Origin of the sequence: Aeromicrobium sp. UBA7512, assembly GCF_002476985.1 — a bacterium.
Classification (GTDB): Bacteria; Actinomycetota; Actinomycetes; order Propionibacteriales; family Nocardioidaceae; genus Aeromicrobium; species Aeromicrobium phoceense.
In genome coordinates, this window is sequence record NZ_DLNK01000006.1 from 188,214 (window position 1) to 297,767 (window position 109,554).

At 71.9% G+C, this 109,554-nt stretch carries 118 protein-coding genes and 1 pseudogene (1 of these 119 cut by a window edge); 64 read left to right on the plus strand and 55 right to left on the minus strand.

Annotation, left to right across the window (positions count from 1 at the left end; translation table 11 throughout):
- Positions 1-1,002 carry the 5' portion of a cytochrome P450 gene (locus tag B2363_RS10325; protein WP_286929958.1) on the minus strand. The gene continues 198 nt to the left of window position 1, outside the view, so 1,002 of the gene's 1,200 nt are visible here — the first part of the coding sequence; the start codon lies at positions 1,000-1,002; its stop codon lies beyond the left edge, outside the window.
- 9 nt (positions 1,003-1,011) lie between these two features.
- Positions 1,012-2,019 (minus strand): PDR/VanB family oxidoreductase, encoded by a 1,008-nt coding sequence (locus tag B2363_RS10330; protein ID WP_286929959.1) that lies wholly within the window; start codon positions 2,017-2,019, stop codon positions 1,012-1,014.
- Positions 2,020-2,159: 140 nt separating this feature from the next.
- Between B2363_RS10330 and B2363_RS10335 the strand changes: the two genes are divergently transcribed.
- The 3 genes from B2363_RS10335 to B2363_RS10345 are packed head-to-tail and all read left to right on the plus strand — an operon-like array spanning position 2,160 to position 3,801.
- A complete protein-coding gene (locus B2363_RS10335) occupies positions 2,160-2,693 on the plus strand; it encodes a hypothetical protein (protein ID WP_286929960.1) in 534 nt (177 codons plus the stop codon).
- Positions 2,690-3,337 carry a cysteine hydrolase family protein gene (locus B2363_RS10340; protein ID WP_286929961.1) on the plus strand — a complete coding sequence of 216 codons (648 nt, stop codon included), beginning with the start codon at positions 2,690-2,692 and terminating at the stop codon, positions 3,335-3,337. Before B2363_RS10335 ends, B2363_RS10340 begins: the two co-directional genes overlap by 4 nt.
- Positions 3,334-3,801: a nuclear transport factor 2 family protein gene (locus B2363_RS10345; protein WP_286929962.1), complete on the plus strand. Its 468-nt coding sequence runs from the start codon at positions 3,334-3,336 to the stop codon at positions 3,799-3,801. Before B2363_RS10340 ends, B2363_RS10345 begins: the two co-directional genes overlap by 4 nt.
- A 15-nt stretch (positions 3,802-3,816) precedes the next feature.
- Here the strand turns inward: B2363_RS10345 and B2363_RS10350 are convergent, their stop codons facing one another.
- The 11 genes from B2363_RS10350 to B2363_RS10400 form a co-directional block, all read right to left on the minus strand.
- The gene (locus B2363_RS10350) at positions 3,817-4,254 is read right to left on the minus strand and encodes a GlcG/HbpS family heme-binding protein (protein WP_286929963.1); all 438 of its coding nucleotides are present in this window, start codon (positions 4,252-4,254) and stop codon (positions 3,817-3,819) included.
- A gap of 5 nt (positions 4,255-4,259) precedes the next feature.
- The gene (locus B2363_RS10355; protein WP_286929964.1) at positions 4,260-4,481 is read right to left on the minus strand and encodes a biotin/lipoyl-binding carrier protein; all 222 of its coding nucleotides are present in this window, start codon (positions 4,479-4,481) and stop codon (positions 4,260-4,262) included.
- Positions 4,482-4,495: 14 nt separating this feature from the next.
- Positions 4,496-5,881 carry an acetyl-CoA carboxylase biotin carboxylase subunit gene (locus B2363_RS10360; protein ID WP_286929965.1) on the minus strand — a complete coding sequence of 462 codons (1,386 nt, stop codon included), beginning with the start codon at positions 5,879-5,881 and terminating at the stop codon, positions 4,496-4,498.
- Complete coding sequence (locus tag B2363_RS10365; protein WP_286929966.1) at positions 5,863-7,395, minus strand: acyl-CoA carboxylase subunit beta; 1,533 nt, start codon at positions 7,393-7,395, stop codon at positions 5,863-5,865. The genes B2363_RS10360 and B2363_RS10365 overlap by 19 nt, the downstream gene beginning before the upstream one ends.
- The gene (locus tag B2363_RS10370; protein WP_286929967.1) at positions 7,395-9,605 is read right to left on the minus strand and encodes an acetate--CoA ligase family protein; all 2,211 of its coding nucleotides are present in this window, start codon (positions 9,603-9,605) and stop codon (positions 7,395-7,397) included. The genes B2363_RS10365 and B2363_RS10370 overlap by 1 nt, the downstream gene beginning before the upstream one ends.
- 135 nt (positions 9,606-9,740) lie before the next feature.
- On the minus strand, positions 9,741-10,667 hold the full coding sequence (locus B2363_RS10375; RefSeq protein WP_286929968.1) for a LysR family transcriptional regulator: 927 nt from the start codon (positions 10,665-10,667) through the stop codon (positions 9,741-9,743).
- Between the two features lie 54 nt (positions 10,668-10,721).
- Positions 10,722-11,543 (minus strand): SDR family NAD(P)-dependent oxidoreductase, encoded by an 822-nt coding sequence (locus tag B2363_RS10380; RefSeq protein ID WP_286929969.1) that lies wholly within the window; start codon positions 11,541-11,543, stop codon positions 10,722-10,724.
- On the minus strand, positions 11,533-12,393 hold the full coding sequence (locus tag B2363_RS10385) for an alpha/beta fold hydrolase (protein WP_286929970.1): 861 nt from the start codon (positions 12,391-12,393) through the stop codon (positions 11,533-11,535). Before B2363_RS10385 ends, B2363_RS10380 begins: the two co-directional genes overlap by 11 nt.
- Entirely contained in the window at positions 12,378-14,300 is a 1,923-nt protein-coding gene (locus B2363_RS10390; RefSeq protein ID WP_286929972.1) for a flavin-containing monooxygenase, read from the minus strand. Before B2363_RS10390 ends, B2363_RS10385 begins: the two co-directional genes overlap by 16 nt.
- A 32-nt stretch (positions 14,301-14,332) precedes the next feature.
- On the minus strand, positions 14,333-15,121 hold the full coding sequence (locus B2363_RS10395; RefSeq protein WP_286929974.1) for an alpha/beta fold hydrolase: 789 nt from the start codon (positions 15,119-15,121) through the stop codon (positions 14,333-14,335).
- Positions 15,121-15,945 carry an ABC transporter ATP-binding protein gene (locus B2363_RS10400; protein WP_286929975.1) on the minus strand — a complete coding sequence of 275 codons (825 nt, stop codon included), beginning with the start codon at positions 15,943-15,945 and terminating at the stop codon, positions 15,121-15,123. The genes B2363_RS10395 and B2363_RS10400 overlap by 1 nt, the downstream gene beginning before the upstream one ends.
- A 231-nt stretch (positions 15,946-16,176) precedes the next feature.
- On the opposite strand from B2363_RS10400, the gene B2363_RS10405 reads away from it, so the two are divergent.
- Genes B2363_RS10405 through B2363_RS10420 form a run of 4 tightly spaced genes read left to right on the plus strand, consistent with a single transcriptional unit; the run spans position 16,177 to position 19,594 of the window.
- Positions 16,177-17,007 carry an SDR family NAD(P)-dependent oxidoreductase gene (locus B2363_RS10405; RefSeq protein WP_286929976.1) on the plus strand — a complete coding sequence of 277 codons (831 nt, stop codon included), beginning with the start codon at positions 16,177-16,179 and terminating at the stop codon, positions 17,005-17,007.
- A 5-nt stretch (positions 17,008-17,012) separates the two neighbouring features.
- On the plus strand, positions 17,013-17,870 hold the full coding sequence (locus B2363_RS10410; RefSeq protein WP_286929977.1) for an ABC transporter permease: 858 nt from the start codon (positions 17,013-17,015) through the stop codon (positions 17,868-17,870).
- Positions 17,867-18,571: an SDR family NAD(P)-dependent oxidoreductase gene (locus B2363_RS10415; protein WP_286929978.1), complete on the plus strand. Its 705-nt coding sequence runs from the start codon at positions 17,867-17,869 to the stop codon at positions 18,569-18,571. Before B2363_RS10410 ends, B2363_RS10415 begins: the two co-directional genes overlap by 4 nt.
- 12 nt (positions 18,572-18,583) lie before the next feature.
- A complete protein-coding gene (locus B2363_RS10420; protein ID WP_286929980.1) occupies positions 18,584-19,594 on the plus strand; it encodes a quinone oxidoreductase family protein in 1,011 nt (336 codons plus the stop codon).
- A 3-nt stretch (positions 19,595-19,597) separates the two neighbouring features.
- Here the strand turns inward: B2363_RS10420 and B2363_RS10425 are convergent, their stop codons facing one another.
- A complete protein-coding gene (locus tag B2363_RS10425; protein WP_286929983.1) occupies positions 19,598-20,500 on the minus strand; it encodes a LysR substrate-binding domain-containing protein in 903 nt (300 codons plus the stop codon).
- Between the two features lie 70 nt (positions 20,501-20,570).
- Here B2363_RS10425 and B2363_RS10430 point away from each other — a divergent pair, with 70 nt between their 5' ends.
- A complete protein-coding gene (locus B2363_RS10430) occupies positions 20,571-21,548 on the plus strand; it encodes a YeiH family protein (protein ID WP_286929985.1) in 978 nt (325 codons plus the stop codon).
- On the opposite strand, the gene B2363_RS10435 is transcribed toward B2363_RS10430, so the two are convergent.
- The 4 genes from B2363_RS10435 to B2363_RS10450 all read right to left on the minus strand — a co-directional run bounded on the left by B2363_RS10435 (position 21,532) and on the right by B2363_RS10450 (position 26,261).
- Entirely contained in the window at positions 21,532-21,942 is a 411-nt protein-coding gene (locus tag B2363_RS10435; protein ID WP_286929987.1) for a four-helix bundle copper-binding protein, read from the minus strand. The two genes, B2363_RS10430 and B2363_RS10435, sit on opposite strands and share 17 nt — an antisense overlap.
- Positions 21,943-22,028: 86 nt before the next feature.
- Positions 22,029-23,699: an ABC1 kinase family protein gene (locus tag B2363_RS10440; RefSeq protein WP_286929989.1), complete on the minus strand. Its 1,671-nt coding sequence runs from the start codon at positions 23,697-23,699 to the stop codon at positions 22,029-22,031.
- Between the two features lie 43 nt (positions 23,700-23,742).
- Positions 23,743-24,285 carry a TetR/AcrR family transcriptional regulator gene (locus B2363_RS10445; protein ID WP_286929991.1) on the minus strand — a complete coding sequence of 181 codons (543 nt, stop codon included), beginning with the start codon at positions 24,283-24,285 and terminating at the stop codon, positions 23,743-23,745.
- The gene (locus tag B2363_RS10450; RefSeq protein ID WP_286929992.1) at positions 24,282-26,261 is read right to left on the minus strand and encodes an MFS transporter; all 1,980 of its coding nucleotides are present in this window, start codon (positions 26,259-26,261) and stop codon (positions 24,282-24,284) included. The genes B2363_RS10445 and B2363_RS10450 overlap by 4 nt, the downstream gene beginning before the upstream one ends.
- A gap of 146 nt (positions 26,262-26,407) precedes the next feature.
- On the opposite strand from B2363_RS10450, the gene B2363_RS10455 reads away from it, so the two are divergent.
- The 5 genes from B2363_RS10455 to B2363_RS10475 all read left to right on the plus strand — a co-directional run bounded on the left by B2363_RS10455 (position 26,408) and on the right by B2363_RS10475 (position 30,861).
- Positions 26,408-26,698, plus strand: a complete 291-nt coding sequence (locus tag B2363_RS10455) for a hypothetical protein (RefSeq protein WP_181756436.1) — start codon at positions 26,408-26,410, stop codon at positions 26,696-26,698.
- Between the two features lie 106 nt (positions 26,699-26,804).
- Positions 26,805-27,365 carry a hypothetical protein gene (locus B2363_RS10460; protein ID WP_286929993.1) on the plus strand — a complete coding sequence of 187 codons (561 nt, stop codon included), beginning with the start codon at positions 26,805-26,807 and terminating at the stop codon, positions 27,363-27,365.
- Between the two features lie 148 nt (positions 27,366-27,513).
- Positions 27,514-29,520 carry an LLM class flavin-dependent oxidoreductase gene (locus B2363_RS10465; RefSeq protein ID WP_286929994.1) on the plus strand — a complete coding sequence of 669 codons (2,007 nt, stop codon included), beginning with the start codon at positions 27,514-27,516 and terminating at the stop codon, positions 29,518-29,520.
- The gene (locus B2363_RS10470) at positions 29,517-30,392 is read left to right on the plus strand and encodes an LLM class flavin-dependent oxidoreductase (RefSeq protein ID WP_286929996.1); all 876 of its coding nucleotides are present in this window, start codon (positions 29,517-29,519) and stop codon (positions 30,390-30,392) included. Before B2363_RS10465 ends, B2363_RS10470 begins: the two co-directional genes overlap by 4 nt.
- A complete protein-coding gene (locus B2363_RS10475) occupies positions 30,385-30,861 on the plus strand; it encodes a MarR family winged helix-turn-helix transcriptional regulator (protein ID WP_286929997.1) in 477 nt (158 codons plus the stop codon). The genes B2363_RS10470 and B2363_RS10475 overlap by 8 nt, the downstream gene beginning before the upstream one ends.
- Here the strand turns inward: B2363_RS10475 and B2363_RS10480 are convergent, their stop codons facing one another.
- Together B2363_RS10480 and B2363_RS10485 are read right to left on the minus strand one after the other, a co-directional pair.
- Positions 30,862-31,290, minus strand: coding sequence for a hypothetical protein (locus B2363_RS10480; RefSeq protein WP_286929998.1), 429 nt, complete (start codon positions 31,288-31,290; stop codon positions 30,862-30,864).
- A 29-nt stretch (positions 31,291-31,319) separates the two neighbouring features.
- Positions 31,320-31,955 (minus strand): class I SAM-dependent methyltransferase, encoded by a 636-nt coding sequence (locus tag B2363_RS10485; RefSeq protein WP_286930000.1) that lies wholly within the window; start codon positions 31,953-31,955, stop codon positions 31,320-31,322.
- Positions 31,956-32,047: 92 nt separating this feature from the next.
- Here B2363_RS10485 and B2363_RS10490 point away from each other — a divergent pair, with 92 nt between their 5' ends.
- Complete coding sequence (locus B2363_RS10490; protein ID WP_286930002.1) at positions 32,048-32,632, plus strand: carboxymuconolactone decarboxylase family protein; 585 nt, start codon at positions 32,048-32,050, stop codon at positions 32,630-32,632.
- Positions 32,629-33,495 (plus strand): RNA polymerase sigma-70 factor, encoded by an 867-nt coding sequence (locus B2363_RS10495; RefSeq protein WP_286930004.1) that lies wholly within the window; start codon positions 32,629-32,631, stop codon positions 33,493-33,495. Before B2363_RS10490 ends, B2363_RS10495 begins: the two co-directional genes overlap by 4 nt.
- A gap of 1 nt (position 33,496) precedes the next feature.
- Here B2363_RS10495 and B2363_RS10500 read toward each other — a convergent pair whose 3' ends face one another.
- The 5 genes from B2363_RS10500 to B2363_RS10520 form a co-directional block, all read right to left on the minus strand.
- A complete protein-coding gene (locus B2363_RS10500; RefSeq protein ID WP_286930006.1) occupies positions 33,497-34,273 on the minus strand; it encodes an ABC transporter permease in 777 nt (258 codons plus the stop codon).
- Positions 34,270-35,022, minus strand: a complete 753-nt coding sequence (locus B2363_RS10505; protein ID WP_286930008.1) for an ABC transporter ATP-binding protein — start codon at positions 35,020-35,022, stop codon at positions 34,270-34,272. The genes B2363_RS10500 and B2363_RS10505 overlap by 4 nt, the downstream gene beginning before the upstream one ends.
- Entirely contained in the window at positions 35,019-35,369 is a 351-nt protein-coding gene (locus tag B2363_RS10510; protein ID WP_286930010.1) for a DUF1048 domain-containing protein, read from the minus strand. Before B2363_RS10510 ends, B2363_RS10505 begins: the two co-directional genes overlap by 4 nt.
- A 1-nt stretch (position 35,370) precedes the next feature.
- Positions 35,371-35,688 (minus strand): PadR family transcriptional regulator, encoded by a 318-nt coding sequence (locus B2363_RS10515; protein WP_286930127.1) that lies wholly within the window; start codon positions 35,686-35,688, stop codon positions 35,371-35,373.
- 66 nt (positions 35,689-35,754) lie between these two features.
- On the minus strand, positions 35,755-36,915 hold the full coding sequence (locus tag B2363_RS10520) for an HNH endonuclease signature motif containing protein (RefSeq protein WP_286930012.1): 1,161 nt from the start codon (positions 36,913-36,915) through the stop codon (positions 35,755-35,757).
- A gap of 102 nt (positions 36,916-37,017) precedes the next feature.
- Here B2363_RS10520 and B2363_RS10525 point away from each other — a divergent pair, with 102 nt between their 5' ends.
- The 4 genes from B2363_RS10525 to B2363_RS10540 all read left to right on the plus strand — a co-directional run bounded on the left by B2363_RS10525 (position 37,018) and on the right by B2363_RS10540 (position 39,926).
- Complete coding sequence (locus B2363_RS10525; RefSeq protein WP_286930014.1) at positions 37,018-38,238, plus strand: MFS transporter; 1,221 nt, start codon at positions 37,018-37,020, stop codon at positions 38,236-38,238.
- On the plus strand, positions 38,231-38,974 hold the full coding sequence (locus tag B2363_RS10530; protein ID WP_286930016.1) for a MerR family transcriptional regulator: 744 nt from the start codon (positions 38,231-38,233) through the stop codon (positions 38,972-38,974). Before B2363_RS10525 ends, B2363_RS10530 begins: the two co-directional genes overlap by 8 nt.
- Before the next feature lie 41 nt (positions 38,975-39,015).
- Entirely contained in the window at positions 39,016-39,567 is a 552-nt protein-coding gene (locus B2363_RS10535) for a dihydrofolate reductase family protein (RefSeq protein WP_286930018.1), read from the plus strand.
- A 65-nt stretch (positions 39,568-39,632) separates the two neighbouring features.
- Positions 39,633-39,926: a zf-TFIIB domain-containing protein gene (locus B2363_RS10540; protein ID WP_286930020.1), complete on the plus strand. Its 294-nt coding sequence runs from the start codon at positions 39,633-39,635 to the stop codon at positions 39,924-39,926.
- Between the two features lie 10 nt (positions 39,927-39,936).
- Here the strand turns inward: B2363_RS10540 and B2363_RS10545 are convergent, their stop codons facing one another.
- Positions 39,937-40,377, minus strand: a complete 441-nt coding sequence (locus tag B2363_RS10545; RefSeq protein ID WP_286930022.1) for a VOC family protein — start codon at positions 40,375-40,377, stop codon at positions 39,937-39,939.
- A gap of 69 nt (positions 40,378-40,446) precedes the next feature.
- Between B2363_RS10545 and B2363_RS10550 the strand changes: the two genes are divergently transcribed.
- Both B2363_RS10550 and B2363_RS10555 read left to right on the plus strand, forming a co-directional pair.
- A complete protein-coding gene (locus B2363_RS10550) occupies positions 40,447-40,869 on the plus strand; it encodes a GNAT family N-acetyltransferase (RefSeq protein WP_286930024.1) in 423 nt (140 codons plus the stop codon).
- 165 nt (positions 40,870-41,034) lie between these two features.
- The gene (locus B2363_RS10555; protein WP_286930026.1) at positions 41,035-41,775 is read left to right on the plus strand and encodes a dienelactone hydrolase family protein; all 741 of its coding nucleotides are present in this window, start codon (positions 41,035-41,037) and stop codon (positions 41,773-41,775) included.
- On the opposite strand, the gene B2363_RS10560 is transcribed toward B2363_RS10555, so the two are convergent.
- The gene (locus tag B2363_RS10560; protein WP_286930029.1) at positions 41,772-42,221 is read right to left on the minus strand and encodes a VOC family protein; all 450 of its coding nucleotides are present in this window, start codon (positions 42,219-42,221) and stop codon (positions 41,772-41,774) included. The two genes, B2363_RS10555 and B2363_RS10560, sit on opposite strands and share 4 nt — an antisense overlap.
- A gap of 37 nt (positions 42,222-42,258) precedes the next feature.
- Positions 42,259-42,783 carry a 2'-5' RNA ligase family protein gene (locus B2363_RS10565; RefSeq protein WP_286930031.1) on the minus strand — a complete coding sequence of 175 codons (525 nt, stop codon included), beginning with the start codon at positions 42,781-42,783 and terminating at the stop codon, positions 42,259-42,261.
- A gap of 130 nt (positions 42,784-42,913) precedes the next feature.
- Here B2363_RS10565 and B2363_RS10570 point away from each other — a divergent pair, with 130 nt between their 5' ends.
- The 6 genes from B2363_RS10570 to B2363_RS10595 all read left to right on the plus strand — a co-directional run bounded on the left by B2363_RS10570 (position 42,914) and on the right by B2363_RS10595 (position 47,031).
- On the plus strand, positions 42,914-43,330 hold the full coding sequence (locus B2363_RS10570; RefSeq protein WP_286930033.1) for a VOC family protein: 417 nt from the start codon (positions 42,914-42,916) through the stop codon (positions 43,328-43,330).
- A gap of 322 nt (positions 43,331-43,652) precedes the next feature.
- Complete coding sequence (locus B2363_RS10575; RefSeq protein ID WP_286930034.1) at positions 43,653-44,210, plus strand: DUF2231 domain-containing protein; 558 nt, start codon at positions 43,653-43,655, stop codon at positions 44,208-44,210.
- Positions 44,207-44,776: a DUF488 family protein gene (locus tag B2363_RS10580; protein WP_286930036.1), complete on the plus strand. Its 570-nt coding sequence runs from the start codon at positions 44,207-44,209 to the stop codon at positions 44,774-44,776. Before B2363_RS10575 ends, B2363_RS10580 begins: the two co-directional genes overlap by 4 nt.
- Positions 44,777-44,808: 32 nt before the next feature.
- Positions 44,809-45,330, plus strand: a complete 522-nt coding sequence (locus B2363_RS10585) for a hypothetical protein (protein ID WP_286930038.1) — start codon at positions 44,809-44,811, stop codon at positions 45,328-45,330.
- Positions 45,327-45,776 carry a DUF421 domain-containing protein gene (locus B2363_RS10590; RefSeq protein ID WP_181756472.1) on the plus strand — a complete coding sequence of 150 codons (450 nt, stop codon included), beginning with the start codon at positions 45,327-45,329 and terminating at the stop codon, positions 45,774-45,776. Before B2363_RS10585 ends, B2363_RS10590 begins: the two co-directional genes overlap by 4 nt.
- 76 nt (positions 45,777-45,852) lie before the next feature.
- Positions 45,853-47,031, plus strand: a complete 1,179-nt coding sequence (locus B2363_RS10595) for an alcohol dehydrogenase catalytic domain-containing protein (protein WP_181756473.1) — start codon at positions 45,853-45,855, stop codon at positions 47,029-47,031.
- Between the two features lie 15 nt (positions 47,032-47,046).
- Here B2363_RS10595 and B2363_RS10600 read toward each other — a convergent pair whose 3' ends face one another.
- From B2363_RS10600 to B2363_RS10620, 5 genes are all read right to left on the minus strand, one after another.
- Complete coding sequence (locus tag B2363_RS10600) at positions 47,047-47,412, minus strand: VOC family protein (protein WP_286930042.1); 366 nt, start codon at positions 47,410-47,412, stop codon at positions 47,047-47,049.
- The gene (locus B2363_RS10605) at positions 47,409-48,503 is read right to left on the minus strand and encodes a carboxylate-amine ligase (protein ID WP_286930044.1); all 1,095 of its coding nucleotides are present in this window, start codon (positions 48,501-48,503) and stop codon (positions 47,409-47,411) included. Before B2363_RS10605 ends, B2363_RS10600 begins: the two co-directional genes overlap by 4 nt.
- Before the next feature lie 46 nt (positions 48,504-48,549).
- Positions 48,550-48,939, minus strand: coding sequence for a carboxymuconolactone decarboxylase family protein (locus B2363_RS10610; protein WP_286930046.1), 390 nt, complete (start codon positions 48,937-48,939; stop codon positions 48,550-48,552).
- A gap of 126 nt (positions 48,940-49,065) precedes the next feature.
- On the minus strand, positions 49,066-50,148 hold the full coding sequence (locus B2363_RS10615; RefSeq protein WP_286930048.1) for a carboxylate-amine ligase: 1,083 nt from the start codon (positions 50,146-50,148) through the stop codon (positions 49,066-49,068).
- Between the two features lie 5 nt (positions 50,149-50,153).
- A complete protein-coding gene (locus tag B2363_RS10620) occupies positions 50,154-50,351 on the minus strand; it encodes a hypothetical protein (protein ID WP_181756477.1) in 198 nt (65 codons plus the stop codon).
- A 120-nt stretch (positions 50,352-50,471) separates the two neighbouring features.
- On the opposite strand from B2363_RS10620, the gene B2363_RS10625 reads away from it, so the two are divergent.
- The 9 genes from B2363_RS10625 to B2363_RS10665 all read left to right on the plus strand — a co-directional run bounded on the left by B2363_RS10625 (position 50,472) and on the right by B2363_RS10665 (position 61,289).
- The gene (locus B2363_RS10625; RefSeq protein ID WP_286930051.1) at positions 50,472-52,748 is read left to right on the plus strand and encodes a catalase; all 2,277 of its coding nucleotides are present in this window, start codon (positions 50,472-50,474) and stop codon (positions 52,746-52,748) included.
- 14 nt (positions 52,749-52,762) lie between these two features.
- Positions 52,763-53,914, plus strand: a complete 1,152-nt coding sequence (locus tag B2363_RS10630; RefSeq protein WP_286930052.1) for a glycosyltransferase — start codon at positions 52,763-52,765, stop codon at positions 53,912-53,914.
- Positions 53,911-54,984 carry a glycosyltransferase family 4 protein gene (locus B2363_RS10635; RefSeq protein WP_286930053.1) on the plus strand — a complete coding sequence of 358 codons (1,074 nt, stop codon included), beginning with the start codon at positions 53,911-53,913 and terminating at the stop codon, positions 54,982-54,984. The genes B2363_RS10630 and B2363_RS10635 overlap by 4 nt, the downstream gene beginning before the upstream one ends.
- Positions 54,981-55,970 carry a glycosyltransferase gene (locus B2363_RS10640; protein ID WP_286930054.1) on the plus strand — a complete coding sequence of 330 codons (990 nt, stop codon included), beginning with the start codon at positions 54,981-54,983 and terminating at the stop codon, positions 55,968-55,970. The genes B2363_RS10635 and B2363_RS10640 overlap by 4 nt, the downstream gene beginning before the upstream one ends.
- Positions 55,967-56,785, plus strand: a complete 819-nt coding sequence (locus tag B2363_RS10645; protein ID WP_286930056.1) for a glycosyltransferase family 2 protein — start codon at positions 55,967-55,969, stop codon at positions 56,783-56,785. Before B2363_RS10640 ends, B2363_RS10645 begins: the two co-directional genes overlap by 4 nt.
- A gap of 28 nt (positions 56,786-56,813) precedes the next feature.
- On the plus strand, positions 56,814-57,812 hold the full coding sequence (locus B2363_RS10650) for an NAD-dependent epimerase/dehydratase family protein (protein ID WP_286930058.1): 999 nt from the start codon (positions 56,814-56,816) through the stop codon (positions 57,810-57,812).
- A gap of 13 nt (positions 57,813-57,825) precedes the next feature.
- The gene (locus tag B2363_RS10655; RefSeq protein ID WP_286930059.1) at positions 57,826-58,494 is read left to right on the plus strand and encodes a hypothetical protein; all 669 of its coding nucleotides are present in this window, start codon (positions 57,826-57,828) and stop codon (positions 58,492-58,494) included.
- Between the two features lie 65 nt (positions 58,495-58,559).
- Entirely contained in the window at positions 58,560-61,070 is a 2,511-nt protein-coding gene (locus B2363_RS10660) for a DUF6351 family protein (protein WP_286930061.1), read from the plus strand.
- Between the two features lie 54 nt (positions 61,071-61,124).
- Entirely contained in the window at positions 61,125-61,289 is a 165-nt protein-coding gene (locus tag B2363_RS10665) for a DUF5302 domain-containing protein (RefSeq protein ID WP_286930063.1), read from the plus strand.
- Between the two features lie 107 nt (positions 61,290-61,396).
- On the opposite strand, the gene gdhA is transcribed toward B2363_RS10665, so the two are convergent.
- The 6 genes from gdhA to B2363_RS10695 all read right to left on the minus strand — a co-directional run bounded on the left by gdhA (position 61,397) and on the right by B2363_RS10695 (position 67,276).
- Positions 61,397-62,731, minus strand: coding sequence for an NADP-specific glutamate dehydrogenase (gene gdhA, locus B2363_RS10670; RefSeq protein WP_286930128.1), 1,335 nt, complete (start codon positions 62,729-62,731; stop codon positions 61,397-61,399).
- A gap of 131 nt (positions 62,732-62,862) precedes the next feature.
- Positions 62,863-63,816 carry an NAD(P)H-dependent flavin oxidoreductase gene (locus tag B2363_RS10675; protein WP_286930065.1) on the minus strand — a complete coding sequence of 318 codons (954 nt, stop codon included), beginning with the start codon at positions 63,814-63,816 and terminating at the stop codon, positions 62,863-62,865.
- A gap of 80 nt (positions 63,817-63,896) precedes the next feature.
- A complete protein-coding gene (locus tag B2363_RS10680) occupies positions 63,897-64,607 on the minus strand; it encodes a GAF and ANTAR domain-containing protein (RefSeq protein ID WP_286930066.1) in 711 nt (236 codons plus the stop codon).
- A 47-nt stretch (positions 64,608-64,654) separates the two neighbouring features.
- A complete protein-coding gene (locus B2363_RS10685; protein ID WP_286930068.1) occupies positions 64,655-65,335 on the minus strand; it encodes a sigma-70 family RNA polymerase sigma factor in 681 nt (226 codons plus the stop codon).
- 224 nt (positions 65,336-65,559) lie between these two features.
- Positions 65,560-67,089 (minus strand): FAD-dependent oxidoreductase, encoded by a 1,530-nt coding sequence (locus B2363_RS10690; protein WP_286930070.1) that lies wholly within the window; start codon positions 67,087-67,089, stop codon positions 65,560-65,562.
- Positions 67,090-67,096: 7 nt separating this feature from the next.
- A complete protein-coding gene (locus B2363_RS10695) occupies positions 67,097-67,276 on the minus strand; it encodes a hypothetical protein (protein WP_286930072.1) in 180 nt (59 codons plus the stop codon).
- Between the two features lie 150 nt (positions 67,277-67,426).
- Here B2363_RS10695 and B2363_RS10700 point away from each other — a divergent pair, with 150 nt between their 5' ends.
- From B2363_RS10700 to B2363_RS16305, 8 genes and pseudogenes are all read left to right on the plus strand, one after another.
- Positions 67,427-68,404 carry an iron-containing redox enzyme family protein gene (locus B2363_RS10700; protein ID WP_286930074.1) on the plus strand — a complete coding sequence of 326 codons (978 nt, stop codon included), beginning with the start codon at positions 67,427-67,429 and terminating at the stop codon, positions 68,402-68,404.
- On the plus strand, positions 68,404-68,619 hold the full coding sequence (locus tag B2363_RS10705) for a CDGSH iron-sulfur domain-containing protein (protein WP_286930076.1): 216 nt from the start codon (positions 68,404-68,406) through the stop codon (positions 68,617-68,619). Before B2363_RS10700 ends, B2363_RS10705 begins: the two co-directional genes overlap by 1 nt.
- The gene (locus tag B2363_RS10710) at positions 68,612-69,475 is read left to right on the plus strand and encodes an SDR family oxidoreductase (protein WP_286930077.1); all 864 of its coding nucleotides are present in this window, start codon (positions 68,612-68,614) and stop codon (positions 69,473-69,475) included. Before B2363_RS10705 ends, B2363_RS10710 begins: the two co-directional genes overlap by 8 nt.
- Entirely contained in the window at positions 69,475-70,140 is a 666-nt protein-coding gene (locus B2363_RS10715) for a class I SAM-dependent methyltransferase (RefSeq protein WP_286930079.1), read from the plus strand. The genes B2363_RS10710 and B2363_RS10715 overlap by 1 nt, the downstream gene beginning before the upstream one ends.
- Complete coding sequence (locus B2363_RS10720) at positions 70,115-70,333, plus strand: hypothetical protein (RefSeq protein WP_181756495.1); 219 nt, start codon at positions 70,115-70,117, stop codon at positions 70,331-70,333. The genes B2363_RS10715 and B2363_RS10720 overlap by 26 nt, the downstream gene beginning before the upstream one ends.
- A 131-nt stretch (positions 70,334-70,464) precedes the next feature.
- A complete protein-coding gene (locus tag B2363_RS10725; RefSeq protein WP_286930082.1) occupies positions 70,465-71,685 on the plus strand; it encodes an exonuclease domain-containing protein in 1,221 nt (406 codons plus the stop codon).
- A gap of 133 nt (positions 71,686-71,818) precedes the next feature.
- Positions 71,819-72,760, plus strand: a pseudogene (locus B2363_RS16300) (DUF222 domain-containing protein); the annotation flags it as partial.
- Complete coding sequence (locus tag B2363_RS16305; RefSeq protein ID WP_376785952.1) at positions 72,761-72,934, plus strand: HNH endonuclease; 174 nt, start codon at positions 72,761-72,763, stop codon at positions 72,932-72,934. It abuts the pseudogene before it with no gap.
- A 12-nt stretch (positions 72,935-72,946) separates the two neighbouring features.
- Here B2363_RS16305 and B2363_RS10740 read toward each other — a convergent pair whose 3' ends face one another.
- Together B2363_RS10740 and B2363_RS10745 are read right to left on the minus strand one after the other, a co-directional pair.
- Complete coding sequence (locus B2363_RS10740) at positions 72,947-73,486, minus strand: cysteine hydrolase family protein (protein WP_286930086.1); 540 nt, start codon at positions 73,484-73,486, stop codon at positions 72,947-72,949.
- A gap of 47 nt (positions 73,487-73,533) precedes the next feature.
- Positions 73,534-74,310, minus strand: coding sequence for an SDR family NAD(P)-dependent oxidoreductase (locus B2363_RS10745; RefSeq protein ID WP_181756501.1), 777 nt, complete (start codon positions 74,308-74,310; stop codon positions 73,534-73,536).
- Positions 74,311-74,376: 66 nt separating this feature from the next.
- On the opposite strand from B2363_RS10745, the gene B2363_RS10750 reads away from it, so the two are divergent.
- A complete protein-coding gene (locus B2363_RS10750) occupies positions 74,377-75,513 on the plus strand; it encodes an acyl-CoA dehydrogenase family protein (RefSeq protein WP_286930088.1) in 1,137 nt (378 codons plus the stop codon).
- Between the two features lie 193 nt (positions 75,514-75,706).
- Positions 75,707-76,594: an LLM class flavin-dependent oxidoreductase gene (locus B2363_RS10755; protein ID WP_286930090.1), complete on the plus strand. Its 888-nt coding sequence runs from the start codon at positions 75,707-75,709 to the stop codon at positions 76,592-76,594.
- Here the strand turns inward: B2363_RS10755 and B2363_RS10760 are convergent.
- Positions 76,583-77,506 carry a LysR family transcriptional regulator gene (locus tag B2363_RS10760; RefSeq protein ID WP_286930131.1) on the minus strand — a complete coding sequence of 308 codons (924 nt, stop codon included), beginning with the start codon at positions 77,504-77,506 and terminating at the stop codon, positions 76,583-76,585. The two genes, B2363_RS10755 and B2363_RS10760, sit on opposite strands and share 12 nt — an antisense overlap.
- A gap of 97 nt (positions 77,507-77,603) precedes the next feature.
- Between B2363_RS10760 and B2363_RS10765 the strand changes: the two genes are divergently transcribed.
- Positions 77,604-78,689: a methyltransferase domain-containing protein gene (locus B2363_RS10765; RefSeq protein ID WP_286930092.1), complete on the plus strand. Its 1,086-nt coding sequence runs from the start codon at positions 77,604-77,606 to the stop codon at positions 78,687-78,689.
- A gap of 13 nt (positions 78,690-78,702) precedes the next feature.
- On the opposite strand, the gene B2363_RS10770 is transcribed toward B2363_RS10765, so the two are convergent.
- On the minus strand, positions 78,703-79,380 hold the full coding sequence (locus tag B2363_RS10770) for an SDR family NAD(P)-dependent oxidoreductase (RefSeq protein ID WP_286930093.1): 678 nt from the start codon (positions 79,378-79,380) through the stop codon (positions 78,703-78,705).
- A 283-nt stretch (positions 79,381-79,663) separates the two neighbouring features.
- Between B2363_RS10770 and B2363_RS10775 the strand changes: the two genes are divergently transcribed.
- Positions 79,664-81,268 carry an AMP-binding protein gene (locus tag B2363_RS10775; protein WP_286930094.1) on the plus strand — a complete coding sequence of 535 codons (1,605 nt, stop codon included), beginning with the start codon at positions 79,664-79,666 and terminating at the stop codon, positions 81,266-81,268.
- A gap of 188 nt (positions 81,269-81,456) precedes the next feature.
- Positions 81,457-82,029, plus strand: a complete 573-nt coding sequence (locus B2363_RS10780) for a hypothetical protein (protein ID WP_286930096.1) — start codon at positions 81,457-81,459, stop codon at positions 82,027-82,029.
- 66 nt (positions 82,030-82,095) lie between these two features.
- Here B2363_RS10780 and B2363_RS10785 read toward each other — a convergent pair whose 3' ends face one another.
- The 3 genes from B2363_RS10785 to B2363_RS10795 are packed head-to-tail and all read right to left on the minus strand — an operon-like array spanning position 82,096 to position 84,129.
- Positions 82,096-82,845, minus strand: a complete 750-nt coding sequence (locus B2363_RS10785) for an SCO1664 family protein (protein ID WP_286930133.1) — start codon at positions 82,843-82,845, stop codon at positions 82,096-82,098.
- Positions 82,845-83,402, minus strand: coding sequence for a DUF3090 domain-containing protein (locus tag B2363_RS10790; RefSeq protein WP_181756509.1), 558 nt, complete (start codon positions 83,400-83,402; stop codon positions 82,845-82,847). The genes B2363_RS10785 and B2363_RS10790 overlap by 1 nt, the downstream gene beginning before the upstream one ends.
- Before the next feature lie 49 nt (positions 83,403-83,451).
- Positions 83,452-84,129, minus strand: a complete 678-nt coding sequence (locus B2363_RS10795; RefSeq protein WP_286930097.1) for a histidine phosphatase family protein — start codon at positions 84,127-84,129, stop codon at positions 83,452-83,454.
- 118 nt (positions 84,130-84,247) lie between these two features.
- On the opposite strand from B2363_RS10795, the gene B2363_RS10800 reads away from it, so the two are divergent.
- The 3 genes from B2363_RS10800 (at position 84,248) to B2363_RS10810 (ending at position 89,030) form a co-directional block, all read left to right on the plus strand.
- Positions 84,248-85,405: an exonuclease SbcCD subunit D gene (locus tag B2363_RS10800; protein WP_286930098.1), complete on the plus strand. Its 1,158-nt coding sequence runs from the start codon at positions 84,248-84,250 to the stop codon at positions 85,403-85,405.
- Positions 85,402-88,290, plus strand: a complete 2,889-nt coding sequence (locus B2363_RS10805; protein WP_286930099.1) for an AAA family ATPase — start codon at positions 85,402-85,404, stop codon at positions 88,288-88,290. Before B2363_RS10800 ends, B2363_RS10805 begins: the two co-directional genes overlap by 4 nt.
- Positions 88,291-88,358: 68 nt before the next feature.
- Complete coding sequence (locus B2363_RS10810; RefSeq protein ID WP_181756513.1) at positions 88,359-89,030, plus strand: TetR/AcrR family transcriptional regulator; 672 nt, start codon at positions 88,359-88,361, stop codon at positions 89,028-89,030.
- A 168-nt stretch (positions 89,031-89,198) separates the two neighbouring features.
- Here the strand turns inward: B2363_RS10810 and soxR are convergent, their stop codons facing one another.
- Positions 89,199-89,636 carry a redox-sensitive transcriptional activator SoxR gene (soxR, locus tag B2363_RS10815; protein ID WP_286930100.1) on the minus strand — a complete coding sequence of 146 codons (438 nt, stop codon included), beginning with the start codon at positions 89,634-89,636 and terminating at the stop codon, positions 89,199-89,201.
- Between the two features lie 36 nt (positions 89,637-89,672).
- On the opposite strand from soxR, the gene B2363_RS10820 reads away from it, so the two are divergent.
- Together B2363_RS10820 and B2363_RS10825 are read left to right on the plus strand one after the other, a co-directional pair.
- Entirely contained in the window at positions 89,673-89,813 is a 141-nt protein-coding gene (locus B2363_RS10820) for a hypothetical protein (RefSeq protein WP_286930101.1), read from the plus strand.
- Positions 89,810-91,150: an MFS transporter gene (locus B2363_RS10825; protein ID WP_286930102.1), complete on the plus strand. Its 1,341-nt coding sequence runs from the start codon at positions 89,810-89,812 to the stop codon at positions 91,148-91,150. The genes B2363_RS10820 and B2363_RS10825 overlap by 4 nt, the downstream gene beginning before the upstream one ends.
- A 10-nt stretch (positions 91,151-91,160) precedes the next feature.
- Here the strand turns inward: B2363_RS10825 and B2363_RS10830 are convergent, their stop codons facing one another.
- The 3 genes from B2363_RS10830 to B2363_RS10840 all read right to left on the minus strand — a co-directional run bounded on the left by B2363_RS10830 (position 91,161) and on the right by B2363_RS10840 (position 93,623).
- On the minus strand, positions 91,161-92,138 hold the full coding sequence (locus B2363_RS10830) for an SRPBCC family protein (protein ID WP_286930103.1): 978 nt from the start codon (positions 92,136-92,138) through the stop codon (positions 91,161-91,163).
- Between the two features lie 11 nt (positions 92,139-92,149).
- Positions 92,150-92,503: an ArsR/SmtB family transcription factor gene (locus B2363_RS10835; RefSeq protein WP_181756518.1), complete on the minus strand. Its 354-nt coding sequence runs from the start codon at positions 92,501-92,503 to the stop codon at positions 92,150-92,152.
- A 76-nt stretch (positions 92,504-92,579) separates the two neighbouring features.
- A complete protein-coding gene (locus B2363_RS10840; protein ID WP_286930104.1) occupies positions 92,580-93,623 on the minus strand; it encodes an ornithine cyclodeaminase in 1,044 nt (347 codons plus the stop codon).
- 191 nt (positions 93,624-93,814) lie between these two features.
- Between B2363_RS10840 and B2363_RS10845 the strand changes: the two genes are divergently transcribed.
- The 3 genes from B2363_RS10845 to B2363_RS10855 all read left to right on the plus strand — a co-directional run bounded on the left by B2363_RS10845 (position 93,815) and on the right by B2363_RS10855 (position 97,904).
- Positions 93,815-94,483 (plus strand): TetR/AcrR family transcriptional regulator, encoded by a 669-nt coding sequence (locus tag B2363_RS10845; protein ID WP_286930105.1) that lies wholly within the window; start codon positions 93,815-93,817, stop codon positions 94,481-94,483.
- A 290-nt stretch (positions 94,484-94,773) separates the two neighbouring features.
- Positions 94,774-95,601: a formate dehydrogenase accessory sulfurtransferase FdhD gene (fdhD, locus tag B2363_RS10850; RefSeq protein WP_286930106.1), complete on the plus strand. Its 828-nt coding sequence runs from the start codon at positions 94,774-94,776 to the stop codon at positions 95,599-95,601.
- Complete coding sequence (locus B2363_RS10855; RefSeq protein WP_286930107.1) at positions 95,601-97,904, plus strand: FdhF/YdeP family oxidoreductase; 2,304 nt, start codon at positions 95,601-95,603, stop codon at positions 97,902-97,904. Before fdhD ends, B2363_RS10855 begins: the two co-directional genes overlap by 1 nt.
- Positions 97,905-98,086: 182 nt before the next feature.
- Here B2363_RS10855 and B2363_RS10860 read toward each other — a convergent pair whose 3' ends face one another.
- Positions 98,087-99,304: an MFS transporter gene (locus tag B2363_RS10860; RefSeq protein ID WP_286930108.1), complete on the minus strand. Its 1,218-nt coding sequence runs from the start codon at positions 99,302-99,304 to the stop codon at positions 98,087-98,089.
- A 42-nt stretch (positions 99,305-99,346) separates the two neighbouring features.
- On the opposite strand from B2363_RS10860, the gene B2363_RS10865 reads away from it, so the two are divergent.
- Positions 99,347-99,979 (plus strand): trimeric intracellular cation channel family protein, encoded by a 633-nt coding sequence (locus B2363_RS10865; protein ID WP_286930109.1) that lies wholly within the window; start codon positions 99,347-99,349, stop codon positions 99,977-99,979.
- 37 nt (positions 99,980-100,016) lie between these two features.
- Positions 100,017-101,795: an ABC transporter ATP-binding protein gene (locus B2363_RS10870; protein WP_286930110.1), complete on the plus strand. Its 1,779-nt coding sequence runs from the start codon at positions 100,017-100,019 to the stop codon at positions 101,793-101,795.
- Between the two features lie 9 nt (positions 101,796-101,804).
- On the opposite strand, the gene B2363_RS10875 is transcribed toward B2363_RS10870, so the two are convergent.
- On the minus strand, positions 101,805-103,451 hold the full coding sequence (locus B2363_RS10875; RefSeq protein ID WP_286930111.1) for a lipase family protein: 1,647 nt from the start codon (positions 103,449-103,451) through the stop codon (positions 101,805-101,807).
- 40 nt (positions 103,452-103,491) lie between these two features.
- Complete coding sequence (locus B2363_RS10880; RefSeq protein ID WP_286930112.1) at positions 103,492-104,520, minus strand: Gfo/Idh/MocA family protein; 1,029 nt, start codon at positions 104,518-104,520, stop codon at positions 103,492-103,494.
- A 34-nt stretch (positions 104,521-104,554) separates the two neighbouring features.
- On the opposite strand from B2363_RS10880, the gene B2363_RS10885 reads away from it, so the two are divergent.
- Genes B2363_RS10885 through B2363_RS10895 form a run of 3 tightly spaced genes read left to right on the plus strand, consistent with a single transcriptional unit; the run spans position 104,555 to position 106,916 of the window.
- Positions 104,555-105,706 carry an acyl-CoA dehydrogenase family protein gene (locus B2363_RS10885; protein WP_078700474.1) on the plus strand — a complete coding sequence of 384 codons (1,152 nt, stop codon included), beginning with the start codon at positions 104,555-104,557 and terminating at the stop codon, positions 105,704-105,706.
- Entirely contained in the window at positions 105,703-106,194 is a 492-nt protein-coding gene (locus B2363_RS10890) for a DUF456 domain-containing protein (protein WP_286930113.1), read from the plus strand. Before B2363_RS10885 ends, B2363_RS10890 begins: the two co-directional genes overlap by 4 nt.
- Before the next feature lie 17 nt (positions 106,195-106,211).
- Complete coding sequence (locus tag B2363_RS10895; RefSeq protein WP_286930114.1) at positions 106,212-106,916, plus strand: VIT1/CCC1 transporter family protein; 705 nt, start codon at positions 106,212-106,214, stop codon at positions 106,914-106,916.
- Between the two features lie 4 nt (positions 106,917-106,920).
- Here B2363_RS10895 and B2363_RS10900 read toward each other — a convergent pair whose 3' ends face one another.
- Positions 106,921-107,121, minus strand: a complete 201-nt coding sequence (locus B2363_RS10900) for a hypothetical protein (protein WP_286930115.1) — start codon at positions 107,119-107,121, stop codon at positions 106,921-106,923.
- A gap of 101 nt (positions 107,122-107,222) precedes the next feature.
- On the opposite strand from B2363_RS10900, the gene B2363_RS10905 reads away from it, so the two are divergent.
- Both B2363_RS10905 and B2363_RS10910 read left to right on the plus strand, forming a co-directional pair.
- Positions 107,223-107,540, plus strand: a complete 318-nt coding sequence (locus tag B2363_RS10905) for a hypothetical protein (protein WP_286930116.1) — start codon at positions 107,223-107,225, stop codon at positions 107,538-107,540.
- Between the two features lie 59 nt (positions 107,541-107,599).
- The gene (locus B2363_RS10910) at positions 107,600-108,046 is read left to right on the plus strand and encodes a CAP domain-containing protein (RefSeq protein ID WP_286930117.1); all 447 of its coding nucleotides are present in this window, start codon (positions 107,600-107,602) and stop codon (positions 108,044-108,046) included.
- 4 nt (positions 108,047-108,050) lie between these two features.
- On the opposite strand, the gene cls is transcribed toward B2363_RS10910, so the two are convergent.
- Positions 108,051-109,514 carry a cardiolipin synthase gene (cls, locus tag B2363_RS10915; RefSeq protein ID WP_286930118.1) on the minus strand — a complete coding sequence of 488 codons (1,464 nt, stop codon included), beginning with the start codon at positions 109,512-109,514 and terminating at the stop codon, positions 108,051-108,053.
- Positions 109,515-109,554 lie beyond the last annotated feature (40 nt).

Below are 109,554 nucleotides of genomic sequence, written 5' to 3' on the forward strand. Positions count from 1 at the left end.
ATCGCGTCGCAGGTCGAAGCGGTCGGGATCCTCCCAGCGGCGCGGGTCGCGGTTGGCGGCGCCGTAGCAGATCAGCACGCGCCGGCCCTCGGGGATCGTGGCGCCACCGAGCGTGACCTCGGCCGCGCTCTTGCGGAACAGCATCTGCACCGGCGACTCCCAGCGCAGTGCCTCGTCGAACGCGACGCGGGCCAGGTGTGGATCCGACTTCAGCAGCTCCCACTGGTCCGGGTGCGTGGCGAAGGCGTAGAGCACCGCGGAGAGCCCGTAGACGGTGGTGTCCGTACCGGCCGACAGCAGCGACCTGGTCAGCAGGGGAGCCTGCTCGTGCAGGATGTCGCCGCGGTCCGCGGCGGCCCAGATGTCCGCGCCGAAGCCCTTCGGGCTCAGGGCGTCGCGCTGGCAGGCGCCCGTGGCCCACTCGGCGAGCTCGGGGGCGCGCGCCTCGCCCTTCTTCACCAGGTCGTTGCGCGGGCCACCGGAGTTGAAGACGTGATCGGCGTAGGCCGGGAGGTTCTCCCGGCCGCAGATGCCGGCCGCCTCGGCGAAGAAGTTGACGGGGAAGACCCGGCCGACGTCGCGGTAGCCGTCGATGGCGACCTGCCCGTCCTCGGCGCGCTCCTCGACGAGGCCGTCGATCAACGCCGCGGCCTGCCGTGAGCAGGCGTCGGCCATCGGACGCATGGCGCGGGCCGACATGACGTCGGCGAGGACCTCTCGAGGTGCGTCGTGCCGGGGCGGGTCGGTCTCGAGCAGGCCGGTCGTGCGCCACGGCTCGTTGAGCCCGACGCCGTTGCCCGAGACCAGCTCCTGCCAGTTGGCGAGCACGGTGCGCACCTCGTCGTAGCGGGCCACGACGTGCACGTCGTACTTCGAGAGGTAGGCGATGGGCCCGGCGTCGAGGAGTCGCCGGTGGAAGGGGATCGGGTCCTCCAGGATCTCCGGGGAGAAGGGGTCCTCGTCGAAGACGGGAAGGGAGGTGGGCATGGCGCCAGTGGTCATCGGTCGCTCCTAGAGATCCAGCACGAGTCGTTCGGTCACGGCGCGCGAGACGCACACGAACATGCGGTCGTTCTCGGCGCGCTCGGCATCGGAGAGCAGGGAGTCGCGGTGGTCGGGAACTCCGGAGAGCACCCCCACCTCGCACGTGCCGCAGACGCCCTGCGAGCACGAGGCCAGCACCGGGCTGCCGGCCTCGGCCACGGCCTGCAGCACTGATTCGCTCGGAGTGACCGTGATGGTCTTGCCCGACCGGGCCAGCTCCACGGTGAAGGGCCCCGAGCGCACCGGCGGAGCCTGCTCGACTGCGGCGAACCGCTCGAAGCGGACGGTTCCCGTGGGCCACGCCGAGGTGGCCGACTCGATCGCGGCGAGCAGCGGCTCGGGTCCGCAGGAGTAGATCTTCGTGCCCTCCACCGGCTCGGCGTACTCCGAGAGGTCGAGCAGCCCGAACTCGTCCTGGGGCCGGGCGACCACACGGTCCCCGTACGGAGCGAGCTCCTCCAGAAAGGCCATCGAGGCCCGGGTCCGGCCGCCGTAGAGCAGCCGCCACTCGACGCCCATCCGCTCGGCGGCGGCGATCATCGTCATGATCGGCGTGATGCCGATGCCGCCCGCGATGAACTCGAGCCGCTCGGCCGAGGCGAGCGAGAAGTGGTTGCGCGGGGTGCCGATGCGGATGAGGTCGCCCTCGGCGAGCTCATCGTGCAGGTAGACCGAACCGCCCCGTGACGCGGGCTCGCGCAGGATCGCGATCTGGTAGGAGTGGGCGTCCCAGCGGTCGCCGCACAGGGAGTACTGACGGATCGCGGACGACCCGTCGGCCTGCGGGACGACGACGTCGATGTGCGAGCCGGGGGTCCAGTCGGGCAGCCGCCCACCCGCCGGATCGACCAGGGTCAGCCGGGCGACGCCGTCGGCGGGGAAGTCCTTGCGGGCGACGAGGACGGAGTCCTTGCCGAACAGGGTGGGGTTCGAGTGCGAGGCATCCTCTCGGGACGCCTCGGTGGAGGTGGTCACGCGAGCGACGCTACCCACGCGAAGCGGTGTGACCTAGGTCTCAAGGCGTATCGCCGTGATAGGTGCGCAGCGGTTACCGGTGCGGTGCGCCGCTGCTTGACTACGAGCGATTTCCCACTGCCTGCAGGAAGCGATGCCCGATGACCCACCTGAACTTCCGACTTGATCTCTACGGTGAACCGGCCGGCCAGCAGGAGGACGTGCTCTTCCGCCGCGTCATGCCCGCGGACGACGCGACGTGGCTGCGCCTCTCCGAGCACGGCGACGATCCCGTGGGACCTGTCGCCGACCGGATGGTCGTCGGCTCGGTCGTCGGTGACGACCGCCAGCCCGGCGACGCGGTCGCGGGGCTGGTCTCGCTGATCTGGTACGACGTCCCGGCCGACGAGGCGAGCGCGTTCGAGGACTGGTTCTCGCAGGAGCACGCGCCGATCCTGCTGGGCGAGCCGGCGTGGCTGCGGTGCCGGCGGGTCCGGGTCGCGGAGGACACCGCAGGCTCGAGCGTGACCCACCTCGTCGTCCACGAGCTGGCCGACCGGAGCGCGCTGTCATCTCCCCACGTGGAGGCGGCGCGCGCCACGCCGGCCCGCGCCGACATGGCGGCACGCCCGTGGTTCGCCGCGAACGTGATGGAGCTCTTCGAGCGGGAGACCCCGGCCGGAGCGACGTCGTGAACACCGACGAGCTGCTCCTGGGACTGGCGAACAAGCTCCGCCCCGAGCACACGGCCCTGCTGATCGTGGACATGCAGAACGACTTCTGCAGCCCGGGCGGATTCATCGACCGGTCGACCGCCTTCGACGCGTCCTCCACCGACGGCATCGTGGGCAGCATCCAGCGGCTGCGCGAGGCCGCCGCGGCCCACGGCGTGCTGACCGTCCACATCACCTCCCGCTTCGACGAGCCCAGCCTCAACGCCCCGGCGCGCGAGCGTCTGGTGCGCAAGGGGATGGAGCCGTACTGCGTGCCCGGCACCTGGGGCGCCCGGATCATCGACGCGCTGGCTCCCACCCCGGACGAGCGGACGATGGTCAAGACCGCGTACGACGCGTTCTACGGCACCGACCTGGACGCCGTGCTGGCGGAGCAGGGCATCGCCACGGTCGTGGTGACCGGCCTGGCCACCGACAACTGCGTGGCCGCCACGGCCAAGAGCGCGTTCTACCGCGGCCACTACGTCGTCCTGCCGACCGATGCCTGCACGTCGGGGTCCCCGCAACAGCAGCAGGCCGGGCTCACGATCGCCGACCACGCGTTCGCCGAGCTGAGCGACTCTGCCACGGTGTGCGAGCACTGGGCCGCTGAGGAGACAGCGTGATCGGGCGACTCAAGGCGGGCCTGCGACGCCAGCGCGAGGCACGCGACCGCTCCGAGATCTGGGCGCTCCAGGTGCGGTACGCCGGGGCCTGCGACCGCGCCGACCTGGCCGCGATCGAGGGCTGCTTCGCGCCGAACGCGCAGTGCATCTACAACGGTGAGAAGCTCGCCCCGGGCCGCTCCGGGGTCAGGGAGTACCTGCTGGCGCGCGCGGCCCTGATGAGCGAGGCCGGCACGCCCGACTTCGCCATCCACCTCGTGGCGAATGTGGAGGTCGAGTTCGACCGCGCGAGCGCCCACGCGTGGACCTACGGGGTCCGCTACGTCGGACGGACGACGGACGCGGGACTGGTGCTGGAGACCCGCGGGCTCGTCTACGACGACGTCCTCGTGCGGCACGAGGGCGTGTGGATGGTCCAGCAGCGCGAGCTGCGGGCGCTGTGGGACACCGCGCAGCCCGCGTAGTGGACCGAACGGCCCTCAGTCGCGACTGATGGAGGCCGAGGCCGGGCCCTTCTGCGCGAGGTGGCTCACGCCGGCGACGGCGCAGTCCTCGTCCTGCTGGGCACTGCCGCCGCCGACGCCCACGGCACCGACCTGGACGCCGTCGACGAAGATCGGCACGGCTCCCTGGCAGTAGATGATGTGACCGCCCTCGGCCTCGGCGATCGCCGGCATGATCGGCACGTGGGCCAGCTCCGCGACGACGCCGCTCGGGCGGGCGAAGGCCGCTGAGGCGACCGCCTTGCCCTGCGATCCGTAGCCGGCGGCCCAGTGGCCGCCGTCCATGCGCTGGAAGGCGAGCAGACGGCCGCCGGGATCGCAGATGGAGACGCTGATCCGCAGCCCCTGGTCCGCCGCGTGGCGGATCGCGCCCTCGGCGACGAGATTGGCGTGCTCGAGCGTGAGTGTGGTCATGGCGATCAGTCCGCGTCGATGTCGGCGATGGCCTGGCCGGGGGAGACCATCTCGCCCTCGGTGACGTGGACGGCCACGATCGTGCCGCTGGACTCCGTCAGGACGGGGATCTCCATCTTCATGGACTCCAGGATCGCGATCGTGGCGTCCTCCTCGACCGTGTCGCCGGGCTGGACGAGGATCTTCCAGACGTTGGCCGCCAGGTCGGCGTGGATGGTCTCGGGCATGGTGGTGCTCCTGTTCATCGCGCGGGTCGCGCGCTCAATAGATGGGTGACCAGCTGGGTGTCGTACCGGCCGGAGTCGTACTCGGGCGAGTCCACGAGCCGGCGCAGGAACTCGAGGTTCGTCTGCAGCCCGCCGGAGATCTCGGTGGCGTCGAGCGCCTCCCGCAGCCGGGCCAGCGCGCTGGGCCGGTCGGCCCCGACGACGCAGAGCTTCGCGACGAGCGAGTCGAAGTACGGGGTGACCTCGGTGCCGGCGGCGAAGCCGGAGTCCACGCGGACCCCCTCGCCGGACGGCAGCGACCACACGTCGATCGAGCCGGGGCTGGGGAACAGGCGCACCGGGTCCTCGGCGCAGATCCGCAGCTCGAACGCGTGACCCTGCGGTCGGGGGTCGAAGTCGGGCGTGAAGTGCCCCGATCCGGCGATGGAGAGCTGCTGCTCGACGAGGTCGGTGCCCCACACCAGCTCGGTCACGGGGTGCTCGACCTGGATGCGGGTGTTCATCTCGAGGAAGACGAACTCCTCGGTCTCGGCGTCCAGCAGGAACTCGACGGTGCCCGCGCTGCGGTAGCCGATGCCCTTGGCCAGGTCGACGGCGCTGGCGTGCATCCGCGAGCGCACGTCCTCGCTCAGGTGAGGGGCCGGGGACTCCTCGGCGACCTTCTGGTGCCGTCGCTGCGGCGAGCAGTCGCGCTCGCCGAGCGACTCCACGCGGCCGAACGCGTCGGCGACGATCTGCACCTCCACGTGTCGCGCCCGGGCGAGGTACTTCTCCACGAAGACGCGGTCGGATCCGAAGCTGCGCTCGGACATGGCCTTCGTCGAGGCGAAGACCTTCGCCAACGCGTCCGCGTCGTGCGCGACGGCCATGCCGATGCCGCCGCCGCCACCGGACGCCTTCACCATGACGGGGTATCCGAGCCCGGACGCGGCGGCCAGCGCGTCGTCGATGGTCTCGAGGCTGTCGCCACCACCACTGATCGGCACACCGACCGAGGCGGCGAAGCTGCGGGCGCGGATCTTGTCGCCCATCGCGGTCATCACCTCGGGCGAGGGGCCGACCCAGGTCAGGCCCGCGTCCTCCACGGCCTGCGCGAAGTCGGCGTTCTCGGCGAGGAAGCCGTAGCCCGGGTGGATCGCGTCCGCGCGGCACTCGAGAGCGAGCGCGATGATCTGCGCCCCGTCGAGGTAGCCGCGGACCGGGTGGTCGCTGGTGAGCTCGTACGCCTCGGCGGCCTCGGAAACGAAGGGCAGACCGGCGTCGATCGGGGCGTACACCGCGATCGAGTCGAGGCCGAGACGGTTGACCGTCGTGACGATGCGTCGGGCGATCTCGCCGCGGTTGGCGACCAGGACGCGCTGGGGGAGCTCGGACATCGCGCTCACCAGCTCGTCGGCCACGAGCTGAGCAGGTGCTCGCCCACGCCGTGGGTCCGTCGCAGCTGGTGGTCACGCAGCGAGTCGATGAGGAAGCGGCGGGTGTCGGCCGGGTCGATGACCTCCTGGACGCCGAAGACGCGCGCGGCGTCGTAGCCGGTGGACTCGCGCGCCATCTCGTCGAAGCGGCGCTCGAACTCCTCGGGCTCCTTGTCCGGGTCGACGCCGTGGACGACGCCGACGGCGGACCGGGGGTCCATGAAGCTGATCTCGGCGGTCCACCAGGCCGCGGCGGCGTCCGTGGTGAAGCCGCCGCCCATGTTGGCGTAGGCCTGGCCGTAGTTCTTGCGCAGCATGACCGTCGCGGTCGGCACCGTGACCAGCGCCAGCGCGTTCATCCAGTTGATGATCTTGCCGGCGGCCCGGCCGTGCTCGGCCTCGAGACCGATGAGGAAGCCGGGCTGGTCGACGAGGAACACCAGCGGGATGTTGTACGAGTCGCACAGCACGAGGAAGCTGATGACCTTGTCGATCGCGTCGGTGTCGATCGCGCCGCCCTTGAACATCGGGTTGTTCGCCACGACGCCGACGCTGCGACCGTCGATGCGCACCAGGCTCGTGATCATGTTCTTCGCGAACGCGGCCTTGATGGGGAAGACGGAGTTGGTGTCGGCGATGATCTCGACGACCTTGCGCATGTCGTAGACCTGCGCTCGCGACACCGGGACGATCTCGGCCAGCTCACGGGCGTGCTGGCCGGAGTCCGACGGGACGGGCGCGACGGGGGGCGCCTCGCCGTTGTGCGACGGCAGGTAGGACAGGAAGGTCCGCACCAGGTCGATCGCCTCCTCGTCGGTGTCGGCCACCGCGTCGGCGAAGCCGGTGATGCGCGAGTGCACCTTCCAGCCGCCGAGCTCCTCGCGGTCGACGGTCTGACCTGTCGCCCGGCTCACCAGCCCCGGGCTGGAGACGGCCATGACCGAGCCCTTGCGGAACACCGCGAAGTCGGACGAGACCGTGTGCCAGGCGGCCGAGCCGAAGGCGTAGCCGAAGACGGCGGAGGCCCACGGGCTCTCGCGCCGGCGCAGGAAGCGGGTCTTCTCGTTGCCGCCGCCCATGCCGGTGCCGCCCATGATGTCGGGCATCCGGACCCCGGTGGACTCGGCGAGGTAGACCAGCGGCATGCCGCGCTGGGCCGCCAGGGCCTTCATGTAGGCCATCTTCTTGTTGCTGACGTTGCCGCTGGAGGCGCCCTTCACGGTGAAGTCGTACGCGATGACGCCCGCCGTGCGGCCGTCGATCTCACCGGTTCCGGTGACCTTGCCGTCGGCCGGCGTGGCGTGGCGGTCGGAGTCGAACTGCGAGGTCGCGAACAGGCCGCTCTCGCGGAAGGAGTCCTGGTCGAACAGCACGTCGACGCGCTGGCGGGCGTTGAGCTCGCCCTTCTCGGCGCGGGCCTGCAGCTTCCTGGGGCCACCCATCGCCAGGGCGGCGCTGCGGCGCTCCTCGTGGGCGGAGGCGAATTCGGAGTGGGGCATCAGACGTTCTCCTGGGGGCTGGTCGTCGGGGCTGGTTCGGCGAGGAGTGCGGCGGCGGAGATCGCGGCCGCCTCGAACTGGCGGTGGGCCGCGACGCCGAGGCTGCGGGCGCGTCGGGCGTACTCGCCGATGCGCTCCTCCATGTCGCTCTTGCCGTCGCCCTTGAGGACGAGGAGGTGGTGCGTGGTCTCGGTCTCGGCCTGGAGCCGGGCCACCGTCTCGATGATCCGTCCGGTGACGTCGCCGTGGGTCTCCTCCAGGTTGCGCTGGATGATCCCCACGTTGAGGTGGGTCACGACGACGGCAGGCTCGGTCGAGGCCAGGATCGTGCGCAGGATGTCGTCGGCGACGGCGCCGCTGCGGACGGCGAGCGTTCCGGCCGGCACGTCCACCGGGTTGGTCAGGCCGTTGCCGGGGGGCAGGTCGAACGCCTCGAGTGCAGCGACGACCTCGGGGGCGAGCGTCGGCGTGACCAGGCCGTGGCGGGCGAGCGCGTCGGTGGCCAGGACGCTGGCGCCACCGCCGTTGCCGAACAGCACCACGTCGCGGGAGGAGGGGCGGACCGACGGCTTGGCGACGTCGAATCCCAGCAGCACCGAGAGGAAGTCGTCGAGCGAGTCGACCAGCCGGAGACGGGCCTGGCGCGCCAGCGCGGGCCAGAGTCGGTGGTTGCCCGACAGTGCGCCGGTGTGGCTGGCGGCGGCCCTCGAGCCCTCGGCGCTACGACCGCCGACGAGCAGCACGATGGGCTTGGTGACGAGGCGGTCGCCCGTGACGAGCTCCAGCACCTCACGCGCTCGCTCGAGGGACTCCAGGTAGAGACCGATCACGCGCACCTCGGGCGAGTCGAGGAGGTGACCCACCATCTCGGCCGGCGTCACGTCGGCGCTGTTGCCGATGCTCGTGACGGAGTGGAAGCGCACGCCGGACGCGGAGCCGAGTCGCAGGATGTCGACGCTCAGGCCGCCGCTCTGGGAGACCACCGCGACGCCACCGGGCTCGTACGGCGCGTCCGCGATGAAGCCGACACCGCCGCGTGACGTGTGGGTGCCCAGGGAGTTGGGGCCGATGATGCGCGTCCCCTGCCGGCGGGCGGACTCGACCAGCTCGCGCTCCAGCAGCTCACCACCGGCGACCTCGGCGAACCCGCTCGAGACCACCTGGGCGAACGCGACGCCGTCGACCGTCCGGGACAGCGCCTCGGCGACCTTCGCGCCGGGCAGGGCCACGAACGCGTAGTCGATCGCACCGGCATCGGCCAGGGACGGGACCGTGGCGATGCCCTCGACCTCGTCGGCCTTCGGGTGGACCGGGACGATCCGCCCCGAGAACCCCGACGTCTGCAGGTGGCGCACGAAGAGGTTCGCGGCGTTGACCGCGCGGGTGCTGGCGCCGAGGACGGCCACGGCCTTCGGCTCGAAGAGAGCGCTGAAGTCGGTCGGCGGCACGGGCGTGCGGGTCCGGTCCGTGGTGAGGGTCGCGGCGGGGTCCACGACGAAGCGCGCGTCCACGGCGACGGCGCCGTGGGCGCCGAGCTTGATCGGGTTGAGGTCGATCTCGGTGACCTGCGGCGGCATGAGGTCCAGCAGGCCCCCGGGTCCGGCGAGCGCCTCGATCAGCTCGACGAGGGCGTCGAGGTCGGCGGGCTCGCTGCCGCGAGCGCCCTGCAGCAGCGGCAGGCCGCGCAGCTCGTCGATCATCTCCACGATCTGCGGACGCACCAGGGGAGCGACGCCGAACGCCACGTCCTGCAACACCTCGACGAAGACGCCACCGAGGCCGACCATCACCACCCAGCCGACGCCGGGGTTGCGCACCGCGCCCACGACGACCTCGTGCGGGCCGGCGGCCATCTCCTCGAGCAGGAAGGCGGACACCTCGTGCCCGGCAGCGGAGACCGTCTCGCGCATCGTCCTGGCGGCGGCGTGCACCTCGTCGGCCGCGAGGCCGACCGCGACGCCACCGGCGTCGGACTTGTGGATCAGGGTGGGGGAGACCGCCTTGAGCACGAACGGTCCGGTGAGGTCGGCGAGCAGGAGCTCGGGGTCGGCCCCGGTCCGGCCGGCGGGCACATCGATGCCGGCGGCGGCCAGGATCGACTTGGCCGTGGCCTCGTCGATCATCCGCGGACCGTCGGCCTGCGACCCCACGCGTTCGACCGCCTGACGCAGGAGGTCACCGACCTGGGAATCGAGAGTTTCTGATGGCACGACACACCTTCGTTCGCTGCGAGATGGTGAGGCTGACAGCCTTGGTCAGCTCCGCCTCGATTCTCGTGCGGAACCCTGGGCAGAGGAAGGTCGCGCGGCCTGTCGGTGTGATGCGCAACACCTATCGGCGAAGGCTCAGAGCATGGGCGAGGGACGCGCGCCCGAGTGGGCCTCGGCGTTCTTCTTGATGAGCCTCAGGAGGGTCTGCACGACCGGCGAACGGTGCTCGTCCTTGCGCAGCACGGCGACCAGCTTGGTGCGCGCCCACGGCTCGTTGATCGGGATGAGCGTGACGCCGTCGCCCGACCGGGTGGACAGCGCGAGGGAGTTCGCGATCGAGATGCCGACACCGGCCCGCACCATGTGCTGGGCGGTCTCGGCGTTGTGGGCGGTGTAGACGACGCGGGCCTCGAAGCCCTCCATGAGCCGCTCCATCGCCGTGCGCAGGATGCTGCCCTGGCCCATGAACACGAGCGGCTCGTCGTCGAGGTCGGAGAACTGGAAGTCCTCGGACTCGCTGAGCGGGTGGGAGTCGGGCACGCACAGGACGAGGCGTCCGGTGAGCAGCTCGATGACCTGGAGGTGCTCGTACTCGTCGGGCTGCTCGAGCGCCTCGATCCGGACGGCCAGGCCGATGTCGTACGTCCCGCGGGCCACGCCCTTCAGGACGGACTCCGACCCGCCCTCGTTCACGTCGAAGCGGATGTTGGGGTGCTGGTCGTGCATCTGGCGGATCACCGGGGGCAGGAGCACGCTGCTGCCCGTGGCGACCGTGACGAGTCTGACGTTGCCGACCTTCAGCGTCTCCATGGCGCTGGCCTCCTGGCGCAGCATGTCCTCGGCCCGGATCGCCGCCGTCACGTGGGGCAGCATCCGCTCGGCGGCCTCGGTCGGGGTGGCGCCGCGCGAGCCGCGGAACATCAGGACGACCCCGAGGTCCTCCTCCAGCCGCTGGATCTGGTTCGTGATCGTGGGCTGGGAGACCCCGAGCTCGCGGGCGGCCTGACGGAACGAGCCCGTCCGCACGGCCGCCTCGAGGTACCGCAACTGCTCGAATCTCACGTCATGATCCTGCCAGTCGGTGGGGCCAGGGGGAACGAGCGGGAGCGCTCTGCGTCAGTCCGCGGGGGTCAGGTCGTTGAGCCCGGAGGGGTCGGTGACGAACAGGCCGCCCTCGACCGGCAGCACCGCCCCGGTGACGTACCCGGCCGCGGGGGTGAGCAGGAACGCGACCGTGGCGGCCACCTCGTGGGGCTGGCCCAGCCGCCGCAGCGGCGTGTTGGCGCCCAGCTGCTCGGCCAGGTGTCCTCCGGAGGAGACGAAGCGCGGCGAGAGGAAGAGTCCCGGCGCGACCGCGTTGACCCGCACACCGGCGGGACCGTACTGCGTCGCCAGCTCGCGCACCCACATCTCCAGTGCCGCCTTCGCCGGACCGTAGCCGGGGGAGTGGTGCCCCGAGAGGGTGGCGTTGGTGCTGCTCAGGTGGACCACGGCCCCGCCCCCGCCCGCGACGAGCCGGGGCATCAGCTCCTGGGCGAGCAGGAACGCGTGCAGGACGTTGACGCGGAAGTCGCGGTCCCAGTCCTCGAGGGTGAAGTCGGGCAGCCGGCGCCGCGTCTGCTGGCCGATGACGTCGACGTAGCCATCGCACCGGTCCCACTCGCGGTCGACGGCCGCTCCGATCCGTGCGACGCCCTCGGGCGTGGTCGCGTCGGCGACCAGCCAGGGCGCGCCGAGCCGCTCGCCCACGGCCCGGGCGCCGTCGCCGTCGATGTCGACGCACAGGACGCGGCCGCCCAGAGCGGTGATCGTGGTGGCGACGTGCTCGCCGATGCCCGCGCCGGCGCCGATGACGGCGTGGTGCTGCCCGTCCAGCCGGAAGAGGGACGTGTGGTCGACGTCCTCGACCGGCCGCGGGGCGTGCGGGTCAGCGGGCACGGACCGGGTCCGCCTGCCGGGCCAGGAAGCCCTCGATGTGCGCCCAGGTCTCCTGCGGGTGGCTGATGTTGGGCGAGTGCATGTGGTCGATCTCGACGACGTCGCACCGCTCCAGGACGTCGACCAGGTGCTTGGTCCAGCCGCGCTCGACGAGGGCGTCGCGGACGCACTCGAACAGCAGCACCGGCGTGTCCACGTCCGAGAGGCTCGCAGGGAAGGCGTCGGCGGGCGGCTGGAACTTGAGCGGCTCGGGCACGGGCGTGTGGATCGCCATCGTGGCCGCGAAGTGTCCCGGTGCCTTGGCCCACGCGTGGCGTCGGTCGACCTGGTCCTCGATCCCGTCGAAGTCGTCGCACAGCAGTCCGACGATGCGCGCGGTGTCCTCGCGGGTGCCGTCGAACCGGCCGAGCGCGGCGCCGGCCGCGGTCCGCCAGGGGCCGCCCGTCCCGCTGATGGTCGTCACCGACGCGATGCGGTCGCGCAGCTCCGGCACCGTGAGGGCGCGCAGCGCCACGGAGCCGCCGAACGAGTTGCCCACGAGGTGGACCGGCTCGGTCACGCCGAGCTGGTCCAGCAGCGCGAGCACGTGCCGCAGGCGGAAGCCGAACGGCGCCTGGTCGAGCCGGACGGACTTGGCGCTGCCGCCGAAGCCGAGCATGTCCACGGCGACGACGCGGAAGCTCTCCGCGGCGAGCGGCAGGACGTCGCCCCACGTCACGTCGGAGCTGGCGCCCCACGCGCCGTCGTGGAGGAACACGACGGTGGGGTCGTCGCGCGAGCCTCCCTCGAGGAAGCGGGTCTCCAGGTCGTTGACGAGGACGGTCTCGGTGGTGATCATCGGCGGTTCCATTCGTTGAGCGTGTAGTGGGAGGGGTCGACCTCGGAGGTGCCCTCGACGTAGTCCCACGTGGGCAGCGGCCACATGATCGTCGAGCGGCCGGCGGCGTTCTGGTACCAGCTGTGGGTGCCGGACCACTCCCAGACGCGGTGGGCGCTGGCCGCGAAGATCTCGTCCCGGTAGGCGTCGAACTTCTCCCGCGTGAGGGTCATGGAGCTCGCGCCCTCGCGCAGCAGCAGCTCGATGGACTTCGCGACGTAGTTGGCCTGGCACTCCATGAAGAACACGACGTTGCCGTGCAGCACCAGGCCGGTGTTCGGTCCGTACATGCAGAAGAGGTTCGGGAAGTCCGGGATCGTCAGGCCCATGTAGGCGCAGGCGTCCAGGCCCCATGCGTCGTGGAGGTCCTTGCCGCCGGCGCCGGTGACCGTCATCGGGGTGAGGAAGTCCGAGGCGCGGAAGCCCGTGCCGAAGACGATGACGTCGGCGGGGCGCTCGGTCCCGTCGGCCACGACGCCGTCGGCGGTGATGCCGGAGACGGCGGACGTGACCAGCTCGACGTTGTCGCGCTTGAGGGTCTCGACCCACGTGCCGTCGTCGCGGATGATGCGCTTCGCGCCGGCCGGGTAGTCCGGGATGATCTTCGGGAGCAGGTCGGTGCGGTCGCCGGCCTGCTGCGTGAGGTACGCCGTGAGGATCACGCGGAGCCGCTCGTTGGCCTCCGAGACCGCGACCTCGGTGGGCGGGTAGCTCGGGTCCACCGTCGCCGCGTCCAGCTGGCCGATGGCCCGGGGCACGAAGATCGTGAAGCGGTAGAACGAGCGGTACAGCGGCAGGTTGTTCAGCAGCCACCGCTCGCTCTCGCCGATCTCCTGGCGCAGCTCGGGCGTGGGCATGAGCCACGGGGCGCTGCGCTGGTAGATCGTGACCTTCGCCGCCTGCCTCGCCAGCGTCGGGGCGAACTGCAGGGCGCTGGCCCCGGTGCCGATGACGGCCACGTTCTTGCCCGTGAAGTCGATCGAGTGGTCCCACTCGGCGGAGTGGAAGGCCGGCCCGGAGAACCCGTCGAGCCCGGGGAGGTCGGGGATCATCGGGCGGTTGAGCTGGCCCACGGCACTCACGAGGATGTCGGCGGACTCGACCGCGGCCTTGCGGTCGGGGTCGATGATGCCGACGTTCCAGCGCGATGCCTGCTCGTCCCAGGACGCCTCGCTGACCTCGGTGTTGAAGCGGATGTGCTCCAGCAGGCCGTTGTTCTTCGCGAAGTCGGTGAGGTAGTCGAGGATGACCTCCTGCCGGCCGAAGTACGACGGCCAGTCGTGCGCCTGGAACGAGTACGTGTAGATGTGGCTGTGCACGTCCGTGCGGCAGTCGGGGTAGGTGTTCTCCCACCACGTGCCGCCGATGTGCGGCGCCTTCTCGTAGATCGTGAAGTCGATGCCGGCCTGCTTCAGCCGCAGGCCGACCATGAGGCCGGCGATGCCCGAGCCGATCACGATGGCGCGGAACGGGCGGTCGGGCGCCACCTCGTCGATCGTCCAGCGCGGGGCCCGGGGGTCGGTGCCCTCGGCGACGAACGCCACCGAGAGCAGCGCGGCGATGTCGTCGTCGTCGGAGTCCAGGGCCCAGTCGGCGACGGCACGGAGGAACTCCTCCGTCGGCTGGGTGGGCCAGGGCTCGCCCGAGGAGATCGCCTCGGTGAGCCGAGCGGTGCACACGGCGCGAGCCTCGTCGTCCGTCGCGGGATCGAGTCCCGACTGCGGCAGCACGGCCGCGGACGGCTTCCACTCGGGTCGCAGGAGCGACAGGTCACCCGTGACGTGGGCGGCGAGCAGGACCAGCGTGGGCACGGCGGCCGCGTGGACGTGCTCCTCCAGACCGGCGCGGACGGTGGTCGGGACGGGGGTGGTGGTGCTCACGGGGACTCCGAACTGGGCAAGACGAGAAGGGATCAGGAGGCGAGGAAGTCGCGCAGGAGGGCGGCGACGGGCTCGGGGTGGGACAGGGGAGCGAGGTGACTTCCCGGGACGCTCTCGAGGCGGGCGTCGTCGTAGGCGGCCGCGAGGGCCTCCATCGTCGAGCGCGGCGTGCTGAGGTCGTCCTCGGGCGAGATCAGCAGCGTCGGGGGCGTCGAGCCGGGGTGGACGTCGTTGACCTGGGTCATCGCGCGCAGGACCTCGGCGTGGGTCCGCGCGTCGGTGCGCAGCAGGCGGGCGTGGGCGCGCTGGGCTCGTGCGTCGGTGAGGTCGCTCGCGCCGGCGCCGAACCAGCGGTCGATGAGCGAGTCCGCCATCAGGGCGAGGCTCCCGGCGGACAGCACCGCGTCGATGCGGTGCTGGGCGCCCTCGAGCGCCGCGTCGTCGAAGCGGTGGGCGGTGGCGATGAGCACGAGGTGCGTGACGCGCGAGGGTGCGTCGGCCGCGAGCGCCTGCGCCACCATGCCGCCCATGGACAGGCCGACGACGGGCGAGGTCTCGATGCCGAGGTGGTCCCACAGGGCGACGACGTCGGCGGCCATGGCGCGCAGGTCGAGGTCGCCCGCGGCCGTGTCGCCGTGGCCGCGCAGGTCCGGCGCGAGCACGCGGTAGTCGGGTCCGAGCACGTCGGCCAGCGGCTCCCACCAGGACCCGTCGAGGGCGAGCGAGTGCAGGCACGTGACGAGGTGCTTCCCGGTGCCGAACACGCGGTACGCCACGGTCACGCCCTCCAGCGCGACCTGCTCGGTCGGCACGCTGGTCATCACTTCTTCCTCATGTTCATCACGGCGGCGTCGACCTTGTCGACCTCGTGACGCAGGCGGTCCGACAGGTCCATGAAGTAGGAGCGGAACTCGGCGCCGCCGCGCATCTCCTGCGAGCGGGGCCGCTCGAGCTCGATGGCCATGTCGGCCACGATGCGCCCGGGCCGGCTGGCCATGAGGATGACGCGGTCGCTGAGCAGGATCGCCTCCTCCAGGTCGTGCGTCACGAAGATGACGGTGGGGCGCTCGGCCTCCCACAAGGAGATGAACTCCTCCTGCTGGAGGGCGCGGGTCTGCGCGTCGAGGGCCGCGAACGGCTCGTCCATCAGCACGACGCTGGGGCTCTGGACGAGCGTCCGGGCGATGGCCACGCGCTGGCGCATGCCCTGCGACAGGTGCAGCACGTCGGAGTCGGCGAACTCGTCGAGCCGCACGCGGCGCAGCCAGGCGTCGGCCCGCTCGCGTCGCTCCTTCTTGTCGACGCCGTGGACCTCCATGGCGATCTCGACGTTCGACCGCACGCTGCGCCACGGCAGCAGGGCGTCACGGGCGAAGAGGAACGCCACGTCGCGGGAGGTGTGCGACACGGTGGTCTCGCCGATCTTGACCGTCCCGCGGCGTGGGTGCACGAGACCGCCGGTCATCGACAGCGCGGTGGTCTTGCCACAGCCGGAAGGCCCGACGATGCTCACGAACTGCGAGGGAGGGATGTCGAGCGTGAAGTCCTCCAGGACGGGGACCGCGCGGTCCCCGTGGATGAAGCTGTGGTGGACCTGGCTGAAGGTGATCCGCTGCCCTCGGGCTGCCGTTTCGGTCTTCGTCATGGTGCGTGCCTCTTCGTGAGCAGATGGTGTCGAGCGGGGCCGGGACGCGGCGTCGGTGGCGTCGATTCCGTCCGTGTCCCTGCACCCTGAACGCTCGGTGATCCGCATCACATGAGTCAAGGCTGGAGAGGCCGGATCGGTCTATCGCCCTGATAGGACCGGTTCCCTTGCTCTTCGCTGTTCGGCGGGGTGACGCTACTCACACATCGACCTTTTCGAGAGGCAAGACGCATGTCGCAACACACCATGGATCGCCCCGCCACCGGCACCGCCACCTTCGACTTCACGGGGAGCTGCGCGGTCGTGACGGGCGCCTCCGGAGGAATCGGGTCGGCGATCGCCGAGGCCTTCGCCCGCGCCGGCGCCGACGTCGTGCTGCACGGCCGCAACGTCGAGGCGCTGGAGGAGGTGGCCGGACGCGTCACCGAGCTCGGCCGGCGCAGCGTGATCGTCAGCGGGAACATGCGCGATCCCCAGACGGCCCGCGCGATCGTGGACGCCACGGTCGAGGAGTTCGGCTCGTTCGACATCCTGGTCAACAACGCCGGCGGCAACTTCGCCGCGCGGCTCGAGGACCTGTCGGTCAACGCGTGGAACGCCACGATCGAGACGAACCTCTCGGGCCCCTTCCACCTGGCCAGTGCCGCCTACGAAGTCTTCAAGGACAACGGCGGCGGCGCGATCGTGAACATCGGCTCCATCTCCGCGAATTACGCCCACCCGCTCCGCGGCGCCTACGCCGCGGCTAAGGCGGGCCTGGCGTCCCTCACGCGCACCATGGCGTGGGAGTGGTCGGAGGCGAACGTGCGCGTCAACTGCATCGAGCCCGGCGCCGTGCAGACGCAGGCCTCGCGCTTCGTCGACCCCGACCTCGAGCGCCGCATCGCGTCCTTCAGCGCGCGTCCGCGCGTGGGCCGCCCCGAGGACATCGCGAGCATGTGCCTGTTCCTCGCGTCCGACGACGCCGACTACATCACCGGCGAGACGATCAAGGTGGCAGGTGGGCCTCCCATCTCGAGCCCGGCCGAGCTCGCCCTCATCCGACCCGAGCAGGGAGAGTGACCACGATGTCCACCACCATGGAGAATCCGCCGGCACACGACGTCGAGTCCGCGTCGATCGCGGCCGCCGTGGGCCAGGAGATGTTCGCGGAGCGCCGCCGGCGTGAGCGTCGCGCTCTCGCCCTGACCTGGACGCTGCGGGTCGTGGCGCTGGTCGTCTTCGTCGGCCTGTGGGCGATGGCCAGCAACAACGCGTGGATCGACCCGCTGCTGATCTCGCACCCGAAGGACGTCGTCGTCGCGGCGTTCAACGAGGTGCAGGACTCCACCTTCTGGACCGACGCCCTCAGCACCTTCAGCGGAGCGATGGTCGGCTTGGCGGTCGGATCCGTGCTCGGCATCTTCGTCGGCGTCGTCTTCACGCACGTTCCCGTGCTGGAGCGGGCGTCCGGACCCTTCCTCACGCTCTTCAACAGCCTGCCGCGTCCGGCCCTGGCGCCGATCTTCATCCTGTGGTTCGGCCTGGGCTTCACGCCCAAGGCGCTCGTGGCCGCCAGCGTCGTGTTCTTCCTGCTCCTCACCGCCACGAGCGGTGCCCTGCGCGGGATCGACCACGACGTGAACATGCTGGGCCGGTCGCTGTCGCTGACGCCCTGGCAGCGGTTCCGCAAGATCGAGCTGCCCAGCGCCCTGCCCACGATCATCGGCGCGCTGCGCCTCGGTGCGGTCTACTCCGTCCTGGGTGCCGTCCTGGCCGAGATGGTCGGCGCGTACTCCGGCCTGGGCCAGCGCCTCGTCGTCATGACGAACAACTTCCAGGTGGCCGAGTCGTTCGCGGTCCTGCTGGCCATGGGCTTCATGGCGATGTCCCTCGACTTCGCGATCTCCAAGCTGGAGCGCGTCGTCCGGAACCGGTCCAAGTGAGCGCGGCTCCGCTGGTCGTCACGGGCGGGAGTTCCGGGATCGGCGCGGCGATCGTCCGCCACCTGGCCCCGCGCCGGCCCCTCGTCAGCATCGACCGCGCGCCGATGGACGAGCTGCCGGAGAACGTCACCGAGGTGATCGGCGACCTCGCCTCCGCCGAAGGGGTGCGTGAAGCCGCGGACGCCGTCCGCGACCTGACCGGCGGCAGCATCAGCGGCGTCGTCCACTGCGCCGGGGTCGCCACCTCGGTGGGCCCGCTGGCCGACATGGACGTGGCCGAGTGGCAGCGAGCCATCGACGTGAACCTCGTCGGCGCGATCGCGATGGGCCAGTACTTCGGTCCGCTGGTCCAGGACGACGGTCGCTGGGTGTACTTCTCGTCCGGCACCGCGCTCAAGGGTCCGGGTGGGATGGCGGCCTACGTCGCGTCGAAGGCGGGAGTCATCGGCCTGACCAAGAGCCTCGCCGCCGAGCTCGGTGGACGAGGGATCACGGTGAACGTGGTCGCGCCCGGCTTCGTGCTGACCCCGCTCTCGGCCCACCTGTCCTTCGCCGAGCCGGCGAACCTGCAGTCGCGTGCCATCCAGCGCTCGGCCACCGTCGAGGACTTCGTCGGCCCCGTCGACTTCTTCCTCTCCGACGGTGCGAGCTTCGTCAGCGGCCAGACCCTGGTCGTCGACGGCGGCTCCTTCAAGCACTAGGAGCCCTCGGTCGTGAGAGCAGTGCAGATCACCGAGTTCGGTGGTCCCGAGGTGATGCGGGTGACCGAGGTTCCCGTGCCGCGGCCGGGTGCGGGCGAGGTCCTGGTCCGCGTCGCGGCGGCGGGGGTCAACCTGGCCGACACCAGGATGCGCTCGGGGCAGTACCCCCTGCCGGTGCCCCTGCCGTTCGTCCCCGGCTTCGAGCTCAGCGGTCACGTCGAGTCCGCGGGTCCGGGGGCGGCCTCCCTGGTGCGCGATCCCCGCGTGCTCACTCCCGGGGCACCGGTGGTGGCGGTCGATGCCCGAGCTGCCTACGCCGAGTACGCGCTCGTCCCGGCGGACCTGCTTCTGCCGCTGCCGGACGGGCTCGACGTCGTGGCTGCCGCCGCGGTGCCCGTCGCCCACTCCGTGGCTTGGATGGCACTGCATGACCGGGGCGGCCTGCGACCGCACGAGACGGTCCTGGTGCACGCCGCGGGCAGCGGCGTCGGACTGGCCGCCGTCCAGCTGGCGGCCGCCGCCGGGGCCGAGGTGATCGCCCTGGCCAGCACGCAGGAGAAGCTCGACCTGGCTCGCGCTGCGGGAGCCTCGGTCGCCCTCGGCTACCAACCGAACTACCCGGTCTACGACCTCCGCCTCCGGCTCGACCGCGGGGCGGACCTCCTGATCGACGGGGTCGGCGGGCCGGTGCTGGCCGAGGGGCTGTCGCTGCTGCGCCCCGGCGGTCGTGCCGTGTGCTTCGGGCAGTCCGCGGGCCTCCCGATCGACCTGGACCTCTACCGTGCGGTGATCCCGAGGCAGCTCGACCTGCGTGGGCTGGCCCGCGGCGCGCTCGTCGACTCCCGTGATCCGCGCGACCGGGGACTGGTCGCCGACGCCGTCGCCCACGTGCTCGACCTCTGGCACCGGGGGATGCTGGCCGACCCGGTGGTCCGCCGGTTGCCGCTCGCCGAGGCGGCGCAGGCCCACGAGGCGATGTCCGACCGCGCGCACACGGGGAAGCTCGTGCTCGTTCCCGAGTGAGTCCTAGGTCGCGTGGTGCCGGGTCGTCCCGGCGCGGGCGATGCGCAGCAGCGCGTCGACGGAGTCCGGCAGGCGCCGCTCCATCAGCCAGATCGCGGTGAGCGGCCGCCAGAGATCGAGGTCGGTGGGGACCTCCACGAGCCGTCCGGTCTCGAGCTCGGAGGCGACGGCGCGCCGGGAGACGACGGCCGGGCCGACCCCCGCCCGCGCGGCGCCGATCAGCGCCGTCGTGGAGTCGGCCTCCATCGCGAGCTGAGGCTCGAAGCGCAGTGCACGCTCGAACGTGCTGCGGGTGCCGCTGCCGGTCTCGCGCAGCACCCACGCCTCGTTCCGCAGTGCCTCGTGCGGGACGGGGGTGCTGCGCCGGGCCCACGGGTGGCGCGGGTCGACGACCACGGCCAGCTGGTCCGACCCGACGAGCCGGTGAGCCAAGTCGCGGGGGACCGCGGCGCTCTCGATGAAACCGACGTCCACCGTGCGCGAGCGGACGAGCTCGGCCACCTTCTCGCTGTTGACGACGTGGAGCCGGGGCCGGACGACCACGGATCGGCTGCGGAGCTCGCCGAGCCAGCGCGGCAGGATGAACTCGGCGATCGTCAGGCTCGCGGCCACCTCGAGCTCGGCGTGCCGCTCGTCGCTCAGGGCCGTGAGGGCGGCCCGCATGAGGTCGACCTCGTGCAGCACGGTGCGGGCCCAGGACACGATCGCGAGCCCGTCGGTGGTCAGGGCCGTTCCGCGCGGCGACCGGTCGGCGACGATCACCCGCCAGCGCGCCTCGAACGCGCGGAGCCGGGCACTCGCTGCCGGCTGGCTGATGCCCCGGGCCTGGGCCGCCGCGCTGAGGCTGTTCAGCTCGGCGAGGTCCACCAGCAGGCGCAGGGTCTCCATGTCGACGTCGGGAGTCATCACCTTTGTTTATATCCCACGTCGATCGCGGGGTCTACTGCCGCCAACCGCACTCGGCGATGGTCGAGGTATGGCCCTCACCCTCGACGCCCGGACCTCGGGATACCGGCTCGCGCCGGCGCTCGTCGCGGCCGCCATCGCGGCCGGGGTGAACCTGGTGTTCCCTCTCGCGAGTCCGCTCCTGGTCGCGCTGGTGCTCGGCGTCGTCGTCACGAACACGCCTCTCGCCCGGCACCGGATCCTCCACGACCAGGAGCGGCTCACGAAGCTGCTGCTGCGCTGGGGCGTCGTCATGCTCGGCATCAAGCTGCCGATCGACGCCGTGTTCGGGATCGGGCTGGGCGGCGTCGCCGTGGTCATCGGCACCGTCCTGATCACGTACTACGGCACCTTGGCGATCGGAGCCCGGCTGGGCCTCGAGCCGCGCTTCGTGACCCTCATGGCGGCCGGCTTCTCGATCTGCGGCGCTGCCGCGATCGCGGCGGTCGCCGACACGGTGCGGGCCCGCCAGCGCGACGTGGCCCTGGCCGTCGCCCTGGTGACGGTCTTCGGATCGATCATGATCGCCCTCGTCCCGTGGGCCTCCCACCTGATCGGACTCGACGAGGCCCAGGCGGCCGTCTGGGCGGGCGCCAGCATCCACGAGGTGGCCCAGGTCGTCGCGGCAGGATCGGTCCTCGGCGGTGGAGCCGTGGCGCTGGCCACGACCGTGAAGCTCGGGCGGGTCGCGATGCTCGCGCCCATGTCGATCCTCGTGGCCCGCCGCTGCACCGACGAGGGCTCGAGGAAGGCGCCCCTGCTGCCGTGGTTCGTGGTGGGCTTCATCGCCGCCGTCGCGCTGCGGAGCACCGGTGTGCTGCCGGAGTCCGCGCTGACCGTGGCGGGCGTGGTGACCAACGTGCTCCTGGCGGCCGGCATGTTCGGTCTCGGCCTCGGGATCAGGATGCGGGAGCTGTGGCCCGTGCCCGCTCGCGCCCTGGTCCTGGCGACGCTCTCCACGGCCATCGCCGCGGGCTCCTCGCTGGCCCTGCTCACGCTCCTGATGTGAGGCTCGACAGCAGGTCGCGGCACGCCTGCTCACAGCGACGGCAGGCCTCGGCGCAGATGCGGCAGTGCTCGTGCATCTGCGCGTGCTGCTCGCACTCGTCGCCGCAGGCCCGGCAGACGCTGGCACACGCCTCGAGGAACGCGCGGCTGACGTCCACGGTGTCGGCGGTGAGGCGGGTCAGGGCGTTCCCCGTGGCCACGCAGATCTCGGCACAGTCCTGATCGGTGCGGATGCATCGCGTCAGCTCCGCGACCATCTCCTCGGAGAGGCAGGCATCGGCGCAGGCCGTGCACGTCTGCGCGCACGCGAAGCAGGCCTCGATGCAGGCGGCCAGCCTCTCGCGGTCGACGTTGCCCCAGTCCTTCGGTGTGGCGTCCAGCATCGTCGTGGTCATGGGTCCTCCTCGGGCCGTGGCTGTGGGACGCGGAAGTGCCCCGCTCCACCGGTTGCGTACCCGTTCGGACGACGACGATGCGTCCCTCAGGAGGGAGGCGGCCCCGTCGGGTGCTGCGTGCGGGCGACCTTGCGGTCGGTCATGAGGATCCAGACCGCCATCGCGATCCCGGAGCAGACGGCGAAGAGGAACAGCAGCATCGCCAGGCCGGGGTAGCCCAGCAGCGTCCACTCCGACGGGACGCGCATCGTCAGCGCGGCACCGAGGATCGTGGCGGCGATGATGATGCCGAGGGTCAGGCGGTTGGCGATCCGCTGCAGGACCATGTGCAGGCGCTGCTCGTCCATCGCGTCGACCTTGACCCGGAACTCGCCCTCGGCGAGGGCGTCCATGATCCGGTTGGCGCGCTTGGGCAGCTCGGCGACGAAGGTCTTCGACTCGATCGCGGCCGCGACGATCCCGCCCGGCGTCATGGTGAGCCCGGCGGTGAAGATGTCGCTGACGTTCTCGCGGATGGCCTCGGCGGGGGAGAAGCCCGGGTCGAGGTGCGACGTCGAGCGGTCGAGGTTGAGCAGCGCCTTGCCCACCATCGACATCTCGGCGGGCGGGCGCAGCCCGTGGGCACCGGACAGCCGGCTGAGGTCGACCAGCACGGCTCCGACGGCGACGTCGGCGCCGCTCGCGATCGCCTCGGACACCAAGTGCGACACGTCGTCGCGGAAGGCGCCGGCGTCAAACCCGTCCAGCGGGTGTCCCATGCTCGCGAGGATCGAGGCGGTCTCCTCGCCGTCACCGTCGCTGATGGCCAGCAGCAGCTTGATGATGTCGTGCTGGACGCGCGGCGGCACGGACGCGGTCATGCCGAGGTCGAGCAGGGCCAGGCGGCCGTCGTCGGTGAGCAGCAGGTTCCCGGGGTGGGGATCGGCGTGCAGGATGCCGGCGTCGAGGATCATCCGCAGGTAGGCGCTGAACAGCTGCTCGACGATGGGTCGGGCATCGAGGTCCACCAGGCCCAGCTGGCCGATGTCGGTGACCTTGCGGCCCTTCACGAAGTCCATGGTCAGGACCTTCGACGTGGTGTAAGCCGGCACGGGCTGCGGGACGAGCAGCAGGTCGTACGCGGCGGTGAGCTCGCCGAAGGTGACGAGGTTGCGCGCCTCCCGGCGGTAGTCGAGCTCGCCGGCCAGGGAGCGGCGGAACTGGTCGAGCAGGCGGCCGAAGCCGAACCGGTGGCCGACCTCGGTGCGCTTGTCGGCCAGCCGCGCGAGCCGGCCGAGCACCTTCATGTCCTCGCGCACGACGTCGCGCACTCCCGGGCGCTGCACCTTCACCACGACCTCGCGGCCGTTGCGCAGCACCGCCCGGTGCACCTGGCCGAGGGAGGCCGCGGCCAGCGGCTCGGGGTCGAACTCGGTGAAGCGCTCCCGCAGCGTGGCGCCCAGCTCCGTCTCGACGACCTCGCGGACGGCCTCGAACTCGATCGGCTCGACCTCGTCCTGCAACCGCTCCAGCGCCGTCGTGTACGACGCGGGCAGGAGGTCGAAGCGCGTGGACAGCAGCTGGCCGAGCTTGATGAACGTCGGGCCCATCCGCTCGAGGTCGTCGGCGAAGGCCTCCGCGCGCTCGGCGTCGCCGAGGGGAGTCTCGTCGTCGATGTCGAACTCGTCGAGCTGGGCCCCGGCGAGGAGGTCGGACCTGCCGTGGCGTCGCACCAGCCGGGCCAGCGCGACGTACCGGTTGTCGTCCAGGATCGTCATGTCGCAAGCATGCCGGTAGTGGCCGGCGGGCGCGCCGGTTCCCCTACGGTGCGTCGAGGAGCTGCTGCACGATCGGCCCGTACGCGGCCTCCGCCGCATCGAGATCGGCGAGGAGTGCCGGGGACTCGAAGAAGCGCAGGGTGGTCGCCAGCCCGAGGAGGGCCGAGACGGCCAGCTCGGCCCGCAGCTCCGGGCGCGGGCCCTCGAGGACCTCGGTCAGCGGCGCGACGTAGCCGCCGAGGAACTTGGCCCTCACGCACTCGGGGTCGGGAGCGTTGACGCGCAGCATCATCGCGCGCCCCAGGTGCTCGAGGTCTCCGCGCCGCTGCCGGTCGACGAGCTCGGCGACGAGGGCCGGTCCCAGCCGCGAGACGGGCACGTCGGGCAGGGCCGGTGCGCTGATCGTCGCCGTGCGGTGGAAGAGCTCCTCCTTGCTGCCGGCCACCTTCATCACGAGGGCGGGGGAGGTGCCGGCGCGGGCCGCGATCGCGCGGATCGTCACCTCGGGGTAGCCGTTGCGCGCGAACAGCTCGGCGGCTGCGCCCCACACGGCGGCGTGCAGGTCCGGCGCCTCGGGAGCCGTCATGCGAGGGGTGTCCCCAGCGTGAGGTCCGCGGTGCGGTTGGCCTCCCACACGGTGACGGGACGAGCCCCCGTCGCGCCGTTGTCCGCGATGGCGCTGAGCACGTAGCGGCCGTTGGCGGGACGCGGCACCGCGTAGTGACCGTCCTCGTCGGTGCGCGTCGAGTGCACCGCCTCGCCGGCGTGGTGGGTCAGGATCACGAGGGCGCCCGAGATCGGGGCACCGTCGGTGTCGCTGATCGTGCCCTCGAGCGTCAGCCGGTGGCGCAGGACGAGGGGCGGGAACCGGGAGTCGTCGTCGAGGGTGACGATGCGCGACCGGGGCTGCCACCCGTCCGCGGAGGTCACGACGAAGTAGTCGCCGCGCCCCGGAACGGCGACGCTGACCTGCCCCTCGGAGTCGGCCTGGCCCCAGTCGACGGCGGCGCCCTCGGTGGTCAGCACGGTGACGACGGCGTTCCGCACCGGCCGGGCGTGCTCGTCGACGACGCGCCCACGCACCACACGCGTGGGCCGGCTCGTGGTCGCGGTCCCGGAGCGGTCCGCCTCGGGCGCGAAGTCCGGCATCCGCAGGGTCGGGAACGTGACTGCCGCGCTCAGGATCGCCGCCGCCGCCGCGATCCAGAACAGCAGCTTGAGGGCGCCCTCGCTGGTTGCCTCCTCACCGCCGATCGTCACGATCGAGGCCGAGGTGACGGCCGCGACGATGGCGCTGGCGGTCGTGGTGCCGATCGAGCGCAGCAGGACGTTGAGGCCGTTCGCGGAGGCCGTCTCCGTCACGGGGACGGCGCGCATGATCATCGTGGGCAGCGCCCCGTAGACCATGGCCGTGCCCGCACCGACCACGACCGAGCCGATCACGATCTGGGTGAGGTTGTCGCTGAAGAACACGCGAGCGACGTACGTGACGCTCATGATGATGCAGCCGGACAGCGCCGTGACCTGCGGACCGAACCGCCGCGTGAGCCAGGCCGAGACCGGTGCCATGAGGCCGAAGGCCGCCGCGTTGGGAACCATCCACCATCCGGTCTCGAGGACACCGAGCCCGAGTCCGTAGCCCGATTCCTCCGGGAGCTGGAGGAGCTGCGTGGTGAGCAGCATGTTGGCGAACATCGCGAATCCGATGAGCACGGATGCCGAGTTCACCAGGACGACCGCACGCCGCGACGAGACGCGCAGGTCGACCAGCGGGCTCGGCGTGCGGAGCTCGACGGGGACCCAGATCGCGAGCAGGATGCCGCCGCCGGCGACGAGACCGAGCGTGGTCGGCGACGTCCAGCCCCAGATCGATCCCTTGGAGATGGCGAGCATGAGCGCGGTGAGCGCGCCGGAGAGCAGCACGGCCCCGCGGATGTCGAACGTGCCGCGGGTGCGGACCGGGGACTCCGGGAGCACCACCATGGCGGCCACGAGCAGGACCAGACCGACGGCCCCGGTCACCCAGAAGATCGCGTGCCAGTCGAGGTGCTCGGAGATCAGGCCCGCCACGGGGAGGCCGACACCGGCGCCGATCGCCAGCGTCGCGCTCATCAGCGCGACGCCGAGGGGGATCCGCTCGCGCGGCAGCTCGTCGCGCATGATCGCGATGCCGACCGGGACGACCGCCGTGCCGACGCCCTGGAGCGCGCGAGCGAGGATCAGCAGGGCGAGGTCATCGCTGACCGCGCCGACCATCGATCCCAGGACCGAGATCCCGAGCGCCAGCACGATCATCCGGCGCTTGCCGTACATGTCGGCCAGTCGCGTGACGGTGGGGGTGGCGATGGCGCCGGTCAGCAGCGTCGCGGTCACCAGCCACGAGGTGTCGTCGGCCGAGGCGCCCACGAGGTCGGGCAGCATCGGCAGCAGGGGCAGCAGGAGCGTCTGCTGCAGCGACACGACGATGCCGCACAGCGACAGCGTCGTCACGATCAGCGCGGCACTGCGCGCCGGCGGCGCGGTCCGCTGCGTCGCGGCCGCGGAGGGTGGGGAGGAGGTCACTCAGGGTCCGTTCGGAAGGTCGTGAACGCTTGTTCACGGCTCAGTCAAGCAGGTTCTCGGGCTCGCCGCGAGGCCGTTGTCGTCCCGGAGTTGCAGGCGTACAGTCGAATGACAGGTCGATGTGACCCTGGCGAACGGAGAGCATCATGGCGACCGCGCACCTCCATCTACCGCACGTCCACGTCCCGCACGTCGGGCAGCCCCAGGACCAGTCCCACCTCGAGGGCACGAAGCCACCTCGCCTCGGCGGGATCATCCTCGGCGTCGGGTTCGTCGTCGCTCTCGTGGCGTGGGGGGCCGCGCTCGTGGCCCTCCTCAGCATGGGACCGGCCCGCACGGGGTACGTCTCGGGCCCGGTGGCCGCCTGGACCGCGCTCGCGATCGCGTCGGCGATCAGTCTCTTCATGATGGGGATCTGGAAGGCCCACCGCGCCTGATTAGGCTTGGAATCCCAGTCCTTGGACGTGTTCCCATCCGGATCGCCGACGTCTCCGAAGCCCCCTCAGGAGGCCGGAAGCTCCGGCCGCTGAAAAGGGGAACATCATGAAGAAGGCAATCCTCGCGTTGCTGACGGTCGTGCTGAGTCTGGGGATGGCGACCGCCATGGGTACACCCGCGCAGGCCGCGTCGAAGAGCTCCGCCAAGAAGGTCGGCTACACGCAGGTCGCCGTCGCTCCGGCCGTCTACGAGCTCATCGGCAGCGCCGGCATCACGCCGGCTCCCACGGCGGGCGCCAAGGCGTTCGCGTACAAGGGCACGCTCGCCGCCCGGTTCCCGATCACGGGCTACCGCCTCAAGGGCCTGCAGATCAAGCACAGCGGCGGTCTCAACCTCAGCGCCGGCGCCTCGACGATCACGGTCTCGGACTTCAACATCGACCTCGCGCGGCTGCGCGTCAGCGGCAACGTCTCGGGCACGGTCGGCAACGTCGGTCGGGTCGACCTGTTCAAGATCCGCACGTCGGACCGTCGTGACCTCGGCGCGGTGAAGCTCACGCTCACCGACACCGCCGCCGGCGCGCTCAACGCCACCTTCGGCGTCAACGCGTTCGCCGAGAACGCCACCTTCGGCTACGCCACGCCGAAGCCCTTCTCGCGGTTCTGAGGGAAGCAGGAAGGCGGCCCCATCCCACCTGGGGCCGCCTTTCGCTCTGCGCGAGTCGCGCCGCGTCCGCGCCGGAGGTGAGGGCTTCGCTCGCCGACGACTTCGCGGCGGTCAAGTCCGCCCGTGATCGCGGGGGTAAGATGTTGATGTGTCAACCATTCAGAACTACGGACACCCACTGCGGTTCGGTGTCGAGACATCGGCTCCCGCTGAGACGGGCCACGACGTCGCGGTCCTGGCCGGTGCCGACGCGCTGACGCTCGCTGCGTGGTCGGCCGCGCGCACGGAGAACGTGGTGCTCATGCCGCGGATCGCGGTGGACGATCGGTCCCCAGCGATGGTCGCGCGGGCCGCTGGCAGTCTCCAGTCGCTGTCGGGCGGCCGGTTGGAGCTCGTGCTCGAGTCCGACGACGCGGACGCGGTGACAGCCGTGTTCGAGGCCGTTCGCGCCCTGGAGGTCGACCGGCTGATCCCGATCTGGCTGAGCGGAGCGGATCCGGAGATCGTCGCGCTCGCGGGCCGGATCGCCGACGGGCTGATCGTCGACCTGGACGAGTTCGGCGCCGACGTCAACGCCGCCGTCGACCGTGCCGCGACCGAGGCCGGCCGCGACGTCAGGGAGATCCGCCGCGCGGTCGTGATGAGCGAGGAGCGCTCCGCCGAGGACCTCGTCACGCTGGTCGTCGAGCACGGTGTCAGCTCCTTCGTGCTCCAGGCGGACACCCTGGACGAGGGGCTGGTGCACGCCGTCCGCGCGGGCGCCGAGCGCACCCTGCCGCCCGGCACGCTGTCCGCCCGCCCGATCCGCCGCGCTGACGTCCGTGCCCTCCGTCGCTCGGGCATCGGCTACGACCTCGTCCCGGAGGGCCTCGCCGAGACCGCCGTCGAGCCCGGCGACCCCGCGTTCGCCTCCGTCCGCTCCACCTACCTGCGCGGCGGCGACCCGGGCCTCGTGCTGCGTCCGTCCACCGTCGACGAGGTCGTCAGCGCGATCGAGTTCGCGCGCACCCACCGGCACCTCCCGCTCGGCATCCGCAGCGGCGGCCACGGGATCAGCGGCCGCTCCACGAACGACGGCGGTCTGGTCATCGACCTCAGCCGGTTGGACGAGATCACCGTGCTCGACGAGGACAGGCGGCTCGTCCGCATCCGTCCGGGCGCCCGCTGGCGCGACGTGGCGACCGCGCTGCAGCCGCACGGCTGGGCGCTGAGCTCGGGCGACTACGGGGGAGTGGGCGTCGGCGGGCTGGCGACCGCGGGCGGCATCGGGTTCCTCGGCCGCAAGCACGGTCTCACGATCGATCACCTCACGGCCGTCGAGATGGTGCTGGCCGACGGCACCTTCGTGCGCGCCACCGCGGACGAGAGTCCCGAGCTGTTCTGGGCGGCTCGCGGCGCCGGCGCCAACTTCGGCGTCGCCGTCGCGTTCGAGTTCGCGGTGGACGAGGTGGGCGACGTCGGCTGGGCGCAGCTGACGTTCCGCGCCCCCGACCCCGCGGCCTACCTCGAGTCCTTCGGCCGCGTGGTCGCCGACCTGCCGCGCGAGACAACGCCCTTCCTCATCCTCGGGCAGGGCGTGGCGCAGATCATGGCGATGGTCGACTCCGCCGACCCCGAGATGATCATCGGCCAACTCCAGCCCTTCGCCGACGCGGCGCCGCTGACGCAGCAGCAGGTCGTGATCGCCCCGTACGCCGCGGTGATGAACATGTTCCCCGAGTCCCCGCACCAGGGTCGCGGCGAGCCGGTCTCCCGCTCGGTCCTCGCGCGCGAGATCACGCCGGGCTTCGCGTCCGCGTCGGCCGACCTCATCAACAGCGGCGCCTCGCACTTCTTCCAGATCCGCACGGTGGGCGGCGCGATCGCCGACGTGCCGGCGGACGCCACCGCCTACGCGCACCGCGATGCGGGCTTCTCGCTCACCGTGATGGGCTCGAACGCGCAGCGCCTCGACCGGTGGTTCGAGCCCGTGCGACGCCAGTCGAACGGCCTGTACCTCAGCTTCGAGAGCGGACGGGACCCCGAGCGGATCACCGACGCGTTCCCGCCCGCCACGCTCGAGCGGCTGCGCCGGCTCAAGGCCGAGCTCGACCCCGACAACCTGTTCCGCGACAACTTCAACATCGCCCCCGCCGAGACGAGGAGTGCCTCATGACCGACACCACCGACTACGGCCACGACCTGTTGTTCGGCACCTTCGTGACCCCCGTGAACCGGCCCGTCCACCGGGCCGTCGAGCAGGCGACCGTCGCCGACCGCGCAGGTCTGGACCTGGTGACGTTCCAGGACCACCCCTACGTCGCGAAGTTCCACGACACGTCGACGCTGCTTGCATACGCCGCCGCCAAGACGGAGCGGATCCGGCTGGCAGCGAACGTCACCAACCTGCCGCTGCGGCCGCCCGCGGTGCTCGCCCGGTCGATCGCGACGCTGGACCAGCTCAGCGGCGGCCGGATCGAGCTGGGACTCGGCGCCGGCGCCTTCTGGGACGGCGTCGAGGCGATGGGCGGCCCCCGGCGCACGCCCGGCGAGTCGATCGAGGCGCTCGAGGAGGCCATCGCGATCATCCGCGGGATCTGGGACACCGAGGACACGAGCGTCCTGTCGGTCCGGGGGAAGCACTACGACGTGCACGGCGCCAAGCGCGGGCCGGCTCCGGCGCACCCGGTCGAGATCTGGGTCGGCGCCTACAAGCCGCGCATCCTGCGCATGACCGGTCGCGTGGCCGACGGCTGGCTCCCGTCGCTGGCGTACCTCGAGAAGGGCCCGGCGGAGCTGGCCGACATGAACCGCCGGATCGACGACGCGGCGACGGGCGCGGGTCGCGACCCGCGCGACATCCGTCGCTTCCTCAACCTGGCCGGAGACCTCTCGGCCGAGCAGCTCGCGGAGATCGCGCTGACGTACGGCACGAGCGGCTTCATCCTCCCCTCGGACGACACCGCCACGACCGAGCGGTTCGCCGCGGAGGTCGCTCCGGCGGTCCGCGAGCTCGTCACCGCCGAACGCGGGGCGCGCCGTGGTTGAGTGGCTCGACGCCGAGGAGCAGCGCACGTGGCGCAGCGTCCTGGCGATGCACGACGACCTGATGACGGCGCTTGCCCAGGGCCTGAAGGCCGAGTCCGACATCTCGGCGGCGGACTACGCCGTGCTGGCGAACCTCTCGGAGGCGCCCGACGGGGTCCTCCGTGCGCGCGAGCTCCGCTGCCACCTGCGCTGGGAGAAGAGCCGACTGGCCCATCACGTGCGCCGGATGGAGCAACGGGGACTCGTGCGCCGCGACGCGTGCCTGGACGACGGGCGGGCTCCCTTGGTGAGCATCACCGAGAGCGGCCGGGCCGCCATCGACTCCGCCGCACCGGCGCACGTGGCGCAGGTCCGGGAGCTCTTCTTCGACGTGCTCACGCCGGCCCAGCTGGCCACGCTGCGCGAGGCGGCGGAGGCGGTGGCCGCCCGCATCGCCCTCACCGAGGACGATGCGGACGCCGCCTGCTGATCACTTCCCGATGAGGGGCTTCTTCGGGGTCAGTCCGCTGATGAGCAGGCTGAGGCCGGCGCCCACCAGCCAGATGTCCTTCGCGATGGCCGTGCCGTCCTGACTCGGCCGGAAGCTGGAGCCCTCGGCGGTCATCCCGGGCGTGCTCAGGTACATCTTGATCATGCCGCCGCCGAACGCGGTCAGGGCGGCGCCGGCGATCGCCGACGGCACGAAGGGCGCCAGCAGGGCGGCGCCGAGGGCGATCTCGCCCTTGCTCAGCGCCTTGCCGAACGACTCCGGATCCATGTCCCCCGCCTGCGGGACGGCGTTGGCCGCCATGCCCTGGAGACCTGCTGCTGCCTCGGGCGGGAGGTTCCGCTTGTTCAGGCCGCTGTTGAGGATGAACGCTCCGGTGGCGAGTCGCAGCGGGACATGGCTCAGCTTCATGGGGGATCTCCTTCGAGGTGGGTTCCCCTTCACGCTACGTCGGAAGTCGCCTCCCCGCGCCTCAGGACGGTGACCGCGAAATCGGAGTCCGCCTCGAACGGATCGAGGTGCCAGGTGGAGAAGCGGTGCTCGACGCGCGCGATCCCGCGGCTCGCCAGCGTCGCCAGGTCGGCGTCGTACTGCTCGAACGGGTAGGTCGACTCCGGCCGGCAGCCGATCACGACGCGCCCACCCGGACGGGTCACCTCGCAGAGCCGCTCGAGGACACGCAGCTCGGTGCCGGGCGCCACGAAGACCAGCACGTTGCCGGCGCAGATCACGAGGTCCACCTGGTCGCCGCCGACGTCGTCCGTCGTCAGCTCGCTGAGGTCCGCGACGGCGTACGACGGGCCGGGGTGGTCGGTCTCCGCGGCCGCGATGAGCTCGGGATCGACGTCCACGCCGAACGCGACGTGGCCGGCTGCCTGCAGCGCCGCGGCCATCCGGCCGGTGCCGCAGCCCGCGTCGAGGACCCGCGACCCGCGCTCGGCCAGCATGTCGGCGAACCGCGCCTCGCCGAGCAGGTCCTTGCCCTCGGCCTCCAGGGCGCGGAAGCGCTCGATGAACCACTGCGAGTGGCCGGGCTGGGTGTCGGTGAACCACCGTGGCTGAGGGGAGGAGGTCATGCGGCCATCCTCCTCCACGGGTGTCACGGAACGGCCGCGGCCGGTGTCTTCATGCTGAGCGACCTCGACCGAGGTCCGACGAAGGAGAAGCCATGACCAGCTCGTTCCGGATCCCCGCCGCACCGATGACCTCGCCGGTGGCCCGCGCCGTCTCGGCGGCCGCTCGCCGGATGTACGGGCGCGTCCCCGACCTGGTGCCGGTGATGTGGCACCACCCGAAGCTGCTGCGCTCGGTGCTGGCGTGGGAGCGGCGCGTCGGCACGTGGGACGCACTCGACCCGCACCTCAAGTCGTTCGCGGTGATGGCCTCGGCCGCGAGCATCGGGTGCAGCTGGTGCCTCGACTTCGGCTACTACCTGGCGCACGACGAGGGGCTCGACGAGCGCAAGGTGCGCGAGGTGCCCCGCTGGCGCGACTCGGACGTCTTCACGCCCCTGGAGCGCGACGTGATGGCCTACGCGGAGGCCATCACGGCGACCCCGCCGACCGTCACGGACGAGCAGGTCGCGAGCCTGCGTGAGGCGTTGGGCGACGCGGCACTCGTGGAGTTGACCATGATGGTGGCCGTGGAGAACCAACGATCGCGCTTCAACTCGGCGGCGGGCCTGGCCAGCCAGGGCTTCAGCGACGTGTGCGAGCTGCCCCTGGTGGAGGGCCCGAAGGTGGAAGCTCAGTGACGGACGTCCTCGCCGAGTTCACGGCGCACCGCCCGCTGCTGTTCACCGTGGCCTACGAGATGCTCGGCTCCGCGGCGGACGCCGAGGACGTGGTGCAGGAGGTCTGGCTGCGCTGGAGCGCCGACGACCGCGAGGACGTCCAGGATCCGCGCGCCTACCTCGTGCGGATCGCCACCCGACTGGCGCTCAACCGCCTGCGCACGCTGGCCCGGCAGCGCGAGTCGTACGTCGGGCCGTGGCTGCCCGAGCCCCTCGAGACGGTGCCGGACGTCGCGGACGACGTGGCGCTCGCCGAGTCGGTCTCGACCGCGATGCTGCTCGTCCTGGAGACGCTCGGCAGCACCGAGCGCGCCGTGTTCGTCCTGCGCGAGGTCTTCGACCTGCCGTACGACGAGATCGCCGCCGCGGTGGACCGCACGCCCGACAACGTCCGTCAGATCGCGCGACGGGCGCGGGCGCACGTGGCCGCCAGGCGGCCCAGGTCGGAGGTCACGGCGCAGGAGCGCACCGAGGTCCTCGTGCGGTTCCAGCGGGCGATCGCCGAGGGCGACCTGCAGCAGCTGCTGGACGTGATCTCACCCGACGTCGTCCTGATCAGCGACGGGGGAGGGAAGGCCAGCGCGGCGCGCCGGCCGATCCTGGGCCGCGACAAGGTGCTGCGCTTCCTGGCCGGCGTGATGCCGGCCGACATGCGGGTGGAGCCGGTGTGGATCAACGGCGAGAACGGCCTCGTGATCCGCGAGGCCGGAGCCGTGACCGCGATCGCGACCGCGGTGGTGGAGGGCGGCGTGGTCACGGCCCTGCACATCGTGCGGAACCCGGACAAGCTCTCGCTGCCCGGGCCCGTCCGCCTCACGCGCTGACTCAGGAGAGCCTGCGGCGGTAGACGGTCATTGCGAGCACGTACGCGGCCACGAGGAGGGCGAGGCACCAGGCCACCGCCACCACGAAGTCGCTGCCGGCGGGCTGCTGGTCGAGCAGGCCGCGGATCGCGTCGACGATGGAGGTGACCGGCTGGTGTTCCGCGAAGGCACGCACCGGACCCGGCATCGTCTCGGTAGGCACGAACGCCGAGCTGAGGAACGGCAGGAAGATCAGCGGGTACGCGAACGCGCTGGCCCCGTCGACGGTCTTCGCGGTGAGGCCGGGGATGACCGCCAGCCAGGTCAGCGCCAGCGTGAACAGCACCAGCAGGGTGAGCACACCGAGCCACGCGACAGGGCCGGCGCCGGAGCGGAAGCCCATCAGCAGCGCCACGCCCACCACGACCGCGAGCGACACCAGGTTCGCCACGAGCGACGTCAGGACATGCGCCCACAGCACCGACGACCGGGCCACCGGCATCGACTGGAAGCGCTCGAAGATGCCGCCCTGCAGGTCCATGAACAGCCGGAACGCCGTGTACGCGATTCCGGGCGCCACGGTGATCAGCAGGATCCCGGGCAGCAGGTAGTCGACGTAGGCCTCGGTGCCGACCTCGATCGCGCCGCCGAACACGTAGACGAACAGCAGCATGAACATGATCGGCATGATCGTCGTGGTGATGATCGTGTCGGGGCTGCGCAGGATGTGCCGCAGCGAGCGGCCGGTCAGTGCGGCCGTGTCGCTGCCGCCAGTCCATCGAACACCGTGCGTGGTCATGCCGCCTCCTTCTCGAGGATCGCGAGGAACACGTCCTCGAGACTGGGTTGCTTCTCGACGTACTCGACCTTCGCCGGCGGCAGCAGCCGCTTGAGCTCAACCAGGGTGCCGTTGGCGATGATCCGGCCGTCGTGCAGGATCGCGATGCGGTCGGCCAGGTGCTCCGCCTCGTCGAGGTACTGCGTCGTCAGCAGCACCGTGGTGCCGCCGTCGGCGAGCGCCTTGACCGTCTGCCAGACCTCGAGCCGCGCCTGCGGGTCGAGGCCGGTGGTCGGCTCGTCGAGGAAGATCACCGGCGGGTTGCCGATGAGGCTCATCGCGATGTCGAGGCGACGACGCATGCCACCGGAGTAAGTGGACGCGCGGCGGCCGCCGGCCTCGGCGAGGTCGAACCGTTGCAGCAGCTCGTCCGCTACCGCGCCCGCATCGGGCAGGTGCCGCAGGCGAGCGACCAGCACGAGGTTCTCGCGCCCGGTCAGCATGTCGTCCACGGCGGCGAACTGGCCCGTGAGGCTGATCGCCCCGCGCACGTCGGCGGCCTGCGTGCCCACGTCGAACCCGGCCACCGACGCCTCGCCGGCGTCGGGGCGGAGCAGGGTGGCGAGGATCCGCACGAGCGTGGTCTTGCCCGCCCCGTTCGAGCCCAGGAGGGCGAAGACGCTGCCCGGAGCGACCTCGAGGTCGACCCCGCGCAGCACCTCCACGTCACCGAACGACTTGCGGATCCCGCGGACGGCGATGGCGCTCATGACCCCACCTCCGCGATCGCCTCGTTGAGCCGCTGGCGCTCCTTCGTCAGCCAGCGACCGGACGGGTAGTTCGTGATGAAGTCCTCCACGAAGGCCACCGGGTCGTCGCCGACGATGTCGCGCACGGCGGTGCCGTCGGCGGCGCTCTGCTCGAACAGCTCGACCATGTCGTCGAACATCTGCAGCAGCCCGTCGGCGTCGCTCACGAACACCGCTCCCACCCTCAGGAGGTAGTGCTCGATCGCCTCCGCCGCCGCGCGGTGCGGCTGGGGGAGTGCGGCCAGGCGCGCCTTGTACTGCCGCCACTGCTTCTTCTCGCCGAACATGCGGGTGATCGGGTTCGTCATGTCACTTGCCTCCTTCGTGGAGCTGTTCGAGCCGTTCTGCCAGGAAGTTCCACGTCTCCCAGAACTCGTCGAGGTACTGCTGTCCCTGAGCGTTGAGCGAGTACACCTTGCGCGGTGGACCCTTCTCCGACGGGACCTTCTCGACGTCGACGAGTCCGCGCTTCTCGATGCGGATGAGCAGGGCGTACACCGTGCCCTCGGCGATGTCGGTGAATCCCTGGTCGCGCAGGCCCGAGGTGATCTCGTAGCCGTACGCCGGACGTGCTGCCAGGATCGCCAGGACGATCCCCTCGAGCGTGCCCTTGAGCATCTCGGTCATCTGCTTGCCGCCCACGGTCACTCCTCCTGCCCTCTACTCAGTGTTGTTGAGTACCAGTAGATAGCATTACTGAGTAGAGGTCAAGGCGTAGCGCTCGAGGTGCCGCACGGGCGCGTCGAGGAAGCGGTCGTCGAGGTGACCGTGGGACTTCATGTTGTGGTGTTTCCTGCACAGGCAACGGAGGTTCGATCCGGTGGTCGCGCCACCGCTGTCGTAGGCCTTCGCGTGGTCGAGGTCGGTCTCGTGCACGGGGGCGCGGCAGCCGGCGACCCGGCAGGTCCCGTCGCGCCATCTCAGTGCTTGTCGGAGTGATTCGGGCGGCCGGTACTTCAGGACGGTGGTGTCGAGGACCTCGCCGACCGGGTCGAGGACCAGCCTGCGGAACACGGCGTGCTCGGACTGGGCCAGCTCGCGGACCCACTCGGCCCCGACCGGTTCGCCGTCGAGGGTGAGGCCCGGACCGTTCGTGAGGCCGATGAGGTCGGTCGCGTGGATGCTCACGGCGATCTCGGCCCGGATGTCGCCGGGGCCGGTGCAGGAGGTCAGCCAGTCGGCGACGAGGTCCGCCTGCTTCTGGTCGCGGGTGCGACGGTCTCGCTCGCCCGACTCCGGATCGACCGTCGGGAGGGCCTTCGCGGCCCGACGGAGCCGCTCGCCGACCGCGATGGCCAGGCCCGTGGGCAGCAGCGCGTTCAGCCAGGAGGTGCCGTCGTCGTTGTGGGTGATGGAAACGCGGCGCTGCTCGACGGCCCGTGCCCGCTCCGCCTCGGCCTCGTCGGGCTCGAGGCGCGCGCGGAGCCGGCGCAGCCACGCGCGCAGCTCGGCGATCGTGTGGGTGGCTGCGTACTCGGGCGCCGAGGCCTCCAGCACGGCCCAAGCCTGCGGGGTCTCGAGGCGTTCGGCGGTGTCGGCGATCGCGGTGACCCGCACCGCGTCGAGGTCGCCGTCGCGGAACGACTGCCACACGCCGGGCACCCGAGCGGCGACCGTGGCGAACTCGCTGACCATCGCCCAGACCTGGTGCTCGGTGACGTGGAGGGCCCGGGCCAGCTCGAGGGTCACCTCGCGGCGCGCGAGGTCCTTCGACAGTGGGATCTCGTCCGTCCGGTCGATCTCGGCGGTGCGCCGGGCGTGGAACGAGGCCACGAACTCCCACTCCTCGAACTCCGCGACCGCCCGCGCGCGACGCACTGCGTCACCCGTGACCACCGCTCGGCTCCAGCTCATGAACCCAACATAGTGGGCCCCACTGACAGAATCGGATGCGCCGACAGCGCGGTCGCGGGTCGGACTTGACCCTGACGCGACGTCACGGTCTGGACTGGAGCCATGCGGACACCAGCGCTCTACCTCGGCTCCTACGTCGTCTCGGTCCTCGGCAACTCGATCGCCGCCATCGCGCTGCCGCTCATCGTTCTCCAGGCCACCGGCAGCGCGATGTCGGCGGGCTGGGTGGCCGCGGCGACCGCGGTGCCCGCCGTGCTGGCGGGTCTGTTCATGGGCGTCGCCATCGACCGGATCAACCGGGTGACCTCCTCGGTGGTCACGGACCTCGTCTCGGCCGCCGCGGTCGCGGCGCTGCCGATCGTCGACGGGCTGGTCGGGCTCGAGGTCGGCTGGTTCGTCCTGTTCGGGATCATCGGCTCGCTCGGCGACGTCCCGGGCATGACGGCCCGCGAGGCGCTGCTGCCGGGGATCGCGCGGGAGTCGCGGCTCTCCCTGGAGCGGCTCATCGGGCTGCGCGAGTCGCTCGGCAGCATCTCGCTGCTGATCGGGCCGGCCGTCGCGGGCCTGCTCATGACCCTGTTCGAGGGGTCGACGGTCCTGTGGATCACCGCCGGCACCTCACTGCTCGCCGCGTTGCTGACACTCGGCCTTCCCCGGGGCGTCGGGACCATCGAGGACGTGCCCACCACGGCACCGCGGGGCGCCTGGGAGGAGTTCGTCGAGGGCTGGCGACTCCTGACCCGGACCCGCCTCATCGCGATGGTCACCGGACTGATGCTGTTCTCGGTCATGGTGCTGTCGGCGTTCCAGGCGCTCATCCTGCCGGTGCACTTCACGCTCATCGACCGGCCCGGACTGCTCGGGTTCGTCCTGACCTCGATCGCGGCGGGCCTGCTCGTCGGCAGTGCGGTCTACGTCGTGCTGGCCCAGCGGTTCACTCGGCGCGCCTGGCTCGTCACTGGTCTCTCCGTGGCGTCGCTCGGCTTCGCCGTGCTCGGCCTGCTGCCGGCGACGTGGCTGGTCTTCACCGCGGGCTTCGTCCTGGGACTCGGCAGCGGACTGTGCGGGGCACTGCTCGGCCTGCTGACGGTCAGCGGCGTCCCGGAGACCGCGCTCGGCCGGGTGATGGGCACCCAGAACGCCCTCGTGACGGCGGCGGCCCCCGCGGCGATCCTGCTCGCCGCGGTCGTGATCGAGCACGTCAGCCTCACCGCGGCCGCGCTCGGCTTCGTGGCACTGTGGGTCGTGACATCGGTCGCCGCGGTCGCGGGCCCCGCGCTGCGCGACCTCGAGCCGACCGAACCGGAGACCATCGATGCGTAGCGGGGAGCTCGCCGAGCTCGCGGGCGTGACGGTGCGGACGATCCGGCACTACCACCAGATCGGCATCCTCGAGGAGCCCCCGCGCAGCCCCAACGGCTATCGCGAGTACGACGTCGGTCATCTCGTGCGCGTCCTGCGCATCAAGCGGCTGGCCGACCTCGGTTTCGCACTGCAGGACCTGCCACTGGACGACGACGCCGACCACGACGCGAGGCTGGAGTCCCTCGACGAGGAGCTCGCAGCGCAGATCGACCGGCTGACGGCACAGCGGTCGGTCGTCGCCGCGCTGCGCGCTGGAGGCGTCGCGCCCGACCTGCCGCCCGAGCTGGGCGTCCGCATGGCGCTCGCGTCCGCGGTCGGCGTGCCGCCGCGCATGGCGAGGCTGGAGCGGGAGCAGATGCTGCTGCTCGCGCACCTCGGTGGAGAGGAGGCGTCTCGGCTGATCGAGGACCTCTACGACCGGTTCGCCGAGCCCGCAGCGGTGGCGGCGTTCGGCACGCTCTACGAGCAGTTCGACGTGATCGACGCGTCGACGCCGGCGGCCGAGCTCGAGCGGCTGGTGAGCGAGTCCGTCGAGGCGGTGGTCGCCACGGTGGGCGACCTCGACCTCACGACGCCTCTCGACCTCGGGACGGCCGAGAGCCTGCTCGACGAGCACGGAGCCAGCCACCTCAATCCCACCCAGCTGCGGGTGCTGGACGAGATCGGCGAGCGACTGTCGCAGCGGCTCGTCTGAGGCGCGTGGCAGGCTCGAGCGAACGACCGGAGGAGGCGCGGATGCGTGTCATGGCCCAGGAGTGGACGTCGCTCGACGGCTACGCGGCAGGGCCGTCGGGGGAGGGCGAGATCTTCGCCGCCGTTCCGCCGGAGGCCGACGCCGCGAGTCAGCGCTGGAACCTCGAGCTGCTCGACCGGGTGGACCACGTCCTGCTCGGACGCCGGACCTACGACCTGTTCGTCCAGTACTGGCCCGAGGCCGACGACCCGATCGCCGAGCGGGTCAACGCGATCCCGAAGGTCGTGTGCTCGCGGTCGCTCGACGCGGCACCGTGGGGAGGGTTCGCACCCGCCCGTGTCGTGCCGGACGCCTCGGCGCACCTGCGCTCGTTCCACGACGGCACGGACGGCGTCGTCCTGGTCTGGGCATCGCTGTCGATCGTGCACGAGCTGGTCGAGGCCGGGCAGCTCGACGAGCTGGACCTCTTCGTCGCGCCGGTCGTCCTCGGTGGTGGCACTCCGCTGCTGCCTGCTCCGGTCGGTCTGCGGCAGCTCGCGGTCGAGGACCTGTGCGGCGCCACGCACCTCCGCCTCGCCCTCGCGCCGCGCTGAGGGCGCTCGGTTGGGCGGTCGAACCTACGCTGAGCACACAGTTGTCCGTGCCGAGGAGGATCCCGATGAAGTGCCCCAATGACTCGACGACCCTGGTGATGAGCGAGCGCTCCGGCGTGGAGATCGACTACTGCCCCGAGTGCCGGGGCGTGTGGCTCGACCGCGGCGAGCTCGACAAGATCATCGATCGCGCGGAGTCCGAGGCGTCGCGCTCGGTCCCGCCCGCTCCCGCGGCCGCTCCGCCGCGCGACGACCGCTACGCGTCGCGCCCCGGCTATGACGACCGCGACCGTCGCTACGACGACCGTCGCTACAGCGGCAAGAAGAAGAGCCACTGGCTGGGCGAGCTGTTCGACTGAGCCCGGCCCCTCAGCCGGCCGGCTTCAGCTCCTGCGCGAGCATCACGATGATGCCGCTGGGCCCCCGAACGTACGTGAGCCGGTAGATGTCCTCGTAGGTCGCCACGCCGCGCAGCGGGTGACAGCCGTGCCGTGCGGCGATCTCGAGGGCCTCGTCGAGGTCGTCGACCGAGAAGGCCACCCGGTGCATGCCGATCTCGTTCGGGAGGGTCGGCTCGGTCTCGATCGCCTCGGGGTGGATGTACTCGAAGAGCTCCAGGCGGCCGTGGCCGTCGGGCGTCTGCAGCATGGCGATCTTCGCGTGGTTCCCGTCGAGCCCGACCGCGGTGTCGGTCCATTCCCCGCTCACCGTGTCGCGCCCCAGGACGGTGAGTCCCAGGTCGGTGAAGAAGGTGATCGTGGCGTCGAGGTCGCGGACCGCGATGGCGACGTTCTCGAGTTTGATGGGCATGCTCCGCACGCTAGCCGTCCGGACCGACGGTGGCGACGGTGTTCGCGCCGCCGGTGGCAGGGTGGAAGCGTGAGCGACGAGTACGAGCTGCTGGCCGAGGTGCCGGCGGAGACCGACTACCTGCACCTGCGCCGGGCCTCGGGCCTGAGTCCCAAGTCGCCGGAGCAGGCGCGCCCGGCCCTGGCGGGCGGCTGGGCCGCTTGTCACGTGCGGCACGTCTCGAGCGGCCGCACCGTGGCGATGGGACGGGTCATCGGCGACGGTGGCTGGTACTTCCACGTCGTCGACATGGCGGTGCTGCCCGAGCACCAGCGGCGCGGCCTCGGCGACCGCATCCTCACCCACCTGCTCGACGTGATCCGCCGCGACGCCCCGCCGGGTGCCTACGTGTCCCTCATGGCCGACCCGCCGGGACGGCGGCTCTACGAGCGCCACGGCTTCGTCGACAGTGCTCCCCACTCGGTCGGCATGGTCCTGCGGGCCGACGCCTGAGCGCTGGTCCCGGCGTCGATCCGTGGCTAGGCTGCTGGAGTCCGTGCAGGAGCAGAGGAGGTGGTCCCCGTGAACGAAGCGACGTGGGTGCTCTCCTCCGGAGTCACGGTCGGGCGATAGGTCGTCCCGGGAGCGCCGTCAGGTGCACTCCCGAAAGGCACGACCATGCACTTCCACTCCGAACGCCGTCTCGACGGCGACATCCTCGAACGCCACTTCACGCTCGGCGAGATCCCGGGCATCCTCTGGACGCCCGGGTCCACGCCGGCGCCGTTGATCCTCGCCGGCCATCCGGGCGGCCTGGACGGCATGTATCCCCGGCTGCTGAGCCGGGCCGTCCACGCGGCGCAGCACGGGTTCGCCTCCCTCTCCATCGAGCTGCCCGGGGGCGGTGACCGACCCCGGGTGCCCGCTCTCGAGGAAGCGCGCGCCAGACTGCGTGCAGCTCTTGCCGCCGGGGAACCCGTCGACGGCATCGTCGACGCTCTCGTCCTGCCGCTGGTGAAGGTGGCGGTGCCGGAATGGCAGGCGGCGCTGGACGCCGCGCTGTCCCTGCCCGAGATCGACGACGGCCCAGTGGGATTCTCCGGTGGAGTGATCGCCATCGGCATCCGCCTCGCGGAGGTCGAGCCGCGCATCGCGGCCGCCCTCCTGTTCGCCGGCAGCTACGTTCCCCGCTCGATGTTCGAGGAGGCCCGGCGGGTCACCGTCCCGTTGCACGTCCTGCTGCAGTGGGACGACGCCGGCAACGACCGCCAGCTGGCCCTGGACCTCTTCGACGCCTTCGGCTCGGCCGAGAAGACGCTGCACGCCAACCTCGGCGGGCACACCGGCGTCCCGGCGTTCGAGGCGGACGCCTCGATCCGGTTCTTCCTGCGGCACCTACGAGGCCGTGGCGACCACTAGGAGGAAGAGGGCCGCGGGGTGACGGTGGTTCCGCCCCATTCCGGGGGGTCGACGTCGCGCAGGGTCTGGTTGAGCACCCACTGATGACCGAAGGGATCCTCGATGGCGGCTTGGCGCTCGCCGTACTCCCAGTCGTGCATCTCATCGACCAGGCGGGCGCCGCGCGCCAGGGCTCTCTCGACGACCTCTGCCACGTCGGCGACCTTGAACATCACCTGGTGGGAGGTCTGGGGCAGCGGCGTCCGCCGCCCAGGACGCACCTCGGCGACGACGAGCTCTGCGGCGGGCCCGTCGGGCAGGCCCAGCTGCGCGCGGTGCCCCTCGCCGATCCGGACGTGCTCGACGAAGCCGAGGACCTCGCCGTACCAGGCCACGGCCGCGCGGACGTCGGCCACGATCAGGACAGGGGTCACTCGGGCGTGCGGTGCCGACCGGTTCGTGAGCACCCGGCCAGCGTAGGTCGCAGCCGGATCACGAACCCTGTCATGAGGACGGCCGGGCGACCGCGACGTCCTCGATGAGGTCCTGTGCCGGGTCCCACCAGCGGAGCCGGTCGGCAACCAGGTCGCGCGGGGTCGCGGTGGACTGGAGCACCTCGAGCGCCTCGGGCAGCAGGCGCCGTGGGACGCGTCGCGCCAGCGTCACGTGGGGAGTCCAGACGGGGTGACGCAGGGCCGGCACCAGCGCGCGAATCCGCTCGGCGGCGGCCGCCAGGGACGCGTTCGGCTCGACGAGGTGGGCGATGGTCACACGAGGTCCCTGGCCGAAGAGGACCAGCCCTCGCACCTCGATCCGCGCGGGCAGGAGGGGAGCGATCGCCTCGCGCGCCGTCGACACGGCAGCGGCCTCGACCTCGACCGCCGCCACGAGGGTGACGTGCGGTGCGTTGGTCATCGACCGGTGGTCCGCCTGCGACGGGATCCCGGCGGCCCTGAGCGCCTCCCACTGCGCCAGGACGGCGCCCGCGGAGGAGGGCTCGAAGCTGAGCTCGAGGGCTTGGTCCGGCACACGTGGAGGATAGGCCAGCCGGGCTGCGATCGAATCTTGAGCCGGTTTGGCCCCGATATGGGCCGAACCGGTACAACCTTCGGCCGGGAGCGGCTTGCCTGACCGGCCCTTGCTGTGGGTACCTGTCGGCATGAGCGCGTATCCCCGGATCCTGCAGACGGTCATCGACGCCACCGACGTGCGGCGGACGGCCGAGTTCTACCGCGAGCTCTTCGGGCTCGAGTACCGGCCAGGTGACGAGCCGCCGGCCGAGGGTGACGAGGACGAGGTCGACTGGCTCGTCCTCCGCGGCACCGACGGTGGGCACGGCCTGGCGTTCCAGCAGGCCGAGGAGCTGAAGGCGACCACGTGGCCGGACCCCGACGTGCCGATGCAGCTGCACCTCGACACCTGCGTGCCCGACACGAAGGAGCTCGAGCGTCAGCGCGCTCGCGCCGAGGGGCTGGGCGCCACGATCATCCTCGATCGCACGGACGACCCGGACGAGCCGCTCTACGTCTTCGCGGACCCCGAGGGGCACCCGTTCTGCATCTTCGTCGGCGACTGATCAGCGGCGCACGAGCCGACGCAGTACCCGCGTCGCCACCCAGGTGCCCACGACCGCCGGCAGCGCGAGGACGACCGGATCCAGCACCTGGTGCTGCAACAACAGGCCCCGACCTACGCGGCGAGCGTGAATGCGACGTCGCCGAACGGGTACCGAACAGGTGTACGCAACACCGAAAGGAACTCATCATGACCACGAGATCACCGATGACCTCGACCCCGATGCAGACCGCCGCCGCGCTGGTCGGTGGGGTCTTAGCCGGTGGCCGTGGCGTAGGACGCGGCGACGCGGGCTTCAACCCCGGTCGGGGGCCGAAGCTCTGATGGCGGCCTCGAAGCACTCCGCACGGCTCGCCGTCCGGGTGACCGAGCGGATCGAGGGTGCCCGTGTGCTCGACCCCGCCGTCCGGGCGCTCAGCCCGGTAGCGGGACGGCTGATCGGGACGGAGGGCCGCCGTCGCCTGCTCCAGGGCGACTGGCTCGGTCACGCGATCCATCCGCTGTTGACGGACCTGCCGCTGGGCTTCTGGACGTCGGCGTCCGTCCTGGACCTCGTCGGTGGTGACGAGGCCCGACCGGCCGCGCGACGGCTGGTGGGCCTCGGCGTGCTGTCCGCGATCCCCACGGCCGTCACCGGGTGGGCCGAGTGGGGCGGGATCTCGCGCCGGCCCGAGCGGCGGGTGGGCGTGGTCCATGCGGTGGCGAACGTCGCCGCCGTCGTGGCCTACGCGGCGTCCTGGCGTGCACGACGCCGCGGGCAGGACGCGAAGGGCCGAAACCTCGCGCTAGCCGGAGCGGCGGTCGCGGCCGGGGGCGGGTACCTCGGCGCCCACCTGAACGAGGTGCGCGAGGTCGCCACCAAGCACCCGGCGTTCGAGTGACCGGGGCGGCCGCGCCGCGGCTGCTGACGATCGGCCACGGCACGTCGGACCGGGCCGACCTCACGCGACGGCTCCACGACGCCGGCATCGAGGTGCTGGTGGACGTGCGGCGCTTCCCCGGCAGTCGGCGCAACCCCGACGTCTCCCGTGACGCGCTCGCGGACTGGCTGCCCGGGGAGGGAGTCGCGTACGTCTGGGAGGAGCGGCTCGGCGGCCGCCGCCGCGTGCCTGCGGAGGCTGGTGACGCCGATGCGTGGTGGCGCGTCGAGGCGTTCCGCGCCTACGCCGCGCACACGCGCACGGCGGAGTTCGACGCTGGGCTGCGTGACGCGCTCGCCCGTGCCGAGAGCGCCGTCACGGCCGTCATGTGCTCGGAGTTCGTGTGGTGGCGGTGCCACCGCCGGCTGGTCTCCGACGCCGCGATGCTCGTCCACGGCGTGCCCGTCCACCACGTCATGCCGGACGGCCGGGTCCAGGCCCACGAGCCGAGCGAGGGCGCGCGGCGCAGCGGCACGGGTCTTGCGTACCCGAGGGCTCCGGAGGCGGTGGAACCCCTTCGGGGCTAGCGTGACGGGCGAATCGACCCGGGAGGTGGATCGTGGCCGACGCGCCCGAGATGCAGGTTCCGACGCTGGAGGGGGTGGCCGGACCGCGTGAGGCACGCGGGGCCCGGCGGTGGCGGCGACTCGGCCTCGTCCTGCTGACGCTCGTCGTCGCGATGAGCTGCCTGGGCTGGCTCGGCCCGCGCGAGTCCACCGTCACCGACGCGACCGGCCGGCTGACCGTCACCTACCCCCAGCTCGCTCGGTCCGGGGCGGAGTCGGGGCTGATGGTGGAGGTCGAGGACGTGGAGCCCGGGACCGCGGTGGTGATCGAGGTCCCGGTGGCGGTCATCGACCGGCTGGGCCTCGAGGGCATGACGCCCGAGCCGCTCGTCCAGACCTCGGCCGGCGACGCGGTGCGCCTGCGGTTCGCGGCGCCGCCGGGCGGAGACTTCTCGGTCCAGTTCGCCGGCCGCCTGCCCACCCGGGCCGACCTCGGCCCGCTCTCGTTCGAGGTGCGCGTCGCCAGTGGGGCCGACGAGCTGTCAGTCGACACCCGGACGTGGGTGCTGCCGTGAACATCGTCCTGAGTGCCGCGGTCGTCTTCCTGCTGATCTGGATCGTGATGCGGGTCGTCGGCAAGCGCGAGCTGAGCGAGCTCTCCGCGTTCGACTTCGTGATCCTCGTGGTGATGGGCGACCTCGTCGCCGAGGCCGTGATCGCCGAGGACACCTCGATCACGGGTGCCGTCGTGGCGGTCTCGACCTTCGCGCTGCTGACCGTCGTCGTCTCGTGGATCTCGTGGCGGCTGCCGTCGAGACGGAAGGTCTTCGAGGGTGTGCCCGTGCTGCTGATCCGCGACGGCGAGCTCATCGAGGAGACCCTGCGGATCGAGCGGCTCAACACCGCCGACGTGCTGGCGGCCGCCCGTCAGGAGGGCATCGAGCGCCTCGACGACGTGAAGTGGGCCGTGCTGGAGCAGGACGGCAAGTTCTCGTTCTTCGTCGAGACCTCCGACCGCTGAGCGGCGCGGGACGTGTAGCACCGCAGGAGGCGGGTACATCTCCCACGGACCACGACATCGACAGTGAGGTGGGGACATGAAGGCTGTGACCTGGCAGGGCAAGCGCGACGTGCGAGTCGAGACGGTGCCGGATCCGACGATCCAGGACGACACCGACGCGATCATCGAGGTGACCACCACCGGCCTGTGCGGCTCCGACCTGCACCTGTACGAGGTGCTCGGACCGTTCATGACGCCCGGCGACATCCTCGGTCACGAGCCGATGGGCCGGGTCGTCGCCGTCGGCAGCGGCATCACGAACCTCGAGGTGGGCGACCGCGTCGTCGTGCCGTTCCAGATCGCGTGCGGATCGTGCTGGATGTGCACCCGCGACCTGCAGACCCAGTGCGAGGTCACGCAGAACCGCGACACCGGGATGGGTGCGTCGCTGTTCGGCTACTCCAGCCTCTACGGCGCGGTGCCCGGCGGTCAGGCCGAGCTGCTGCGTGTGCCGCACGCCGACTACGGGCCGATCAAGATCGAGTCCGACCTCGACGACGAGCACTTCGTGTACCTCTCGGACGTGCTGCCGACCGCGTTCCAGGCGCTCGAGTACTCGGCCGTGGGGGAGGGCGACACGCTGCTCGTGATCGGCCTCGGTCCCATCGGCGACATGGCCGCACGCCTCGCGCTGCACCGTGGCGCGCGGGTCATCGGCGCCGACCTCGTGCCCGAGCGGCTCGCCCGCACGGCCGCCCGGGGTGCCGAGACGTACGACGTGACGAAGGTCGACGTGGCCGAGGTCGTGCGTGAGGCCACCGGAGGACGTGGAGCGGACGGCGTGATCGACGCCGTGGGCATGGAGGCGCACGGCTCGCCCGTGGCACAGGCCGGCCAGACCGCCGTCGGCTTCCTGCCCGACTTCCTCGCGCGCAAGGCGATGACCACCGTGGCCGTCGACCGGCTCGGTGCGCTGCACCTCGCGATCGACGCCGTGCGCCGGGGCGGAATCATCTCGCTGAGCGGCGTCTACGCCGGCACGATCGACCCGATCCCGATGCAGACGCTGTTCGACAAGCAGGTCCAGCTGCACATGGGCCAGGCGAACGTGCGGCGCTGGGTGAACCAGGTGAAGCCGCTGGCAGAGGACTCCTCGGATCCGCTCGGCCTGGCCGACTTCGCCACCCATCGCGTCCCGCTCGACGAGGCGCCGGCGGCCTACAAGAACTTCCAGGACAAGACCGACTCGACGATCAAGGTGCTCTTCAAGCCCTGATCCGGGGCTGCGGAATCACCGCAGGACGCAGAACTCGTTGCCCTCGGGGTCGCGCAGCACGACGTAGGGGTCGTCGGGGGACTGGCCCACGTCGGCGTGGCTGGCCCCGAGGGAGACGAGCCGGTCGACCTCGGCGTCCACCTCGCCGTGGTTGACGCGCAGGTCGGGGTGGGCGCGGTTCTTCGTGGTCTTCGGGTCACCGGCGTGCTGGATCCACACGGTCGGGGCTCCACGCGGCGCCGCGGCGGGCGGCAGCAGGTGGCACGTCCCTTCGCCGTTGTCGTCGGTCTCGATGTGGTAGCCCAGCGCCTCCGACCAGAAGTCGGCCATCAGCTCGATGTCGTGGGCATCGATCGTCCACTGGATGACGGAGCACGTCATGACACTTCCTCCTCGTGGTGGGGGTCGGTGCGGCGGATCAGATCGGCCATTACGGCGGCGAGGTCGAGGGAGTCACCGGCCACGGCGCGCTGGCGGTCGGCGCCGGTGCCCCGGGTGAGGAGCCGGTGGATCCCGTCGGTGACCCGGTCGCGGGTGCCGGCCTCGTCGAGGGAGGCCCCGATGGTCTTCACGAGGGAGTCGAGGGCCTGCTCGGCCGGGACGAACGCGCGCGTGACGGGGTCGAAGAGAGTGCCGCCGAGGCCGTCGTGGCGTGCGCGCCAGCGGGCCGCCTTCAGCGTCTCGAGGCGCCACGGCGCCGGCTCCGTCGGCTCCTTGGCCAGGGTCGTGACGAGGCCACGTGTCACCTCCGCGACGAGCAGCGCGTCCTCCACGTCGGTGCACGCGTCGGCCACGCGTACCTCCACGGTCGGGAACCGCTCGGCGATGCGCGCGTCGAGGTAGAGCATGTGCTCGTCGAGGGCGGCTCCCGACTCGATCAGCTGCGCCACGACCGCACGGTAGGTCTCGAGGTCGCCGAAGGTCTCGACCGGTCCGGCGGTGGGCCACGTGTCCCACAGGTGCCCGCGCCAGCTGGCGTGGTGCGTGTCGCGGCCGTGGAAGAACGGGGCGTTCGCCGAGAGCGCGGTCAGCAGGGGCGTCCAGGGCCGGAGCGCGTCGACGACGTGGATCGCGTCCTCGTCCGCGACCTCCACGTGGACGTGCATGCCGCACGTCATGCCGTTGCGGCCGATCTCCCCGTAGCGGGCCATCATCCGGGCGTAGCGCGACTCGGGCGTGGGGCGCGGCTCGCTGCCGCCGAGCACGTCCACCGGCACCGCGACGGCGTTCAGTCCCACGGCCCTGGCGGCCGCGACCGCCGACGAGCGCTGGGCGACGAGGTCCTCCCGGAGCCCGTCGGGGTCCTCGTGCGGGCCCGTCTGCAGCTCGATCTGCTGGAGGAACAGCTCATGGTCGAGCTGCTCGTCCGGACCGAGTCGGCGGTGTGCCCGGACCACCGCCTCGGACTCGGGAACGACGTGCCCCCGGTCGTCGACGACGAACAGCTCCTCCTCGATGCCCACGCGATTCACGCCGGGCACGTACCCCGTGGGGACCGGCGCGAAACCGCGAGGGAGGTCACACGGCGCCGTCCTGCGCCTCGACCGCGTCCGCGAACTCGCAGAACGCCTCGTAGGCGCGGGCCCCGTGGACGGTCCCCGGACCTCCGCGCATGGCGATCGCCACGCCGATGGCCTCGGCGGCCTGCTGGCGGGTGGCGCCAGCCCCGGCCGCGGCCTGGCCGTGCGTGGCGATGCACCCGTCGCAGCCCTCGGCCACGCCGATCGCCAGGGCGATGAGCTCCTTGGTGCCGCGATCGAGCTCGCCGTCGGCGAAGGCCGCCTTCGTGAGCTCGCCGTACCCGCGGTAGACGTCGGGGATGGCGCGGTACAGCCGGCGGTGCTGGGGAGCGAGCCGGTGCAGGACCGCTTCGCCGTGGGCGGATTCCGTGGGGTGGTCGTGGCTCATGGTGTCCTCTCGGTGGGCGGCACGCCTTCCCTCGCGGGGAAGGTGGTCGTGACGGTAGCCCAGCTCCGCGGGGGTTACGAGAACCACGCGGTGGTGGCTCACGTCATCGCAGTCGTGCGTGAGGACTCAGGCGCTCCGCGGGTCGGTCCGGCGACGGAGGTCGGCCATCACCGCACGGAGGTCGGGTGGGTCACCCGCCACGGCGCGCTGGCGTACCGCGCCCGTGCCGTAGGTGAGCAGCCGGTGCACGCCGGCCTCGACCCGGTCGATCGTCCCGGCCGAGCGCAGGGCGGCGCGCACGGTCGTCACGAGTGAGTCCAGCGCGCGCGTCGCCGGGACGAAGGTCCCCGACAGCGGGTCGAACAAGGTTCCGTCCAGGGCGTCGCGCCGGGCCCGCCAGCCGGCGTCGCGCAGCACGTCGATCCGCCACGAGCCCGGCTCGGTCCGCTCGCTCACGATGGTCGCCACGAGCGCGCGGGTCAGCTCGGCCACGAGCAGCGCGTCGTCCACCTCCGTGCACACGTCGGGGACCCGCACCTCCACCGTGGGGTAGCGGGTGGCGATGCGGGCGTCGAGATAGACCATGTGCTCGTCGATCGCCGCGCCGGAGGCGATCGCCTGCTCGACGAGGAGTCCGTAGGCCCAGCGGTCGCGGAACGGCTCGACCACGCCTGCCGAGGGCCAGGTGTCGCGCAGGTGGCCGCGCCAGCTGGCCACCCGGGTGTCGCGTCCGTGCGTGAACGGCGAGTTCGAGGCCAGGGCGGCCACCAGGGGCAGCCACGGTCGCAACGTGTCGATCACACGGATGGCGTCGTCCTCGCCGACCTCCACGTGGACGTGCATCCCGCAGACCATGGTCGTCCGCGCCAGCTCACCGAAGCGCTCGACGATGCGGGTGTAGCGAGGGTGTGGCGTCACGACGGGGTCGCCCCCGCCCAGCACGTCGACCGGCACGGCAACGAGGTCGAGCCCGATCGATCGCGCGGCATCGAGAGCGGCACTGCGTCGAGCGACGAGGTCGTCGCGGAGAGCATCGGGAGCGGAGTGGGCCGAGGTCTTCAGCTCGACCTGCTGCAGGAAGAGCTCGTGCTCCAGCGGATGCTCGGGATCGTGGTCGCGGTGGGCAGCCAGTACCGCCTCCGCCTCGGGCACGAGGCGTCCGCGGACGTCGACGACGAACAGCTCCTCCTCCACGCCGACCCGGTGCACGACGCTCAGTCGGGGGCTCCGTCCTGCTCGGCCACGTCGGGCCGCGTGGGGCTCTGGGGCATGTCGTGGACGTCCTCGGAGGTCGTCGTGTCGGTGTCAGGAGGCGTCGGGTTGGCCGCCGTCTCGCTCACCGTCCCGCCGTCGTCCTGGCCCTCGTCCGGGCGTTCGGAGTCCTGGTGCGATTCGCGCGGATCAGTCGTCATGGCGCTGAGGTACCCCGGCGTCGAGGTCTTCACTCGCGCGCGCGGGGATTGAGCGCGCGGGGGATTGGTCCGGGCGCAGGCGGGTACCTCACGGGCACCCGCCGACTTCTAGGAGACTGCATGGACCCCAGCAAGGCTGCGAAGAACATCAAGGATGCCGTCGAGACCACGGCGGAGAAGGCGCTGGACAAGGCCGCCGAGCTCGCCACCCCCGACATCCCGGGCCGACCCGGCCCCCACCCGACCAGCTTCGACGAGCCCACCGAGCCCCGCGAGCCGCTCCCGCCGAAGGGCGACCAGAGCTCCCCGGACACCCGGTCGGCCACCGGCGCCCCCTCCGGTGCTCCCGAGGACGTGCGCACCCAGCAGGGTGCCTTCCTGACCACGTCGCAGGGCGCGCGACTGCGCGACAGCGACCACTCGCTGAAGGCCGGCCCGCGTGGCCCGATCCTCATGCAGGACCACCACTTCCGCGAGAAGATCACGCACTTCGACCACGAGCGCATCCCCGAGCGCGTCGTCCACGCGCGCGGCGCCGGTGCGCACGGCATCTTCGAGGGCTACGGCACCGCGGCCGACGTCACGCACGCGGCGTTCCTCCAGGAGGGCGTCACGACGCCGGTGTTCACCCGCTTCTCCACGGTGCTGGGCTCGCGAGGCTCGGCCGACACCGTCCGCGACACCCGAGGGTTCGCCACGAAGTTCTACACCGAGGAGGGCACGTTCGACCTCGTCGCGAACAACATCCCGGTGTTCTTCATCCAGGACGGCATCAAGTTCCCCGACGTGATCCACGCCGGCAAGCCGCACCCGGATCGCGAGATCCCGCAGGCCCAGAGCGCGCACGACACGTTCTGGGACTTCGTCTCGCTGCACACCGAGGCGCAGCACCACACGATCTGGAACATGTCCGATCGCGGCATCCCGCGCTCCTACCGGATGATGGAGGGCTTCGGCGTCCACACCTTCCGGATGGTCAACGCCGAGGGCGGCACCTCGCTGGTGAAGTTCCACTGGAAGCCGAAGCTCGGCGTGCACTCCCTCACGTGGGAGGAGGCCCAGCTCATCAACGGCATCGACCCCGACTTCCACCGACGGGACCTCGCCGACGCGATCGAGGCCGGCGCCTTCCCCGAGTGGGAGCTCGGCATCCAGGTGTTCGAGGACAACCCCGAGCAGGAGTTCGCCGGGATCGACCTGCTCGACCCGACGAAGATCGTCCCCGAGGAGCTCGCGCCCGTGCAGCCGATCGGAAGACTGACTCTCAACGCCAACCCGACGAACTTCTTCGCCGAGACCGAGCAGGTCGCGTTCCACCCCGGCCACCTGCCGCCCGGCATCGACGTCACCGACGACCCGCTGCTCCAGGCGCGCCTGTTCTCGTACATCGACACGCAGATCACGCGTCTGGGTGGACCCAACTTCTCGCAGATCCCGGTCAACCGGCCGCACGCACCGGTGAACGACATGTTCCGTGACGGGTTCCACCAGCACGCGGTCCATGCCGGCGTCGCCCCGTACAAGCCGAACTCGCTCGACGGCGGCTGCCCGTTCTTCGCCGGTGCCGACGACCGCGCGTTCGAGGACACGCCCGTGAAGATCACCGAGTCGACGAAGGTGCGCGCCAACCCGGCCACCTTCGACGACCACTTCAGCCAGGTGCGGCTGTTCTGGGCGAGCATGAGCCCGGTCGAGAAGGAGCACATCATCCGGGCCTACTCGTTCGAGCTGGGCAAGTGCTACGAGGAAGCCATCAAGGCCCGCCAGCTCCAGCACCTGGCCAACATCGACCCGGTGCTGTGCCAGGAGGTTGCCACGGCGCTCGGCATGCCGGCCCCCGAGCCGACGGTCGAGCTGACGCCGGAGACGCCCAGCCCCGCCCTCTCGCAGGTGGGCGGCACCTGGCCGGCCGACGGCCGGATGATCGGCATCGTGGTCGATCCCGACGGCGAGCTCGGCGGCGTCGAGGCGCTGCGCGCGGCCATCTTCGCGGCCGGTGCGGTCCCGCTCGTCGTCGGACCCCACGGCGGCAAGGTCGGTCCCCTCACGGTGCAGCGCACGTTCGCGACGGCACGCTCGGTCGAGTTCGACGCGCTCTTGCTGGCGGGTCACCCGAAGCCGGCGCCCGACGCGGTCGCCGCTCGCGACGACAAGGCCGGGGCGCACGGTGGCCCGGCGCTGGACCCGCGGGTGCAGCTGATGCTCGACGAGCTGTGGCGCCACGCGAAGGTGATCGGCGCCTGGGGCGACGGAACGACTGCACTCGAGGCCGCAGGCTACAGTGGAGGGTTGACCGGAGTGGTCGTCGGCGAGGACGCCTCAACGGTGCTCGCCCAGGTGCAGGAGCTGATGGCTTCGCATCGAGTCTGGGAACGTTTCCCCGCCTCGGTCTCCTGAGCTGGAGGAGAACCGTGCCCCCCGGATTCCCTGTCTCATCGCGCCGGATCACGGACGCTCGTCCGTGGTCCGGTGGCTCGGCGGACGCCCCCGAGCGCCCGATCCGGGTCGCCTCCGTGCCGTCGACGCACGTGTACGTCCGGCACCTGCGTCCGCCCGCCGGCCCCAGCCCGTTCGAGCACCTGCCCGACCCCGATCCGAACGAGCCGTCGCGGTCCACCACCAGCACGTGGTGGCCACCCGTGATGCTGCGCCCCGAGTGGGCGGCGGAGGCCGACTTCGACGTGTTCCACGTCCAGTTCGGCTTCGACGCGTGCTCGCCGGAGGAGCTCCGGCAGCTCGTCCGCGTGCTGCGCGATCGCGGCAAGCCGCTCGTGCTGACGGCGCACGACCTGCGCAACCCGCACCACCCCACCCGTGAGCTGCACGACGAGCAGGTCGGGGTCCTGATGGCCGCGGCCGACGCGGTGGTCACCCTGACCGAGGGCGCCGCCGCCGAGATCGCACGGCGATGGGGTCGCGAGGCGCTGGTGGTGCCGCACCCCCACGTGGTCGAGCTGGACACGATGGAGCGGCTGCGACGGGAGCGCGCGCTGCGGCCGACGGACGAGTTCCGTGTGGGCGTCCACATCAAGAGCCTGCGCGAGAGCATGGATCCCTTCCCCGTGCTGGAGGTTCTCGACCGAGTCGTCGCCGACCTGCCAGGCGGAGTCCTGCAGGTCAACGGGCATCGTGACGTGCTCGACCCCGACGGCGCCCGCCGGGCACCCGAGCTGGCGGCCTGGCTGGAGCAGAAGGCGGCCGCGGGACGGATCGACCTGCGGGTGCACGACTTCCTGCCCGACCCGCAGCTGTGGGAGTACCTCGCGAGCCTCGACGCGGCGGTCCTGCCGTACCGGTTCGGGACGCACTCCGGCTGGCTCGAGGCGTGTCGCGACCTGGGCACCACCGTGGTGGCCCCGACGTGCGGGCACTACGCCGACCAGGGGCCGGTGCTGAGCTACGGGTTCGACGAGTCCCACTTCGACGCCGAGTCGCTGGGGGACGCGATCGCCTTCGCCCACGCTGCCCGGCCCGACCACGGTGCCGACGTGGAGCAGCGACGCGCCCAGCGGGTCGCGGTGTCGCAGGCCCACGCGCGGCTCTACCGGGGGTTGCTCGCATGACGGGCCTGCGCATCTGCGTCATCGCCTCGAGCAGGTTCCCGATCCGCGAGCCGTTCGCCGGCGGACTCGAGGCGCACACCCACGCGTTGGCGCGACAGCTGACCGACCGCGGGCACGAGGTCTCGCTGTTCGCGGCACCGGGATCGGACCCGGGCCTGCAGACCCGCGAGCTCCCGGTGCAGGCGCTGCGCTCCACCGTGTTCAACCGGCCGGACGTCGACACGTCGCCGCAGTCGTGGATGAACGAGCACCACGCCTACCTCGGGCTGATGCTCGACCTCGCCCGCAACGCGCACCACTTCGACGTCGTGCACAACAACAGTCTCCACCACCTGCCGGTGGCGATGTCGTCGATGCTGGACGTGCCGATGGTGACGTCGCTGCACACCCCGCCGGTGCCGTGGCTGGAGTCCGCGCTGGAGTACGCCGCGGGCGACAGCACCTTCGTCGCGGTGAGCCGCTTCACCGCGCAGGCGTGGTCGCACGTCGTCCGCAGCGTCACGATCCCGAACGGGGTCGACGTCGAACGGTGGCGACCCGGGCCGGGTGGCGGATCGGCGATCTGGTTCGGCAGGCTCGTCCCCGAGAAGGGACCGCACTTGGCGATCGACGCCGCGCGCGAGGCCGGGATGCCGCTCGATCTCGCCGGGCCCTGCCTGGACGGAGAGTACTTCCGGACGCAGATCGGTCCGCGGCTCGGCGGTGACGTCCGCTACCTCGGACACCTCACCCACGAGCAGCTCCGTGACGCCGTCGGGCGCGCTCGCGTGGCGGTCGTGACGCCGACGTGGGACGAGCCCTACGGACTCGTCGCCGCCGAGGCGATGGCCTGCGGCACGCCCGTGGCCGCGTTCGACCGCGGTGCGCTGCCCGAGTTCGTCGACGACTCCGTCGGCGCCCTCGCCGCCCCGGGTGACGTCGCGGCGCTGGCCCGCGCGATGCGCGTGGCCGTGGGGGTCGACCGCGCTCGCGTGCGCCAGTTCGCCGTGGAGCGGTGCTCGATCTCGGTCATGGTGGACCGGTACGAGGACCTCTACCGCCGGGTGACGACCCCGATGGCCGCCGCATGATCGGCTACTACGTCCACCACCAGGGCAGCGGTCACCTCCACCGCGCGACCGCGCTGGCTGCGGCGCTCGACGTCCCGGTCACGGGACTGTCCTCGCTGCCGCGACCGACGGCGTGGACGGGGGAGTGGATCGAGCTGGAGCGTGACGACCAGTGGGCCGACGAGCCGGGCGACACCGCCGGTGACCACCTGCACTGGGCGCCGCTGGGCGAGCCGGGGCTCCGCTCGCGCATGGCGGCGATCTCGGCGTGGATCGCCGACGCGCAGCCGGCGGCCCTCGTGAGCGACGTCTCCGTGGAGGTGGCGCTGCTGGCGCGCCTGCACGGCGTCCCCGTGATCTCCGTGGTCCTCCCGGGAGACCGCGGCGACCGGGCGCACCGGCTCGGCCAGGCCGCGTCGAGTGCCCTCGTCGCCTTCTGGCCCGAGGAGGTCGAGGGCATGGTGCGGGGCGTCGACCAGCGGCTGCACCGGATCGGGGCCGTCTCGCGATTCCCCGTCCGCGAGTCAGCGGTGGCGCGCAGCGGTCGGATGCGACGCGTCGTGGTGCTCGGCGGACGCGGTGGCGGGGGCGTCACGGACGCGGACCTCGCCGCGGCGCGGGCGCAGACGCCCGGCTGGGAGTGGGAGGTGCTGGGCGGGGATGGCCCGTGGCTCGCCGACCCCTTCACGTCGATCTGCGACGCCGACGTCGTGGTGACGCACGCGGGTCAGAACGCGATCGCCGAGGTGGCCGCCGCGCGCCGGCCCGCCGTCGTGATCCCGGCCGACCGACCCCACGACGAGCAGCGCACCACCGCGCGCGCCCTGGCCGCCGGACCGTGGCCCGTGGTGGTGGAGCCCGAGTTCCCGGCGACCGGATGGGCCGACCGGCTGGAGCGAGCCTCGGCCCTCGACGGCTCCCGCTGGTCGCGGTGGTGCGACGGACGCGCGCCCGAGCGCTTCGCGGCGCTCGTCGGCGAGGTCGTCGGCGCGCAGGCGGCGCGATGACGTCGGTCGCGGTCATCACGGTCGTGCACGGCCGGCACGACCACCTGCGCCTGCAGGACGACTCCCTCGCGCTCAGCACCCGCCGGCCCGACGACCGGGTGCTCGTCGCGATGGACGACCCCGAGGTGCTGGCGTGGACGACCATCGCTCCGCCGGAGCCGCTCACCGTCTCGGTGCCGCGGCACCCGGACGGGCTGCCGCTCGCCGCAGCCCGGAACGCCGGTGCCACCGCGGCGATCGACGCGGGCGCCGAGGTGCTCGTCTTCCTCGACGTCGACTGCCTCGTGTCGCCGCGGCTCGTCGAGGACTACGCCGACGCGGTGACGAGTGAGCCGGACACCCTGTGGTGCGGCCCGGTCACGTACCTGCCCCCGCCCCCTCCGGGCGGGTACCGCGTCACCGACCTCGGGGCGTGGGACAGTCCTCACCCCGCGCGACCCGCGCCGGCACCCGGTGAGCGCCTCGCCGGCGGCGACCCCGACCTCTTCTGGTCGCTCTCCTTCGCGCTGCACCGCGACGCCTGGCGATGGATCGGCGGCTTCCACGAGGGGTACGCCGGGTACGGAGGGGAGGACACCGACTTCGCCCAGTGCGCCGCCGCGGCCGGCGTCGGCATCGGGTGGACCGGGGGAGCGCGTGCCTTCCACCAGCACCACCCCGTCCAGCGGCCCCCGGTGGGCCACCTCGACGACATCCTGCGCAACGGCCGGCTCTTCCGCCGCCGCTGGGGACGCTGGCCGATGACCGGCTGGCTCGAGCAGTTCGAGGAGCGCGGCCTGGTCGAGCGCGTCGGCGACGACTGGGTCCGGGTGTGAGACGGGACCGCCGGGGTACCTGCAGCACATGAGGATCGTCATCACCGGCGCCAGCGGGAACATCGGATCCGCGGCCCTGCGAGAACTGTCCGCCGGAGGCGACCACGAGCTCACAGCCGTGGCCCGACGCCTCCCCGACCTCGACGATGCCGGCGCGGCGTCCGTGCGCTGGCACGCCGCGGACGTGTCGCACGACGACCTCACGACGGTCTTCACGGGTGCCGACGCCGTGGTGCACCTCGCCTGGAAGTTCCAGCCCACCCACCGCCAGGACGTCACGTGGGCCACGAACGCGGTGGGCACCCGTCGGGTGCTCGACGCCGTGGCCGAGGTGGGCGTGCCGAAGGTGATCTGCGCGTCCTCGGTCGCGTCGTACTCGCCGGTCGAGCACGACACGCCGGTGGACGAGACGTGGTCGACCGACGGCGCCTCCGAGGCGACCTACTGCCGCGAGAAGGCCTACGTCGAGCGCACGCTCGACGGCTTCGAGGGCCGCCATGCCGACGTGAGCGTCGTCCGTTTGCGGCCCGCGTTCGTCTTCCAGCGCTCGGCCGCCAGCGAGCAGCGGCGCATCTTCGGCGGGGCGCTCGCCCGGCCGTCACTGCTGGATCGCAAGCGCATCCCGATCCTCCCGCTGCCCGCCGGACTGCGGCTCCAGGCGATCCACGCCGGTGACGTCGGCCGGGCGATCCGGGCGGCCGCGGAGCGGCCGGTCAGCGGCGCCTTCAACCTCGCCGGCGAGGGCGTGCTCCGCCGGGACGAGCTGTGCGAGCTCTTCGGGGCGCGCACCGTCGAGGTGCCCGCCCGGCTCGCGCAGGCGGCGCTCGGGGCGGCCTGGCGGATCCACGCCCTTCCCGTGCCGGGCAGCCTGTTGGGGGCCCTGATGCACGTGCCGCTGATGTCCACGGAGCGGGCCCGCACCGAGCTCGGCTGGACGCCGGAGCACTCGGGCTACGACGCCGTCGACGCCCTCCTCTCGGGCCTGCCCGAGCGCGCCGGCAGCACGATGCCGCCGCTGCACCCCTGATCGAGGATCACGCATGAGCCGACTGCTGAGCGCCGTCCCCAGCATCGCCGCCCGGGCCGGTGGTGCCGTGCTCGAAGGGGCCACCCACGCACTCGCCCTCGTCCGGAGGGCACCCAAGCCGCTCCACCCTCGCGGCACGGTCTGGGAGGCGGAGCTGACCCGCAGCGGCACCCTGCTGCCCACGGGCGTGCCCTGGCTGGACGAGCCCGGCACCGAGCGGGCGATCGTCCGGGTGTCCGCCGCGATCGGGCTGCCGCACGGCTGGCCCGACCTCCAGGGGCTCGCGATCCGGCTGCCCGAGCAGGGCGACGCGGACGTCCTGCTGGCCAGCACGGGCATCGGCCCGCTCACCCGCTTCCTGCTCCGGCCGGTGAGGTCGTCGGGCTGGCACCTGTCCACGACGCTGCTGCCCTACAAGGGACCCGAGGGGCCCCTCCTGCTCGCCGCCGCTCCGACGGGGGAGGGCCAGTGGGTCCTGCTGCGGGCCGAGGGGCAGGGTGCCTGGGTGGCGTTCGCGGTGCTGCGGCTGCTCAGGGAGACGGACGTGGAGCCGTCCTTCGACCCGGTGCGCCGGCCGCTGCCCGGCCTGCCCAACTACGAGTGGGTGAGCCGTCTCCGTGCTCCCGCGTACCGGGAGGCCCGCGAGGAGCGGGGCGAGGGACCGGCGTCCGCCGAGGCGTGACAATGTGACGTAGGTCACAGTAGGGTGCTCGAATCGGATCTCGGGCAGTCCTTTGGGAGCCAGGCATGCGTCACCATCAGCGTCGTCCCCAGCAGCGTCGTCCCCTTCGTCTCGTCCTCCTCGTCGGCACCGCCGGGCTGGCGCTCGTCGCCGGCGCCACGGTGGCCGCCGAGGCCGGATCGCCGCGCCACGGCAGCTCCCTGCGGATCGAGGTGCTGTCCAGTGCGCCGAACCAGGTGTCCGCGGGCGATGCCTTGGTCGAGGTCACCGTGCCGCGGCAGGTGAGGCCTGCCGACGTCGTGATCCGTGCCGGCGCGACGAACGTCACCGACGCCTTCGCCGTCACCGCCGACCGCACCTTGGTGGGGCTGGTCGGCGACCTGCGCACCGGCAGGACCACACTGCGCGCCGAGGTGCGCCGGGGCGCCCGGCCCGCGGCCCGCGCGGCCTCGCTCACGGTGACCAACCACCCGGCGTCCGGTCCGATGTTCTCCGGCCCGCAGCAGCAGCCGTTCGTGTGCACCACGGCGCGCGGGCGCTTCGACGGACGCAAGATCCTCGGCCAGCCGATCGTGGACAACCAGGACCGCCAGGGCATCGCGGTGGCTCGCGAGGACGCGAACGGCGACTACCCGCAGGACGGCCGCGGCTACCCGACCGCCGCGGCCGAGACGGTGGGCTGGAGCGCGAACTGCGCTGCCGAGCGCCGCATCGGCTACGTCTACCGGTCCACCACCGACGATCGGTTCCACTGGCTCGACGATCCCGCGAATCCGCCGTCGGACACCGCCACGACCACGACGAAGGCCGGCAAGAAGGTTCCCTACGTCGTGCGCTGGGAGCGCGGCACCGTGAACCGGTTCGTCTACAGCATCGCCGCGCTGGCTCCTGTGGGCGATGCCGACCCGGAGCGCCCCGACACCGCTCTGTGGAACCGCCGCCTGGTCTTCAGCTTCCAGGGCGGTGTGGCCATCGGCCACACGCAGGGCACCACGAGCGACAGCGCGATGCTGCCCGCGGACCTGCTCGGCCAGGGCTACGGCGTGATGTGGTCCAGCGGCACCCGCACGAGCACGCACTACAACCTGCAGCTCGGCGGCGAGACCGCACTGATGCTGAAGGAGCGTGCCGTCGAGACGTACGGCGTGCCCGACTACACCGTGGCCGTCGGCGGCTCGGGCGGCGCGATCCAGCAGTACGTGTACGCGCAGAACCACCCGGGGATCATCGATGCGGCGATCCCGCAGTACTCCTACCCCGACATGGTCACGCAGGTCATCCACGTGGGCGACTGCGAGCTGCTGGAGTACTACTTCGACGCCACCGACCGCACCAACCCCAAGTGGAAGGACCCCGAGGTTCGGCAGGCGATCATCGGCCTGAACGGCACCAAGGAGCCGAAGAACCTCTCGGCGGGCGAGATCGCGCAGTGGAACCAGCTGTACGGGGCGATGCAGGCGCTGGGCTACCAGGTCATGGACCGGGCGCCCGGCTCGGCGGCACCGCCGCTGATGGAGTGCAAGCCCGGCTGGTTCGGCCTCACGCCGCTGGCCCTGAACCCCACGTTCACCGACGTGGACGACCTCGACAAGCTGGCGCAGGGCACCGAGGGCGTCCAGTGGACGCACTTCGCCGACCTGGTGAACATCTACGGCACCGGGCCCGACGGCTACGCGCGGGTGCCGTGGGACAACGTGGGCGTCCAGTACGGGCTCAAGGCGTTGAAGGACGGCGTCATCACCCCGGCGGAGTTCCTCGACCTGAACGCCAAGGTCGGCAGCTGGAAGGAGTCGCGCGACATGGTGCCCGAGGGTGCCCCGTTCGACGGCCCCACGACGCCGCAGAACTTCGACCCGTGGAGCTCGCGGAACATGAACCTCAGCCCCGACGGCACGACCCCCGCGCCGCGGCGCGAGGGCGACCTGAAGGCGATCCGCGCCGCCTACACGTCGGGCATGCAGTTCCAGGGCGACATCGACATCCCGATCATCGACCTGCGCCCGTACCTGGAGGACGAGCTGGACATGCACAACACCCAGCAGTCCTTCGCGGTCCGCCAGCGCATGCTGAACGTCGACGGCGACGCCTCGAACCAGGTGATCTGGTTCGCCGACGCCCGTCCGGCCCAGGACTACGACCCGACGCTGCGCGCGTTCGAAGTGATCGACGAGTGGATGGCGAACATCGCGAGGAACCCGCGCCGCGGCGTCTCGGGCAACAAGCCGGCCCGTGCGGTGGACTCCTGCTTCACGACCTCGGGCGACGTGATCGCCGCCGGGTCGAAGGTCTGGAGCGGGATCATCGACTCCAGGGCGGCGGGGGAGTGCACCGAGCGGTTCCCGGTCTACTCGAGCTCGCGCCGGGTCGCCGGCGCGCCGTACGAGGGCGGGATCTGGAAGTGCGCCCTCCAGCCGGTCTCGAAGGCGGCGCGGGCCGGGCTCTACGGATCGTGGCGTCCCAGCCGCGAGGAGCTGACGCGCCTCGAGCAGGTGTTCCCCGACGGCGTGTGCGACTACCGCAAGGGTGACGTCGGCAAGCCGAGGCACCGCTGGGGCTGGGACCAGGGGCGAGGCTGACGGCGCGCAGACCCGCCCGGCGGGCTACGTTGGAATCAACCTGAGGAGGCCGCAGTGACCGATCCCGAAGAGATGAAGGCCAAGTTCCGCGAGGCGCTCGACAAGAAGAACGAGCGTCATCACGCCACGGCCGAAGGCGCCGAGCACGACGGCAGCGAGAAGTCGCACGGCGCCTCCAAGCCGATCGAGCAGCCGGAGTTCCGCCGCAAGGCGACCTGACGCGACCGTTCCTTCGGCACAGGGTGACCCGGGTGCCGCAGACGTGAGACGAGGCGTCGCGCACGCTCCCTCGGGAGCGCGCGCGACGCCTCGCGTCGCTTCCGGTGTCAGATGACGCCGAGGGCGAGCATCGCGTCGGCCACCTGGGTGAACCCGGCGATGTTGGCGCCCGCGGCGTAGTTGCCGGGGGCGTCGTACTCGTCGGCGGTCTCGAGGCAGCGGTCGTGGATGCCGCGCATCGTCTCGGCGAGGCGCTCCTCGGTGTACTCGAACGACCACCGGTCGCGCGAGGCGTTCTGCTGCATCTCCAGCGCGCTGGTCGCGACGCCGCCGGCGTTGGCGGCCTTGCCGGGGGCGAACGTGATGCCGGCCTCGGAGAACAGGCGCACGGCGTCGGGCGTGCACGGCATGTTGGCGCCCTCGGCCACGATCGTGCAGCCGTTCTGCGCGAGGACGGCGGCGTCCTTGTCGTCGAGCTCGTTCTGCGTGGCGCACGGCAGGGCGATGTCGCACGGGACGCTCCAGATGGAGCCCTGGCCGAGCTCCGCGGACTCGCGCTGGTCGACGTAGTCGCAGATGCGGCCGCGCTGGACCTCCTTGACCTCCTTGAGCAGCTCGAGGTCGATGCCCTGCTCGTCCACGACGAAGCCGCTGGAGTCGGAGCACGCCACCACGATCGCGCCGAGCTGCTGGAGCTTCTCGATGGCGTACGTGGCCACGTTGCCCGAACCGGAGACGACGACGCGCTTGCCGTCGAACGACTCGCCGCGCGAGCGCAGGATCTCCTGGGCGAAGAACACGGTGCCGTAGCCCGTGGCCTCGGTGCGCACGAGCGAGCCGCCCCACGTGATGCCCTTGCCCGTCAGGACTCCGGACTCGTAGCGGTTGGTGATCCGCTTGTACTGGCCGAAGAGGTAGCCGATCTCGCGGCCGCCCACGCCGATGTCGCCCGCCGGGACGTCGGTGTACTCGCCGATGTGGCGGTACAGCTCGGTCATGAAGGCCTGGCAGAAACGCATGATCTCGCCCTCGGAGCGACCCTTGGGATCGAAGTCCGAGCCGCCCTTGCCGCCGCCGATCGGCATCCCGGTGAGGGAGTTCTTGAAGATCTGCTCGAAGCCGAGGAACTTGACGATGCCGAGGTAGACGCTCGGGTGGAACCGCAGGCCGCCCTTGAACGGGCCGAGCGCCGAGTTGAACTCCACCCGGAAGCCGCGGTTGATCTGCACGTTGTTCTGGTCGTCGACCCACGGGACGCGGAAGATGATCTGGCGCTCCGGCTCACACAGGCGACGGATGACCGCCGCGTCGGTGTAGGCCGGATGCTTGGTGACGACGGGTCCGAGACTGTCCAGCACCTCGCGCACGGCTTGGTGGAACTCGGTCTCCCCGGGGTTCCGGTGGAGCACTTCGTCGTAGATCGTTCCGAGGCTCTCGTGCAAGGTCACCAGGCTTCATTCCCGTCTGCTTTGTTACGTTCACATTTCGTGGCGTGCGGGAACCAGCCTGCCTCATGCGACGAACGCACCGCGCCGCGCCCCCGGTGACGGGAGCGCGGCGCGGGTCGTCCGATTCAGGCCGGGACGGCGGCCAGCAGCTCGCGCTTGGCGTCGTCGTACTCGCGCTTGAGGCGGGCGACGAGCTCGGCGGCGGGGACGGTCGCGTCGACGGCGCCCAAGCCCTGGCCGGCGCCCCAGATGTCCTTCCACGCCTTCGCGTCCGTGGTGCCGCCGGAGCCGAAGTCCATCGTCGAGGGATCGCCCGCAGGCAGGTTCCGCGGGTCGAGGCCGGCGGCCTCGATGCTGCCCCGGAGGTAGTTCCCGTGCACGCCGGTGAACAGGTCGGAGTAGACGATGTCGTCGGCCGAGCTCTCGACGATCATCTGCTTGTAGCCGTCCACGACGTTGGCCTCGTCGGTGGCCAGGAAGGCCGAGCCGACGTAGGCCAGGTCGGCGCCGGCGGCCTGCGCGGCCAGGACGGATCGGCCGTGCGCGATCGAGCCCGAGAGCAGCAGCGGGCCGTCGAACCACTGGCGGATCTCCTGCACGAGGGCGAAGGGGGAGAGGGTGCCCGCGTGGCCACCGGCTCCGGCGGCCACGGCGATGAGGCCGTCGGCGCCCTTCTCGATCGCCTTGTGCGCGAAGCGGTTGTTGATGATGTCGTGCAGGACGATGCCGCCGTAGGAGTGGACGGCCTCGTTGATCTCGGGGCGCGCTCCGAGCGAGGTGATCACGATGGGCACCTGGTGCTCCACGATCGTGGCCATGTCCTCCTCGAGGCGGTTGTTGGAGCGGTGCACGATCTGGTTCACCGCGAACGGCGCGGCGTCGGTGCCCGCGAGCTCGGACTCGATGCGGTCGAGCCAGTCGTTCAGCAGTGACGCGGGGCGCGCGTTGAGCGCGGGGAACGAGCCCACCACGCCGGCCTTGCACTGGGCGATGACGAGCTCAGGGCCCGAGGCGATGAACATCGGGGACGCCACGACGGGCAGCGAGAGCCGGTTCTGCAGGACGGTGGGCAGGGACATGGAGACCTCCGGGCCGGGACTAGTGCAACAAGTTGCATAGTACCCGCGGTCGCGTGGGTCCACAACAGCGTGGGTTCGCGTCAGGCGGACTCGAGCGGGATCGAGTACCCGTCCACCACCTGCTGGGCGACCGAGCGCAGCTTCGTGTCCGTGCGCTCGGAGTGGCGCAGCAGGACGGTGAACGCCTCGTCGTCCGTGAGGTCGAAGCGCTCCATCACGATGCCCTGGGCCTGCCCCATCAGGACGTGGGAGTCCATGGCGGCGGGCAGGTCGCGCGCCGTCAGCGAGGCGGACACCGTGACGGCGGCGCGGCGGGCGAGGTCCTCGGCGACCTCCCGGTCGTCGTCGGCGAAGGCGTCCGGGCGCCGGGAGTAGAGGTTGACGCTCCCGAGCACGCGATCACGGGTCGACAGCTTCACACTGATGAGGCTGCGGAGCCCGAGCGCCGCCACGGCCTCCGCCCACCGGGGCCACCGGGACTCGCTTCGCGTGTCGGAGACCATGAGCGACTGCGCCCCGTCGAGCAACGTCAGGTCGGGGCCTTCACCGAGGTCCGCCTGGATCGCGTCGGCCCGCTCGACGATCTCGTCGGAGCCGGCGGCCGTCTCGATGGCGGTCCCGGGACCCAGCAGCAGAGCTCCGCCGTGCTCGGCGCCCACCGCGGCCTGGAGCTGGCACAGGACGGAGACGATCGTGGACTCCGCGGAGTCCGCCCGCGACAGGGTCGAGAGCTTCGCCGTGAGGTCCGGGATCCCGGGATCGTGCTCGGGGTCCTGCGATCGACTGGTCACGGGTGTCCCTCCTCTGGCAGGTGGTGCTGCTGGTGGGTTTGCTCAGGTCATGCAGCGGCGACGTCCGGGTGCCGACGGAGCGACGACAGCACCCTCGCGAGACGGCGCGACACCTGCATTTGGCTGATGCCCAGGCGATCGGCGATCGCCTGCTGCGTCAGCCCTTCCACGAACCGCCAGTGCAGCAGTTCCCGTTCGTCGCGCTCGAGCTCGCGCAGGCAGCGCGCCACGCTGAGCCACTCGTCGATGAACGCCAGGTCGTCGTCGGTGTGCCCGAAGTCGCGACGTCCGTGCGTGAGGTCGTCCATCGACTCGGGCTGGAAGCACCCGCGGGCGACGGTGGCGTCGCGAAGGTCCTCGGGTGCGACGCCGATGCGCGCCGCCATCTCCTCGAGGTTGGCACTCGTGAGCTCGGGCAACTGCTCACTCACGATGAGGGCCTGGATCTCCTGGATGCGCCGGGGCGGGCGCACCATCCAGGCCCGGTCGCGGAAGTGGCGCTTCAGCTCGCCCTGAATCGTGGCCGTGGCGTACGGCGGGAAGGGACCTTGGGCCGGGTCGTAGCGGCGAGCGGCCTTCACCAGGGCGAGGCGGGCGACCTGCTCCAGATCCTCGGTGTCCACGCCGCGTCCGGTGAACCGGTGGGCCAGCGCACTGGCGAGGGAGAGGTGGTCGAGGACGAGGTCCTCGGAGTTCGGGACGGCGGGGTGGTCAGACAGCACAGTCATGGATCCTCCGAAAAGCGGGAGCGAGTCCTCGAGGCTGGGCGTTCAACCGTCTTCAGCGTCACACGGGCTCAGGGAGTCGGCAACCGGAGCGCTCGTCGATCGCACGCAGCCGACCGAGAAGTCGCTTGCGGATGGCTGGTGCTCACCGCGGCGCCGAGCCCGAGGAGCTCCGCCGGGCCGAACTGCTCGTGGGAGACGTGTGAGCCGATCTGCATCGTCACCCCTCACACACCGATCCGGTCGTCGTCCTTCCCCTCCTCGTCCTCCTGGGCGTCCAGGCGCTTGAGGGGCTTGGTCGCGGGGCCGTTGAGGACCTCACCCTCGGAGGAGAACCGCGAGCCGTGCAGCGGGCAGTCCCACGAGCGCTCCTGGTCGTTCCACCGGAGCACGCCGCCGAGGTGCGTGCAGAGGCCCTGCACGCGGCAGGTCCCCGTCTCGGAGCGCGACTCCGCGACGACGCGAACGCCGTCGCGGTGGACGTCGCCCTCCCCGGGCTGCAGGGATCGCGGCGAGGTGGCGATCACGCGGGCGGCACCCGTCGCGACCTCCTTGGCGACCTTCGCGTTGATCGTCGCCCGGCCTTTGGACGAGAGCAGGGGCGAGGAGTGGTCGACGACGGAGTCCACCCACGGCAGCCGGTCGCCAAGGATGTCGTGCGCGATCGCCAGGGCCGCGGCGGTGCCGTTCGTGAATCCCCACTTCGCGAAGCCGGTCGCGAAGCGGATGCGGTCGCCGCCGCGGGGCATCCTGCCGAAGCGGGGGAGGCCGTCGCCGGTGGTGTAGTCCTGCGCCGACCAGGCCGCGACCTCGCGGGCCTCGGGGAAGTGCTCGGCGGTCCAGGTGCGGATCATCTCGACGTGATCGCGCTCGGACTCCGTCCGTCCGACGCCGTGCCCGAAGCCGCCGACCAGCAGCGCCGGCAGACCGTCCTCGGTCAGGGCGTCGCGCAGCGAGACCGACGGCGAGCCCGCCGACAGTGCCATCACCTGCGGTGGGTCGGCCAGCTCGTAGCCGACCGCGTACGAGCGCTGGGGCTCGAGGTCGCTGAAGGCCAGGCTGCGGTCCAGGATCGGCGAGCCAGTGGCGACGATCAGGGACTCGGCGCGGACCTTGCGGCCGTCGTCGAGGTGCGCGGTCGGAGCGCCGATCCAGTCGACGTTCATCACGCGGGCGTGCTCCACGAGCGAGCCGCCGTGCGCCCGGAGCTCGGCGGCGAGGGCCGCGAGGTGGGACCCGGGGTCGATCTGCGCCTGGTCCGCGAGCGTGACCGCGCCGTGGGTGGGCACGGGCAGGCCGGGATCGTCGGTCCAGTCGACCGGCAGCCCGACCGACGTGGCGGCGACGTACTCGGCTCGCGCGCGCGAGGTCTCGGTGGGCTTGGCGGCGAAGGTCGCCGCGGTCCGCCGGTCCATCCGGACGTCGTGCTGCCCGGCGAAGCCGACCAGCCAGTCGAAGCCGGCACGGTTCATGTCGACGTAGGCCTGGACGACCTCGCGCGAGTGGTCCTCGAGCAGGGTGGACAGGCGCGTGCCCTGCAGCAGCGAGACCTTGGCGGTGCTGTGGCCGGTGGACCCGGCTCCGACGTAGCGGGCCTCGACCACGCACACCTTCCGGCCGGCGCGGGCCAGCAGAACGGCGGTGGTGAGCCCGACGACGCCTGCGCCGACCACGAGATCGTCACAGGCGTCGGGGAGTGGGTCGTGGCCCGCCACGTCGGCGGGCACCAGCCACAGGGGTCGGTTGTCGTCGTTCATCGGCGGCTCAGACCCGCGACGACGGCGCGGTGGGGTCGGTGACCACCAGGTTCTCGGCACCGCCGTCCCCGTCGTCGCTCGTCGCGGGCGACTCGGGATCGTCGGGCTCGATCGGGTTGTCGGGCATCGTGGCGGGGTCGGCGGGGTCGGGGCCCTCGGCGGGTTCCTCGGGGTGCGGCGTGGTCATGTGATCCTCCTCATTCGGTCGGACAGGGTTTCACGTACCCGACTCGCGAGGAACCATGCGTCGGGGCACGATGGCAGCGCGGGCGACGCATGAGCCGCCCGCCCCGGGGTACGTGCCCCGTGACCTCCGTTTCGATCGAAAGGACCGCGGATGCCATCAGCCGTCCTCAGCGGCAGCCGGGCAACCACCTCGACCCTGCCCCAGCCCCGTGGCGACCTGAGTGCCGCGACCCTCGCGGCCCTGACCGGGGGAATGCCGTGGGACCGCGTGCCGAAGGTCAGCCCCTCGAGCACCGAGGACGGTCTGCTGACTGCCTGGATCGCCCACGAGCTGCACCACCGAGGCTTCGCCGAGGTGGAGGACGCGGAGTGGACGCCCGAGCTGATCGCGGTCCGCAACCGGGTGGAGCGCGAGCTCGAGGCCCGGCTGCGCGAGCGCGCCGAGGGCCGGCTCCCCGACTCTGCCGAGCCGGACGTGCTGCTCGACTTCGTGCGCGCCGACGAGGGCCGTTCCCTCGCGGAGTTCGTCCAGCGTGCCGCGACGGCCGACCAGGTCCGTGAGCTGCTGTGGTTCCGCTCGATCTACCATCTCAAGGAGGCCGACCCGACCGCGTGGACGATCCCGCGGCTGCCGGGTCCCTCGCGCGCCGCGCTGGCCGAGCTGCAGTACGACGAGTACGGCGGCGGCCGCCCGGAGCGCCTCCACGCGCACCTGTTCGCCGACGGCATGCGAGCGATGGGTCTCGACGCCCGGGAGAACGCCGCGATCGACGACGTGCCGGTCGAGGTGCTGGAGATGAACGTGACCCTCACGATGTTCGGCCTCCAGCGGCGCCTCCGGGGTGCGGCGGTCGGCCACCTCGTGGCGTTCGAGGCCTCCAGCTCGGGTCCGTCGCGGCGGATGTCGCGCGGCCTGCGCCGCCTCGGCCTCCCCGAGGAGATGGCCGCCTACTACGACGAGCACGTCGAGGCCGACGCCGTCCACGAGCAGACCGCCGCGCGCTTCATCGCCGGCGCCCTCGTCGAGGCGGAGCCGCACCTGGCCGAGGACGTCGCCTTCGGGGTGTTCACGTGCCTGGACCAGGAGAGTCGCTTCGCCGAGGCGATGTTCGAGAGGTGGGGTGCCTGATGGCGCGCAAGGTCGACGTCAGCGTGGTCCCGAACGGGCCGCTGCTGATCCGTGGGGACATCGCGGTCCACGCCCCGGACGGCGAGGTGCACCGCACCGAACGACCCGTCAGCGCCGTGTGCCGGTGCGGCAAGTCCGCGTCGCTGCCGTGGTGCGACGCGACGCACCAGATGATCAGGACCAGGTTCGACGAGGACGGAGCACGCGATGAGTGAGGAACAGGACGGTTTCCCGGCACAGCAGCAGGAACCCCCGGGACTGACCGAGCCGATGGAGCCCCGGCCGGACCACGGCGAGGAGAGCTACGTCGGGTCGGGCCGGCTCGAGGGGCGCAAGGCGCTCATCACCGGCGGTGACTCCGGCATCGGCCGTGCGGTCGCGATCGCCTACGCCCGTGAGGGTGCCGACGTGGCGTTCACGTACATGCCCGAGGAGGTCGAGGACGCTCGCGAGACGTCGCGGCTGATCGAGGAGGCGGGACGCACGAGCCTGCCGATCGAGGCGGACCTGCGCGACAGCGCGACGTGCGACCGCGTCGTGGCGCAGGCCCACGACGGCCTCGGCGGTCTCGACATCCTCGTCAACAACGCCGGCTTCCAGATGGCCCGCGACGAGGGTCTCGAGCAGATGGACGACGAGCGCATCGAGCGCACGTACACGACGAACGTGTTCGCGCTGCTGTGGCTCGTCCGTGCCGCCCTGCCGCACCTCGGTCGCGGGTCAAGCATCATCAACAACTCGTCGATCCAGGCGTACGAGCCGTCGACGAGCCTGCTGGACTACGCGTCCACGAAGGCCGCGATCAACAACCTGACGGTGAACCTCGCGGCCGAGCTCGGTCCGCGTGGCATCCGCGTCAACGCGGTGGCGCCGGGTCCGATCTGGACTCCGCTGCAGCCCGCCACGCAGCCCGAGGAGAAGATCGAGCAGTTCGGCTCCGACACGCCGCTGGGCCGGGCCGGTCAGCCGGCCGAGCTCGCCGGTGCGTTCGTGTTCCTGGCGAGCGAGAAGGAGGCCAGCTACGTCTCGGCCACCGTCCTGGGCGTCACCGGCGGAAAGCCGGTCTTCTGATGCTCCAAGCCTCGGAGCCGGAGGCGAGGACGACGACGTTCGGTGGCCGGCCGATCGGCTACGACGAGCGCGTCCTGACGCCCCGCCCGTGGACCGAGGCCCAGTCGCTGTGGGCGCGCGAGCTGCTCGACGCCGTGCCCCTGGGACCGGTGCTCGAGGTCTGCGCGGGCGCCGGCCACATCGGTCTGCTCGCCGTGGCCGACACGGGTCGCCACCTCGTGCAGGTGGACGCCGACCTGCACGCGTGCGTGTGGGCCTCGCGCAACGCCCGCGTCTGGGGCGTCGACTCCGACATCCGCCACGGCGCGATGGCCGAGGCCCTCATGCCGGACGAGCGGTTCGCGCTCATCATCGCCGACCCGCCGTACCTGCCGTCCGAGGGCGTGGGCGAGTTCCCCGAGGACCCGCTCACCGCGATCGACGGGGGGTCCGACGGACTGGACCTCGCTCGCGAGTGCCTGACGGTGATCGGGCGGCACCTCATCCGTGGCGGGGCGGCGCTGCTCCAGCTGCGCGACGAGGCGCAGGGTCGCGACCTCGCGGCCGACGCCGCGGCGTGCGGCCTGACGATCGACGAGAGCCGACAGTTCGACGGCGGAGCGGTCCTGCTGCTGCGTCGCACGACGGAAGGAAGAGCACATGAACAGCACTCCGACGAACGGTGACCAGACCGAGGGCAAGGCCGACAAGCTGGCCGACGACCTCACGGTGGATCCGCAGCACGAGGGCGTGAGCGAGCCGGGCGGCAACGAGCAGGAGGCCGGCACCGAGACGGTGCCCGGTGTCGAGGGTCCCGAAGGCGTCCCGGACCTGCCCGTCACCGACGACCCCGGCACCGGCGGGCCCGACGACGACTGACCAGGCGCTCGACCTCGCCCGAGACGGGTACGTGACGCGAAGTCAAGACAGGGAACCGCGGCGCTGGTAGACAACTGTCGGACGCCTCCTTCGAGGCGTCCGAACATCGTCACGTCAGCCGAGAGGTTCCCATGTCATTCGCCATCATCGATTTCGAGACAACTGGTCTGATGCCAGAGCGCGGCGACCGCGTGGTTGAGATCGGCGTGGTGCTGGCGGACGGTTTGGGCGGCGTCGAGGACGAGTGGACGACACTCGTGAACCCCGGTCGCGACATCGGGGCGTCGCACATTCACGGTCTGAGGACTGTCGATCTGATGGATGCCCCGACGTTCGCGGAGGTTGCCGACCACTTGGTTGGTCTCGTGGGAACTCGGACTGTCGTGGCGCACAACGCCGCCTTCGACATGCGCTTCCTTCAGGCGGAACTGGTGCGTACGGGATACGAGACCCCTCAGCGGCCTCCAGCCGTGTGCTCGATGAAATGGGCCGGACGCGTGATTGGTGCCGCCAAGCTCAAGCACTGTTGTGAGGCCCTGGGGATACGTCTCGATGACGCACATACGGCGCTGGCTGACGCTCGTGCGACTGCTCAACTTGTCGCACACCTTGCTCCCCTCGTGGGTGAGCATCACGAGTGGCAGGACGACCTCGCAGCGTGCGCTCGTTTCGCTTGGCCCAGCATCACCCCCGCTGACGCCCCTCGTGTGCTTCGTCGGGGCCAGGTCTCGGTCGACGAGTACGCCTGGCTGCGATCCGTGCTTCAGGCCGCGTGGATCCCCGGTGCACCCGAGGACGAGGCGATCTATCTCATTGCGCTGGACAGGGCTCTGCTCGATCGCGCCATCTCGCACACGGAGGGCCGAGAGCTGCTCGCGACTGCCGAGGCCGCGGGTTTGACGCGGGAGACGGTCGGTCGGCTGCATCACGACTACCTCCGCTCGGTTGCGCAGGAGGCGCTCGCTGACGGTGTGGTGACGTCCGAAGAGCGGCAGGACCTCGAGGCCATCGCATCAGCCTTGGGGCTGGGCGCGCCGTACGTGGACGAGGCGCTCAACTGGGCTCTGGATCACGCGCCCTCCGGGGACGCGCGGTCCTTCATTCTGGAGCCCGGGGACCGTGTCGTCTTCACCGGCGAAATGAAGCGCGGCCGCGACGAGTGGGTGGCCGAGATCGCGGCAGCGAGGCTTGCGTCCGGGGGAGTGACCAAATCCACCAAGCTGGTGGTCGCCGCGGATCCGGACTCCATGAGCGGCAAGGCTGCGAAGGCTCGCAAGTACGGAGTCCCGGTCGTCGGGGAAGAGGCCTTCGAGAGATTCTTCGCTGACTACTGCGCGCGCGTCGCAGCTTGACGAAAGTAGCCACGCCGCCACTCGATCCCTGATTTGACGGGAAGGATCGACCTTCGTCCGAGAGGTCGAGCCGCTGTCGGAGGGTGCCCCTAGCGTTCTCGACATGGAGAGCGCCGAGGTCACGATCGCCGTGATGCGAGCGACCGCCGGGGTGCTTCGGTCGGTCACGTCCTCGGTGTGCGACGAAACGCGAGCGCTACGGACGCTGCGCGATGCCGCGGACGCGGCCCTGACCGAGCGCCTCGCCGAGATCGAGCGGACCGGGGCCCACCTCGGCGAGGACGCCACGAGTGTGGTCACGTGGGCTCGCCGAGACCTCCGCCTGGAGGCCGGCGACACGCGAGCCCGCCTCCGCGCGGGCGAGGCGCTGGCCCAGCTGCCGCGCGCCGCGGAGGCCTTCCGCGCGGGCGAGATCGCCCTCGAGCACGTGAAGGTGCTCGACTTCGGGATGCGCCACGTCGGCGTCGAGGAGACCGTGCAGCTGGACGAGCACCTGACGAAGGTCGCGAAGGCGTTCCCGCCCGGCCGGCTCAAGTAGCTCGTCCGCAGGGCGAAGGCGATCCAGCACCCCGAGTCGCTCGACGAGGCGTGGATCAGCGGCATCGACCGGCGCGACATCCGGCTGTCGAAGACCTTCGACGGCTGGCACGTCACCGGCTTCCTTCCGATCCACGTCGGCGCCCAGCTCCACGCGGTGCTCGAGTCGCTGTCGGTGCCGCGCGCCGCCGGTGACGACCGCACGGCGTCCGAGCGGCGCTGCGACGGGCTCGAGGAGCTGCTGACCCGAGTGCTGGAGGAGGGTCTGCCGACCGACGGCACCGTACGGCCACAAATCCACGTCGTGGTCGAAGCCGGCACCCTCAAGGCCGCGCTCGCTCCCGACCCCGAGTCCGGCTTCGCGGCCGGCGAGCCGGCCGAGCTGGTCGGCTTCGGGCCGATCGGACGTGAGCTGCTCAGGCACCTGACCGAAGGCGCCGACCTGCGCCCGCTCCTCGTGGAGCGGATCGGACGGAACGAGCGCATCCTCGACGTGGGCGACCGGCACCGGCACGCCACGGCGAAGCAGCGCGAGGCGATCTGGTTCCGTCAGGACGGTGGGTGCGCCCGGGCCGGGTGCGAGAACCCCATCGACCACAGCCACCACGTGATCGCATGGTCCGAGGGCGGGCCCACCGACCTCGACCTGCTCGAGGGTCTGTGCGCGGCCTGTCACCACTTCGAGCACGCGATCCACCCGCGGGCGGGATGAGCGAGGGCCTCGTCAGTCGGCGAGGTCCTCGGGGGAGACCACGTCCTGGCGGTACTGCTCGCGCAGCCACTTCAACGCGGCCACGTGAGCCTTCTCGTCGGCCGAGGTGACCGCGCCGTCGGCGATCTGCACCCGGAAGTCGTGCGCGTAGGCGGTCGCGGCCGTCATCGCGATGCACGCCTCGGTGACCACGCCGGCGAGGACGAGCTCGTCCACGCCGAGCTCACGCAACCGCTCCAGCAGGTCGGTGCCGTGAAAGGCGTCGTCGCGCCGTTTCGTGAGCTCGAGGTCGGGACGCAGGTCCAGCTCGGTGAGCGTCTCGGCGCCCTTCGTGCCCTCCAGCACCACCGGCTGGTCGTCGTCGCGCATGTTGAGCGCCCACGTGGACTTGTCCTCGGGCAGCACGGTGCGGACCTCCACGATGGGCACGTCGTGGTCGCGCGCCCAGTCCGTCCAGCGCTGCACGGCGCGGACGATGTCGGAACGCTGCTCGCGCAGGTCCGGGGGGTCGAGGAAGTCCTCCTGCAGGTCGATGATCACGAGAGCACGCATGGGGCCATTGTGCCGTCGGCCCCTGGCCGCTGCCCGGCGAGTGCCGGTCAGCGCGGGGGCATCCGGATGGCGCCGTCGACGCGGACCGTCTCGCCGTTCATGTACGAGTTCGTGACGCACTCGACGACCATGCTGGCCAGCTCGTCGGGCTGTCCCAGGCGCTTGGGGAAGTTGACGGACTCGCCGAGCTTGGCCTTGAACTGCTCGGCCGCCTCGCCCTCGCCGTAGATCGGGGTGTCGATCAGACCGGGCGCCACGGTGTTGACGCGCACGCCGATGGCCGCGAGGTCGCGCGCCACGGGCAGGGTCATGCCCACGACGCCGCCCTTCGACGACGAGTAGGCCGCCTGGCCGATCTGGCCGTCGAACGCCGCGACGGAGGCGAGGTTGCAGATCGCGCCGCGCTCACCGGACTCCAGCGGCTCGGTGCGGCCGATCGCGGTGGCGGCGAGTCGGATCGCGTCGAAGGTGCCGATCAGGTTGATCGCGATGACCTTCTTGTAGGCGTCGAGGTCGTGTGCTGACTCGAACTGACCGTCGCGGCCGACCGTGCGCTGGGCCCAGCCGATGCCAGCCGAGTTCACCAGGACGCGCAGCGGCGCGAGCTCCTCGGCGGCGGCGACGGCGGTCTTGATCTGGTCGGTGTCGGTCACGTCGACGTGGATGAAGACGCCCCCGACCTCGCTCGCGAGGGCCTGACCGGCCTCGTCGTTGAGGTCGGCGACGACCACCCGGGCGCCCTTCGCGGCGAGCTGGCGGACGACGGCCGCGCCGATGCCCGAGGCTCCGCCGGTGACGATGGCTGATGCTCCACTGATGTCCATGCCCTGCATCCAACCACTCGCCCGTGGTCCATGCTGGAGGGGCCGACACACCCCAGGAGGAGCACCGTGGCCGTGGAGCGTCTGATGCCGAGCGACGAGGCGAACGACCTGATCGCCCTCACGCGCCAGATCGTGGACGACCAGCTGCGGCCGCGCGTCGACGCGGACGAGCGGTCGGGCACGTTCCCGCGCGACATCTTCCGCACCCTGGGCCGCGCCGGCCTGCTGGGCCTCCCGTACGCCGAGGACCTCGGCGGCGGTGGCCAGCCCTACGAGGTCTACCTGCAGGTCGTCGAGGAGATCGCGATCGCGTGGGCCAGCGTCGGCGTGGGCACGAGCGTCCACGCGCTGAGCTGCTTCGGCCTCGACCACGCGGGCACGCGGGAGCAGAAGGAGCGCTGGCTGCCGGACATGCTCGGTGGTGACCTGTTGGGGGCGTACTGCCTGTCCGAGGCGCACGCCGGTTCCGACCCGGGCGCGATGCGCACCACCGCCCGTCGCGACGGTGACGACTACGTGATCCGCGGCGCGAAGGCCTGGACCACCCACGGCGGCCAGGCCGACTACTACAAGGTGATGGCGCGCGCCGAGGCCGGCATCACGTGCTTCCTCGTCCCGGCCGACGCCGAGGGGCTCACCGCCGACGTGCCCGAGGACAAGATGGGCCTGATGGGCTCGACGACGGCCACGATGCTGTTCGACGACGTCCGGGTGCCGGTGGAGCGACGCCTCGGCGACGAGGGCCAGGGCCTCGCGATCGCGCTCGCCGGGCTCGACTCGGGCCGCCTCGGGATCGCGGCGGTCGCCACCGGCGTCGCGCAGGGCGCCCTCGACTCCGCGGTCGCCTATGCCAAGGAGCGCGAGGCCTTCGGCGTGCCGATCGTCGACCACCAGGGCCTGACGTTCCTGCTGGCCGACATGGCGGCGGCCGTCGAGTCGGCGCGGGCCACCTACCTGGCGGCCGCGCGGCTGCGCGACCTCGGCCGCCCGTTCTCGCGGCAGGCCTCGATCGCCAAGCTCGTCGCCACCGACAACGCGATGAGGGTGACGACCGACGCTGTGCAGGTCCTCGGCGGCGCCGGCTACACGAAGGACTTCCCCGTCGAGCGGTACATGCGCGAGACGAAGGTGATGCAGATCTTCGAGGGCACCAACCAGATCCAGCGCCTCGTCATCGGGCGCGACCTCAAGAAGCGCGGCTGACCCCGGCGCCCCGCCCTGCCCTGCCGCCAGCCGCCGCCGCCCCCGCTGCCCACTTTTGGAGCAGGATGCACGTTCTCCGGACGCATCGACGTTGATCCCGTTCCAAAAGTGGCCCAGGGGCTCGGGGGTGCGGGGCGCGGGGCGCGGGGACTGAGGGAGCGGAGGTGACCCCGGCCCGTGCGACGGTGAGCGGGTGGATGCCGGTGTGCACCTGCCGCAGATCGACTTCACCGCGACGCCGTTGGACGGCTCCCACCTCGCGGAGGTGGTCGACGCCGCCCGCGACCTGGGGTTCGCCGCGCTGTCGGCCAACGACCACCTGACCTTCCCGAGCCCGTGGGCCGACGGGCTCGTCCTGCTGGCCGCAGCGGCCGCGCGCTCGGGCGACCTGGAGCTGGTCACCAGCGCGGCGCTGCCGGTGCTCCGCGGCGCTCGCTCGTACGGGGCGGCGATGCTCACGCTCGAGCGGCTCGCCCCCGGGCGCATCGTGGCCGGGGTCGGTCCGGGATCCTCGCGGTCGGACTACGCCCTGGCCGACGTCCCGTGGGAGGAGCGGTGGTCGCGGTTCGACGCGGCCCTCGGTGTGCTGCGGGCACAGTTCGCGCGCCACGGGTCCCGGGCGCAGGTCCCGCTCTGGGTGGCCAGCTGGGGCTCGCCGGCGGGCATCGACCGCGTGGCCCGGTACGGCGACGGCTGGCTGGCCTCGGCGTTCCACACCACGCCTGCGGAGTTCGGTCGCACCCGCGAGGGCCTGGCACAGGCCTGCCACCGGCTCGGCCGCGCCGAGCCGCCGCACGCGCTCGTGACGATGTGGACGTGGGTCACCGAGGACACCCGGGTCGCCGAGCGGGTGCTGACGAGCCTGCTGGCCCCCGCCCTCGACCGCGACCCCGAGTCGCTGCGTGGTCGCGTGTGCGTCGGCCCGGCCGAGACGTGCGCCGAGCTGCTGTCCGAGTACGCCGCGCAGGGCTGCCGCCGCGTGCACTTCTGGCCCGTGGGCGACGAGGCCCGCCAGCTCCGGCGGCTCGCCGAGGACGTGCTGCCGCACGTGGTGGCGGCACCCCCGGTCTCAACCGGGTGAGGAGCGGCCTGCGGTGACGCGCTGGAGCAGTGCCACCATCGTGGTGGCCGCGGCCGGACGGAAGGGGTCCACCGGGCACGCGACCATGACCTCGCGGGTCGGGGCCGGGTCGTGCAGCGCCCGCACCTCGACCCCGGCGATCCGGCGGGAGGCCACGAGCCCCGGGACGACGGCGATGCCCAGTCCGGCGGCGACGAACGCCTGCACGGCGAGGTAGTCGTCCGACGCGATGCTCACGCGCGGCTCGAACCCGGCCGCACGACAGCGACCTCGGACGATCTGGAACCAGGTGCTCGACGGGCCGCCGCCCACCCACGTCTCCTCGCCGAGGTCGGCGAGCGACAGCGCTCCCTGCCGCGCGGCCAGCCGGTGCGACCGCGGAACGAGCAGCCGGTACGGGTCGAGGAAGAGCGACGTCAGCTCCACCCCGTGGTCGAGGCCCGGCAATCGGTGCTCCGCGCTGTCGTCGAAGACCAGGGCCACGTCCAGCTCGCGGTTGAGCAGTCGCGGCACGAGCCCCTGGAGGTGGTCGTCGACGACGGTGAACGTGACGTCCGGCGACTGACTGGCGAGCAGCGCCAGCGCCCGCGGGACGAACGTGGCCAGCGCGGTGGGGAAGCCGCCCACGCGCAGGCGACGGTGGTGGTGGCCGGCCAGCTCGTCGAGGTCGAGCCCGGCGGCCTCGAGCCGGGCGATGACCGCGGCGGCATGACCCGCGAGGACCCGTCCGGCCGCCGTGACGTCGACGGGACGGGTGCCGCGCTGGACGAGGGGGAGTCCCACCTGCTGCTCGAGGGCGGCGACGTGCTGGCTGACCGCGGACTGCGACATGCCGAGCTCGTCCGCGGCGGCGGAGAAGGAGTCGGCGCCGTCGAGGGCTGCGAGCACGCGCAGCGAGGAAACCGATCGCATCAGTTCCACTTATCGGACTGTAGCACCGGAACAGCCTGCGGATCCGGGCCGAACGCATGCTGGGAGAGCCCCCGGACGAGCCCCCTCAGGAGTCATCATGACCACGCAGCAGACCACCACCCCGACGATCGACCAGGACCGCCTGATGGCGTTCGTCTTCCGCGCCGTCGAGGAGGTCGGCGCCACCCTCAACACCGCACTCGTCGTCCTCGGGGACGAGCTCGGCTACTACCGTGCTCTGGCCGAGCACGGTCCGCTCACCGCGGCCGAGCTCGCCGGGCGCACCTCCACCGCCGAGCCCTACGCCCGCGAGTGGTGCCACGCGCAGGCGGCGGGCGGCTTCATCGACCTCGACGAGGCCTCGGGGCGGTTCACCCTGCCCGCCGAGCACGCCGTCGCGCTGACCGACGCCTCGAGCCCCGCCTACCTGCCAGGGCTGTTCCAGATCGCGCTCGGGACCGTGGCCGACGCCGGCCGGCTGGCCGAGGCGGCGCGCAGCGGCACGGGGGTCGGCTGGCACGAGCACGGCAACGACGTGATCGACGGCTGCGAGCGGTTCTTCGCGCCCTCCTACCAGGCGTACCTGGTCGATGCGTGGCTGCCGGCCGCCGGACTCGACGAGGACCTGAGGCGCGGGATCCGGGTGGCCGACATCGGCTGCGGGCACGGCGCGTCGACCGTGCTGATGGCGCAGGCGTTCCCGCAGTCGCGGTTCGTCGGGTCGGACTACCACGAGCCGTCGATCGAGGTGGCGCGCCGCCGGGCCGAGGACGCCGGCGTCGGTGCGAACACGAGCTTCGAGACCTCGCTCGCGGCGGAGGTCGGCGGCGAGGGCTTCGACCTGGCCACGACGTTCGACGCGCTGCACGACATGGGCGATCCCGACGGTGCCGCGCGGCACGTGCACCGCCTGCTCGCCGACGGGGGTCGCTGGCTCATCGTCGAGCCGATGGCGGGCGACGCTCCTCAGGACAACTTCAACCCGGTCGGCCGCGCGTACTACGGGTTCTCCACCCTGCTGTGCACGCCGGCCTCGCTCTCCCAGGAGGGCGCGGCCGCGATCGGCACCCAGGCCGGTCCCGCGCGGGTGGAGCAGATCGTCACCGGCGCCGGCTTCGCCTCGTGCGAGACGGTGGCCACGACGCCGTTCCACCGCGTCATGCTCGCGCGGAGGAGCGACTGACGCGGGCCGCGGATCAGGCGACGGCGCTGTGGGAGGGCGCCGGTGCCAGGTCAGCGCGGCAGAGGTCGACCACCGACTCGGCGGCGGTCGACCTCAGTCGCGCGCCGCAGGCGTCGAACGCCACGGACATCCCGTCGGCGTACCACTGCAGGAAGGTGGTGCTCAGGGCGTGCGCCACGGCCGGCGCCCGGCGTGCGGGACCGAGACTGGCGAGGCGGGTCAGGGCCGTGACGAGTCCCTCGGGATCGGTCGGGGCGAGGCGGAAGACCCACCGAGGCAGCGCCGGGAGCGCCAGGGCGGGGGAGTGCGCCGACGCGTGGACCAGCGTCGTGCCGAGCCCGGCGACGGCCAGCGTGGCGGCGGTGACGTTCATGGTTCCCAGGACGCGGGCCCGCACGATGTCCTCGGGCGAGGCGTCGGCCGTGGCGCCGCCGCCGGCGTGCACCACCGACGCGATGGGCCCGGCCTGGCGGGCGGCGCGCATGAGCGCCTCCACCGACGCCCGGTCGGTGACGTCGGCGACGATCGACTCGGCGGAGACGCCGAGGGAGTCCAGCTCGTCGAGCGCGCGGGTGAGCCGCTCCCCGCGGCCGTCGCTGAGGACCACGTGGTGGTCGCGGGCGAGCAGCTTCGCCGAGGCCAGTCCCACGGCCCCCGCTCCACCGGTCACCACCGCCACCGAACTCGTCACCTGAACCACTCCCGTCCCGGACGTCCCCGCGTCCACCCGCCCATCCTGCGCTCAGGAGGCCGCTGGCACGAGGGTTTCGGCGACATTCCTCGGGTATCTGAAAACGACTGGTATCCGAGCGAGTTTCGGCGGTGGAACGTCACTCTCGGTTACAATCGCGCTGCGCCGCGCGGACAGGCGCAGTGTGATCCACGCCGCATCTTGGACAACGCGCTGACGCAATCAAGTGACCCGCTGGTAACCTACGTCACACTACCCGCCGGTACACACAGGATCTGGAGAGATGATGGGCGACCTCGGTTACAAGTTGAAGGTGCTGCGCAGGATCGGCCTGCTGAAGGCCCAGAACCCCGTCCGGCTGGTGAAGGCAGGCAAGAAGCTCGCGGCGTGGGGCCCGGGCTTCCCGTCGGCCGTCGGCGCCGCCGCCGCGCGCAAGCCTCAGCAGGTCGCCATCATCGACGACGCCGGTCAGCTGACCTGGCGTGAGACGAGCGACGCGGTCAACCGCGTGACGCAGGCGCTCAAGGACCGCGGCTTCGTGCCCGGCGACCCGATCGCCGTGCTGTGCCGCAACCACCGCCACATGGTGATCGCCATGGTCGCGATCAGCCAGATGGGCGGCCGCATGCTGCTGCTCAACACGATGGCCAGCGCCGGCCAGCTCAGCGAGCTCACGAAGCGCGAGAGCGCCAAGATGGTCATCCTCGACCAGGAGTTCCTCCACGTCGCGGGCGAGATCGACCGCGACCTGCTCGTCGTGGCGTGGGAGGACGACGACACCCACGGCCTGCCCACGCTGAGCGGCCTGGCCGCCGGCAAGTCGGCCGCGGACCACCCCAAGCCCGAGAAGCCCGGCGGCATCGTGATCTTCACCTCGGGCACCACCGGCCTGCCCAAGGGCGCCAAGCGCAAGGAGCCCGAGAACCTCGAGCCGCTGCTGACCTTCTTCGGGTCCATCCCCTACGAGGGCAACTCCACCGTCGTCATCGCGGCGCCGCTCTTCCACTCGTGGGGCCTGCTGAACTTCGGGTTCGGCCTGTCCACGGTCCCCACCTACGTCCTGCGCCGCCGCTTCGTGCCCGAGCAGGTCATCCGCGACATCGACACCCACAAGGCCCAGGTCCTGGTCGTCGTGCCGCTCATGATGCAGCGACTCGTCGACGCCGATCCCGAGGTGATCAAGAGCAGCGACGTCTCCAGCCTCCAGATCACCGCCTCGAGCGGCTCGGCGCTGGCCGGTGAGCTCGCGACCCACTTCATGGACACGTTCACCGACTCGGTCTACAACTTCTACGGCGCCACCGAGACCGGCTGGGTCTCCATCGCCGACCCGAAGGACCTGCGCGCCGCGCCCGGCACCGCGGGCCGCGTGCCGTGGCACACCGTGGTCAAGGTGCTCGACGAGAACGGCCACGAGGTGCCCCAGGGCGAGACGGGCGTCATCTACGTCGGCAACTCGATGATGTTCGCCGGGTACACCGACGGCCGCACGAAGGACTTCCGCGACGGCCTCATGCACTCGGGCGACCTCGGCTACTTCGACGAGGCCGGCCGCCTGTTCGTCGCCGGCCGCGACGACGACATGGTCATCTCCGGCGGTGAGAACGTGTTCCCCCGCGAGCTGGAGGACGCGCTCATCGAGCACCCGAAGGTCCAGGACGTCGTCGTCACGGGCATCCCCGACCCGCAGTGGGGCCAGTGCCTCGCCGCGTACGTCGTGCCGCGCGAGGGCGAGACCCTCACGCAGGAGGAGGTCGTGGAGTACGCCAAGGAGCACGTCGCCCGCTTCGCCGTGCCGCGTGCGGTGATGTTCCTCGACGAGCTGCCCCGCAATCCCACGGGCAAGGTCATGAAGCGCAACCTGCCGGAGTTCCAGACCCAGGCCTGACCCCCGGCGCACGAGCGACGCCCGGTCCCTTCTCGGGGGCCGGGCGTCGTCGTGCGTGATCACTACCGACCCGGGACGAAGGTCCCGGACAGGTGGGTCCGTTCGCCTCATCCGCCCGGGTGCGGGGCTCCGTAGCGTCGGTGGTGACGCCGCAACGACGCGGAGTCACCGCACAGGAGGAACTGATCATGCGACGCTCCGCATTCGACAAGCTCATCTCGTGGACCGGACTGGTCCTGGCAGCCCTGCTGGTGGTCGTGGGCGGACTGGCCTCCTGGGCCCACTTCTTCATCGAGGACCAGGTGCAGTCGCAGCTGGTGTCCCAGCGCATCACGATGCCCGAGGGCGAGGCGATCAAGAGCCTCTCCGACGCGGACCGCAAGGCCCTCGAGCCCTACGCCGGCAGCGCACTGGACACCGGGGCCGAGGCACGCGCCTTCGCCGACCACTACATCCTCGCCCACATGAACGCCTCGAGCGGGAACCGCACGTACGAGGAGGTCAGCGGTGAGTTCATGCAGCTGACCGACCAGGAGAAGGCGTCCGAGGCCGGCCAGCAGGTCGCCGCGCTGCGCCAGTCGCTCTTCATGGGCAACACCCTGCGCGGGCTGCTCCTCAACGCCTACGCGTTCGGCACGATGGGCCTGATCGCCGGGCTCGCCGCCATCGCCTCCTTCGTGGGAGCCGCGCTGCTGGCCCTGCTCTCGGTGCTGGGCCTGCGTCACGCGAAGACCCGCGAGGCGGAGCTGGCCACCATCTGACCGGTTCGAGAGGAACGGCCGCCCGGTGTCACCGGGCGGCCGTCGCCGTCTGTCGTGGGGGAGCCGTCAGAAGGGTGGCCAGGGCACGGCGGGCATGTCGCCCTCGGGGGAGGGGAAGACCCGGTCGGCCAGCAGCCGGTCGCAGCGACGGGCCAGCGCCGCCAGCTCGGGCTCGCCGAGCCACTGCTGGAGCTCCTCGCCGAGGTCGGCGGCCAAGCCCTCGCGCACCCGGCTCACGCCGGCCAGCTCGTCGTCGGTCAGCGCCGCGCCGAGCCAGCCCCACAGGACCGTGCGCAGCTTGGGCTCCTCGTGGAAGGTCAGGCCGTGGTCGACCCCGTACCGGTGACCGTCCGGCATCGCCAGCACGTGACCGCCCTTGCGGTCGGCGTTGTTGACCAGGACGTCGAAGACCGCCATCCGCCGCAGGCCGGGGGAGTCCTCGTGCACGAGCGAGACGGGGCGGTCCTCGGCGTCCAGCCCGTCGAGGACGTGGCACCAGCCCCCGGGACGGTCGTCGGCCGGCACCAGGGTGACGGCCTCGGACTCGGGATCGGCGTCCTGCCAGAGCTGGAGCATGCCGGGCCCGTGCGGTCCGTCGGCCCACCACGTGGGCGGCACGATGTTCCAGCCCGTCGCCTCGGAGACCACCCGGGAGGCGATCTCGCGACTCGCGAGGACGGCGCCCGGGAAGTCCCACAGCGGGCGCTCCCCGGCGACGGGCTTGTAGACCACGCGCACGCCGTCGATGCGGCCGACGAAGGTGGCGTTCGAGGCCGGGAGGACGCGTCCCTCCAGCTCGAGGTCTCCCTCGAGCATCACCAGGTGTCGTCGTCGGCCGGACGGCACACGTGGCCGTCGTCGTCGATCGGGGCCAGGCACAGCGGGCAGGTGGGCCGGCCCGCGCCGACCACCTCGCGGGTGCGCTTGCAGAACGAGCGTGCCGCGCCGACGGGGATTCGCACGTGCAGCACCTCGGAGGGGCCGTCCTCCTCCGGCTCGAGGAGCGACTCGGGCGAGTCCTCGACCAGCGGGAACGCCTCGATCACGACCTGGGCCGTGGTGGGGTCGAAGCCGAGGGAGAGGATGCCCACGCGGAACTGCTCCACCACGGGGGCGTCCAGCGGTGCGTGGTCGTCGAGTCCCTCGGGCGCGGCGGCCGGGACGCTGAACGGGTTGCCGTCCTGGGACATCAGCTCGTCGAGGACCTCGTCCAGCTTCTCGGCGAGGGTGGCCGACTGCTCCTTCTCCATCAGGGCGCTGACGACGTGCTCACCCGTCCGCGCCTGGAGGTAGAAGGACCGCTCTCCGGGACGGCCGACCGTGCCGATGACGAGACGATCGGGCCAGTCGAATTCGTGCACCCGTTGAGCCATGCCTCCATGCTAGGAGTCCGATCGCGAGAGCGCTGGGCCGCGGGGGGTCTCAGCGACCCGCGCCGCCACCGACCGGGGCGTCGTCGGCGGTGGCCGGCGCGCGCAGCCAGGACAGGTCCCCGGCCGAGGTGTTGACGGCCACGACGTCGGGACGGCGGGCTCCGTAGCGCACGATCGACACCGAGGCCGGGTCGACGTGCAGCCGCTGGAACAGGTCGAGGTGCATGCCCAGGGCGTCCGCCAGGACGGCCTTGATCACGTCGCCGTGCGAGACCGCGACCCACACGGCGTGGGCGCCGTGCTCGGCCTCGATCCGCGCGTCGTGCCCGCGGATGGCCGCGACGCCGCGGGCCTGCATCGCGGCGAGCGACTCACCGCCGGGGAAGGCGGCCGCGGCGGGATGGTGCTGGACGGTCTTCCACAGGTCCTCGGCGGCGAGGTCCTTCAGCGCCCTGCCCTGCCAGTCGCCGTACCCGCACTCGGTGATCGACTCGTCGACCGTGGGCTCGATGCCGTGCCGGCCGGCGATCGCGGCGGCGGTCTCGCGGCAGCGCTCGAGGGGGCTCGTGACGACGTCGGCCAGGCTCAGGTCGGCCAGCCGCGCGCCGGTGGCCTCGACCTGGGTGAGGCCGAGCTCGTCGAGGTGGATGTCGGGGAGCCGGCCGGCCAGCGTGCCCGAGGTGTTCGCGGTGGACCGTCCGTGCCGGACGAGCAGGACGATCGCCATGCCCCGACCCTAGCGGGGACCCGCTGTGGCGAACGCCGCACGCCACCGGGCGATCCACGACGACCCGCCCGGCCCGGGGTCCGCGGATTTGTCGGAGCCGCTGGTTAGCGTCGAAGACGTGAAGATCCTCCACACGTCCGACTGGCACATCGGTCGGACGTTCCACCAGCACTCGACCGCCGAGGCGCTCGCCTCGGTGCTCGACGCGCTCGTGGAGGCCGTCCGCGAGCACGCGGTCGACGTCGTGGTGGTGGCGGGCGACGTCTTCGACTCGTCCACCCCGTCGGCGGCCGCGGTGGAGGAGCTCGACCGCGTCCTCGTCGCCCTGCGCGACACCGGGGCCCGGGTGATCGTCACCAGCGGCAACCACGACTCGCCGGCGCGGCTGGGCGCGAAGGCGGCGTTCCTGCACGAGGCCGGCGTCCACATCGTCACCCGGCCGCAGGACCACGCCACGCCGATCACGGTCGAGGACCAGCACGGTCCGGTCCACTTCTACGGCATCGCCTACCTCGAGCCCGCGCTCATCCGGCACGTGTGGCCCGACCAGCGCCTGGCCCACCAGGCCGACGCGATCGGATTCGCCCTCGACAACATCCGCGCCGACCTCGCCACGCGGGGCGGCCGATCGGTCGTGCTCGCCCACACCTTCGTGTCGGGTGCCGAGGGCGAGTCGTGCGAGTCCGAGCGGGGCATCACCGCCGGTGGTCTCGACCGCGTGCCCGTGCCGGTGTTCGACGGCGTCACCTATGCCGCCCTCGGCCACATCCACGGCCGCAACACGCTCGCGCCCCACGTCCGCTACAGCGGGGCGCCGCTGCACCTGTCCTTCTCCGAGCAGGACAAGCCGCGCGGGGCGTGGCTCGTCACGCTCGACGCCGACGGGCTCGGCCCGGTCGAGTGGCTCGACCTCCCGGTGCCCCGGGCGCTCACGACGCTCACCGGCACCCTCGACGAGCTCCTGTCCGACCCCGGGCTCACCGATCGCGAGTCGCACTGGGTCCGCGCGATCCTCACCGACGTCGCGCGCCCCGACGACCCGATGCGCCGGCTCCAGGGCCGCTTCCCGCACTGCGCGCTGCTGGAGTTCCGGCCCAGCCACGTCGACGCGTCGGCGTCGCCCATCGACCCGCGGCGCCTGGCCACCCTCACCGACCAGCAGGTGATGGCCGAGTTCCTCTCGTTCGTGCGCGGCGGCGAGGGCCCCACCGAGGCCGAGGCGCAGCTCCTCGACGATCTCGTCGGCCACGTCGCCGGGACGGAGGCGGCGCGATGAGGATCCACCAGGTGACGATGACGGGGTTCGGCCCGTTCCGCGACACCCAGACGGTCGACCTCGACGCGTTCGCCGACCACGGGATCTTCCTCATCACCGGCCGCACCGGCGCGGGCAAGTCCAGCATCCTCGACGCGATCGTCTACGCCCTCTACGACTCGGCCCCGCGCTACGCCGCCGCGGGCGGCAAGCAGGTGCGCAGCACGCACTGCGAGCCGAACGACCCCACCCGGGTCGAGCTGGTCTTCAGCGCGGCCGGCCGCACCTACCGGGTCGTGCGCACCCCCGAGTACCTGCGGCCCAAGGTGCGCGGCACCGGGATGACGCCCGAGAAGGCCACCGCCGAGCTGTACGTGAGGGAGGGGGATGAGTGGGTCGGCCTCGCCGCCCAGCCCCGCACGGTCGGCGAGGAGCTGCACGAGATCCTGCCGCTGCGCTGCGACCAGTTCCTCCAGGTCGTCCTGCTCGCCCAGGGTCAGTTCCAGCGCTTCCTGGTGGCCTCCAGCGAGGAACGCCAGCGGCTGCTGCGCACGCTCTTTCGCAGCGAGCGGTTCAGCGACTACGACACCGAGCTGCAGCGGCGCGCCGGCGAGCTGCGCCAGGAGCTGCGCGCGGCGGAGTCCGGCATCGCGTCCACGATCTCCACGCTCGCCCAGCACGCGGGGCAGGAGGCTCCCGCCGAGGCCGACGAGGCGTGGATCGCCCAGGTCCTCATCGCCTTCGACGCCGACGTCGAGCTGGCGAAGGCCGACCTCGACCAGGCCACGAAGGAGGTCGAGGCGGCCGCCGAGCTGCTCCGGCAGGCCACCGAGCTGGCCGAGCGCCAACGTCGCCTCACCAGCGCCACCGAGGCGATGGCCCTCGTCGTCGAGCAGGCGCCCCAGATCGCGGCCGACCGCCTCCGGCGCGATCTCGCCGTGGCGGCGCAGTCGGTCGAGGTCGCCCATCGCGCCCGCGTCTCCGCAGCCGGTCGTGCCGAGCAGGCCACGGCCTGCCTGGTCGCCGCCGAGGCACGCTTCGCCGAGGCCGTCGACGGCCCGCCGCCGGCCGACCTCGCCGCCCACCGCGATGCCCTCACCGCCGACCTCGCCGTGCTCACGGCGCGGCTCGCCGACGAGCAGGAGCTGGAGCGGCTGCGCGCGCTCTCGGCCACCCTCACCGAGCAGCTCGACGACCTCGCGCTGCGCGCCGACGACCTCACGGTCCAGTGCCGGAACCACGACGCCGTCCTCGAGCGCGAGATCGACGTCACGCCTGAGCAGGCCGGGTCCGCCCTCGAGCGGCTGCGCGCCGAGCTCGACCTCGCTCGCAAGCGGGCCACCGCCGAGCGCGACCTCGCCGAGGCCCAGCTCGAGGAGCTGAAGTGCGGCAAGGCCCGCACGGCCGCGTCCACGGCCCTGGACTCGCTCAACGAGCGTCGCCTCGCCGAGTACGCCGGCACCCTGGCCCAGGAGCTCGTCGCCGGCGAGGCCTGTGCCGTCTGCGGCTCGGCCGAGCACCCGGTCCCCGCCGTCCTGGCCGACGACCACGTCACCGAGGACGCGCTCGACCGCGCCAGGCAGGCGTACGACCGGGCCGACCGTCTGGCCCGGCGGGCGGGCGAGCAGGCCGCGGCCCTGCGTGCCACCGTGCAGGGCTGGGCCGAGGTCCGCCCCCTCGACGAGCTCACCGCGGCGGTGACCGAGGCCGAGGCCGTGCTGACTCGCGCCGAGCAGGCGGAGCAGGAGCGCGTGAGCTCGCGGGCCGCCAAGGAGCGGATCGACGCCGCGCTCGCCGACCTCAGCGTCCAGCGGGCCACCGTCGAGCAGCGCGCCGTCGCCACCGACCAGCAGGTCGTCGCGCTGGCCGCCACCGTCGCGCGCGTCCGGGGCGCGTCCGGATCGGTCGTCGAGCGCATCGCGGTGGTCACCGGCCACGTCGACGCCACGGCCCAGCTCATCGAGGCCCGCGCCACGGAGCGGACGGCGCGCGAGCGGCTCCGCGAGTGCGACGAGTCGTTCGCGACCACGCTGGACCACCACGGCTTCGCCTCCGAGGACGAGTTCCTCGAGACGTGCCTCGACGCCTCGGCGATCGCCGACCTCACTCGCCGCATCGAGGGGCACGAGGCACTGCGGGTCGCCAGCCAGACCGCCCTGGCCGCGCCCGAGCTGCAGGACCTGCCCGCCGAGCCGGCCGACGTCGAACGCCCGCAGGAGGTCCACGCGCAGGCGCGCGAGGTGTGCGGGGTCGCCACCGAACGCCACGGCGCGGCGAAGGAGAGCGCCGCCACTGCCCACCGTGTGGCTGCGGCGATCCGGCGTGAGTGGGCCACCCACGCCGAGGCGCGCGCCTCGTACGACGTGCTCGACCGGCTCGCGCGGTCGCTGCACGGCGAGTCGCCCAACACCCGTCGCATGCGGGTCGAGAGCTACGTGCTCGCCGCCGAGCTCGAGCAGATCGTCGCCGCTGCGAACCTGCGCCTGCACGCGATGTCGAGCGGCCGCTACGCCCTCGAGCGCAGCGACGTCACCGCCACCCGCGGGTCCAACTCGGGGCTCGAGGTCCGGGTGCGCGACGACTATACGGGGGTCACGCGCAGTCCCGAGTCGCTCTCCGGCGGCGAGAAGTTCCTCGCCTCGCTCGCGCTGGCCCTCGGCCTGGCCGAGGTCGTCACCAACCGGGCCGGCGGCATCACGCTGGACACCCTGTTCATCGACGAGGGCTTCGGGTCGCTCGACGCCGAGACGCTCGAGGTGGCGATGCACACGCTCGACGCGCTGCGCCAGAACGGCCGCACGATCGGACTGATCAGCCACGTCGAGACGATGAAGGAGCGGATCCCCGCCCAGCTCGCCGTCGAGCGCACCGCCGACGGGTGGAGCCGCGTGCAGGCGCGGGCCTGACGCGCGGCAGAACACCAGTCACTCCAGAACCACGGACACGGTGGCATCACGGCGATTATCCTGCGGAGGTGGAGGACGACGGACTGCTGAGCCTGCTGCCCGATCGCCTCGACCTGCCCCGGGGACGATCGGCCCTGTCGAAGTCGGCGGTGGAGGCCTCCCGTCGCGGGCGGATCATGCAGGCCACGCTGGACGAGGTCGCCGAGTCGGGCTACCACGCGACCACCGTCGCCGCGATCACCAAGCGCGCCCACGTCTCGCGCACCTCGTTCTACGACGCGTTCACCGACAAGGAGGACGCGTTCGCCAGCGCCCACTGGAGCGCGAGTGACCTGGCCGTCGCGCGCGTGTGGGAGCCCACGCTCTCGCGCCCCGACCTGGACTTCGACGATCGCATCGCGAGCGTCCTCACGGCGTACGTCGAGGTGCTCGAGTCCGCTCGATCCTTCACGATCTGCTTCTTCGTCGAGATCCTTGCCGCGGGGGAGCGCCTGGCCTTGCAGCGTGAGCAGATGCTGGACCGCCACGTGGAGATCCTGCTCGAGCTCGCGAAGGCCTCCAGGGCCAGTGACCCCACGATCCGGCTGCACGACCCCGAAGTCGTGCGCGGGCTGATCGGAGCCTTCGACCAGCTCGCGGCGCGACGGGTGCGCTGCCGGCGCCATGGCGAGAGTCTGGACCTGCAGTCGGTGGTGGCGCCGGTCACCCAGATCGTCCGCGCCGTGATGCACGACACGTGAGAATCCGTGTGCGCGCCGTGCGGACACAGATGTACTGACCCTGTACTTTTGCGTCTGACGGTGCGGCTCGTCTCCCCCCGACCGAGCCCCGTCGACAGGTCGGTGCCCCCGTTGACCCCCCCCGAACGCGGGGGCACCGGCCTGTCCTTCTCCGGGCCCGCGCCGGTCTCAGCCAGGGTCGAGCAGGCGGGCACCCGGACCCTGCGCGCCGAGGGCGTCGTCGGGGTTCTGCAGGCGGCACGTCCTGAGGGAGAGGCACCCGCACCCGATGCAGCCGTCGAGGTCGTCGCGCAGGCGCTGCAGGCGGGCGATGCGCTCGTCGAGCGAGGTGCGCCAGCGGCGGGAGAGCCGGGACCAGTCGGCCTTCGTCGGTGCCCGGTCCACCGGCAGCGTCGAGAGCGCCTCACGGATCTCGGCAAGGGAGATGCCCACGCGCTGCGAGGTGCGGATGAAGGCGATCCGGCGCAGGACGTCGCGGGTGTAGCGCCGCTGGTTGCCTGCGCTGCGCGTGGATGTGATGAGGCCCTCGCGCTCGTAGAAGTGCAGCGCCGAGACCGCGACGCCGGCACGTTCGGCGACCTGGGAAGGAGTGAGCAGAACGGTCATTGACCTCAACCATAGTTGAGGTTGTTCCATGAAGCCATGCTCCAGTCGAAGCCCTCCCGGCGCCGCCGGGTCCGCCCGTCCCTGTCCACCCGCGCCCGCCTCGTCGACGGCTGCATCCGGCTCGAGGAGAGGGACCGCTTCGTGGCCGCCGGCGTGATCAGTCTGCGACTGCGGTGAGCAGCGCACTGCGGACGGCGCCGTCCGGCTCGCCCTGGGCGGGCCCGCACCTGCGCACGACGGTCGGCGTCTTCTCGCTCGCCTTCCTGTTCGCGTTCGAGTCCCTGGCCGTCGCCACCGTGATGCCCGAAGTGGCTCGGGATCTCGACGGCCTCTCGCTCTACGCGCTGGCGTTCGCCGCGCCGATGGCCGCCTCCGTGGTGGCGCTGTCCGTGGCCGGTGAGTGGGTCGACCGGCACGGCACCGCCCGGGCGCTGGTCGTCGGTGTGCTGGTGTTCTGCCTCGGGGTCGTGGTCGCCGGGCTGGCGCCGTCGATGGAGGTCTTCCTCGTCGGCCGGCTCGTCCACGGCCTGGGTGGCGGCGTGCTGGGTGTCGCGCTCTACGTGGTCGTCGCGGAGTCCTACCCGGCCGTCCTGCGGCCCCGGGTGTTCGCGGTGATGACGGCCGCGTGGGTCCTGCCCGCCCTCGTGGGGCCGCTGCTCGCGGGGGTCATCGCGGACCTCGTGGGATGGCGTTGGGTCTTCCTCGCGGTTCCTGCCGTGGCTCTCGGGTCGTGGTGGCTCGTGCGGTCGGCAGCCGGGGCGCCGGGGGAGTCCTCGGTCATGGTCGACCGACGGCGACTGGGATGGGCCGCACTCGCGGCGACCGGCGTCTCGGCGCTGGCCGTCGGCGGTCAGCGCCAGCTCGAGGGCTGGCTCGTCCTCGTGGTGGGCGGCACCGTGGCCGCCCTCGTCGCCGCGGGGCGCCTGCTCCCTCCCGGAACCTGGCGGGCCAGGCCGGGACTGCCGGCCGTGCTCGTCGCGCGAGGTCTCGTCGGGGCGTCGTTCGCCGGTGCCGAGGCCTACCTGCCGCTGCTGCTGACGACCGAGCGTGGGCTCTCCCTCTCGCAGGCCGGACTGGTGCTGACCGCCGCCGCCGTGGCGTGGTGCCTCGGAGCGCAGGCCGCCGCGCGGGTGCCGGCGCTGGGCGACGAGCTGCTCCGCGTCCGGCTCGGCACCTCGCTGGTGGCGGTGGCGGTGGCGACCACGGCGACCGTGGGGCTCGGCGGCGTCCCGCTGGTGCTCCCCGTCGTGGCGTGGGCCGTCGCCGGGTTCGGCATCGGCATGGCGTTCTCGACGCTCGCGGTGCTCGCGCTCGCCACCGCCGACGACGGCGAGGCGGGTCGGGTCTCCTCGTCCCTGCAGCTCAACGACGCGCTGGTCCAAGCCTTTGCGATGGCCGTCGGCGCGGTCGTCTTCGCCGCGTTCGTCGGATCCTCGCCGGTCGTGGGAGCGACCCTGCTCGTGCTCGCCTCGGGCGCCGTCGCAGCCGCAGCGGTGCCGCTGCGGCTGCGATGAGGGGCCTGCGTCAGGCGGTGGCGAGCACCTCGCGCTCCAGCCGTGCGTAGCTGGTCTCCATGCCGTCCGTCATGCCGGTGGCCAGGATCTGGTCGCGCAGCTCGCGGCTCGGGTAGGTGATCACGACGGTCAGCAGGGTGCCGCCCTCGACGGGGGTGAGGGTCTGCTCGTTGAGCGTCCCCTCGCCCTCCATCCCGATCATCCGCTCGGTGGTGACGCTGCGGGTGGGGGCGTGGACCTCGAGGAGCTCGCCGGTGAAGCCGAACCGGTTGCCGCCGCCCTCCTGCTCCCACTCGTAGCGGTAGGTGTCACCGACCTCGGTGGCCACCTCGCACACCGGCATCGTCCAGCCGTCGGGCCCGAGCAGCCAGCGCTTCATGAGATCGGCCTCGGTGTGGGCGCGCCACACCTGCTCGACGGTGCCGCGGATGACACGGGTGATGCGCACGTGCGTGTCGTCGAGCAGCTGGGTCTGCGTGCCCGACCCGGCGGCGAAGGAGGCGAGGTCGGCCAGGACCTCGTCCATCTGGCCCATCGCCGAGGTCATGCCCTCCTCCATGCCGCTCGCGATCAGCTGCTCGAGGTCCTGCAGCGAGGCGAACCACGTGGTGGTGGTGACCCGCGAGCCCTCGCCGGTCTCCTCGAAGGCGAAGCTCATCCGCATGGACGGCATGTCGCGGTTCGGGACGCCGGGCTCGGAGGCGAAGCCGTCCTCGACCTCGAAGCCCTTGCCCTCGTCGACGGACAGGAACTTCCAGTACCCGGCGCTCGTCTCGCCCTCGGGGCCGGTCATCACGTAGTGCGACTCGCCGGCGGCGGTCATGTCATGGCGGCTGAACGTGGCGGGCCACTCGACGGGTCCCCAGAAGCGCTCGAGCTGGCGGGGGTCGGCGTAGGCGTCCCACAGCCGGCGGACCGGCACGGGGAAGTCGGCGACCACGGTCATGGTCAGGTCGTCGGTGTCCTTGGACACGGAGGTGATGGGCATGGTGGTGCCTTTCAGGAGGGGTCGGGGTCTTCGGCCAGCAGGGCGTCGAGACGCTCGACGCGCGAGCGCCAGAGGAGCTCGAACTCGTCGAGCAGGTGCTGGGCCCGGGCGATCGTGTCGGGATTGCCACGGACCAGTCGCTCGCGGCCTTGTCGGTGCTTGGTCACCAGTCCGGCCCCTTCCAGGACGGCCACGTGCTTCTGCACCGCGGCGAACGACATGTCGTACGAGTCGGCCAGCCGGGACACGGACGCCTCGCCCACGAGGGTGCGTCGGACGATGTCGCGTCGGGTGGCGTCGGCGAGGGCGTGGAAGATGCGGTCGACCTCGGCGTCGGTCAGCTCGTTCTGAGTATGTACAACCATTTGGTTGCAGGTTAGACCCGCGCCCGGACAGACGTCAACCCCTGCGCGACATGGCCGTGCAGGGGGTCGAGGAGTGTCAGGAGATGGCGACCAGGGTGTCGGCGCCGGCCACCAGGCCGAAGAGGTCCTTGGGATCGGCGGGGTCGGCGACGAGGTCCAGCCAGCCCACCAGGTCGGTGCCCGCCACGGACTCGTGCGCGTAGCGCAGCGCCGCGAAGTCCTCCACGGCGAACCCGACCGAGTCGAAGACGGTCACGTCGGTCGCGTCGCGACGTCCCGCGGCGGTCCCGGCGATGACCTGCCACAGCTCGGTGACGGGGTGGTCGGCCGCGACCGCCTGGATCTCGCCCTCGATGCGGGTCTGGGGCTCGAACTCCACGAAGATCGAGGCACGGTGCAGGATCGCCGGGTCGAGCTCGGTCTTGCCGGGGCAGTCGCCGCCGATCGCGTTCACGTGCACGCCGGGCGCCACCATGTCGTCGGTGAGGACGAGGGCGCGCTGCTTGTCGGCCGTGCACGTGGTGATCACGTCCGCGCCGAGCACCGCCTCCTCGGCGCTGCTGGCGAGGTGCACGTCGAAGCCGAGGGGTTCGACGTTGCGCACGAACTTCGCCAGAGCGCCGGGGTCGACGTCCCACACGCGCAGCGACCGGATGCCCAGCGCGGCGCGGAAGCCGAGCGCCTGGAACTCGGCCTGCGATCCGGTGCCGATCATCGCCATGACCTGCGCGTCCTGACGGGCCAGGTGACGAGCCGCCATCGCCGAGGTGGCCGCCGTGCGCAGCGCCGTCAGCACCGTCATCTCGGCCACGAACGTGGGATAGCCCGAGGCGACGTCGGCCAGGACGCCGAACGCGGTGACGGTCTGGAGGCCACGCGCCGGGTTGGCGGGGTGGCCGTTCACGTACTTGAAGCCGTAGGCCGCGCCGTCGCTCGTGGGCATCAGCTCGATGACGCCTTCGGGGGAGTGCGCGGCGACGCGCGCCGTCTTGTCGAACGCGGTCCAGCGCCGGAAGTCGGCCTCGACGGCGTCGGTCATGCCGGCGATGACCGCCTCGGCGCCGCGGGTGCGGACCCAGCGGATGGTGTTCGTGACGTCGAGGAAGGGCACGGAGCTCATGAAGCCAACGCTACGCAGGCGTTGTGGTGCAAACAATCGCGTTTTCTTGCGATCTCGCGTGCGAAACGTTGCGTCTCGGCGGGGTCGGAGCAACGATTCCCCACCCAGGTGTCGGGGCCGGGCCGGGGGACCGGCGAAAAACCCCGTGAGGAACAGGAGACACCCGGGAATTGCAGGGCTAGCCTGACCCGGTGCCCGACGACGCCCTGAGCCTGCTGCCCGAGCGGCTGGAGCTGCCGCGCGGCCGGGCGGCGCTGCCCGAGCGCGAGGTCGAGGCGTCCCAGCGGGGCCGCATCCTGCAGGCCGTCTGCGACGAGGTCGCCGCCGCGGGGTACGCCCGAACGACCGTCACCGGCATCACCCGGCGCGCGCGGGTCTCGCGGACCACCTTCTACCAGTGCTTCTCCGACAAGGAGGAGGCGTTCGCGTCGGCGCACGAGACGATCAGCGAGCAGCTGGTCCAGTTCATCCGCGACCAGGCGATGCGGACGCCGGACTCGGCGTGGGAGGAGCGGATCGAGCTCGGGGTGCGGGGCCTGATGGCCTGCCTGGAGGCCCGGCCCACGTTCGCCCGCAGCTTCCTGGTGGAGGTCCACGTCGCGGGCGACCGCGTGCGACGCCAGCGCGACCTCGTCGTCGAGCGCCATGCCCGCAGCCTCGCGCGGGTGGCCACGCTCGCCGCGGCGGCCGGGGCCGAGGTCCGCGTCCCCACCGAGCTCGAGGTCATCGGGGCGATCGGGGCGACCGAGGAGCTGGTGTCGCGCCAGATCCGCGCCACGGATCCGCGACGGCGGCTCCGGCTCTCGAGCGTCGTGCCCCCGGTCGTCGCGATCCACTCGGCGCTGCTCCGCCCCGTCTGAAGCTGCCGCGATTCTGGCTGGAATCCCAGTCAGGACATTGGTGAGTAAGTATTTGTTCCATTTTCGGGCGGACTTGTGTACCGGTCCGGTACTTTTGGCGGGCGGCAGGCTTCGAGCTCACACCCTCGAGTCTGCCGGGAGGGAGTACTCGGTCCCCCAGCCGAGTCGTGTCTGTCTGTGAGTCGGTGCCTTCGCACAACCCCCCGATGGCGGGGGCACCGACTCCGACCGAACCCCCGCCGCCGCCCGATCACCCGGCTCGCCGCCGCGTTCTGACATACCGTGGCTCCATGACCAAGCCAGCCGTCCGCCGCCGCGTCACCGTGGTGGAGCAGGGCCGCTCCCGCGTCCGTGAGGACCGGCTGACCGGCGAGGAGCCGCTCGAGATCCGGCTGAACGGCCGCTCGCTCGCCGTCACGATGCGCACCCCGGGCCACGACGTCGAGCTCGCGCTGGGCTACCTCGTGTCCGAAGGCGTGATCACGCGGCGTGAGCAGGTGCGCTCGGCGCGCTACTGCGCCGGTGCCACCGAGGAGGGGCTCAACACCTACAACGTGCTCGACGTCCAGGTGGAGTCCGATGCCCACGTCGACCACCTCGCGCTCGAGCGTCACGGCTACACGTCGTCCTCGTGCGGCGTGTGCGGCAAGACCAGCATCGAGGCGGTCACCACGAAGTCGGCGTTCGACGTCTCCGGCGACGCGTTGCGCGTGCCCGCCGAGCTGATGTCGGGGCTGCCCGACCGCATGCGCGGCGTCCAGTCGGTGTTCGACCAGACGGGCGGTCTGCACGCGGCGGGTCTCTTCGACGGCCGCACCGGCGAGCCGCTGGTCGTGCGCGAGGACGTCGGTCGCCACAACGCCGTGGACAAGGTCGTCGGCTGGGCGCTCGAGCACGAGAAGCTGCCCCTGGCCGGTTGCGTGCTGCTGGTGTCCGGGCGGGCCGGCTTCGAGCTCGTGCAGAAGGCGTCCATGGCGGGCGTCCCCGTGCTCGCGGCGATCTCGGCGCCCTCGTCCCTGGCCGTGGAGCTGGGCGAGGAGGCCGGCCTCACGGTCGTCGGCTTCCTGCGAGGGCCGTCGATGGTGGTCTACTCCCGACCCGACCGGGTGGTGGCGTGATGGTGCGCAAGCCTCCGGTCGACGACCCGAACGACGACGCCATCGAGGTCACCGGGCTGAAGAGCTGGGCCGCGGGCCTTCCCGGCGTCCTGCACGCGATGCGGCCTGCGCTCAGTGCGATGGGTGTGGCGCGGACGGCGAAGCTGCTCACGTCGATCAACCAGAAGGACGGCTTCGACTGCATGAGCTGCGCGTGGCCCGACCCGGGCCGGCGCCACTCGGCCGAGTTCTGCGAGAACGGCGCCAAGGCGGTCACGTGGGAGGCGACCCCGCTCACCGTCCCGCGCGAGTTCTGGGCCGAGCACTCGGTGCACGACCTCGCAGGCAAGAGCGAGTACTGGCTGGGCCAGCAGGGCCGGCTCACCGAGCCCGTCTACAAGGCGCCGGGGGAGGACCACTACCGGCCGGTGTCGTGGGACGAGGCGTTCACGCTCGCGGCGCAGGCGCTCAACGGCCTCGACCACCCCGACCAGGCGGCGTTCTACACGTCGGGCCGCGCCTCGAACGAGGCCGCCTTCGTCTACCAGCTGTTCGTGCGCGCCTTCGGCACGAACAACCTGCCCGACTGCTCGAACATGTGCCACGAGTCCACCGGCACCGCCATGGTCGAGACGATCGGCGTCGGCAAGTCCACGATCACCTACGAGGACGTGCCGCAGGCCGACCTGATCATCATCATGGGTCAGAACCCGGGCACCAACCATCCGCGGATGCTGTCGGCGCTGGAGCGCGCCAAGCATGCCGGCGCGTCGATCATCGCGGTGAACCCGCTGCCCGAGGCCGGGCTGATCCGGTTCAAGAACCCGCAGAACGTACGGGGCGTAGTCGGCAAGGGCACCACGATGGCCGACCAGTTCTGCCAGATCCGCCTCGGGGGCGACGGGCCGCTGCTGCAGGCCGTGATCCAGCGCGTCCTGGCCGCCGAGGACGCGGCGCCCGGCACCGTGCTGGACCACGACTTCATCGAGCGGCACACCTCGGGGCTGGAGGAGCTGCGCGCGAGCGTGGCCGACCTCGACGACGCCGCGGTGCACGCGGCCACGGGGCTGACCACCGAGGAGATCGACGAGTTCGCCCGGCGCTACCTCGCCGCCGACCGCGTCATCGTCACGTGGGCGATGGGGCTGACCCAGCACACCCAGGCGGTCGCCACGATCAAGGAGATCATCAACCTGCTGCTGCTGCGGGGGCACATCGGCCGCCCGGGCGCCGGTGCCTCGCCGATCCGCGGGCACAGCAACGTGCAGGGCGACCGCACGATGGGCATCTGGGAGAAGATGCCCGAGAGTTTCATGGACGGGCTGGCCGCCGAGTTCGGCTTCGAGCCGCCGCGGAAGCACGGCTTCGACTCCGTCAACGCGGTGCGGGCGATGCAGCGCGGCGACGTGCGCTTCTGGATGTCGCTGGGCGGCAACTTCGTCTCGGCGATCTCGGACACCGGGGCGGCCGAGGCGGCGCTGCGCGGCACGGCGATGACCGTGCAGGTCTCCACGAAGCTCAACCGCTCGCACGGCGTCACCGGCGAGGCCGCGCTGATCCTGCCGACGATCGGCCGCACCGAGATCGACCGCCAGGCCTCGGGCGAGCAGTTCGTCACGGTCGAGGACACGGTGTGCGCCGTGCACGCCTCCCGCGGGCGCGTCGAGCCGGTCGCCGACACGCTGCTGTCGGAGGTGGCGATCGTGAGCCGGCTCGCCAGGGCCACGCTGGGGGACCGGCAGCCGGTCGACTGGGCGGCGTTCGAGGCGGACTACCGGACGATCCGGCACCACATCAGCCGCGTCGTCCCGGGCTGCGAGGACTACGAGCGCAAGGTCACCGATCCGGACGGCTTCGTCCTGCCGCACGGGGCCCGCGACTCACGCACCTTCGACACCGCCACGGGGCGCGCGATGTTCACCGCCAACCGGTTCGAGCCGATCACGCTGGCGCCCGGACGCCTGCTGCTGCAGACGGTGCGCTCGCACGACCAGTTCAACACCACGATCTACAGCCGCAACGACCGCTACCGCGGCATCAAGTCGGGGCGCGACGTGGTGTTCGTCCATCCCGACGACCTGGCCGAGCGCGGCCTCGCCGACGGCGACCTCGTCGACGTGTCCAGCGAGTGGCCCGACCAGCCCGACCGGGTGCTGCGGGGGTTCCGCGCCGTGGCGTTCCCGACGGCCCGCGGCTGCGCCGCCGCCTACTTCCCCGAGGCCAACGTGCTCGTGCCGCTGGACTCCACCGCGCGCGACTCGAACACCCCCGTCTCGAAGGCGGTCGTCGTCCGCATCGAGCCCGCCGCCACCCCCCAGCGCTGAGCTGGTCTCGATACGCCGCTCGCTGCGCTCGCGAGCTACTCGACCACCGGGTCCGCACTCGCGAGCTGCTCGACCACCGGGTCCGCAGTCGCTCGCTGCGCTCGCGAGCTGCTCGACCACCGGGTCGGCAGCCGGTGGTTGAGTAGCGGGGCGAGGGACGAGCCCGCGTATCGAAACCACGGTCACCGGGCGAGCGGGTCGGCCGTCTCGGTGTGGGACTCCGCCGAGCGCGGGAGCAGCCACGCCACCGCGAGTCCGGGCACGGCCCACAGGGCCATGACGAGCAGCGCCGTGGCCGGGTCGCCGATCGCCAGCTGGACGGTCAGCACCACGAGCACCGCGCCGAGGTTGCCCGCGAGGAGCAGCAGGCCCGTGACGGTGCCGGCGCGCGTGGGCCCGACGTGCACCTCCGACCAGTCGAGCACCACCGGCAGCGTGCCCATCAGCATGAAGCCGACGAGCGCCAGGCCCACGTAGACCAGCCACACCGGCTGGATCGCCGCGAGCGTCAGCATCACCACGGCGAGCGTGGCGGTCGCGCCGATCGCGACGGCCCGCCGGGCGTCGCGCGCCGCCGCGAGGCTCGGCAGCACCGCCGCACCCGCGATACCCGCCAGGGTCATCGTGGCGATGACGGGTCCGGCCAGCCCGGGGTGTCCGAAGTCCACCAGGATCGAGTCGAGCCACGTCGCGATCCCGTTGTAGATCCCGAAGCCCAGGAACAGCAGTCCCGCCATCTTCCAGACCAGCCGGTCCGAGCGCAGCGCGCCCAGGCGGGCGCGGCCGAGGGTGTCGACGGAGTGGGCCGGCAGTCGCAGGCTCGCCAGGACCGCGGTCGCGGCCACGGTCGCGAGGACCGCGTGGGACACCAGAAGCAGGCGGAAGCCGCCCGCGTCCACCAGCAGGCTCGAGGTCAGCACCGCCACGAGGATTCCGGCGTACTGCGCTCCGGCCGCCACCGAGATGGCGGTGGTCTGCTCACGCGGCGGGAAGTGGCGCGCCGCCACCTTCGTCAGCGCATTGAGCACGAGCGGCTGTCCGATCGACATGATCAGCTGGCCCGCCAGGATCGTGCCGTACGACAACGGGTCGAGCGCGCGCACGATCGCTCCGGCCGCGGTGAACAGGGCACCCGCCGCGAGGGCGCGCTCGTACGAGCGGTCCATCCAGCGCCCGGCGGGGATCGCCAGCAGCACGAAGGCCGCGGCGTTGACCACGGCGAGGTCGCCGACGGCCCCCTCCGAGACGCCCAGGCGCTCGGCCGTCTGGGGCGTGACGGCGGCGAAGGTGAGCCACAGGACCTGCGTGGTCGTGACGAGCAGCGCGAACGCGGCGAGGGCCAGCCAGCGGGTCGCGAGGACGCGAGCGGCGTGGTCGGTCGGCGGGGGAGTCCGGGCCATGCTGCGCACGCTACTGGCTGGAGCGCCCCCTACGGTGGATGCGTGAACGACGATCTCTTCGCGGCCGCCGAGGTCATCGGGATCGTCGCCTTCGCGGTGTCGGGCGGGTACGCGGCCGTCCGCGCCGGCATGGACTGGCTCGGCGTCGTCGTGCTGGCCGTCGTGGTGGCGGTCGGCGGCGGCACGCTGCGCGACCTGATGCTCGGGATCGAGCCGGTCTGGTGGGTCAGCGCGCCCGGGATGCTGATCGTCGCGGCGGTGACGTCACTCGTGGTGATCGCCGTGGCGGCCCGGCATCCGCAGTCGAAGGTCGACTCCTGGCGCATCGTCCTCTACGCCGACGCCGTGGGGCTCGCCGCGTTCACCGTCACCGGGGCGTCGATCGCCCTCGCGGAGGACGTCCGTCCCTGGGTGGCGATCGTCTTCGGCGTCATCACCGGCACCGGCGGCGGCGTGATCCGCGACGTGCTGGCGCGCCGCAAGCCGCAGGTCCTCGTGGGCGAGATCTACGCCCTGGCGTCCATCGCGGGGGCGGCGCTCTACGTGATCCTGCTCGAGACCACGGTGCCCAGCGGGGCCGCCGCGCTGTCCGCCGGGGCCCTCGTGCTGGTGGTCCGCGCCGGCGCGATGCGCTGGCACTGGCACCTGCCCCGATTCCCCGAGCCCCATGCCTGAGACCCGTCCGAACCACCGACCCACCGAGGAGCACCGGATGTCCGACCGCGCCGAACGCGCGCCCCTGGAGGAGCTGTGGCGGCGGTACGACCGGTACCGCAAGCGGCTCGTCCTCGCCGTCGTGCTCTCCACGGTCAACAAGGTCGCCGACGTGGTGCCCGAGCTGCTGATCGGTGCCGCGGTCGACGTGGTGGTGCGCGGCGAGGGGTCCTTCGTGGCGGAGGTGCTCGGCGTCGAGTCGCGCTTCGCCCAGCTGGGCTGGCTGGCCGCGATCAACGCGCTCGTGTGGATCGTCGAGTCGGCGTCGCAGTACTTCGCCGCCGTCACGTGGCGCGGCCTGGCGCAGTCGGTGGAGCACGACCTGCGCGTCGAGGCGTACGACCACGCGCAGCGGCTGGACGTGCACTGGCACGAGGGCCGTCCGCAGGGGTCGACGCTGGCCACCATCAACGACGACGTGAACCAGCTCGAGCGGTTCCTCGACATCGGTGCCCCCGCGCTGCTGCAGACCGCGCTCAACATCGTGCTGGTCGGCGCCGTCTTCGCGATCGCGTCGTGGGAGCTGCTGCTCCTGGCGTTCCTGCCGATCCCGCTCATCGTGTTCGGGTCGCTGTGGTTCCAGCGCCGGCTCGAGCCGCTCTACGCCCAGGTGCGCGAGCGGGTGGCCGACCTGTCGGGCCTCATCGCGGCCAACCTCGGCGGCATCACCACGATCAAGGCGTTCACGGCCGAGGATCGCGAGCGCGATCGCGTCGAGCAGGCCTCGGCCGGCTACCGCCAGGCGAACGTCGACGCGATCCGGTCGTCGGCGGCGTTCGTCCCGCTCGTGCGGATGGCGATCCTCGTCGGCTTCACGTGCACGCTGCTCTTCGGCGGCTGGGCCACGCTGAACGGCGAGCTGGAGGTGGGCCTCTACTCCGTCCTGGTGTTCATGACCCAGCGCCTGCTGTGGCCGCTGACCGAGATCGCCGAGATGCTCGACCTCTATCAGCGTGGCCGCGCGTCGACCGCACGCATCCTGGCGCTGATCGACGAGCCCATCGACGTGCCGGCGGGCACGGTCGCGCTGCCCTCGCCCGTGGCCGGGCGCCTCGAGCTCTCCGGGGTCCGCGCGGGGTACGCCGACGGACCCGACGTGCTGCACGGCATCGATCTCGTGGTCCCGGCCGGCGAGATGCACGCGATCGTCGGTCCCACCGGCGCGGGCAAGTCGTCGCTGCTGCGTCTCATGCTGCGCTTCGACGACCCGCGCTCCGGTGAGGTCAGCCTCGACGGCCGCGACCTGCGCGAGCTCGAGTGGGAGTCGCTCCGCGGCTCGATCGGCTACGTCTCGCAGGACGTGTTCCTGTTCGCCGGCACGATCGCGGAGAACATCGCGTACGGGCGTCCCGGGGCCGACCGTGAGGCCGTCGCCGAGGCGGCCCGCCAGGCCGCCGCCGACGGCTTCATCGAGGCCCTGCCGCTCGGCTACGACACGTGGGTGGGGGAGCGGGGCGTCACGCTCTCGGGAGGCCAGCGCCAGCGGCTCGCCCTGGCTCGCGCGCTCCTGCGCGACCCCGCGGTGCTGATCCTCGACGAGGCCACGAGCGCGGTCGACAACGAGACCGAGGCCGCGATCCAGGTCTCGCTGCAGACCGCCACCCGCAACCGCACCGCGATCATGGTGGCCCACCGACTCTCCACGGTGCGTCACGCGGACCGCATCTGGGTGCTGGACGCGGGTCAGGTCATCGAGGCCGGGACCCACGACGAGCTCGTCGCCGCCCGCGGTGCCTACGCCGCCCTCTGGAGCGTGCAGACGGGCTCCGTGGCCTGAGGAGCGGTGTCAGCAGGTGGTCGTGGTGGGCTCGCCGGCGAAGCGGTCGGCGGTCCACGCGAGCAGCTCGTCGACGAACGGTGAGTCCTCGAGCAGCAGGTCGCCGTGGCCGCGGCCCGCGTAGGTGCGGTAGTCCAGGGACTGGCCGGCCGCGCAGCGCTCGCGCACGTAGGCGTCCTGCAGTCCGAGCGTGACGACCCGGTCGCGCTCGCCCTGCGCGATCAGGACGGGCGCCTCCATCGTCCCGGTCGCGTCGTTCTCGCTGAGCCGCCGGCCCAGCCCGCCCTCGTACAGCGAGTTCGCCACGAACCGATCGGCCATGATCCGCGCCTCGGTCACGGAGACCTTGGACGTGGGGGACCGCAGGCACCGGTCGGCGATGCGCTCCATCGGCAGTCGCGCGCTGGCCCGGACGTAGTCGCCGGGCTCCACGTCGGGGTACGTCCCCGCGTACGCGGCCAGGGCGTAGGCGACGAAGATCGTGCCGACGGGTCGGCGCTGGAGGTCGCGCAGGAACGTGGCCGGACTGCTGACGGGGGACATCGCGGCGACCCCGGCCAGCGGCACGTCGGGTGCGTAGGCGGGCTGCGTCATCGCGGTCCACAGGGCGGCGTGGCCACCTTGGGAGTGGCCCCACACGACGGTCTCGCTCGACAGCGACAGCTGCGGGATGCGCCGCGCGGCTCGGACGGCGTCGAGCACCGAGCGAGCCTCGCCCGAGCCGATGAGGTACGGCTGGACGCCGCGCGTGCCCAGGCCCGGGTAGTCGGGCGCGACGACCGCCCAGCCCTCGTCGAGGGCCGCGTGGACGGCCGCGATGCCACCGGCGCCGATCGTGCGCGTGCGGCGCAGGCTCGGCGCGCACCGCCGGTCGAAGCCGGTGGTGCCGTGGGCCCACGCCACGACGGACGCCCGGGCGCGGAGCCGCTCCTCGGGGACCGCGACCAGCGCACTGGCCACCGTGGGCTCGTCGCCCGCCTGCGTGGTGCTGTAGAGGATGCGCCACGCCCGCGCGCCCTCGGGCACGTCGGTGGTGAAGGGCTCGGCCCGCAGCAGAAGCCCGGGGGAGCGGGGCGCCTCGTCGGGCGCGGTGTAGAAGCCGTCGGGCTTCGGCGCGGCCACCGTGACGGCGACCGTGTAGCCCGCGAGAGCGACCGCGGTCACCAGCACGAGGCTCGCGACGAGGGGCCGCGGGACGCGCGCCCCCAGCCGCGGGAATCCGAACAGCACGAGCCGCAGGCCGAGGACGACGCCGATCACGAACACCGTGACGTCGGGCCAGGCCAGCGCGAGGACGCCGAGGATCGCGAGCCCGACGCCGAGGGCCAGCTCGGACCGGAAGCGCCGGCGCCTCACCCGGGTGAGTCCCTCGCCGAGCAGCACCACGGCGAACACGGTGACGAGGACGCGCACGTTCCAGTGCGGCTGGAGCGCCAGCACCACCGAAGCGACGAGCAGGACGCCGCCCACCACCCGGTCGCGCAGGCGGGATCCGGTCAGCGCCTCGTGCGCGCCGATCACCGCGAGCGCGGCGACCGAGACGACCAGCAGGACGTCCGTGGCGCTCAGGGGCCGCGCCATCAGCACGACGCCGACGACGATCGCCACGGCGACGAGCGCGGGCGCGGCGCGGCGGCGGGATCGATCGGGACGCATGGGGCTCCACCGTAGACCGACCGCCCCGCTCAGCGAGGGACTACTCCCCGGGCAGCACCATGCCCAGCTGGGCCCGCACCTCGTCCATCAGGCCCATGACCCGCCGGGTCTCCGACCACGGCAGCAGCGGCGACTCCGGCTGGCCCTCGGCCACGCGCCGGGCGAGCTCGGCAGCCTCGAACCGCAGGCCCAGGTGCGCGTCGGGCGAGGCGGGCGCCCACGTGTCCAGCACGCGATCGGCGGGATCGACCAGACGGATCGCCGACGGCTGGTAGAACGGCCCGTCGAGCTCGAGCCGGGCCTCGGTGCCGCTCACGCTCGCCACGGTGGGCGAGGTCGCGGACATGGTGGCGCTGATGGCCGCGATCGCGCCCGACGCGTCGCGCAGGCCGATGTTCTCCTGCTCGTCCACCCCCAGCGGCGTGAGGGTGCCCGTCGCACGGACCTCCACGATCTCCGGCATGAGCATCGCCGCGAGGTGCAGCGGGTACACGCCGAGATCGAGCAGTGCGCCGCCGGCGAGCGACGGCTCGGCCAGTCGCGCAGGACCGTCGGGGTAGAGCAGCTGCCCGTGGTCGGCCTGGACGAAACGGACGTCGCCGATCAGGCCGTCCTCGACGGCCCTCCTCACGACGTCGTACCCGGGGAGGAAGCGCGACCACATCGCCTCGACGCACGTCACGCCCGCCTCCTCGGCGGCCTCCAGCACCGCGTCGGCCTCGGCGGCGTTGCGGGTGAACGCCTTCTCGACCAGCAGGTGCTTGCCCGCGCCGATCGCCAGCAGGGCGTGCTCGAGGTGGGCCGAGTGCGGTGTCGCGACGTAGACCGCGTCGACCTCGGGATCGCCGACGAGGTCCTCGTACGAGCCGTGCGCCCGCGCGATGGCGGAGCGGTCGGCGAACGCGCGCGCCTTCGCGAGGTCGCGGGAGCCGACGGCCACGACCTGCTGCGTGGTGCCCTCCTGCAGCGCAGCGGTCATCACCGCGGCGATGCCCCCGGCGCCGAGGATGCCCCACCGCAGCGGCGGTGCGTCGCGAGGATCGGACGTGCGAGGCACGGGGAGCATCATGCTCTGCATCGTAGGTCGATGGCAGGATCAGGGCATGGATCTGAGCCTGAACGAGGACCAACGCAGCTTCCGCGCGCTCGCGCGCGACTTCCTGGACAAGGAGGTCGTGCCGTACCGCGCAGAGTGGGACCGCGTGGAGTCCGTCGACACCGCGATCATCCCCAAGCTGGGCGACATCGGCTTCCTCGGCCTCACGATCCCCGAGGAGTACGGCGGTATCGGGGGCGACTACGTCACGTACGTCCTCGCGATGGAGGAGCTCGGCCGCGCCGACTCGGCCATCCGCGGCATCGTCTCGGTCTCGATGGGACTGTGCGGCAAGTCGGTGCTCCAGTTCGGCACCGAGGAGCAGAAGCAGCGGTGGCTGCCGGGCATCGCCTCGGGTCGCGAGCTGGGCTGCTTCGGCCTGACCGAGCCCGACCACGGCTCCGACGCCGGCAACCTGAAGACGCGTGCGGTGCGCGAGGGCGACGACTGGGTCATCAACGGCTCCAAGATCTTCATCACGAACGGCACGTGGGCCGACGTCGCGCTGGTCTTCGCCCGGACGGGAGGACCGGGCGCGAAGGGCGTCTCGGCGTTCCTCGTCCCCACCGACACCCCCGGCTTCGAGGCCACCGAGGTGAAGGGCAAGCTCGGTCTGCGCGGCCAGGCCACGGCGGCCCTGTCGTTCGACGACGTGCGCGTGCCGGCCGACGCGCTGCTGGGCGAGGAGGGCCAGGGCTTCCGCATCGCGATGACGGCACTCGACAAGGGCCGCGTGGGCATCGCCGCCAGCTGCGTCGGCATCGTCCAGGGCTGCCTGGAGGCCACGGTCGAGTACACCACCGCGCGCGAGCAGTTCGGCAAGCCGATCGCCAGCTACCAGATGGTGCAGGACATGATCGCCGAGATGTCGGTGGACGCCGATGCCGCGCGGCTGCTCACGTGGCGCGCCGCCGACCTCATCGAGCGCGGTGAGCGCTTCAGCGTCGAGGCGTCGAAGGCCAAGCTGTTCGCCTCCGAGGCCGCCGTGAAGGCCGCCAACCTCGCGATCCAGGCCTTCGGCGGCTACGGCTACGTCGACGAGTACCCCGTGCAGAAGTACATGCGCGACGCGCGGGTGATGACGCTCTACGAGGGCACCAGCCAGATCCAGAAGCTCATCATCGGTCGCGCCGAGACCGGCATCAGCGCGTTCTCGTGAGCGGCACCGTGCTCGACCTCCTGGTCGCGCTGGCCATCCTCGCGGGGCTGGTCGGCGCCGCGGTGCAGGTCATCCCCGGCGGGCTCGTGGTGGGCACCTCCGTCTTCGTCTGGGGAGCGGTCACCGGCGGCACGCTCGGCTGGTCCGTGGCGGCGGTCGCGGTGGTCCTCACCGTGGCGGCGCTCGTGCTGAAGTACCTGCTCGCCGGTCGCTACCTGAAGGCGCGCGGTGTGCCGAACCGCAGCCTGCTCGTTGGTGCCGTGCTCGGCATCATCGGCTTCTTCGTCATCCCGTTCGTCGGCCTGTTCATCGGCTTCATCGGTGGCACCTACCTCGCGGAGCTGCAACGGCTGCGTGACCCGCGCGCCGCGAGGCAGGCCACGGCGCACGCCATGCGGGCCACCGGGATCTCGATCCTCGTCGAGCTGGCGCTCGCGCTGGTGACCGCGATGGTGTGGCTGGGAGCGGTGCTGTCGGTGCGCCTGTGACGGGCTAGCCTGCGGTCATGGTCGTCGAGGAGCCGCACGCCGGAGTCACGTCGCAGAAGCTGAACTGGCTTCGGGCCGGCGTGCTGGGCGCCAACGACGGCATCGTGTCGGTGGCCTCGCTCGTGGTGGGCGTCGCCGGCGCCACGAACGACACGAGCGCGATCGCCACGGCCGGGACCGCGGCCCTCGTGGGCGGCGCGATCTCGATGGCGCTGGGCGAGTACGTCTCGGTCAGCAGCCAGCGCGACTCCGAGCGCAACCTCATCGCGATCGAGAGGCACGAGCTGCGCGACGACCCCGAGGGCGAGCTCGCCGAGCTCGCCGAGATGCTGCAGGACCGCGGCATCAGCGCGACCACGGCGCGCCAGGCCGCGCGCGAGATGACGGAGCACGACGCGCTCGCCGCCCACCTCGAGGTCGAGCTGGGACTCGACGAGGACGACCTCGTGAGTCCGTGGCACGCGGCGTTCTCGTCGGCGGTCGCGTTCACGCTGGGCGGCTTGCTGCCACTGGCGGCGATGCTGCTCACCGGACTCGAGTGGCGCGTGGGCGTGACGTTCGTGGCGGTCCTGGTGGCGCTGGCGCTCACCGGCTCCGTCGCGGCCCAGATCGGGGGCGGGCCGAAGGGTCGTGCCGCGCTGCGCCTCGTGATCGGCGGCGCGCTCGCGCTCGTGCTGACCTACGCCATCGGCCAGGCGCTGGACACCTCTGGGATGGTCTAGCGGATCAGCCGTTCTCGTCCTCGTCCACCGGAACCGGGCGATCGGGGTCGGGGACGAGCAGGTCGTCGTCGTTCTGCCAGGCTTCGCGGCGCTGGTCGACGGCGTCCGCGGGGTCGGCCGCGGGCTCGAGGTCGGGATCGCCGTCCTCCAGGGGGCTGTCGGGCAGGGGGCTGTCAGGCAGCGGCTCGTCGGGGCTCGTGGTCATGGTGCCTCCTTCGGTCTGGTTCGATCCTGCCCCAGGCGGGGCCGGCGCGCAGCCCTGCGCAGCGGGTGCGGACCGACCGCGTGGCGCAGTAGGTTCGGGGCATGGAGCAGTACTCGCCCACCGAGCGCCGGGGCTATCGGCGCTTCGCCGTCGCCGGCATCCTCTTCCTGCTCGCGCTCGGCCTGTTCCCGGCCACCGCGGCGGTGCTGGACGACACCGCCGAGGGCCTGATCCTGCCGCTGTTCATCGCGGTGATGGTGGTGGCGGGCATGCTGATGTGGGCGCTCGTGCCCGGGGTGTCCAGCCGTCCCCACAGCCGGAGTCGCCTCGTGGGCCTCGGTGCCCTGGTGGGACTGATCGCCGCGGGCATCGCGATCGGCGTGTTCTTCGCGCTGCTGAACGGGTACTCGGGCGCCTGACCCCTGCGATCGCAGGCGGAAGGTTGATCGTGACCCGTGCTTCTGGTCACACTGGACGCATGCGCCACATTCTTTCGGCATTCCTGGTAGCCCTCGCGCTGGTGGTCGTCCCGGCCGCCCCGCAGGCGTCGGCGATGTCCAACGCCACGTTCGGCAAGAAGCTGCACCAGCAGACGAACACGTCGCGCGCGTTCCGCGACATCAAGAAGCTGAAGTACCAGAAGTGCATCGACCGCTACGCGCAGCGCCAGGCCAACCGGATGGCCAAGAAGCGCAAGATCTACCACCAGGATCTCGGCCCGATCCTGCGTGCGTGCGACCTCAGCCGCGTCGGCGAGAACGTCGCCACGGGCTTCACCTCGCCGAAGGCCAACGTCAAGGCGTGGCTCAAGTCGCCCGGCCACCGGCGCAACATGCTGAACCGCAAGTACACGCGGCTGGGCATCGGCGTGGCCAAGGCCGGCGGCCGCACCTACACCGTGCAGGTCTTCGGGCGCCCCGCCTGATCCCTCACTGGAGGGTCGCGGTCAGCCGCATCGCGTTGTCGACGAAGCGCGTGCCGGCCGGCCGCTCCTCCCACTCCTCGAGCAGCAGCTCGCGCGAGAGGTCGCGGTAGGTGTCCTCGACCACGCGGATGCGCTCGACCACGCCACGGTCGGGCACCATCAGGCTCATCTCGTAGTTCAGTGCGAACGAGCGCATGTCCATGTTGCTGGTGCCGACCACGGCGATGTCCTCGTCGATGCTGAAGTGCTTCGCGTGCAGCACGAACGGCTTGGGGTACAGCCAGATGCGCACGCCCGCCTCCAGCAGCTCGCGGTAGTAGGACGCCTGGGCGTGCCCGACCATGAACTGGTCGGCCTGCTCGCTGACGAAGAGCTCCACGTCGACGCCGCGCTGGGCGGCCGTGGTGACCGCGTAGAGCAGCGTCTCGTCCGGCACGAAGTAGGGGCTGGTCAGGCTGATCCGGTGCCGCGCGCTGTAGATCAGCGACGTGAACAGGCGCAGGTTGTTCTCCGCCTCGAAACCCGGACCGCTGGGCACCAGCTGGGCGTGGACGCCCACCACGTCGCGCGGGGAGTGCGGGGTCTGGTCGACCGCCTGCATCTCGACCTCGAGCACCTCGGAGGTCTCCAGCGCCCAGTCCGCCGCGAACAGCGCGTCGATCGTGGCGACGACCGGGCCCTCGAGGCGCATCCACAGCTCCACCCAGGCACGCCCGACGGCGAGGTTCTTGGGCTTGTTGTACGAGGGGTGCGTCAGGTTGAGCGATCCGGTGAAGCCGACCACGTCGTCCACCACGAGCAGCTTGCGGTGGTTGCGCAGGTCGGGCCGGCGGAAGCGCCGCTTCAGCGGCAGCAGCGGCATCATCAGGTGCCACTGGATGTCCGAGGCGGCGAGCCGTTTCTTGAGGTCCTTGTACCCCGGGATCCCGCGGGTGCCGAGGTGGTCGAACAGCAGCCGCACCGTGACGCCGCGCGCGGTGGCGCGGTCGAGGGCGTCGAAGAACGGGATCGTCATCTCGTCGAGCGCCATGATGTAGAACTCGACGTGCACGTGCCGCTGCGCGGTGTCGATCGCCGCGATCATCTCGTCGATGGACTCCTGGTAGTCCGGCAGCAGCGTGACGTGGTTGCCCGCGGTGAGCGGCATCGACGCCAGGCGCTGGTTGAGCCGGACGATGGGCGGCAGGTAGTCGGGCGCGTCGTCCGGCAGCTTGCTGGTCAGGGCCTCGGTCTGCCGCGCGATGACGGCGTTGGCGGCGGTGAGCTGGCGGTGGCGCTGGTGGCCGATGCGGGCGCTGCCGAAGAACAGGAACGCCACCAGGCCCAGGAACGGCGCGAACACGATGAGGATCAGCCACGCCATCGCGGTCTGCGGGCGGCGACCCTCTGGGATGATGCCGATCGCCGCGATGTTGATCGTGACGATGGTGACGACGGCGGCCAGCGAGATCAGCGTGCCCGGTTCCATGGAGCGCAGGCTATCGGTCAGTGGGCCCCCGAGGGGGATG

Bases quoted from the DNA above. Each gene is read 5' to 3' on its own strand.
- B2363_RS10335 (WP_286929960.1), top strand. From the start codon at position 2,160: ATGACCCACCTGAACTTCCGACTTGATCTCTACGGTGAACCGGCCGGC.
- B2363_RS10350 (WP_286929963.1), bottom strand. From the start codon at position 4,254: ATGACCACACTCACGCTCGAGCACGCCAATCTCGTCGCCGAGGGCGCG.
- B2363_RS10355 (WP_286929964.1), bottom strand. From the start codon at position 4,481: ATGCCCGAGACCATCCACGCCGACCTGGCGGCCAACGTCTGGAAGATC.
- B2363_RS10365 (WP_286929966.1), bottom strand. From the start codon at position 7,395: ATGCCCCACTCCGAATTCGCCTCCGCCCACGAGGAGCGCCGCAGCGCC.
- B2363_RS10385 (WP_286929970.1), bottom strand. From the start codon at position 12,393: ATGGAACCGCCGATGATCACCACCGAGACCGTCCTCGTCAACGACCTG.
- B2363_RS10395 (WP_286929974.1), bottom strand. From the start codon at position 15,121: ATGACCAGCGTGCCGACCGAGCAGGTCGCGCTGGAGGGCGTGACCGTG.
- B2363_RS10400 (WP_286929975.1), bottom strand. From the start codon at position 15,945: ATGACGAAGACCGAAACGGCAGCCCGAGGGCAGCGGATCACCTTCAGC.
- B2363_RS10405 (WP_286929976.1), top strand. From the start codon at position 16,177: ATGTCGCAACACACCATGGATCGCCCCGCCACCGGCACCGCCACCTTC.
- B2363_RS10410 (WP_286929977.1), top strand. From the start codon at position 17,013: ATGTCCACCACCATGGAGAATCCGCCGGCACACGACGTCGAGTCCGCG.
- B2363_RS10425 (WP_286929983.1), bottom strand. From the start codon at position 20,500: ATGACTCCCGACGTCGACATGGAGACCCTGCGCCTGCTGGTGGACCTC.
- B2363_RS10430 (WP_286929985.1), top strand. From the start codon at position 20,571: ATGGCCCTCACCCTCGACGCCCGGACCTCGGGATACCGGCTCGCGCCG.
- B2363_RS10435 (WP_286929987.1), bottom strand. From the start codon at position 21,942: ATGACCACGACGATGCTGGACGCCACACCGAAGGACTGGGGCAACGTC.
- B2363_RS10440 (WP_286929989.1), bottom strand. From the start codon at position 23,699: ATGACGATCCTGGACGACAACCGGTACGTCGCGCTGGCCCGGCTGGTG.
- B2363_RS10445 (WP_286929991.1), bottom strand. From the start codon at position 24,285: ATGACGGCTCCCGAGGCGCCGGACCTGCACGCCGCCGTGTGGGGCGCA.
- B2363_RS10455 (WP_181756436.1), top strand. From the start codon at position 26,408: ATGGCGACCGCGCACCTCCATCTACCGCACGTCCACGTCCCGCACGTC.
- B2363_RS10460 (WP_286929993.1), top strand. From the start codon at position 26,805: ATGAAGAAGGCAATCCTCGCGTTGCTGACGGTCGTGCTGAGTCTGGGG.
- B2363_RS10470 (WP_286929996.1), top strand. From the start codon at position 29,517: ATGACCGACACCACCGACTACGGCCACGACCTGTTGTTCGGCACCTTC.
- B2363_RS10480 (WP_286929998.1), bottom strand. From the start codon at position 31,290: ATGAAGCTGAGCCATGTCCCGCTGCGACTCGCCACCGGAGCGTTCATC.
- B2363_RS10485 (WP_286930000.1), bottom strand. From the start codon at position 31,955: ATGACCTCCTCCCCTCAGCCACGGTGGTTCACCGACACCCAGCCCGGC.
- B2363_RS10490 (WP_286930002.1), top strand. From the start codon at position 32,048: ATGACCAGCTCGTTCCGGATCCCCGCCGCACCGATGACCTCGCCGGTG.
- B2363_RS10500 (WP_286930006.1), bottom strand. From the start codon at position 34,273: ATGACCACGCACGGTGTTCGATGGACTGGCGGCAGCGACACGGCCGCA.
- B2363_RS10505 (WP_286930008.1), bottom strand. From the start codon at position 35,022: ATGAGCGCCATCGCCGTCCGCGGGATCCGCAAGTCGTTCGGTGACGTG.
- B2363_RS10510 (WP_286930010.1), bottom strand. From the start codon at position 35,369: ATGACGAACCCGATCACCCGCATGTTCGGCGAGAAGAAGCAGTGGCGG.
- B2363_RS10515 (WP_286930127.1), bottom strand. From the start codon at position 35,688: ATGACCGAGATGCTCAAGGGCACGCTCGAGGGGATCGTCCTGGCGATC.
- B2363_RS10520 (WP_286930012.1), bottom strand. From the start codon at position 36,915: ATGAGCTGGAGCCGAGCGGTGGTCACGGGTGACGCAGTGCGTCGCGCG.
- B2363_RS10525 (WP_286930014.1), top strand. From the start codon at position 37,018: ATGCGGACACCAGCGCTCTACCTCGGCTCCTACGTCGTCTCGGTCCTC.
- B2363_RS10530 (WP_286930016.1), top strand. From the start codon at position 38,231: ATGCGTAGCGGGGAGCTCGCCGAGCTCGCGGGCGTGACGGTGCGGACG.
- B2363_RS10535 (WP_286930018.1), top strand. From the start codon at position 39,016: ATGCGTGTCATGGCCCAGGAGTGGACGTCGCTCGACGGCTACGCGGCA.
- B2363_RS10540 (WP_286930020.1), top strand. From the start codon at position 39,633: ATGAAGTGCCCCAATGACTCGACGACCCTGGTGATGAGCGAGCGCTCC.
- B2363_RS10545 (WP_286930022.1), bottom strand. From the start codon at position 40,377: ATGCCCATCAAACTCGAGAACGTCGCCATCGCGGTCCGCGACCTCGAC.
- B2363_RS10555 (WP_286930026.1), top strand. From the start codon at position 41,035: ATGCACTTCCACTCCGAACGCCGTCTCGACGGCGACATCCTCGAACGC.
- B2363_RS10570 (WP_286930033.1), top strand. From the start codon at position 42,914: ATGAGCGCGTATCCCCGGATCCTGCAGACGGTCATCGACGCCACCGAC.
- B2363_RS10575 (WP_286930034.1), top strand. From the start codon at position 43,653: ATGGCGGCCTCGAAGCACTCCGCACGGCTCGCCGTCCGGGTGACCGAG.
- B2363_RS10595 (WP_181756473.1), top strand. From the start codon at position 45,853: ATGAAGGCTGTGACCTGGCAGGGCAAGCGCGACGTGCGAGTCGAGACG.
- B2363_RS10600 (WP_286930042.1), bottom strand. From the start codon at position 47,412: ATGACGTGCTCCGTCATCCAGTGGACGATCGATGCCCACGACATCGAG.
- B2363_RS10610 (WP_286930046.1), bottom strand. From the start codon at position 48,939: ATGAGCCACGACCACCCCACGGAATCCGCCCACGGCGAAGCGGTCCTG.
- B2363_RS10620 (WP_181756477.1), bottom strand. From the start codon at position 50,351: ATGACGACTGATCCGCGCGAATCGCACCAGGACTCCGAACGCCCGGAC.
- B2363_RS10625 (WP_286930051.1), top strand. From the start codon at position 50,472: ATGGACCCCAGCAAGGCTGCGAAGAACATCAAGGATGCCGTCGAGACC.
- B2363_RS10635 (WP_286930053.1), top strand. From the start codon at position 53,911: ATGACGGGCCTGCGCATCTGCGTCATCGCCTCGAGCAGGTTCCCGATC.
- B2363_RS10640 (WP_286930054.1), top strand. From the start codon at position 54,981: ATGATCGGCTACTACGTCCACCACCAGGGCAGCGGTCACCTCCACCGC.
- B2363_RS10645 (WP_286930056.1), top strand. From the start codon at position 55,967: ATGACGTCGGTCGCGGTCATCACGGTCGTGCACGGCCGGCACGACCAC.
- B2363_RS10650 (WP_286930058.1), top strand. From the start codon at position 56,814: ATGAGGATCGTCATCACCGGCGCCAGCGGGAACATCGGATCCGCGGCC.
- B2363_RS10655 (WP_286930059.1), top strand. From the start codon at position 57,826: ATGAGCCGACTGCTGAGCGCCGTCCCCAGCATCGCCGCCCGGGCCGGT.
- B2363_RS10660 (WP_286930061.1), top strand. From the start codon at position 58,560: ATGCGTCACCATCAGCGTCGTCCCCAGCAGCGTCGTCCCCTTCGTCTC.
- B2363_RS10675 (WP_286930065.1), bottom strand. From the start codon at position 63,816: ATGTCCCTGCCCACCGTCCTGCAGAACCGGCTCTCGCTGCCCGTCGTG.
- B2363_RS10685 (WP_286930068.1), bottom strand. From the start codon at position 65,335: ATGACTGTGCTGTCTGACCACCCCGCCGTCCCGAACTCCGAGGACCTC.
- B2363_RS10690 (WP_286930070.1), bottom strand. From the start codon at position 67,089: ATGAACGACGACAACCGACCCCTGTGGCTGGTGCCCGCCGACGTGGCG.
- B2363_RS10695 (WP_286930072.1), bottom strand. From the start codon at position 67,276: ATGACCACGCCGCACCCCGAGGAACCCGCCGAGGGCCCCGACCCCGCC.
- B2363_RS10700 (WP_286930074.1), top strand. From the start codon at position 67,427: ATGCCATCAGCCGTCCTCAGCGGCAGCCGGGCAACCACCTCGACCCTG.
- B2363_RS10705 (WP_286930076.1), top strand. From the start codon at position 68,404: ATGGCGCGCAAGGTCGACGTCAGCGTGGTCCCGAACGGGCCGCTGCTG.
- B2363_RS10710 (WP_286930077.1), top strand. From the start codon at position 68,612: ATGAGTGAGGAACAGGACGGTTTCCCGGCACAGCAGCAGGAACCCCCG.
- B2363_RS10715 (WP_286930079.1), top strand. From the start codon at position 69,475: ATGCTCCAAGCCTCGGAGCCGGAGGCGAGGACGACGACGTTCGGTGGC.
- B2363_RS10720 (WP_181756495.1), top strand. From the start codon at position 70,115: ATGAACAGCACTCCGACGAACGGTGACCAGACCGAGGGCAAGGCCGAC.
- B2363_RS10725 (WP_286930082.1), top strand. From the start codon at position 70,465: ATGTCATTCGCCATCATCGATTTCGAGACAACTGGTCTGATGCCAGAG.
- B2363_RS10740 (WP_286930086.1), bottom strand. From the start codon at position 73,486: ATGCGTGCTCTCGTGATCATCGACCTGCAGGAGGACTTCCTCGACCCC.
- B2363_RS10745 (WP_181756501.1), bottom strand. From the start codon at position 74,310: ATGGACATCAGTGGAGCATCAGCCATCGTCACCGGCGGAGCCTCGGGC.
- B2363_RS10760 (WP_286930131.1), bottom strand. From the start codon at position 77,506: ATGCGATCGGTTTCCTCGCTGCGCGTGCTCGCAGCCCTCGACGGCGCC.
- B2363_RS10765 (WP_286930092.1), top strand. From the start codon at position 77,604: ATGACCACGCAGCAGACCACCACCCCGACGATCGACCAGGACCGCCTG.
- B2363_RS10775 (WP_286930094.1), top strand. From the start codon at position 79,664: ATGATGGGCGACCTCGGTTACAAGTTGAAGGTGCTGCGCAGGATCGGC.
- B2363_RS10780 (WP_286930096.1), top strand. From the start codon at position 81,457: ATGCGACGCTCCGCATTCGACAAGCTCATCTCGTGGACCGGACTGGTC.
- B2363_RS10785 (WP_286930133.1), bottom strand. From the start codon at position 82,845: ATGCTCGAGGGAGACCTCGAGCTGGAGGGACGCGTCCTCCCGGCCTCG.
- B2363_RS10790 (WP_181756509.1), bottom strand. From the start codon at position 83,402: ATGGCTCAACGGGTGCACGAATTCGACTGGCCCGATCGTCTCGTCATC.
- B2363_RS10795 (WP_286930097.1), bottom strand. From the start codon at position 84,129: ATGGCGATCGTCCTGCTCGTCCGGCACGGACGGTCCACCGCGAACACC.
- B2363_RS10805 (WP_286930099.1), top strand. From the start codon at position 85,402: ATGAGGATCCACCAGGTGACGATGACGGGGTTCGGCCCGTTCCGCGAC.
- soxR (WP_286930100.1), bottom strand. From the start codon at position 89,636: ATGACCGTTCTGCTCACTCCTTCCCAGGTCGCCGAACGTGCCGGCGTC.
- B2363_RS10820 (WP_286930101.1), top strand. From the start codon at position 89,673: ATGCTCCAGTCGAAGCCCTCCCGGCGCCGCCGGGTCCGCCCGTCCCTG.
- B2363_RS10830 (WP_286930103.1), bottom strand. From the start codon at position 92,138: ATGCCCATCACCTCCGTGTCCAAGGACACCGACGACCTGACCATGACC.
- B2363_RS10835 (WP_181756518.1), bottom strand. From the start codon at position 92,503: ATGGTTGTACATACTCAGAACGAGCTGACCGACGCCGAGGTCGACCGC.
- B2363_RS10840 (WP_286930104.1), bottom strand. From the start codon at position 93,623: ATGAGCTCCGTGCCCTTCCTCGACGTCACGAACACCATCCGCTGGGTC.
- fdhD (WP_286930106.1), top strand. From the start codon at position 94,774: ATGACCAAGCCAGCCGTCCGCCGCCGCGTCACCGTGGTGGAGCAGGGC.
- B2363_RS10855 (WP_286930107.1), top strand. From the start codon at position 95,601: ATGGTGCGCAAGCCTCCGGTCGACGACCCGAACGACGACGCCATCGAG.
- B2363_RS10860 (WP_286930108.1), bottom strand. From the start codon at position 99,304: ATGGCCCGGACTCCCCCGCCGACCGACCACGCCGCTCGCGTCCTCGCG.
- B2363_RS10870 (WP_286930110.1), top strand. From the start codon at position 100,017: ATGTCCGACCGCGCCGAACGCGCGCCCCTGGAGGAGCTGTGGCGGCGG.
- B2363_RS10875 (WP_286930111.1), bottom strand. From the start codon at position 103,451: ATGCGTCCCGATCGATCCCGCCGCCGCGCCGCGCCCGCGCTCGTCGCC.
- B2363_RS10880 (WP_286930112.1), bottom strand. From the start codon at position 104,520: ATGATGCTCCCCGTGCCTCGCACGTCCGATCCTCGCGACGCACCGCCG.
- B2363_RS10885 (WP_078700474.1), top strand. From the start codon at position 104,555: ATGGATCTGAGCCTGAACGAGGACCAACGCAGCTTCCGCGCGCTCGCG.
- B2363_RS10895 (WP_286930114.1), top strand. From the start codon at position 106,212: ATGGTCGTCGAGGAGCCGCACGCCGGAGTCACGTCGCAGAAGCTGAAC.
- B2363_RS10900 (WP_286930115.1), bottom strand. From the start codon at position 107,121: ATGACCACGAGCCCCGACGAGCCGCTGCCTGACAGCCCCCTGCCCGAC.
- B2363_RS10905 (WP_286930116.1), top strand. From the start codon at position 107,223: ATGGAGCAGTACTCGCCCACCGAGCGCCGGGGCTATCGGCGCTTCGCC.
- B2363_RS10910 (WP_286930117.1), top strand. From the start codon at position 107,600: ATGCGCCACATTCTTTCGGCATTCCTGGTAGCCCTCGCGCTGGTGGTC.
- cls (WP_286930118.1), bottom strand. From the start codon at position 109,514: ATGGAACCGGGCACGCTGATCTCGCTGGCCGCCGTCGTCACCATCGTC.